This is a genomic window from Amycolatopsis sp. CFH S0740 (assembly GCF_004522315.1).
Lineage (GTDB): Bacteria > Actinomycetota > Actinomycetes > Mycobacteriales > Pseudonocardiaceae > Amycolatopsis > Amycolatopsis nivea.
The window spans coordinates 1-88,821 of sequence record NZ_SDLS01000038.1 but is presented as its reverse complement, the minus strand read 5'-3'; the positions used below and the strand labels follow the sequence as shown (position 1 = coordinate 88,821).

The window sequence follows — 88,821 nt, the reverse complement described above, 5'->3', positions numbered from 1 at the left end:
CTTCACTTAGCCAGTCCAACTTTCGGGGGCCAGTTCAGAGACTGCGTCTCGTCGTGACCAGCACCGCGGTGGCGGGCGGGCTGCTTGCCGGGGCATTGCCCGCGGCCGCGGACGCCGCCGCGATCCCGGCCCGCTACGCCGGGCAGGCGCTGGACTGGCACGCCTGCGCGCCGGGCGAGCTGGCCGACCTGCCACCGGGCACCGACATCTCGGGCCTCGAATGCTCCGCCTACCGCACGCCCCGGGACTGGGACCGTCCGGACGACGGGCAGTACCTGACCATCGCGATCAGCAGGCTCAAATCCACCGGGGCCACGACGGCGTCGGTGCTCACCAACCCGGGCGGTCCCGGCGGCGCCGGCCGCTGGTTCCCGGCGATGCTGCGGGGACAGGGCAAACTGCGCGAGCACCAGGAGATCATCGGCATCGACACCCGCGGCACCGGCCGCAGCACCAACGTCACCTGCGGCGGCGCGGCCGACACCGGAGCCGATCTCGATCCCCGCGACCGCGATCCGCGCAATCTGAACCAGATCGTCGACGCGGTCCGGTACGTCGCGACCGCCTGCCACCGGGCCTCGGGCGAGCTGGGGTCGCTGATCAGCACCTTCCAGAACGTCCGGGACCTCGACCTCCTGCGCACCCTGCTCGGCCGCGACCGGATCAACTGGGTCGGGTACTCGGCGGGCACCTGGCTCGGCGCGCACTACGCCCAGCAGTTCCCGCAGCACACCGGCCGGTTCGTGCTCGATTCCTCGACCCAGTTCACCGGCTCCTGGCAGCAGTCGTTCGACTTCCAGCCGGCGGGCTACGAACGCCGCTGGCGGCAGGATTTCCTGCCGTGGCTGGCCCGCTACGACGCCAAGTACCACTTCGGCACGACCGGCGAGGCGGCCCGGCAAACCTACGAAAGCGTCCGGTACGCGCTGACCCGCGAGCCGGTCGAGGTGAACGGCACGAAGCTCGGCGCGGTCGCGCTCGACTCCTTCATCGTCGGCGCGCTCAAGGCCAAGAGCCAGTTCCCGACGATCGCGACCGTGCTGGTCCGGGTCAAAACGCTGACCGACGCGCGGTCTTCGGCACAGCTCAAGGACGACGCTCGCGCGGCGCTCGGGAAGACGTTGTCGGAGGCGAAGAACACCAGTCCGATGGGCGTTGCGGTTCAGGCCGGTGCGGACGACGCGATGGTGTCGACGTTGATCACGACCCTGTGCAACGACGGGCCGTGGAAGGGCAACCGGCAGTCGCTGATCCGCCGGTCGCAGGAGTACCTCGACCAGGGCGTGACCGTGCACAGTTCGTTGTGGATGGGGCTCCAGGTCTGCGCCTTCTGGCCGGGGCAGCCGCGGCCGATGCCGGTGCTGAACGGGAAAGGCGTGCCGCCGGTGGTGATCGTCCAGTCCGAGCACGACCCGGCAACGCCGATCGAAGGTGCCCGGAAGGCGCACGCCGCGTTCCAGAACTCGCGCATGCTGACCGTCACCGGGGAAGGCGACCACGGGATCTACGGAATTGGCGGGAACAAGGCCGTGGACAAGGTGGTCGATGACTACCTGGTCGGCGGGGTGGTGCCGAGGGACCAGAGCCTGCCGGGGCTGCCGTTGCCCACGCCGTAAAAGCTCGTGCGCGCCTAAGCCGGTTCTAACCGGCCTGGGCGCGCACGAGTCTCACGCCTCTTTGGCCAGCACCTGCAACGGTTCGTCAGTCAGCCGGTACACCGACCATTCGTCCTGCGGCAGCGCACCCAGCGCCCGGTAGAACCCGACCGCCGGGTTCCAGTTCAGCACCGACCACTCCAGCCGGTGATAACCCTTGTCCACGCATTCCGCGGCCAGCGTCGCCAGCAGCACCTTGCCGAGGCCCGAACCGCGTTGTTCCTCGCGTACGTACAGGTCTTCCAGGTAGATCCCGTGCGTGCCGCGCCAAGTCGAGAAGTTCAAGAACCACAAGGTGAATCCGGCGATCTCGCCGTCCACTTCGGCCACGTGGCCGAACAGCGCCGGGGCCTCGCCGAACAGTGCGCCGTGCAGCTGCTCTGCGGTGAGATGGCATTCCTGCGGGGCGCGTTCGTACTCGGCCAGCGCGTAGACGAGCTCCACGACGGCGTCGACGTCTTCCGGCCGGATCCGCCGTACGCGGGGGTCGGTCACTTCATCCCTCCAACGCGGGCAGCAGGTTCAGGTGTTCGATCTGCGGTTCGCCGCGCTCGTCGCCGAGCACCGCGAGACCGGCCGGGTCCAGTCCGAAGTGGACACCCGAGGTGCCGGGAAGGCCGAGCCACCGCGCGACGAGTACGCGGCTGAAGTGCCCGTGCCCGACCAGGACGACGTCGCCGTTCTCGATTTCGCGCCGGGCGCGGTCGAGCACCTTGTCCGCGCGCGCCTGCACGTCGTCCGCGCTTTCGCCGCCGGGGACGGGATGGGTCCAGACGGTCCAGTCCGGAACCGTCTCGCGGATCGTCGGCGTGGTGACGCCTTCGTAGTCGCCGTAGTCCCATTCGGCCAGGTCTTCGGTGACCTCGTCCACGCGCAGGCCGGCGAGTTCCGCCGTGCGCAGCGCGCGGCCGCGCGGGCTGGAAAGCACCAGCCCGGGCCCGCCGAGCAGGGTCCGCAGGGTGCCGCCCGCCGCGCGCGCCTGGTCCTCGCCCGCCGGGGTCAGCGGGATGTCGGTGCGCCCGGTGTGCTTGCCGTTCGACGACCATTCGGTCTGGCCGTGCCGGAGAAGAAAGAGCCGATGTGCCACGCGGCCGAATATAGCCGGGGCGGGTTTGCCCGGCAGGTTCGTCGTGTGCAAGGCTACTGGTGAGTAACTTCACCTGGGAGGTGCCGATGGGTACGCCGTCGACGTACGGGCTGTGGCGCAAACTGGCCGCGAAACCGGGCGGCAAGCAGCTGTTTTCCGCCGCGATGTGCCTGCGCGTGCCCTACTTCGGCACCGTGCTGCCCAGCATCCGGGAGATCCGTCCCGGCCACTGTTCGGTGACCGCGCCGAAGTGGTGGGGTGTCCACAACCACATCCGGACCTTCCACGCGATCGCCGCCTGCAACCTCGCCGAGATCGCGATGGGCATGCTGGCCGAGGCCACCGTGCCGGCCACGCACCGGTGGCTGCCCAAGGGCATGGAAGTGAGGTACGTCGCGAAAGCCGAAACCGGGCTGCGGGCGATCGCTGAATTGCCGGAGATCCCCGAGTTCGGCGACCAGGGATTCGATCTTCCCGTTCCGGTGCGGATCGTGGACGCGCGCGGGACCGAGGTGGTCACCGCGACGATCACGGTGTGGGTCACGCCGCGCAAGTCCTCGTGAGTGGCTATGCCGGTTAGAACCGGCATAGCCACTCACGAGGCGCACTACCCCAGCCGAGTGAACTTAACGCCGTTTACTGGGCAAATGCGAACACCGTTCACGTCGGGTCTTGTCAGTGCGGGCGCACCAGGTCAGCATGCGTGAATGCCCCTCAACCGTCGCCGATTTCTCGGCCTCGCCGCGCTGAACTCCGCCGCGGCCCTTGGACTGACCAGCATTTCGGCGACGACCGCGCGTGCCGCGACCGTTGCGCCGCTGCCGGACTACTCGCCCGCGGTGGTGATCGGCACCGGATACGGCGCGGCGGTCACCGCGCTGCGGCTCGGCGAGGCGGGCGTGCCCACGGTGATGCTCGAAATGGGCCAGCTGTGGAACGAACCGGGCCCGGACGGCAAGGTCTTCTGCGACATGCTGAAGCCGGACCGGCGGTCGATGTGGTTCAAGAAGCGCACTGAAGCGCCGCTCGCGTCCTTCCTGTGGCTGGACGTCGCGAACCACGACATCGATCCGTACGCCGGGGTGCTGGACCGGGTGAACTACGGCGGGATGTCGGTGTACGTCGGGCGCGGCGTCGGCGGCGGATCGCTGGTGAACGGCGCGATGGCGGTGCAGCCGAAGCGTTCGTACTTCGAGGAAATCCTGCCGAGGGTGAACGCCGACGAGATGTACGGCAAGTACTACCCGCGCGCCAACGCGGGCCTCGGCGTGAACCACATCGACGAGGACTGGTTCGAGACCTGCAAGTCGTACCAGTTCGCGCGCGTTTCCCGGAAAGCCGCGCAGAAAACCGGGTTGAAGACGACGTTCGTGCCGAGCGTCTACGACTTCGAGTACATGAAGAAGGAAGAGGCGGGCACGGTCGAACGCTCGGCGCTCGCGTCCGAGGTCATCTACGGCAACAACCACGGCAAACGCTCGCTGGACAAGACGTATCTCGCCGCCGCGCTCGGCACCGGGCACGTAACCATCCAGACGCTGCACGAGGTCCGCGAGATCATCCAGCAGCAGGACGGCACGTACACGCTGGTGGTGCGCGAGTCCGACGCGCTCGGCAATGTGCTCGCCACCAAGCACCTCTCCACGAAGTACCTGTTCCTCGGCGCGGGCAGCCTCGGCTCGACCGAACTGCTGGTGCGCGCCCGCGACACCGGACGGCTGCCGCGGCTGTCCGAGGCGGTTGGCCAGGGCTGGGGCACCAACGGCAACGTGATGCTCGGCCGCGCCAACCACGTGTGGGACACGACCGGCAGCCTCGAAGCGGGAATGCCCGCGCTCGGCATCGACGACTGGGACAACCCGACGCATCCGGTGTTCGCCGAGATCGCGCCGGTGCCCGCCGGGCTCGAAACGTGGGCGAGCCTGTACCTGGCGATCACCAAGAACCCCGAACGCGGCCATTTCGCCTACGACGCGGCCAGCGATTCGGCGAAACTGCAGTGGTCGCCGGACCAGGGGCAGCCCTCGATCGACGCGGCGAAATCGTTGTTCGACCGGATCAACAAGGCGAACTCCACGATTTACCGCTACGACCTCTTCGGCGACACGCGGGCGTTCGAGAACCGCTTCACCTACCACCCGCTCGGCGGATTGGTGCTCGGCGAAGCGACCGACGACTACGGCCGGGTGAAGGGGTACCGGAACCTGTACGTGACGGACGGTTCGCTGATTCCGGGCAGCACCGGCGTGAACCCGTTCGTGACGATCACCGCGCTGGCCGAGCGCAATATCGAACGGGTCATCGCCGAGGACGGCGTGCGCGTCTAGCGGTGCGCCGACCGCAGCTTTTCGTAGTACGCCACGCAATCGGCGTACGACGGCAGCAGGCCCTGGTCGAGCGCTTCGGCCAGGGTCGGCGCTGCTTTGTCCTTTTCGGACACAATGGGGGCCAGTCCGGCCGGCCACGGCAGGTCCAGCGCCGGGTCGAGCGGGTTGATGCCGTGCTCGCCCGCCGGGTTGTACGGCTCCGAGCAGAGATACGCCATCACGGTGTTGTCTTCCAGCGCGATGAAGGCGTGCCCGATGCCTTCCGCCACGTAGACCGCGCGGAACTCGGCCGCATCGAGCCGCACCGCGTCCCATTCGCCGAACGTCGGCGAGCCGACGCGCAGGTCCACCACCACGTCCAGCAGCGACCCGCCCGGGCAGTAGACGTACTTCGCCTGGCCCGGCGGAGTGTCGGCGAAATGCACGCCGCGGATCGAGCCCGCGCGCGAAACGCTGTGGTTCGTCTGCGCGACCCGCAGCGGATGCCCGGTCGCGCGGACCATCGCCTCTTCCTGGAAGGGCGCGACGAACAGTCCGCGTTCGTCGGGGAACACGCGCGGGAGGAACTCGAACGCGCCGGAGACCTTGAGCGGGCGGAAGTCCATGGCGGCCACCCTATCGAGTGCGTTTCCCGGACCCGGAACGGAACTGCTTCCGAAACCGGACGGACGTCTTGGGAATCGCGAATCTGTGACATGAGCCGCACCGAGGGGTCGGGGCCGACCGGGGGCCTGTCATGATTGACGGACCGCAGCGTCGGCGGCCATCGCCACACCCCACGGATCGGATGGCCGCGCAGACGCCTCGCCGACAGGCCGGCGCTACCGCGCTGGGCTGCCGTCCGGAGGACGAGTTCCCACTCTCGACGGGCGCTTGCTCGCCCGTCGACCAGGTGGTCCCCCGCTCGCAGTCCCAGGAGTACGTTCGATGACCCAGACCCATCCGCCCGCTTCCCTCGATCCCACGACAGGTTCTCCGATGACCGACCAGGCCAGCAGCGTCGCGGCCGTGACCGACGCCGAGATCTTCACCGGGCACGAGGGCGGCAAGCTCTCCGTGGCGGCGACCCGGCCGATCTCCGACCCGCGCGACCTCTCGATCGCCTACACGCCCGGCGTGGCGAAGGTGAGCCGCGCGATCGCCGAGGACGCGGCCAAGGCGAAGCGGTACACCTGGGCGGACCGGCTCGTGGCAGTGGTCAGCGACGGCACCGCGGTGCTCGGCCTCGGGGACATCGGCGCGAGCGCGTCGCTGCCGGTCATGGAGGGCAAGTCGGTCCTCTTCAAGACCTTCGGCGGGCTGGACTCGATCCCGCTGGTGCTCGACACGACCGACGTCGACGAGATCGTCGAGACCCTGGTGCGGCTGCGCCCGTCGTTCGGCGCGGTCAACCTCGAGGACATTTCCGCGCCGCGCTGCTTCGAGCTGGAGGACAAGCTCAAGGAGGCGCTGGACTGCCCGGTCATGCACGACGACCAGCACGGCACCGCGATCGTCACCCTCGCCGCCCTGCGCGGCGCGAACCTGGTGCTCGACCGCGACATCGCCGGCGAGCGGGTCGTGGTCTCCGGTGCGGGCGCGGCTGGGGTGGCCTGCGCGAAGATCCTGCTCGCGGCAGGCGTCGCGGACGTGACGGTGCTCGACTCGCGCGGCATCGTGCACGCCGGGCGCGACGACCTGAACCCGATCAAGCGGCAGCTGGTCGAGACGACGAACAAGGCCGGGCTCACCGGCGGTCTCGCCGAGGCGCTGCGCGGAGCGGACGTGTTCCTCGGGCTGTCCGGGGCGACGATCGACCCGTCCCTGCTGTCGACGATGGCGGACGACTCGATCGTGTTCGCGCTGTCCAATCCGGACCCCGAGGTGCACCCGGCGGTCGCCGCGCAGCACGCGGCGATTGTCGCTACCGGGCGCAGTGATTTCCCGAACCAGATCAACAACGTGCTGGCGTTCCCCGGGGTGTTCCGGGGGGCGTTGGATGCTGGGGCTCGGGCGATCACGGAGAACATGAAGCTGGCGGCCGCGGAGGCGATCGTGGCGGTGGCTTCGGATGATCTGGGGCCGGACCGGATCGTGCCCAGTCCGCTGGACCCGCGGGTCGCGCCTGAGGTGGCGGCCGCGGTGGCCAAGGCGGCTGAGCAGGACGGCGTGACTGGCTGAGGTTTTTCTTGGGGAAGGGCTCTCCGGCTTTCTGGTGCCGGGGAGCCCTTCTTTGTGGGCTTCTTTTGGACTTGCCAGTCCATTTTTTCGTCGCCACGGTGGTTCTCATGGAGATCGGATTGCGTGGGTACGGCGTGTGGCAGGTCGGGGCGTTGACTACTCCGGCGATGGCTGCCGAGATCGAGCAGTTGGGGTATTCGGCGTTGTGGCTTGGCGGGCCTGGGGTGGATCTGGCTGGGATTGACGAGCTGCTGGCGGCTACCGAGTCGTTGGTGGTGGGGTCGAGCGTCGTCAATGTGTGGTCGGGGGATCCGGCGGTGTTGGCTGAGTCCTATCAGCGGGTGGCTTCGCGGTTTCCCGGGCGGTTTGTGCTCGGGATCGGGGCTGGGCATCGGGAGCAGTCGGCGGGGTATGAGCGGCCGATGGATGCGGTACGGCGGTTTCTTGATGTGCTGGATGCCGGTGGGGTGCCGATTTCCGGGCGGGTGTTGGCTGCGCTGGGGCCGAGGATGTTGGAGTTGGCTGCGGAGCGGGCTGGCGGGGTGGTGCCTTATTTGGTTCCGCCTCGGCATACTCGGGTGGCTCGGACGGTGTTGGGTCCTGGTGGGTTTTTGGCGCCGGAGCAGAAGGTTGTGGTGGGTTCGGATCTGGTTCGGGCTCGGAGGGTGGCTCGGGGGCGGGTGGAGAATCCTTATTTGGGGTTGGGTAATTACACTCGCAATTTGCGGCGGTTGGGGTATTCGGATGAGGATTTGGCCGGGTCTGGGTCTGATCGGTTGATTGACGATTTGGTGGCGTTGGGGGATGTTTCCGCGGTCGCTGCTCGGTTGGGGGAGCATCGGGCGGCTGGGGCGGATCATGTTGTGGTGCAGGTGGTTACGGAGAAGTATCAGCTGCATCCTGGGTTGCCGGGGGTGCGATTGCAGGTTTATGACGATGAGGTGGTGGGGGTTTATCGGGGGTTGGCTGGGGAGTTGTTTTAGTCGGCTCGTCGCCTGGCGGCGACATTGCTCTCTGGCGTGCCGTGGGGCACCCCGAAGCTTGATTGTGCTGACGGTCTGGGGTGGCTTGTCAAGGCGGGAAAGATGCCTTGACAAGCCACCCCAGACCGCAGGGGAGCTTCGTATCGGGGTGCGGGGGTGGTGTGGGTGCACTTCGAGTTGGGTGCATCGGTGGCGGTTTCGTTCGTGGTGGGGCTTGCGCCCCAATGTGGCATTGGGTGCATGTGACGCACCCAATGTGGCGTTCGGTGCGTGGGATGCACCCAATGCCACATTGGGGCGCATCCCGGGGCGGCGGGCGGGGCGGTGTGGTGTGGTCCGTGAAGGGCTCCTCGAGGGAATCTGGGTCTCTGAAGGAGCCCCTCACGGCCCGCCGACGGTCGTGAGGGGAACCCTGAGGGAGTCATAGTCAATGAGGGTGGCCCTCACGACCTATTGCCGGAAGCAGTGATCGCGCGCGAGCCCGGGGCGGCGAGCGAGAAGCGATTGCGCTGGTCAGCGGGCGGATAGCGCAGTCTGGCCGCTGCACTGCCGTCAATCTGGCCGCTAGGTTGACTGCAATCTGGCCGCTACTGGGTCTTCAATCTGGCCGCTCCAGCTGCTTCAACCTGGCCGCCCAGCAGCGGCGGAGTGGTCAGCCTGGGAGCAGTTCCACTAGGCGGTGTCGGGGGACGTCAACCAGGCGTAGGTCCGCCAAATCCTCTGGGACGTTCAATGCCGCATTAGCCAGCCTCGCGTGTGCGCGGGTCAGCAGTTCGGACGGGTGGTCGACCAGGTCTGCGGCGACGATCGCGTGGCGGTTGTCGGGGGTGCTGCGGAGCAGGCGGAGGCGGTACTTGTCCGCGACCAGTGCGGTCAGGGCGGCTTGGGCGGCTGCGTCCGCGAGGTCGGGGTGGTTGTTCGGCAGCAGCAGCGCCAGGCGTCGGGCGTTCGTGCCCAGCAGGGTGCGCAGTAGCCAGGGGCCTGGGTCGGCGGTGAGGTCCATGGCGACGGCATCGCCTTCGGGGCCCGACGTGGCCCAGCCGACGGGGCGCGTTTCCAGGGCCAGGCCGCCTTCGGAGGCGATTTCTCGGGCGGCCGCCAGGAGGCCCGGTTTGGTGCCGGCTGATTCGACTGATTGCGGGCCGTGCGTGTAGATGGCGGAGCTTCCCTTGCGGGCGAACGATTTCTTCGCCTTCGTGGTCGGCTGGCAGACGTACAAGTCAGCCGCGCTGCCGATTGCTTGGGCGCCGGTGTAGCGGTTGAAGTCCGGGAGGATCGCTTCGTAGGTCAGGCCCAGGGTGGCGAGGGAGCGCTGCACTTGCGCGCCTAGCGCGGGGTGGCGTGGGCTGTAGCCGTAGGCCAGGAGGATTCGGCCTTCGGTGGGTTCGCGCAAGGCTTGCACCGCGCGGGCGGCGAAGAGGCCCATGCCTTCCGGCGTGTAGGGCGGGTCGCTGAAGACCAGGTCTGCTTTGCCGGTCAGGGCCGGGGGCAGGCCGACGCGCAGGTCGGCGTGGGCGGTGAAGATGGTGCGTTCGCCGGTGGTGTCCAGGTAGGACAGGACGCGTTCGTCCAGGTCCACTACGGACAGTTCCGCTTCCGGGCACACCGCGCGCACGGCTAGCGACGTCAGATCGTGGTCGCCGAGGAAGAGCACCTTGCTGCGGCGGAGGTCGTAGCGGGAGTTCAGCCACAACGCGCGGCGCAGCACGGTCTCCGGGGTCGCTTGCACGTGGTCCAGAGCGGCGAGCGGGGGCGGGACGGCGGCGATTCGTTCGGCCAGCATGGTGAGCAGGGCCGGTTGGGCGGCGACTGCGGCGTCGAGGGGGTCGGGCAGGGGCGGCAGGGAGTAAGACGCGTAGGTGGCGCGTGCGGCCGGGGCGATGCGGACGCCTGCGGGGGAGCGTTCCAGGTCCGGTTCCAGCGCTGCGAGAAGGTCTTCGACGCTTCGGCGCGGGGCGGCGGTGAGCCGCACTAGGTCGGCCAGCTCGTACGAGCCGCTGCGGAGCAGGGTCAGCACTTCGTAGAGCGGGCGGACGGCGGCGCCATGTGCGGCGAGGACGTCGTCTAGGGCGGTCACGGGGTCCGAGGGTAGTCGGCCACGCTGCGGGACAGGCTGCCAAGGCCGCGCGAGTGGGCTACCGTCGGACTCTGCACCAGGACGTGGGGAGAAGTCTGTGACCATCGAATTCCGAGACGTCGTCAAACGCTATCCGGACGGCACGGTCGCGGTCGACGGCCTCTCGCTCACCGTGGAAGACGGCACGATCACGGTGTTCGTCGGTCCGTCCGGGTGCGGCAAGACGACCTCGCTGCGGATGATCAACCGGATGGTCGAGCCCACCTCCGGCGCGGTGCTGCTGGACGGCAAGGACGTCAGCGAAGGCGATCCGGCGGTGCTGCGCCGCGGCATCGGCTACGTGATCCAGCACGCCGGGCTTTTTCCGCACCGGACAGTGCTCGACAACATCGCGACCGTGCCGCTGCTGTCCGGATGGGACAAACGCAAGGCGCGCGCCCGGGCGGCCGAGTTGCTCGAGACGGTCGGCCTGCCGACGGAACTGGGGAAGCGGTATCCGGCGCAGCTGTCCGGCGGGCAGCAGCAGCGCGTCGGCGTGGCTCGTGCGCTTGCCGCCGATTCGCCGGTGTTGCTGATGGACGAGCCGTTCTCCGCGGTCGACCCGGTGGTCCGCGAAGGACTGCAGGACGAGCTGCTGCGACTGCAATCCCAGCTGGGCAAGACAATCGTGTTCGTCACGCACGACATCGACGAGGCGGTGCGGCTCGGGGACAAGGTCGCGGTGATGCGCGTCGGCGGGAAGCTCGCGCAGTACGGGACACCGGCCGAGGTGTTGCGGCATCCGGTGGACGACTTCGTCGCGTCGTTCGTCGGCCGGGACCGCGGGTATCGCGGGCTTTCGTTTCTTCCGGCGAGCGGCGTCGAGGTTTCGCCGGCTCGGACGATCGACCTCGGCAGCAAGATCGGCGGTCCGTCGGAGGGCTGGCTGCTCGCGGTGAACGACGAGAAGCAGCCGCGCGGCTGGCTTCCGCCAGGCTCCACAGTGGACGGCCCCTTGGCGGAAACCGACCTCGTGGCAGGCGGATCGCTGTACGTGCAGGGCACGCCGATCCGCGGGGCGCTCGACGCGGCGCTGTCGTCGCCGGCCAGTCTCGGCGTCGTGGTGGACGACGAGAACCGCGTGCTCGGGACGGTGGTCGCGCACCAGGTCTTGGATGTAATCGAGGCCTCCCCGCAGGCGTCCTGATGGGCGACTTCTTCGGCGAACTCGGCCGGTATCTGTCGAGCTCCAACAACCGCGGCGAAATCCTCGCCAATCTGCTCGAGAATATCTATCTCGCGCTGGTCCCGCTGGTCGCGGGCATCGTGCTGGCGATCCTGCTCGGCTGGCTGGGGCATCGCTGGCGGCCCGCGCGCAGTGTGCTGCTGGTGGTGGGGAATCTGCTGTACACGATTCCGTCGCTGGCGCTTTTTGTGGTGATCCCCGGGATTATCGGGACGAAGATTCTCGACAGCGTCAACGTGATCGTCGCGCTGACTGTCTACACCACCGCGCTGCTGGTGCGTCCGGTGCTCGACGCGCTCGAAGCCGTGCCGCCGCACATCGTCGCGGCGGCCACGGCGATCGGATATCGCGGGCCGCGCCGGTTCTTCAGCGTCGAACTGCCGCTCGCGGTGCCGGTGCTCGCGGCGGGGGTTCGGGTGGCGTCGGTGAGCAATATCAGCCTGGTGAGCGTCGGTGCGCTGATCGGGACCGGGGCGCTCGGCGTGCTGTTCACCGACGGGTTCCAGCGGGAGTACTTTTCGCCGATCGTGGTCGGGATCGTGCTGACGATGCTGCTCGCGTTGATCGTCGACCTGCTGCTGGTGTTGCTGCGCAATCTGTTGACGCCCTGGGAGAGAGCGGGTCGCGCGCCGGCCGCGGAGGTGGCGGGATGATCGGCGACGTCTTCACCTGGTTCACCACCGCCGCGAACTGGCAGGGCACGGGCGGCATTCTCGCCCGGCTCGCCCAGCACGTCGGCTACATCGCGCTGGCCCTGGTCATCGCGTTGGTGATCGCGATCCCGATTGGACTGTTCGTCGGCCACACCGGCCGCGGCGGCGTCGTGCTGGTCGGGGTGGGCAACGCGATCCGCGCGCTGCCGACGCTCGGGCTCGTGACATTCCTGTTCCTGCTCTTCACCGAAAGCACCACCGCGACCATCATCGGTTTGGTGGTGCTGGCGATCCCACCGGTGCTGGCAGGCACGTACGCCGGTCTGCAGGCGGCCGAGCACGATGTCGTCGACGCCGCGCAAGGCATCGGGATGACCGGCTGGCAACGACTGTGGCAAGTCGAGGTGCCGATCGCGCTTCCGTTGGTACTGGGCGGAATTCGCAACGCGGTCCTGCAGCTGATCGCGACGGCCGCGGTAGCCGCGTACGTCGGTCTCGGCGGCCTCGGCCGGTTCCTGCTCGACGGACTGGCCATTTTGGACTACACCGAGGTCGTCGCGGGCGCGATTCTCACCGCGTTGCTGGCGATCGTGGTCGACCTGCTGCTCGCCGCCGCACAGCGGGCGTTGGTGCCCAAGGGAGTCCGGCTGGCCGCGCAAGCAGCGTCCGGCCGGGCAGCGGCCGCGGGAGGAGCAGCGTGAAACGGTGGGGGATCCTGGTGGCCGGACTGGCGCTGCTGGCGTCGGCATGCGGAAACCCGCTGTCCGGCGGCGGTGAGGGCGGCAGTACCGGCGACATCATCATCGGCGCGTCGGATGTCGGGGAAAGTTCTTTGCTGGCCCAGATTTATGCCGGGGCTTTGCGGAATGTCGGCGCGCACAACGTGACGGTACGACCGCCGGTCGGCAGCCGCGAGGTCGTGGTGAAAGCGTTGCAGGACAAGTCTTTGTCCGTGGTGCCGGACTACTCCGGGAACCTGCTGCGGTATTTCGACAAGAACACCCCGGCGACGACTTCGGAAGATGTCTACGCGCAGCTGAAGCAGAAAATCCCGGGCGGATTCGAGGTTCTCGACCAGTCGCCCGCGCAGGACAAGGATTTGCTCGTGGTGGGCAAGGAACTCGCGGCCACCGGGGTGAAGACCTTTTCTGATCTGGGACCGCGCTGCAAAGACCTGGTGATGGGCGGGCCGGGGCAGTGGAGCAGCCGGTGGAAGGACCGGATCAAGCAGCTGTACGGGTGCGAGTTCAAGGAAATCCGCACGACGGACACCGGCGGCCCGGTGACGGTGGCGGCGTTGAAGTCGGGCGAGGTGCAGGTGGCGGACCTGTTCAGCACGTCGGCGACTATCGCGTCCAACGGGTTTGTGCCGCTGGAGGACGACAAACACATGTTCCCGGCGCAGAACATCGTGCCGCTGGTGTCGCGGGGGACGTTGAATGCCGCTGAAACGGCAGCGCTGAACCGGGTTTCGGCGGCGTTGACTACGGAGCAGTTGACCGAGCTGAACGTGCAGTACACGGATGAGAAGCGGAACGCCAAGGATATCGCTGAGGAGTTCTTGCGGCGGAACGGGTTGGCGGCCTCGTGAGTGGCGTTGCCGGTTCTAACCGGATTCGCCACTCACGAGGGCTACCGGCTCAGAGCCGGTCGAAAGCCGCCGCGTAGCGGAACGCGCCGCGGTTTTCCGGGGTGTACGCGGCCAGCGGCAGCGCCTGAAAATGCGGTGCCCATTCCGGTACCGGCGGCGTGACGCCGAGCTTTTCGGCCATGACGAAGCCGAAGCGGGAGTAGTAGCCTGGGTCGCCCAACAGCACGATCAGGCGGTAGCCGAGTGCGTTGGCGGCGCCGATCGTTGCGTGGACCAAAGCTGAGCCTGCGCCGCCGCGGTGGCGGTCGGGGTGGACGCCTAGCGGGCCGAAGCCGATGGCGGAGTTGGGGTCGTCGCCTAGGCGGCCTGGGCTGGAGCAGGCGTGGCCGATGACCTCTCCGTCGCGGACGGCGACTAGCGAGAGGGCGGGGAGCAGATCGCCGTCGGCGGTGAGTTCGGTGACTAGTTTCGCTTCCGGCATTTCGCCGGTGACATCGGGATTGTGGACGCGGAACGCGGCGGTGTGCACAGCATGGATCGCTGGTGCGTCGGCGGCGGTCGACTGGCGGATCTGCATGCGCCCAGTCTCCCTGAGCGGCGGCTTGAGAGGAAATTCATTTTGGCGGGCCGCATTAGAGTGGGGGTGATGAGCGAGGTGGCGATAGGGGCGGCGCACGGCGATCGGCTGGTGATCGACGTGCTGGGGCGGATGCATGCGGGGGCGGTCGATTTCTGGGACGGCAACTGGCTTTTCAGTCCGGTTGACCTGGCGGTCGGCGGGTTTTCGGCGCGGGTGCCCGCTGGGTTGCGGGCCGAGGAGTTGCGGAGTTTCCGGGAGCAGCTGGCGAAGGCGTATGCCGACTTCGGTGGGGTGGCTCGACTGACGTCGATGGAGGAGTGGCTCGATCTGACGGTCACCGTCGCCAAATCCGGGCGGGTTGAGGTCGAGGGAACCGCGATCGACGGGCGAGGGAACCGGCTGTCGTTTCGGATCGGCGAGCTCGATCAGTCTGAGCTGCCGGCGATCATCGACGGGTTGGCGGCGATCGAGGCGGAGTTTCCGGTGCTAGGCCGTGACGGTTTGGGGAGCGATCCGGGCCGGGCGGTCGTCTCGCATGAAGAGGAGGACCGCGGCTCCCACGAGCGGTCCGGCGGCCAGGGTGAGGAACGCTGAATAGAACGAGCCGGTCGCGTGGAAGACCGGGCCCACGACGGCGGGCACGATGACGCTGCCCAGTTGCCAGAAGGCGTTCACCGCGCCAGCGGCGGAACCGGCTAGCCGGACGCCGGTCAACGCGGGGATCATGGCGGCGGTCAGCGGGCTGTAGGCGTACGCGCCGATGCCGAGAATCGGGGCTACCACTAGGAAAGCGCTGTAGCTGCTCAGGGAACCGAAGACCAGCAGAGCGCCGCCGAAGAGGATGAGGACGGCGATGATGGGGATTCGCCTGCCCAGGCCGATTTTGTCGGTGAGCCAGCCGATCAGCGGTTTGATCACTACCGCTGTGCCGGAGAAGATGACCAGGACTACACCGGCCCGTACGGGGTCGATGTGTTCGCCGCGGATCATCAGCGTGTTGGACCACGTGACGAAACCGTAGGTGCCCCACAGGCCGCCGAAACCGGCTAAGCCCAGCAGCAGCAGGTCGCGGTTGCGGAAGAGCGGGCGGGGGTCCGGCAAACCGCGGCGGGTGAACGTGGAGGCGTTGCCGTTGCGGATGAAGACCAGGCACAGCAGGCCGAGTACGACGGTGACGCCGCCGAAGAGGTGGTACGACACGGGCCAGCCGCTGGTTTTCACGAGCGTCGGCACGACGGCGTTGGCTACGACCGTGCCCAGTGACGTCGCGGTCATGAAGATGCCGCTCGCGAGTCCGTGCTCCTCCGGGCGGAACCAGGTGGTGATCAGCTTCAGTCCGGCGGAGAAGTCGACTCCGGCGAACAGGCCCAGCAGAGCTTGCAGGACCAGGCCCCAGGCGATGGACGTGGTCGAGCCGAATCCCACCATGAGCGCGCCCGCGACGAAGGAGCTGATGCCCAGGATCGCGCGGCTGCCGAGCCAGTCGGAGAGGAAGCCGCCGGCGGTGTTCGAGATGACGTAGCCGATGTAGTAGCAGGTGGCGAAGATCCCGAGCGCGGCCAGCGGGACGCCGAGCGAATCGCTGACCGCCGAGGACGCCGGGCCCCAGGTCGACCGGTCCACCGAGGTCATCGTGAACACAGCCCAGCAGAGCAGCAGGACGACCCAGCGATAGCGGCTCGGCATGGGGCCTCCTTCGACCTGACGGATGATCAGGGAAGGTTCCCGTTACCGGCGGTCGCGGGTCAAGCCAAGGCATCCTGACGGTGCAACTCGGCCCGGATCGCGCGGACGTCGTGGGCTCGGCCGCCGACGTACTGGGCGGCGGCGATCCCCGCGGCGTGGCCGGTCGCGAAGGCGGTGCCCATGACGCGGACGGAGGCGTACGCGTCGTCGTCGGAGCTAGTCAGGCGGCCGGCTGCCCAGAGGTTCGCGGTGTCGGCGGAGCAGATCGCGCCGTAGGGGAGGTCGTACCAGCCTCGGTCGGCGATCGGTTCGTAGCGGGTGACGCCGGGGCCCGCGTGGTCTTCGATCGGCCAGCCGCAGCGGCCGATGGACACGTCGGGGCGTTTGCGGGCGGTCAGGACGTCGCGGCCGGTGAGCTGTTCGCGGCCGACCAGGTGGCGGCCTTCGCGGATGCCTAGCTGGGGGCCGGTCTCTTCGAGGCGCGCCGACGACCAGCCGGCGAGGTGTTTGCGCAGGGCGTCCAGGTATTGCCATGCCTGGCGTCGCGCGTTGGCTTCGTCGCGGCTCAGCGAGGCGGCGTCCAGGACGTCGGTTTGTTCGTCCACCAGGAGGGCGATTACGTTGCGGGTCAACGGAAGATGCACAGCGATGCCGTAGTCGCGGGGCAGCTGGACGCCGGTTTCCCGTTGGTACGCGGCGACGGCGGCGCGCAGGCCCTCGCGCGAGAGGTCCGCGTCTTCGGGGACGCCGGAGAACCGGCAGACGAGCGTGCTGGTTTGCCGGTCGCGCAACGGGGCGACGCGGACGGCGGCTCCGGCGGCGGCCAGGAGCGCGCCGTCGCCGCTGGCGTCGACGAACGCACCGGCGGTGACCCGTTCCCGGCCGCCGCGGTGGTGCAGTTCGACCTCGGTGACGACGCCGTGCGTCCGCTGCGCGCCGATGAGTTTGGTGTGCAGGAGGACGTCCACGCCGGCGTCGGCGGCCAGTTCGTCGTACACCAGTTTGGTGGTTTCCAGGTCGAGCAAGACTATCTTGTTGCCGGTCCAGCCCATCGTCTTCTCTTCGTAGGCGCCCCGGTGCCGCAGCCGCCGCAGCACCTCCTCGCCGACGCCCGCGACGACCTGCTGGCCGGTCTGGTCGAAGAAACCGCAGAGGGTCAGAACGGAACTGATCGTCGCCGCGCCGCCAAGGTACGGGTACTGCTCGACCAGCAGCACCCGCGCCCCGGTGCGCGCCGCCCCGGCAGCGGAGGCGATACCCCCAGCACCGCCTCCGACTACGACGACGTCGTAGTGCACTCCAGCCCTCCTCGGGTGTTTGGCACCCAGTGAACTGGGTCCGGCGGTGACGTCGCCACTGCCTATCCGGCACCCCGGGCATACCCGGAAGGTATATCTATGAATGCCAGAAAGTATGAAACTCATACAAGTTGGCGTACGCTCGGGGGCATGGACACGAAGGCAGCCGGATACCGGCGCAAGGTCAACACGATCAACCGGGTCATCACCGCCCTCCAGCGCGCGGGGCTCGCGTTCGGGCCGATGGAACTGCTCACCGTCCCGGGACGGCGCAGCGGCGAGCCGCGGACGTTTCCGTTGGCGGTATTGAAAGTCCAGGGCGGGGAGTACCTGATCCAGGCGTTCCCGAAGGCGGCGTGGGTGGCGAACGTCCGCGCGGCGGGGGAGGGCACGTTGTCGCGGGGACGGCGATCGCGACGGGTGCGGTTCGCGGAGCTGCCGGTCGCGGAGCGGGGGCCGGTGCTGCGGGAGGTGGTCGCGGACGGGCCGCCGAGCGTGGGGCGGCGCTACGTCACGACGGGGCTGGCGGAGTCGCCGACGCCGGACGGGGTGGCAGCGGCCGCGGGGAAGATCGCGGTTTTTCGGGTGGAAACGATCTGAGAACGGCGAAGGCCGGGTGGCGGAGTCGGCCGGGGTGCGGCCGTGCGTGGCGGTCCGTGAGGGCCACCCTGAGGGAATCAGATTCCCTCAGGGTGGCCCTCACGGACCTGATGCCGGTGAGAACTCGCCAGGCCCAGGAACGGCGAAGGCCACCGCGGGAACGAGTCCCGCGGCGGCCTTCTGCGTAACTGAGGATCAGTCGAACGCCTTGGCGATCAGCGCCTTCTGCTCGACGTCGTGCACCTTCGACGAACCCGCCGACGGGGCGGCCATCGGGCGGCGCGCCACCACGTCGAGGCCGGTGAAGAACTCCGGGAACTTCCGGGGCAGGTTGAGGCCGAAGAACGGCCACGCGCCCTGGTTTTCCGGCTCCTCCTGGACCCACGCGATCTGGCTGGCGTTCGAGTAGCGCTCCACCGCGGCCAGCAGCTTCTTCTTCGGCAGCGGGTAGTACTGCTCGATCCGCACGATCGCGACGTCGTCGGCGCCGCGCTTCTCGCGCTCGGCCACCAGCTCCCAGTAGAGCTTGCCCGAGGTGAGCAGCACCTTGCGGACCTTCGCCGGGTCCTGCGTGGCATCGTCGATCACCGACATGAAGCGGCTCTGGCCGGTGAAGTCCTCGACCGTCGACGTCGCCGCCTTGTTGCGCAGCATCGACTTCGGGGTGAAGACGATCAGCGGACGCTGGATGCCGTCGAGGGCGTGCCGGCGCAGCAGGTGGAAGTAGTTCGCCGGGGTGGACGGCACCGCGACGGTCATCGACGCTTCCGCGCACAGCGACAGGAACCGCTCGATCCGGCCGGACGTGTGGTCCGGGCCCTGGCCCTCGTGGCCGTGCGGCAGCAGCAGCACGACGTCCGAGCGCTGGCCCCACTTGGCCTCGCCGGAGGAGATGTACTCGTCGATCACGGTCTGCGCACCGTTGACGAAGTCGCCGAACTGCGCTTCCCACATCACCAGCGCCTCGGAGTTCGCCACCGAGTAGCCGTACTCGAAGCCGACGGCCGCGTACTCCGACAGCGCCGAGTCGTAGATCATCACGCGGCCCTGGCCGTCGGCCAGGTGCTGCAGCGGCGAGTACTCCTGGCCGTTCTTGCGGTCGATGAACACCGAGTGCCGCTGGGTGAACGTGCCGCGCCGGGAGTCCTGGCCGGACAGCCGCACGAGACGGCCTTCCAGCGCCAGCGACCCGAACGCCAGCAGTTCGCCGAACGCCCAGTCGACGCCGCCCTCGCGCGACATCTTGTGCCTGCGCTCCATGACCGGCTTGACCCGCGGGTGCGGGGTGAAGCCCTCGGGCAGGTTGACGAACGCGTCGCCGATCTTCTCGACGACCTCGCGCGACACGGCGGTGGTGACCTTCGCCGGGATCTGCTGCTCGCCCTCGACCGACGGGCTCGCCTTCGCCGGGTGCTTCTCGAGTTCGCGCACCTCGTTGAAGACGTGCTCGAGCTGGCTGGAGAAGTCGCGCAGCGCGGCCTCGGCCTCTTCGACGGAGATGTCGCCCCGGCCGATCAGCGATTCGGTGTAGATCTTCCGGACCGAACGCTTCGTGTCGATGATGTCGTACATCGCCGGCTGCGTCATCGAGGGGTCGTCGCCCTCGTTGTGGCCGCGGCGGCGGTAGCAGATCAGGTCGATCACGACGTCCTTGTGGAACGCCTGGCGGTAGTCGACCGCCAGCTTCGCGACCCAGTGCGCGGCCTCGGGGTCGTCGCCGTTCACGTGGAAGACCGGCGCGCCGATCATCTTCGCGACGTCCGTGGCGTACTGGCTCGACCGCGAGTGCTCCGGCGCGGTGGTGAAGCCGACCTGGTTGTTGACGACCACGTGCACGGTGCCGCCGGTGCGGTAGCCCCGCAGCAGCGCCAGGTTCAGGGTCTCGGCCACGACGCCCTGGCCCGCGAAGGCCGCGTCGCCGTGCATCAGGACCGGCAGCACGGTGTAGCCCTCGCCGCCCTTGTCGAGGACGTCCTGCTTGGCGCGGACGATGCCCTCGAGGACCGGGTCGACGGTCTCCAGGTGCGACGGGTTGGACGCCAGCGACACCCGGGTCTCCCCGTCGCCGAACATCCGGAAGTACTTGCCCTCGGCTCCGAGGTGGTACTTCACGTCGCCGGAGCCGTGCGCCTGGCCCGGGTCGAGGTTGCCCTCGAACTCCTGGAAGATCTGGCTGATCGGCTTGCCGACGATGTTCGCCAGCACGTTCAGCCGGCCGCGGTGCGGCATGCCGATGACGACCTCGTCCAGCTCGGCCTCGGCGGCCTTGTCGAGCACCGTGTCCAGCAGCGGGACCAGGGTCTCGCCGCCTTCCAGCGAGAACCGCCGCTGGCCGACGTACTTGGTCTGCAGGAAGGTCTCGAACGCCTCGGCGGCGTTGAGCTTCGACAGGATGTACTTCTGCGCGGACGGCTCCGGCTTGGTGTGCCGGACCTCGACGCGCTCCTGGATCCAGCGCCGCTCCTCGGGGTCGAGGATGTGCGTGTACTCGATGCCGACCGTGCGGCAGTAGGAGTCGCGCAGCACGCCGAGGATGTCGCGCAGCTTCATCCGCTCGCGGCTGGAGAAGTCGCCGACGGCGAACTCGCGGTCCAGGTCCCACAGGGTCAGGCCGTGGCTGAGCACGTCGAGGTCGTGGTGGCTGCGCTGGCGGTAGTTCAGCGGGTCGGTGTCGGCCATCAGGTGGCCGCGCATCCGGAACGCCTCGATCAGCTCCATGACGCGCGCGGTCTTGTCGACCGGGCCGTCCGGGATGTCGGCGACCCAGCGGATCGGCTCGTACGGCAGCCGCAGGCTGGTGAAGACGTCGTCGTAGAAGCCGTCCTCGCCGAGCAGCAGTTCGTGAATGCGCTTCAGGAACTCGCCGGACTCCGCGCCCTGGATGATGCGGTGGTCGTACGTCGAGGTCAGCGTCATGATCTTGCTGACCGCGAGGTCGACCAGGGTCTTCTCGCTGGTGCCCTCGAACGACGCCGGGTACTGCATCGCGCCGACGCCGATGATCGCGCCCTGGCCCGCCTGCAGCCGCGGCACCGAGTGGTTCGTGCCGATGCCGCCCGGGTTGGTGAGCGAGATGGTGGTGCCCGCGAAGTCGTCCGCGGTGAGCTTGTTCGTGCGGGCCTTCTTGACGATCTCCTCGTAGGCCTGCCAGAACTGCATGAAGGTCATGTTCTCGGTGGCCTTGATGGAGGCCACGACGAGAGTGCGGGAGTCGTCCTTGCCCTTCATGTCGATGGCAAGCCCGAAGTTGACGTGCTCCGGCGTGATCGCGAACGGCTTCCCGTCGATCAGCTTGTAGTGCCGGTTCATGTTCGGGAAGTCCTTCAGCGCCCGCACCATGGCGTAGCCGATGAGGTGCGTGAAGGAGATCTTGCCGCCGCGGGTGCGCTTGAGGTGGTTGTTGATGACGATGCGGTTGTCCGCCATCAGCTTCGCCGGGACCGCGCGCACGCTGGTCGCGGTGGGCACGGAAAGCGAGGCGTCCATGTTCTTGGCGATCGCCGCCGCGGCGCCGCGCAGCTGCTTGGACTCCGGCTCGGCGTCCTTCGCCGGAGCGGACTTGGCGGGCGCGGAAGCCGCGGGCTTCGCGGCCGGGGCGGGCTTGGCCGGGGCCTTGGCCGCCGGGGCGGGCGCTGCCTTGGCGGCCGGAGCCGCCGGGGCCTTCGCGGCGGGGGCGGCGGGCTTGGCGGCGGGGGCCGCCTTGGCTTCCCCGTTCCCTTCCGCCTGGGTGCCGTTGCCGCCCGGAGTGGGCTTGTAGTCGGCGAAGAAATCGTGCCAGGCGGCGTCTACCGACTGGGGGTCCGCGAGAAACCGCTCGTACATTTCTTCGACGAGCCACTCATTGGCACCGAACTGCGATGCGGGACTGCTGCTGGCCACGGCTGGCTCTCGCCTCTATCCATTCTCGATCCGATATCACAAGCATCTGCTGACCGCCAGGCTAGTCCCCTGCCGGTGGCCCGAAACACGCCACCTGGACGCTCGTGAGACAGGTCATTGTCTGGATCGGTTGAGAGGCCCAGCCTGACAGACAGCAGGGCCCACCGTACGCGTCGCAAGGGCCGAATGCCGTCACCTCGGCCGGTTTGGGGTGATCCCGGACACAGCGCCGGCCCTCGCGTCAGCTCGCCGCGGCGGGCAGCGAACGCACCGGCGCTGGTCCGAACCACGCGCGCAGGGCTTCGCGCAGATCGGCGGGATCGGTGTCCGGGCTTTCGGCGAGCCAGGCGACGTGCCCGTCCGGACGGAGCAGGAAGGCGGCCGGGACCTCGCTGGTGCACGGGGTGCCGGACACGAGGTCGAGCCGGTCGAGCCACGGCGCGGCGGTGCGGGCGACGGCGGGGCCGTCGGTGAGGTCGACGAGCACGCCGCGGCCGGAGTGCAGGAGCTTCATCGTGGTCGTCGCGGCTCCGTCGACGACGATGGACCACTCCGGAACGCGGGTCCCGGCCAGCGGGTGGTCCGAGGCGGGGAAGGTCGGGTAGCGCACGTCGAGCGCCGTGATCATTTCCGCGAGGTAGCGGTTGACCTCGTCGAACTCCATCAGCGTCCCGAACAGCTCGCGCAGCGGGCCGATCTCCGGGCGCGGGTCCATCAGGGCGAGCTGGGCCTGGGTGTTGAAGCAGACGCGCGCGCCGACCGGGTGGCGTTCGTCGTGGTAGGTGTCGAGCAGCTGGTCCGGGCTGCCGTTGACGACCGCGGCGAGCTTCCAGCCGAGGTTCACCACGTCCTGGATGCCGGTGTTGAGGCCCTGCCCGCCCGCCGGGAAGTGCACGTGCGCCGCGTCGCCTGCGAGCATGACCCGGCCCTTGCGGTACTGCGCGGCCTGCCGGGTCGCGTCGCCGAAGCGCGAGAGCCACACCGGGTCGCGCATCGGGAGTTCCTGGTCGGTGACCCGCTTGACCGAGGCGGCGAGTTCCTCCAGTTCGACCGGGTCGTCGCGGTGCGCGGCCGGCGGCCGGAACTCGACCGACACGACGCGGTAGAGATCGCCGCCGAGCGGGACCGTGCCGAACACGCCGCCCTTGCAGCGGGCCAGGTGCGGGCCGTCGGGCACCTGGTCGAGGTGGACGTCGGCGAGCATCGCGTCGATGTTGGAGGCGGTGCCGGGGAAGTCGATGCCGGCCAGTTTGCGGACCAGGCTGCTGCCGCCGTCGCAGCCGACGAGGTAGCGGGAGCGGATCCGGTACTCGCCGTCCGGGCCGGTCACGGTGGCGACCACCGCGTCGGGCCCGTTCTCGAGTTCGGTGAGCCGGTGCCCGCGGCGGATCTCGACGTCCAGTTCCCGCGCGCGCTCTTCGAGGATCGCCTCGGTGCGCGACTGCGGGACCATCAGCGCGTACGTGTGGCGCCCGTTGAGCTTGCTGAGGTCGAGCAGCCGCATGCCGGCGAAGTGCCCCTTCGGCCACACCGGCGCGCCCTCGCTGAAGCGGGGCAGCAGGCCGCGCTGGTCGAGCACCTCGACGGTGCGCGAGTGCAGGCCGAGCGCACGGGACTGCCCGCTCGGCTCGGCGAGCCGCTCGAGCACGAGCACCCGGCCGGGCCGCAGCCCGAGTTCGCTCGCGAGCATCAGCCCGACCGGGCCGCCGCCCACGATCACCACGTCGTACTCGACATCCATCCCGGTGCTCCCCATGTGTCCGTGCCTGTGCTCACCGTGTTGTCAGCACGGACAAGCCTGGAGCACCGCGCGGGTCCGCGGCTATACGCGCTGTGCTGGGGATTCAGCGCTAGCCGAGCGGTCTTGGACGGTCTCCGGGACGGCCTGAGCGGGGCGTCGGCGGAGGTCGAGAGCGTGTTGAGGGGCCTTCGAGACCCGGCCGGAAGCATCGCCGCACACGAAGGTTTCCGCGGCTGTCGTGCGCGCGGAGCACAAAAACGGAAGGCAGGTACGACCCGGGATGACTGCCCACACCACCGTGGACGCGCAGGCGATCGGCCGCCTCAACATGCTGTTCACCCAGTCGAAGATCCTGCACAGCGCGGTCGAGCTGGGAGTATTCGAATTGCTGGCGGAAGCGCCGCGGACGATCGACGAGATCCGCCGGGAACTCGGGCTGCACCAGCGGTTCACCGGCGATTTCGTCCAGGCGCTGGCCGCGCTCGGCCTGCTGGAGCGCGACGGCGAGAAGTTCAGCAACGCGCCGGCGGCCGCGGAGGTGCTGGTGCCGGGCGCGTCCGGCGGCGGCTACCTCGGCGCGCGGGTGCGCACGACGTCGCAGCGGCACTACGCGATGTGGGGCAAGCTGTCCGAGGCGCTGCGCGACGGCGAGCCGAAGGCGGACATCGGCGGGCACGGCGCGTTCGCCAAGCTGTACGAGGATCCGGTGCGCGCCAAGGCTTTCCTGGTGCACATGGACGCGAACAACGCGTTGGTCGCGCCGCAGCTGGCCGAGCACGTGGACTGGTCGGAGTACAAGAGCTTCGTCGACGTCGGCGGCGCGCGCGGCAACGTCGCGGCGCAGTTGTGCCTCGCGCACCCGCATCTGCACGGCGGCGTGTTCGAGCTGCCGCCGATCGAACCGCACTTCGACGAGCTGATGGCGGAACTGGGCGTCGCGGACCGGGTCGCGTTCCATCCCGGCGACTTCTTCGAGACGCCGCTGCCGGAGACCGACGTCGTCGTGTTCGGCCACGTGCTGCACGACTGGGACCCGCAGCGGCGCGTGGAACTGTTGGTGCGGGCCAAAAACGCGGTGCCGAGCGGGGGCGCGGTCGTGGTGTACGACCAGATCCTCGACGCCGAGAACCCGGATCTGCGCAGCCTGGTCGGCAGCATCAACGTCGGACTGATCACCGACGGCGGTTCCGAGTACACCGTGCCGCAGCTGCGCGAGTGGCTGGCCGAAGCCGGGCTGGAATTCCGCGCCGCCACCACTCTGCCGAAGGGCAACGACACCGTTGTGGTGGCGGTGAAACCGTGAGTGCGCAAGCGCTGGTGGTCGGTGCCGGGCCGGTCGGGCTGACCGCGGCGCACGAACTGGCCCGGCGCGGCGTGCGGGTGCGGATCGTGGACCGGGCGGCCGGTCCGGGGGTGACCAGCCGTGCGCTGGCGACGCATCCGCGTTCGCTGGAGATCTACGACCAGATGGGCGTGCTCGACGACCTGCTGCCGCGCGGGCAGCAGGTGCGCGCGTTCACGATCCACATGCGCGGCAAGCGAATGGTCGGTCTCCGGGCGGACTACTCGCGGCTGCCGACGCGGCTGCCGTTCACGTTGATGGTCGACCAGGTCATCACCGAGGAGGTGCTGCGGACCGCGCTGGCCAAGCAGGGCGTCGAGGTCGAATGGGGCGTCGCGCTGGCCGACTTCACCGACACCGGGGACGGCGTCCAGGTCCGGCTTGAACGCGACGGGGAGATCGAGGAGACCTCGGCGGACTGGCTGGTCGGCTGCGACGGCGGGCACAGCGCGGTGCGCAAGAAGCTGGGGCTGAAGCTCGAAGGCGACTCGTCGGAGACCTGGCTGATCGCCGACGCGCAGGCGGACACCGCGTTGCCGCGCGACAGTATTCATCTCATCCGGACCCCGGGCGGTTCGGTGATGATGGTGCCGTTCCCGGACGAGGGCAAATGGCGGCTGCTCGATACCCGGGACGTCGAGTACTCCGGCTCCGGCGACGACGTGGCGGTCGCGCGGCGGTTCTCGGAGAAGGTATCCGCGGCGACCGGCGTGCCGACCGTGGTTTCCCCGCCGTCGTGGGTTTCGGTGTTCTCCATCCAGCAGCGGATGGTTCCGTCGATGCGGTCCGGCCGCTGTCTGGTCGCGGGCGACGCGGCGCACGTGCACAGTCCGGCGTCCGGCCAGGGGATGAACACCGGCGTCCAGGACGCGTACAACCTCGCGTGGAAGCTGGCGATGGTGATCGACGGGCACGCCGACGAGCAGTTGCTCGACAGCTACTCGCGCGAGCGCGTGCCGGTGGGCGCGGAGCTGCTGCGCACCACGAAGAAGGCGACTTTCCTGGTACAGCTGAAAAATCCGTACGTCGCCGCGGTGCTGCCGGTGGCGTTCGGCGTGATGCGCAACGTTTCGGCGCTGCGCGGCAAGCTGGAACGCAAGATCATGGGCGGAATGTCCGCGCTGGGCCTTTCGTATGGCGACGGCCCCGCGGCGGCCGGGCCTGGACCGCGACCGGGCGAGCGGCTGTCGGTTGTCGCCGGTGCGGACGCGGAAACCCCGGCGTGGCAGGCGTTGCTGGCGCAGTTGCGCGAGCCGGGCTGGACGCTGGTGCTCGGCCCGGACGCGGAGCGAGCCGGGCTGCCGTCCGTGGGCGGCTGGTTGGTGCCGCAGGTGGCGGGCCCTGGCGGGGACCTGCCGGACGCCGACGGCGCGTTGCGGCGGTCGCTCGGCCTTTCGGCGACGGGCTGGATCCTGACGCGCCCGGACGGCTACGTGGCCGACCGCGGCGACCGGACGTCCGCCGCTGTCGTGCGCGCTGTGCTGCGGCACGCGCACATTTCTGTCTGACGGCGGGACGTCGAGGGCACCGTGAGCTGGCGGCTCCGCTCCCTCGGAAGGCCGTGAGGGGAACCCTCAGGGAATCTGATTCCCTCAGGGTTCCCCTCACGGACCTCCGCGTCGCGCAACCACTACTGAGAGAACATCGAGGAGCGAAGGTGGATCTGGGGCTGACCGGCAAGGTCGTGCTGGTGACTGGCGGCAGCGGCGGGATCGGGGCCGAGCTCGCGCGCACGTTCGCCGCCGAAGGGGCCAAGGTCGCGGTGACCTATCGGGCCAACCGCGAGGCGGGCGAGGAGGTCGCGCGCGAGTGCGGGCCGGACCGCGGGCTGGCCGTGCACTACGACCTGACCGAACTGGCCAGCGTGGACGCGGCGGTCGAGACCGTGGAGCGGCACTGGGGGCCGGTGGACGTGCTGGTCGCGAATGCGATCAGTCCCGGCGCGCTGCGCAAGCCGGGAAAATTGTTCGAAGAACTACCTACGGAGGATTGCGCTTCGTTCATCAATGTGAATATCGCGCCGGTGTTCCACACAGTGGCGAAGGTGCTGCCCGGTATGCGTGCGAAAAAATGGGGACGGATCGCATTTATTTCGTCGCGCGCGGCGACCGCGGGCAAGCCGGGCCGCGAGGCTTATGGGGCGGTGAAGTCCGCATTGCACGGTTTCGCCACGAGCCTCGCCTGGGACGTCGGCCGCGACGGAGTGCTGGTCAACACCATTCTTCCTGGCCTGACCGTCACTCCCCGTGTTGCGCAACAGGTTCCGGCCGAGATGCTGGAGCGCGAGCGAGCCATCACGCCCAGTGGCCGATTGAGCTGTCCGGGTGATGTCGCACAACTCACAGTGTTCCTGTGTTCGGCCGCCAACGGCAATACGAACGGACAGTTCGCAGAAGTATCAGGCGGACGTTAAGTTTTTCCCGCCCGGGATCAGGAAGCCGTTTCTCTGCTAGCGTCGCTGGCGTCTCACTGGGGGAAAGCGAAGCACGCGGGCAGCTGCCTGGCGTGCTCTTTCGGCAGGTATCTGGGGGTCGGATGCAGATCGCGATATTGGGACCGCTGGCCGTACGCGCGGACGGGGTGGGCAAGACTCCGTCCGCGCCGAAGCTCCGCACGGTGCTGGCCATGCTCGCACTGAACGCCAACCGGGCAGTGCACTTCGAGCAGTTCGTCGAGGAACTGTGGGAGAACAACCCTCCGGCGAGCGCGGCCACGACGTTGCAGACCTACGTCTACCAGCTGCGCAAATCGCTGCGCCTGGCCGGTTCGGCCGAGGAGGGAGCGACAGTACTGCTGACGCGCCCGCACGGCTACGAACTGCAGGTGCCGCGGGCGGACGTGGTCGACGCGGTGCGCTTCTCGGCGCTGCTCGACCAGGCTCGGGACCGGCACGACGCCGGTGATCTCGAAGCCTGTGCCGAGCTGTCCAGACAGGCGCTCGCACTGTGGCGCGGGGCCGCGCTCTCCGATCTCCCGCTCGGCCCGACCCTCGCCGCGCGGGCGACTCAGCTGGAGGAGAGCCGCAAGGCGGCGCTTGACCTGCGGTTCGAGGCCGAACTGGCGCTGGGCAGGCACCGGCGCGTGGTCGACGAGCTCGCCGGGGTGGTCAAGGCGAATCCGACGCACGAGGCGTACTCGGCGAAGCTGATGGTCGCGCTCTACCGCTGCGGACGCCGGGTCGAGGCGCTCGATGTCTACCACCGGGTGCGCAGCGATTTCATCGCACAGCTGGGCATCGAGCCGTCGGCGACCCTGCGTTCGGTGCACCAGCAGATCCTGGTGGACGATCCCGCGCTCACCCTTCCGGCCCCGCGCGGCGCCAGTGTGAGTGAAGCCACAACTGGTCTAGACAATGGGCAAACCGGGCAGACCGCTCAAAATGAGCGCACTGCGGAAGTAGCCGTCCGGAGTATCGACGACAACGACACCGTGACTGAGAGCAGTGTCGTCGAAGTGGTTTCCGTCGTGCGCGCCGATGCGGAGGGTGATCTGGTCCCGCTGCGGCCCGCGGCGCCGGAGGTGCTGGGGCCGAATCACCTTCCCTCCGACGTGCCCGACTTCGTCGGCCGGGACGAGGAGATCCGCGAGCTGGTGCGGCGGTGTTCCGCCGCGCGCACCAAGCTCACCGGCGGCAGCACGGTCGTGGAGATCACCGGCGGGCCGGGGGCGGGCAAGACCGCGCTGCTCGTGCACGTCGCGCACCGGGTCCGCGCGACGTTCCCGGACGGGCAGATCTTCGTGTCGCTGACGCCGGTGCACCGCGGCGAGGAGACGATGGCCGACGTGCTCGCCGGCTGCCTGCGCGCGTGCGGCGTTCCGCTGTCGCCGTCGCCCTCGATGTCCGAACTGGTCAACGTCTACCGCGACTACACCGCCACCCGGCGGCTGCTGGTCGTCGTGGACGACGCCGCCCGGTCTTCCGAAGTGGATCTGTTGCGTCCCAGCGGTTCCGGCAGCTTGCTGCTGGTCGCGAGCAGGCGGCGGCTGTACTTGCGCGGCGTGGTCGCGCCGGTCAACCTGCCGCCGCTGACGGTCAACGAATCGCTGGAGCTGCTCGGCCAGTTCATCGGGCGGCGGCGGATGCTGGAGGACCTCGACTGCGCCAGCGCGCTGGTTCGGATGTGCGGCAGGCTGCCGCTGGCCGTCGCGGCGGTCGGCGGGTATCTGGCTTACCGGCCGGCCTGGTCGTTGCGCCGGATGCACGACCGGCTGTCCCGCGATCCCGGCGCGGTGCTTCGGTTGCCGTGCGGGGAAGGCACGGTCGACGCGAGCGTCCGGGCGAGTTACCGGACACTGTGCGGTCCGGCGCAGGAAGCGTTCCGGCAGCTGGCGAGCATCGACGAGTTCACCGTGCCGGACGCGGTCAAGCTCCTCGGCCGCCCTGGAGAACTGGTGCGCGAAGTGCTCGAGGACCTCGAATCCGCCGGGCTGGCCGAGGAAATCGGCGAACGCGGCGGTTCGGGACCGCACCGGTACCACGACGCGGAGTCCAATGTAGACGTTCTGCGGCCGTCCACGGCGGACGCGGTCTACTGCGTTCCCCGGCTCCCGTCGTTCGCCGGCCGTTGGCTGGCAAGGGAAGCCGAGCCCGCGGCGCGCGAGGCCGCGGTCGCCACCGGCTGAGAACGAGGCGGGGTCGAATCCGGCTGGAGCGCGTTCGACCCCGCTTCGATCCGTCTTGGACACCCCGGGCCCAGACTCGACATCAGCGACGTCGGGCGCTCGGAGCGCGAAGGGCAGGTGCAGACGGAGTGAGTACGAGTGCGGGGCACCCCGGGGCAGCGGGAGTGCCGGCGCGGCACGGCAGCGGAGGTCCGCGGCGGGCGGTGATCACCGGGATAGGCGTTGTGGCGCCGGGGAAACCGGGACGCGAACCGTTCTGGGACATGGTGTCGGGCGGGCGGACCGCCACCCGGCCGGTGTCGTTCTTCGACGCCTCCCAGTTCCGCTCGCGGATCGCCGCCGAATGCGATTTCGATCCGGAGGCGGCGGGGCTCGGTCCGCAGCAGGTGCGGCGGATGGACCGGGTGGCCCAGTTCGCGGTGGCGTGCACGCGGGAGGCGCTGGCCGATGCGGGGCTCGCACCGTCCGATGTGGACCCGTACCGGACCGGGGTTTCGATCGGCAGCGCGGTCGGGGCCACGATGAGCCTCGAACGCGAGTACGTCGTGGTGAGCGACGGCGGCCGGAAGTGGGAGGTCGACGCGGACTACGCGGTGCCGCATCTGTTCGACCAGTTCGTGCCGAGTTCGATGGCCAAGGAAGTGGCTTGGGAAGCGGGCGCGGAAGGGTCGGTGCAGGTCATCTCGACCGGCTGCACGTCCGGATTGGACTCGGTGGGCCACGCACGGGACCTGATCGCCGAGGGCAGCGCGGACGTCGTCCTCGCGGGCGGTTCGGACGCGCCGATCTCGCCGATCACCGTGGCGTGCTTCGACGCGATCAAGGCGACCTCGCCGCGCAATGACGAGGCGGCGACGGCGTCGCGTCCGTTCGACAACACCCGCAACGGGTTCGTGCTCGGCGAGGGTGCGGCGGTGTTCGTGGTGGAGGAACTGGGCCGGGCGCTCGCCCGCGGGGCCCGGATCTACGGCGAGATCGCCGGGTTCGCCACGCGGTGCAACGCCTACCACATGACCGGGTTGCGGGCGGACGGCGTGGAAATGACCGAGGCGATCCGGCAGGCGATGGGCCAGGCGCGGGTGACGCCGGAAGCGATCGGGTACGTCAACGCGCACGGTTCGGGCACGAAGCAGAACGACCGGCACGAGACGCAGGCGTTCAAGAATTCGCTGGGAGAACACGCTTATCGCGTCCCGGTGAGCTCGATCAAGTCGATGGTCGGGCATTCGCTCGGCGCGATCGGCTCGATCGAAATCGCCGCCAGCCTGCTCGCCATGCGCGACGGGCTGCTGCCGCCGACGGCCAACCTCAACGAACCCGACCCGGAGCTCGACTTGGACTACATTCCTTTGGTGGCACGAGAAGCCGCGGTGGACACGGTGCTGACGGTCGGCAGCGGGTTCGGCGGGTTCCAGAGCGCCATGGTGCTCACCAGCAACGTCGGCGGTCCGGCATGAACGCGGTGATCACCGGGCTCGGCGTGCTCGCACCGACCGGAAGCGGGGTCAAGCAGTTCTGGGAAGCCACCCTCGAAGGGGCCAGCGGAATCGGCCCGGTGACCCGGTTCGACGCTTCGAGTTACCCCAGCACGCTCGCCGGCGAGGTCGCCGGGTTCAGCGCGAAGGGCATCCTGCCCAGCCGGTTGCTGCCGCAGACCGACCATTCCACGCGGATGTCGCTCGTGGGCGCGGAATGGGCGCTGGCCGACGCGGGGGTCGACCCGGAGGCGCACGACGGGTTCGACCTCGCGGTGATCACCGCCAGTTCGGCGGGCGGCTACGAGTTCGGGCAGCGCGAACTGCAGAACATGTGGAGCAAGGGCGGCAAGTACGTCAGCGCGTACCAGTCGTTCGCGTGGTTCTACGCGGTCAACACCGGGCAGATCTCCATCCGGCACGGCATGCGCGGGCCGGGCGCGGTGGTGGTGTCCGAACAAGCCGGCGGGCTGGACGCGATCGGAAAGGCCCGGCGCGCGGTGCGTTCCGGGACCGCGGTCGCGCTGACCGGCGGCATCGACAGCGCACTGTGCCCGTGGGGCTGGGCGGCGATGCTCACCTCCGGACGGCTCAGCACGAGCAGCGAACCGGCGAAGGCTTATCTGCCGTTCGACCGGTCCGCTGCCGGGTACGTGCCCGGCGAGGGCGGCGCGGTGCTCGTGCTGGAACCGGCGGACTCGGCGCGGGACCGGCAGCCGCCGTACGCCGAGATTGCCGGATACGCGTCCACTTTCGACCCGAAACCAGGCAGCGGCCGTCCGCCGGGACTGCGGCGGGCGATCGAACTCGCCCTGACGGACGCGGGCATTTCCGCCGCCGAGGTTGACGTCGTTTTTGCCGACGCGGCCGGGGATCTCGCGCTCGACCGTGAAGAAGCCGAGGCGATCAGCGCGCTGTTCGGCGCACGCGGTGTCCCGGTCACCGCGCCAAAAGCCGGGGTCGGGCGGTTGGCCGCGGGCGGGGCCGGGCTGGACGTCGCGTGCGCGGCGCTGGCGATCCGGCACGGCGTGGTGCCGCCGACGCCGAACGTCTCGGATCCGGTGCCGGAGCACGGGATCGACCTGGTCACCGGTGCCGCGCGGGAAACGCCGGTGCGGGCCGCGGTCGTCCTCGCCCGCGGCATCGGCGGGCACAACGCCGCGCTCGTGTTGCGCGGAGTGTGAGGGAAGACTTTTCAAGATCACCCGAACGGCCGAACCGCAAAGCCTTGTCCAGCAAGAAGAACCCACTGACAGCCGCATTCGCGCGGCAGGAGGAGCGATCATGCGCGAGCTGACCTACGAGGATCTGATGGAGATCATCCGCCGTTGCGCCGGAGAGAGCGACGAAATGGCACAAACCACCGACGCGCGCGACATTCCCTTCGCCGAATTGGGCTATGACTCGCTCGCGCTGATGGAGACCGCGAGTATGCTCCAGCGCGACTACGGAGTCGAGCTGCCGGACGAAACGGTGGTCGACATCGACACGCCGCGCGCTCTGGTCGAACTGGTGAACAGCAGGCTCGGTTCCGCGGTGTAAGGGGAATTCCGCCAAAGCCTTCCGAAGGAGGACAGGTGTCCGAGCCTGCCCTGAACCCGCGCCGCTGGGCGATCCTCGCGGTGCTGCTGACGTCCTTTCTGCTCACCGTGCTGGACGCGACGATCGTGACGATCGCCTTCCGCGCGCTCGCCGATCCGGTCGACGGGCTCGGCGCGTCCGCGGACCAGCTGCAGTGGGTGGTCAACGGGTTCACGCTCGTGTACGCCGGTTTGCTGCTGGCGTGGGGCGTGCTGGGGGACCGGCTCGGGCACCGGAAGGTGCTCCTGATCGGGCTCGTCGTGTTCGGCGTTTCCAGCGTGCTGGCGGCGTTCGCGCACTCGCCCGGCGAACTGGTGCTGTGGCGCGTCGTGATGGGCGCGGGCGGCGCGGCGATCCCGCCGACCACGCTCGCGACCATCTCGCACGTGTTCGGCGACAAGGAACGCCCGCGCGCCATCGGGTACTGGGTGTCCGCCGCGGGCATCGCGGCCGTGGTGGCCCCGGTGCTCGGCGGCTTCCTCATCCAGTTCGCTTGGTGGGGTTCGATTTTCCTGGTGAACGGCCCGATCGTGCTCGCCGCGATCGTGCTGACCGTGCTGATGGTCCCGGAGTCCACTTCGACCGCGCGCAAGCTCGACGTGCCCGGCGTGGTGCTGTCGGTCGCCTGGAGCACCGCGCTCGTCTACGGGATCATCCAGGCGGGCAACCTGGCCACGATCGCCGATCCGCGGGTGTACGTCCCGCTGGTGCTCGGCGTGGTGCTGCTGGTCGTGTTCGTCCTGGTGGAACTGCGGTCCGCGGCTCCAGCGCTGGATCTGCGGCTCGTGTCGGACCGCCGGGTCGCGGGTGCGACCAGCGCGGTGTCGCTCGCGTTCTTCGTGAACTTCGGCGTGCCGTTCTTCCTGATCTTCTACCTGCAGAGCGTGCTCGGCGTGAGCCCGCTGATGACCGGCTTGGCGATTCTGCCGCTGGCGCTGGCCCTGGCCGTGTTCTCGCCGCGCTCGGCGACGCTGTCGGCGAAGTTCGGCACCAAGAACGTGCTGGTCGGCGGCTTGCTGCTGCTGGCTGTCGGCGTCGCGATTTTCGCGCTGCTGGACCAGAACAGCCCGCTGTGGCCGGTGTTCGTCGCCGACTTCCTGGTCGGTTTGGCGATGGCCAACGTGATGCCGCCCGCGACCACCACGATCATGTCGGCGGTTCCGCGTGAGCGCGCCGGGGTCGGTTCGGCGCTGACGAACATGGGCCGCAGCATCGGCGGCGCGATCGGCATCGCGGTGCTGGGTTCGCTGCTGACCGTCGTGTACCGCAACGGGGTTGAGCCCGCGTTGTCGGTGCTGCCGGAGCAGTCTCGCGCGGCCGCCGGTGATTCGATCGAAGCGACGAAGGCCGCCGCAGCGGGCCTGGGCGGCAACCAGGGCACTGACTTGTTCGCCGCGGGTGCGGACGCGTTCTCGGTCGCGATGCGCACGACGGCCCTCGCCGCCGCCGGTGCCGCGGTGCTGGCGGCGATCGTGGTTCTCGTGGTGGTGCCAGCCCGGGAACGACAGAGGGCTGAGGTTTCCTGACGCGTTCCCGGGCCTGAGCTCTCAGCTTCGGCGGGTGGCGGAGATCAGCGAGAACTCCTGCGGCAGCGGAGTGATCGCGTCCAGCGCGAACCCGGCTTCCTCAAGGAGTCGGGTCACTTCCGCGGTGGAACGGATCCCGCCCCCGCCGAAGAGCACGTACATCAGGGTGTCGTGGGACAACAGCAGCGCGTTGTCCACGCCCGGTCCGGACACCCGTTCCACCAGCAGCAACCGCGCTCCCGGAGCCGCTGCCGCCGCGCAGTTCGCCAGGATCCGCGCACAGTCCTCGTCCGGCCAGTTCACCAGCACTCGAGCGAGCAGATAGAGGTCGCCGCCTTCGGGAACGGACTCCAGGAAGTTCCCGGACGCCACCTCGCAGCGTTCCGTGAGGCCCGCGTCCGCGATGGCCTTTTTCGCGGCCTCAGCGGACTGTTCGGCGTCGTAGACCGTGCCGTGGAGTTGTTCGTGCGCGGCGAGTAGCCGGAGCGCCAGTTCGCCGCTGCCGCCGCCGACGTCGACGAATCGCTGGTGCGCACCGAAGTCGTAGGCACCAGGCAGCGCATCGAACAACGCCGTGTTGCCCGCCATCGCGCGGTCGAAAAGCTTTCCGCGTTCGGGGTTTGCGGAGAGGTACTCGAAGAAGCTAGACTGAAATGCGCCTTCAAACGCATTTTGTCCGGTTCGTACGGCGGAGGCGATGTCGGTCCAGGCGCGATGGAATTCGGAGCCCGCGATGAGCGTGTACGGCCGCAGGGAGTCTTCCCGGTCGCTGCGCAGCAGCTCGCCGAGTTCGGTGAGGGAGAACGAGCCGTCCTCCTCACGGAACACGCCCAGTGCGGTCAGGTACTGCAGGAACCGTTGGGTGGCAACAGGATCGGTGCCGGAGTCAGCCGCCACCTGTGCGGCCGTGCGGGGCCCATCGGCGAGCCGGTCGGGCCAGCCGAGCTCGGCGGCCGTGTAGACGGCGCGGGCTTTCCAGTCGCCGATGATGAGATTCATCAGCTCGAGCTGCGGCGTTTTCGCGCGCGCGGAATCGTCGGACATCCGGGTCGTCTCCTCAGCCGTTTCGAGTAGTCGACCGATGCTCGCTGCCGCCGTTCAAAAGGTTCTCGAAGATCTCTGAAGGCGGTGTCGCGGCAACGGTTTCAGCCGATACATTGGCAGAAACGGCTCGCGGAGAAGCCCGGGAGCCCGAAACCGAGGAGCAGCGGGTGGAAGACCAGGTACGCCGCGTCGCGGTGGTAACCGGCGCGGCACGCGGAATCGGCCGCGGCATCGCGGAACGGCTGGCCGCACGAGGCGACCGGGTGGTGATCAACTACCTGACGTCCAAAGAGGCCGCCGAAGAAGCGGTAGAAGCCATCACGACAGCCGGCGGTGAGGCAATCGCAGTAGGAGCCGACGTCCGCAACGAGGAGGGCGCGCAAGCACTGGTGACCGCGACCGTCGAAGCCTACGGCCGCGTAGACGCACTGGTCTGCAACGCGAACGTCGGACTGGCTCAGGGCTCGGTCGCGGAAATCCCGTGGGAAACGTTCTCTACGAAGGTGAACGACGAGCTGGCAGCAGCCTTCCACCCCACCCGCGCGGTGTGGCAACTGATGAAGGACCAGGGCTACGGCCGCATCGTCTACCTGGCCGCAGAAGCGAGCAAAGGCCCAGTAGGCGCGGACGTGGTAGCACACGCAGCAGCAAAGTCGGCCCTGATCTCGTACGCGAAGTTCGCCGCCCGAGAAGGCACCCCCAACGGCGTAGTGGCGAACGTAGTCTCCCCAGGCCTGACCCGAACCGACGCCGTAGGCGAGGCCCCGCCAGACTGGTTCTCCGCCTTCGAAAAGCGAATCCCAGCAGGCCGCGCAGCAGAACCAGAAGACGTAGCCGCCCTAGTAGCCTTCTTCACCAGCAAGGACGCAGGCTACATCGCAGGCACAGTAGTTTCCGTAAACGGCGGCTCAGACATGACCCGCTAGCTCCCGCTGCCGAGAAGCCGTGAGGGCCACCCTCATTGACTCTGATTCCCTCAGGGTTCCCCTCGCGACCCGCCCCGCTAGCCGCCTCCGGCGCGCCCCAATGTGGCATTGGTTGCGTCCCACGCACCGAACGCCACATTGGTTGCGTCAGATGCACCCAATGCCACATTGGGGCGCTAACCTCGGCGACCGCAAGCCCAGCGCATCCACTACCCAGGCCGGGCGCACCCGCTCCGCAACCGCAACCAGTACGCGCAGCCGAACCCGGGTGCTCATCCACCCAACCGCACCAACCCACGCAACAGCCGGGGGCACCCACACCCCGATACGAAGCCAAAAACACGCGCGGAGAGGCTTGTCAAGGTACTCTTTCCAGCCTTGACAAGCCTCTCCGCGCGTAGTCACACTCGGGCTTCGGGGTGCCCCAGCGCAACTCTCTTCTCCGGCCGAAGGCCGGACAGCTCAACGAATATCATCCCGAGACACAGAACGATATTTAACGAACCAAGCCCCACCAACCCGCACCAACTGATCCTCACACAACGTACTGCAGTGAATCCGAGGCTCCCCACCCTTACGCGTAGCGATAATCAACGCATAACACCGCGTAGACAACTCATCCGCAGTAGCACCAGGGGAAACCGTCAACATCCCCAGCCAATGCCGCCGCAACTCATGCACCTCAGCCAGCTGCCGATGCGTAGCCGCCGAAGCCGCCGCAATAGCCGACCGCCCCTTAACCGGCTCCGGCGCGGCATTAGCCGCGAAAACCCCATCCTCAGTAAAAGTCTCCGCCCACTCATCAGTACGAGCCTGGTCAAGCAACTGCATCTGCCACGCGTAGTACTGCTGAATCTCCTGATACAACTCGCCCGACACAGTCACGCCTGCTCCTCCGCTCGAGAATCCTGAATATCGTCATGAGTCACCACACGCCGGGCGACCTGCCACCCGTCAGCCCCGCGAACCAACGTGTCCCGGCAAAACGTCGAACGCCACAACCGGGCCTCGCCCCCGGCGGGAATCTCGGCGACCATCGCGTACAACTGCGTCCGCACCTGATCCGCACTGTCCTCGGTCACCACCAGCATCCCGGTCCAATGCCGGTGCTGAACCCCTCGCGAAACAACGTCGGCGGCTAGCTTCCGGGCCACCTTCAAAATCAACTCCCGTCCGGTAGCCGGTGCGGGATTCGCGTTGTTCGCGATCGTGGCGTCCGCGGTGAACGTTTCCGCCCACGGTTCCACGTCGCCGTCGTCCATCAGCTGCATCTGCTTGGCGTAAAAGGCCTGCACCTGGTGGTACAGCTCCATTCCCACCCGCGGGTGCGCGGTTGTCGCCACCGTTTCCTCCTCGTCGGCCGCGTGTCGTCCGACAGTCGCGCGGCCGGCTCAAAGTCCCCTCGTGGACCACTCGCGGGGGACGGCCGACTGTGCGTCGAGCCGTTTTGGACCGGCCCGCTGGAGGGTGGCCCGAGGCGGTGCGACAGCGGGAGGGATCGAGTGCGCGAGATCGAAGCGGACGTGTGCGTGTCCGGCGGCGGACCGGCGGGTCTGGTGCTGGCGCTGCTGCTCGCCCGGTCGGGAGTGGACGTCGTCGTCGCGGAGCGCAGCGCGTCGCTGGACCGCGAGTACCGCGGCGAGATCATCCAGCCCGGTGCGCTGCGCACGCTTGACCAGCTCGGCGTCCTCGACGGCATCGGCGGTTACCCGATGCGCAGTTTCCAGCTGGTGCAAGGGGAACGCACGCTGCTGGACATCGACTACACGACGCTTCCCGCGCCGTACGACCATTTGCTCAGCCTGCCGCAGCGACTCCTGCTGGAGCGGCTGCTCGACGAATGCAAGGCGACTCCGGGCTTCCGTCTGCTCAGCGGCTGCTCAACCCGGGCGTTGCTGGAAGAGAACGGCGCGGTGACCGGGATCCGCTGCGGTTCCGGCGAGGGCGAGACGGAGGTACGCGCTCGCTGGGTGGTAGCCGCGGACGGCCGGTATTCGAAGACTCGTTCGCTCGCCGGGATCGGCTACGACAAGTTCGAGAAGTTCGAGCACGACGTCGTGTGGTTCAAACTGGTCGCCCCGGAGCGGCGCACCAGCGCGGTCCGCATCCACCGCACGGCCGCCGATCCGGTGCTGGTGCACGATTCCTACCCGGACCGCGTCCAGATCGGCTGGACGCTGGCGAAGGGCAGCTACAAAACGGTGGCCGCCAAGGGCATCGAGCACATCCGGGAGCATCTGGTCGCCGCGGTCCCGCAGCACGCGGACCTGATCCGCGAGCAAGTGACCGCGCTGTCCGAACTGTCGCCGCTGGACGTGTTTTCCGGCCGTGCGCGGGAATGGGTCCGCCCGGGACTCGTGCTCATCGGCGACGCAGCGCACACGCACAGCCCGATCGGCGCGCAGGGCATCAACCTGGCCATCGCGGACGCCGTCGCGCTGCACCCCGAACTCGTCGCCGCCGTGGCCGCGAAAGACAACCGGCCCGTCGCGCTCGCCGGTTTCGAGGCCGAGCGACGCGCGGCTGTGGACACCGTCTTCACGCTCCAGTCGAGGCAGAACAAGGGAATGCTGTCCTCCGGCCGGATCGTCGACGCCGTGCGGCCGGTGATCGCGAAGCTGCTGCCGCACACCCCGATCTTCCGCAAGATCCTCAATCTCGTCGCGTTCGGAGCTCGCCCGCGCGACGTGCGCGCGGACCTGTTCCGCGCGCCGAGCAACCCAGGAGGGACACGATGACCGAACAGAGCCGGGGCGTAGCGCTGGTCACCGGCGGCACCAGCGGGATCGGGCTCGCGGTGACCCGATCGCTGGCGCAGCAGGGCTACCAGGTGTACTTCTGCGCCCGCACCCAGGGATCCGTCGACGACACGGTGCGCGACCTGCGCGCCGAGGGACTGGACGTGGACGGCAGCACCTGCGACGTCCGGGAGAAGGACGACATCCAGGCGCTGGTCGCGGCCGCGGTCGACCGCTACGGTCCGATCGACGTCCTGGTCAACAACGCCGGCCGCAGCGGCGGCGGGCAGACCGCGGAGATCCCGGACGAGCTGTGGTTCGACGTGATCAACACGAACCTCAACAGCGTCTTCCTGATGACCCGCGAGGTGCTCACCAAGGGCGGCATGCTGGCCAAGGACAAGGGCCGGGTCATCAACATCGCGTCCACCGCGGGCAAACAGGGCGTGGTGCTCGGCGCGCCGTATTCGGCGTCCAAGCACGGCGTCGTCGGCTTCACCAAGGCGCTCGGGTTCGAACTGGGCAAGACCGGCGTCACGGTCAACGCGGTGTGCCCCGGCTACGTGGAAACCCCGATGGCACAGGCGATCCGCGGCCGGTACGCGGCGGCGTGGAACACCACCGAGGAAGCCGTGCTGGAGAAGTTCACCGCGAAGATCCCGCTCGGCCGGTACTCCACTCCGGAGGAGGTGGCGGGCCTCGTCGGCTACCTCGTCACCGACACCGCGGCGTCCATGACCGGGCAGGCGATCAACGTCTGCGGCGGGCTTGGCAACTACTGAGAGGACCGAGCACGTGGCTGCACCACTGCGGATCTACGAGACCGAACACAAGATCGACGTCGCCGCGCCCGCCTCGGCCGTGTACGCGCTGCTCGCCGACGTGACCCGCTGGCCGGTCTACTTCGGGCCGACGGTCCACGCACGCCAGCTCGAACGCGACGGCACCACCGAGCGAATCCGGTTGTGGGCCACCGCGAACGACGAGCCCAAGACCTGGACCTCACGGCGCGACCTCGACGAGGACGGCCTGCGCATCGACTTCCGCCAGGAGGTTTCGCAGCATCCGGTCGCGTCGATGACCGGGGCGTGGAACATCCAGCCCGGCGGACCGGACTCGTGCACCGTCGTCCTGGAGCACGCGTTCAGCGCGGTGCGGGACCTGCCGGAGAACGTCGAGTGGGTGAGCAAGGCGGTCGACCGCAACAGCGAGCACGAGCTGGAGAACCTCCGTGGCATCGCGGAAGGCCTCGCCGAGACCGAAGAACTCACCACGGTGTTCGCGGACAGTGTCGACATCGACGCGGACGCGGCGGCGGTCTACGAGTTCCTCTACCGGTCGGACCTGTGGCCGGAGCGGCTGCCGCACGTCCAGCGGCTCGACCTGACCGAGGAAACCCCGGGTCTGCAGGTCATGGAGATGGACACCAAGACCGCGACCGGTGCCGTGCACACCACGAAGTCGGTACGCGTGTGCTTCGACGACGAGCACGCCATCGCGTACAAGCAGCAGGTGCTGCCCGCGCTGATGACCGTCCACAACGGACTGTGGACGATTGTGCCGCAGCCTGGCGGCGGGGTGCGGGCGACGTCCGAGCACACCGTGGTGATCAAGCGCGACGCGGTGGAGAAGATCCTCGGCGAAGGCAAGACGGTCGAGGACGCCAAGGCGTTCGTGCGCAACGCGCTGGGCACCAACAGCACCGCGACGCTGAATCTCGCCAAGGCCTGGGCGGAGGAACGCGCCGATGGCTGACGGTGTCCTCCCGGTCGCGTCGCTGCTCGACACGCCGCTGCTGCCGGACGCGCTGCGCATCCTCGCGGAGAACAGCCCGAACCAGGTGGCGGTCCGGCTCGGCGAGACGGCACTGACGTTCGCTGAACTCGACCGGGCCGCGTCCGGGTTCGCTGCCGCGCTGGCGGAGCGGATCGGGTCGGCCGGTTCGGTCGTCGCGATGTCGTCGGTGCTGCACCCTGAGTTCGCGATCGCCTACTACGGCACTTTGCGCAGCGGAAACGTCGTGCTGCCGTTGAGCCCGCTGCTGCGGGAAGGCGACCTCGGCCGGGTGCTGACCGAGTCTTCCGCCGCGGCCGCGGTGCTGAACGATTCGATGACCGCAGCGGTCGCTCGTGCCTCCGCGACGCCGGAACACCTGCTGTGCTTCGGGAATGCGGACCGCGCTAATTCGGTCGCCGCGCTGGCGGCTGGTCCGGTCGGCGCTTTAACGGAACTGGAGCCGGACGCAGTCGCGTGCATCCACTTCACCAGCGGCACCACCGGGCAGTCGAAGGGCGTGCGGCTCACGCACCGCAACATCGCGGTCAACGCGGTGCAGGTCGCCGAGGCGCACGGGGTGACCGGAACGTCGGTGACGTTCAACCACCTGCCCAGCTATCACCCGATGCACCTGAACTCCGCGCTGATCGCCGGAGCCACCCAGGTGCTCTGCTTGGTGCCGGATCCGGTGGCCACGATCGGTCTCGCGGCGGGGGTGACGCACTACTACTCGATGCCGTTCCGCCTGGCCCGGCTCGCCACCGATCCGCGACTGGCGGACCTGAAGCTGCCCGGCTGCGAGGTCATCCTGTCCGGTGGTTCGGCGTTGTCCCCGGTGCACGCGGAAACCCTCCGCGCGCAGTTCGGCATCCCGGTCGTGCAGGGTTACGGCCTCGCCGAAACCGCTCCGCTGGTCCTCTCCGACGGTCCGGCGGCACCGCGTCCGGGTTCGGTCGGCCAGGTCGTGCGCGACACCGAGGTGCGCGTTGTCGACTTGACGACTCGGGAGCCGCTGCCGGCCGGCGAGCGCGGTGAAGTCGAGGTGCGCGGCCCGCAGGTGATGCGCGGCTACCTCGGCCGCCCGGACGGCGACGGCATCGGCGCGGACGGCTGGCTGCCGACCGGCGACGTCGGCTGCCTGGACGAGGACGGGTACCTGTTCCTGGTCGACCGCATCAAGGACGTCTTCAAACGCGACAACTGGCTGATCTCGCCCACCGAAATCGAGGCCGAGCTGCTGCGCCACCCCGGCGTGGCGGACTGCGCGGTGGTCGACCAGCCTGACGAGTTCGCCGGCGCGGTGGCGGCCGCGCTGATCGTCCCGGCCGGCGACGAGTGGGTGCCGCGCGCGGGCGAGATCGCCGCGGAGTTCAACGCCGCCCAGCCGTATTACAAGCACCTCGAGCACGTCGAGCTGACCAGGGCGATCCCGCGTTCGCCCAACGGCAAGCTCGTCCGCCGCGAGCTGCGCGAGGCGCTGTCCTCCGTGCGCGGCAGCCAGAATCCCGGAACCGCACTGCTAGGAGCCGATACCGTGGTCACGTTCATCAGCAAGTTCACCGTCAAGGGCGAGCCGGAAGAGTTCGAGAAGGTCTTCACCGAGCACGCGCAGTACATGGCCGAGCAGCCCGGCTTCGTCGCCTACCAGATGGTGCGGTCGCTGCGCGATCCCAAGGTGTATCTGAACATCGGCCAGTGGGTCGACGCGAACGCGCACAAGGCCGTCGTGACCAGCCCGGAATTCCAGGCGCACGTGAAGAAGTTCGTCGAGCTGGTCGACGTCGAGGCGGACCTGTACTCGACGGTCTCCGAGGCGTCGGCGTGAGCGATCTCGGTCTGGCCGGCCGCAGCGTCCTGGTGGTCGGCGCCACCAAGGGGCTGGGGCTGGCCATCGCCCGCAAGTTCCGCGCGAGCGGCGCGCATGTGCTGCTCGACTACGCACACGACGACGAAGCCGCCAAAGCCGCCCTCGCGAGCCTCGAAGGGCTGCCCGGTTCGGCTTCCCTGATCCGCGCCGATCCGTCCACTGAGGACGGTGCGGCACAGCTCGCCGCAGCTGTCTCGGCGGCTGGTCGCGGGCTGGATGTCCTGGTGCACAACGCCGCGTCGTGGCATCCGATGCCCGCTGCCGGAGCGTCGGTTGCCGACCTGCATACCGATGTCGCCACCGCACTGGATCCGTTGCTGCGCCTGGTTCCCGCGCTGCTCGAACACCTTGCGCCAGGCGGTCGAGTGCTCGCGGTCTCCAGCTCCGGTGCGCAGCGGGTCATCCCGCGTTACGTAGCGCTGGGCGTCGCGAAGGCCGCGCTCGAATCGCTGGTGCGCTACCTGGCGGTCGAGCTGGCTCCGCGCGGCATCACGGTCAACGCCGTCACCACCGCGAAGCTGGACAAGGGCGACGAGACCACCCAGCCGGAGATGGTGCAGGTGCTGGCGGCCCGCACGCCCGCCGGGCGGCTGAGCACGCCCGCCGACGTCGCCGATGTCGTCGCGCTGCTGAGCGCGCCGGAAGCGAGCTGGATCCACGGCCAGGTGATCACCGCCGACGGCGGGCTCAGCCTGCGGTCTTGACGTAAGGAGAACTCCGTTGCAGCTGATTGACCTGTCCTCCCCGATCGATCCGGAAGGCTGGGAGCCCGAGCCGCTGTCGCTGGTCACCATGTCGGCCCAGGACGGGGCCAAGCACCTGGTGTCGGAGATGCGCGAGCACTTCGGCATGGACCTCGACCCGGAAGTGCTGCGGGACGCCGAATTCCTCACCAACGACACGGTGTCGCTGACCACGCACACCGGCACGCACATCGACGCGCCGGCGCACTACGGCGACGCCACGTCGTACGGTTCGGCCCCGCGCACGATCGACCAGATGCCGGTCGACTGGTTCCACCGTCCCGCCGTGGTCCTGGACTTCACCGGCCGCGCCCCGGGCGTCATCACCGCGGACGACGTGCGCGCCGAACTGTCCCGAGTGGACTATCAGCCGAAGGAACTGGACATCGTCCTGCTCCACACCGGAGCCGACCAGCACGCGGGCACGCCGAAGTACTTCACCGAGTTCGTCGGCCTCGACCAGTCCGGGCTGGACCTGCTGCTGGACTTCGGCGTCCGCGTGATCGGCACGGACGCGTTCAGTCTCGACGCGCCGTTCACGCACATCATCGAGACCTACCAGCGGACCGGCGACAAGTCGGTGCTGTGGCCGGCGCACATGCGCGGCCGCGACCGGGAGTACTGCCAGATCGAACGCCTGGCGAACCTGGCCGAACTGCCGCGGGCGCACGGTTTCACGCTGTCGTGCTTCCCGGTGAAACTGGCCGGCGCCGGTGCCGGATGGGCTCGCGCGGTCGCTATCGTCGAGTAGCTTCCGCACGAGAAAAGGCCCCGCGACTCCTCCTCTCGCGGGGCCTTTCCTTGTGCCTCAGTCAGCCCACTCGGGTTTCTCCAGCAGCTCGATCACTGCGCTGCTCCAGGAGAATCCCGCGCCGACGCCCATCAACAGGCAGGTCTGTCCCGGCTGCAAGCCACCGGTGCGCACGAGGTTTTCCAGGCTGACGATGTGGTCGCCCGCGCCGAGGTGGCCGATCTTGCTGTCGAAGTCCCACGTGGTTCGTTCGAGCGGAACGTCCATGTGGCGCAGGTAGTTCGACACCAGCCGCCGTCGCCCGAAATGCGGCAGCACGAGACGGTCCACATCGGACAGTTCTAGTTCGGCGTCGCTCAGTGCGCGTTTCAATGCTTCGCGCTGTCCGTCGAGAATGGCCGCGAGGGTCTGTGACATTCCGGCCTCGGACACGTAAGATCGTTTGTGCGCGTCCAGATCGACCAGCTGCCGATTGCTCATCTCGACTTCACCGAACGCCGCCCCCGCACGGTGCATGCCTTCCAGTTCCGGCCCGCTCACCACCGCCAGGCTGCGCAACCGCGCGAACCCGCTCACGCTGGACAGCACCATCGCCGTCCCGCCGTCGGCGTACGCCGTGCCCGGATCGCTGTGCCAGCGGTCGAAATCGGGCCCGTCAAAGCGATCCGCCGCGGTGATCAACGCTGCCTGCCGCGCCGGGTCCGCCAGAAGGTAACTGGCCGCGAGGTCGAGAGCGGCCATGCCGCCGTTGGAAACCTGCCGCACCTCGATCGCCGGACAGGTCCCGCCGACCGCCGCCCGCTGCACGTACGCGGCAGGCGACCACAAGTCGTAGCCCTGATGGAACAACGTCGCGTGCAGCAACACCGCGATGTCGCCGCGCGCCACCCCCGATCGCGCCAAGGCGACTCGCGCGGCCCGGGCCGCCATCTCCGGCGGCGCGATCCCGTCAGGCGCGACGAGGACCGATTCCATCTCGCTTTTGCGCGCCGTCTCGGCCGAGCATTGCCCGCTCCGCACCGCTTCGGCGGTCGTCGTCGCCGGTGGCAGCCAGCTCCCGAGCCCGGCGAGGTACAGCCCGTCGAATCTCATGCCGCCACCCTTCCCGCGGGCTCTCGACAGCCTGTGGGAACGGACTCGACCTGGCGGTCCAGCAGGGGTCGAGCAGCCGTCGACCGCCGTGCCGCACGATCCGGTTTGTTTCCGGTGCCACCGGGGTTTCGGGCGGAAGGAGTTTCGGGTGATGACCGAGGTCGCACTGCTGTTCCCGGGCCAAGGCTCGCAGCACGTCCGGATGGCCGCAGGCCTGTACGGGCACGACGACGTCTTCACCGACGCGGTGGACGAAGTCTTCGCCGCGCTGGGCCCCGACGGCCCCGCCATCCGCGCCGACTGGCTGACCGACTCGCCCGCTGTTCCCCTCGACCACGTCACCCGCTCGCAAATCCTGCTGTTCACCGTCGGCCATGCCCTGGGCCGGATGATCCTTTCCTGGGGCGTGCAACCGGCCGCCCTGCTGGGCCACAGCGTCGGTGAGGTAGCCGCCGCGACCCTTGCCGGTGTCTTCGAAGTCCCCGCCGCCGCCGAGCTGATGTGGCAGCGGGTGCAGGAACTGGCGTCCGCTCCCGCGGGCGGAATGCTCGCCGTAGCCGCGACCGTCGAGGACGTCGCGCCGGTCCTGACCGATGACGTCGTGATCGGCGCGATCAACGCTCCCCGCCAGCTGATCCTCTCCGGCCCGGAAGCACCCTTGGCGGAGGCGGCGGAGAAGCTGCGCGCCGACGGGCGGATGTGCCTCCCGGTCCCCGCGACGTCCGCCTTCCACAGCCCCTCCTTGGCCGAAGCCGCCGCCCGATGCCTCCCGTCCGTCGCGGCCGCGCAGCCCTCGCCGCCGAAGATCCCGATGGTGTCGGGCTACACCGGCCGCGTGCTCACCGATGCGGAAGCGACGGACCCTGCTTACTGGGCCTCCCACCCCGTAGAACCGGTGCGGTTCTGGCCCGCCGTCGGCACGCTGCTGGGGCCGGACTCGCCGCTCCCGGTAGATGGACGGCGGGTGCTGGTGGAGACGGGACCGTCGCAGTTGCTGGCCAAGGCGGCGCGCCTCCATCCGGTGGTGCGGGCGAAGGAGGCTTCGGTGCTGGCGATGCTGCCCGCGCGAGCTGGCGGCCCGGACGCGGACCTCGCCGCGGTGGCGGCTTGCCGAGAGGCGCTGGAGGCGGCGGGGAGCTGCGGGTGATGGTGGCCGTCTAGCGAGGCGGACGGCTGCGGAGCACGTGACGGTGCCGCTCCGCTCCCGCCCGTGATCGCCCTCGGCGAGACCAGCCGCTTCGTCGGCTCCGGCCACGGTTCGCCGGACGAGCAGCAGCGGGCGGCTGGGCAGTCGGTCTCGCTCGGCTGCACCACTCACCTGGGCGATACGGTGCAAGGACGTCCGCACGTGTTACGGCTGAGTTGAGATCTGCGTAGCGACTCGTTCACTGACCGGTGTTGTGCTGTCGAAAGGCTGCGGCCTCACCCGGCCGCAGCGATTTCCGAGGCGCGAGGCGGTGGTGACGCGATGTGGCTGGTCGAATGTCCGTCGTTCTGGGACCAGGGTTTGATCCGCCCGCTTGTCACCGAACACGGCAAAGTCGTGCTGATGTGCGATTCCTGCACCGCGGTGTGGCGAACCCCGTCCGGCATCGAGGAGTTCGAGCACGTCGAACCGGAAGCGCCGGAGTGGTCCATCGGCTCGGACACGCACGTCCGCCCCGGAACGACCCGCTGGGCTGAGCTCGCCGACGTGACCTCCGCCGGTTGGGGCGACCTCCGTTGGCGCGAACTGCCCTGAACCTGGGCAGCTGCACGGATTTCCCGCGGCGGCCAGGCTGCCGAGACCACCGCGTGCGCGGATCACTCGTCGCCGACAACGCGACCCTGCCGGACACACCCGCTGTTCGCATGAGCAAATAGCTCCGTGTCGTTTCGGTGGATCCGGGCTTAGGTTCGGGCAGTGGCGAACGAATTGACCATTCCGCTCCTGCCCTGTCCGTCCATCGACGAGATCGCGTCGTTCTACGAGATGCTCGGCTTCGAGATCACCTATCGGCAGATGCGGCCGAACCCGCACCTCGCGCTGCGGCGGGAAGACATCAATCTGCACTTCTTCGGCATGGACGGCTACGACCCGGCCCAGTCGTACAGCACGTGCCTGGTCATCGTCCCGGACATCGGCGAGCTGTTCGAGTCCTTCGCGGCGGGAATGCGTTCCGTGCACGGAAAACTGCTCGTCTCCGGCATCCCGCGGATGACCCGGCCGCGGCTGCGCAACGACCGGTACGCCGGGTTCACCGTCGTCGATCCGGGCGGCAATTGGATCCGGATCCACAAGGCCGGCAAAGAACCCGAAGCGCGGACCAAGCTAGCGAAAGCGCTGGAAAACGCCGCGCGGCAGGCGGATGCGCGCGGCGACGCTCGCCAGGGCCTGAAGATCCTGGAAGGCGCGTTGAAGCGAGCGACCGGCGACGAACCGGAGTTCGAGGCGGTGCGGGAGTACCGCGACGAGCTGGTCGAACGGATCAAGGGGGCGGAGCCAAGCGTTTGAGCATGGCCTTGACCCCTCCTCGCCGCCGCTAGTCAGTGTTACTATCTACCGGTACTCAGCATCACTGACTAGCTGAAGGGCGTTCGATGGGCAAGCAGGCGACGGAGATGCTCAAGGGGACCTTGGAGGGCATCGTCCTCGCGATTCTTGCCGGGCGGCCCGCTTACGGGTACGAGATCACCTCGTGGCTGCGCGAGCGGGGATTCACCGATATCGCCGAGGGCACCGTTTACGCGCTGCTCGTGCGGATCGAGCAGCGCGGGCTCGTCGACGTCGAGAAAGTGCCGTCCGAGAAGGGACCGCCCCGCAAGGTTTACACGCTGAACGCCCCGGGGCGGGCGAGTCTCGACGAGTTCTGGCGGAACTGGCGGTTTCTCTCGGACCGACTCGAACAGCTGCGCAAGGAGGGGATCGATCATGGAGAATGACGGAAAAAGCAGGTATCTGCATTATCTGGAAGTGGTCACCGGTCCGCTGGAGGACAAGAAGCGGTACCGGCGGTACAAGGCGCGCGTCGAGGAGTTGCCGCCGGACTACCGGGCGGCGATCAAGGCGTTGCACCGGTATCTGCAGTACTTCGGGCCGGGGACAGCGGAAAGTCATCTGCGGATGCTGGACGATCTCATCGACCTGTTCGAGCAGAGTGCGGCGAACGGGACGACGGTCCGGGGCATTGTCGGTGACGAGCCGGTCGAGTTCGCGGAGGAGTTTCTCCGGAGTTATCCCGAGGGAAACTGGATTTCTCGCGAACGGACGCGGCTGACTGAATCCATCGACCGCGCGGTGGGCGGTGCGGTATGACGGCGCCGGCGATACGAGTGCGGGGGTTGCGAAAGGCGTACGGCAAGCTGGAAGTGTTGCGCGGCGTCGATTTCGAGGTGGCGCGCGGCAGTATTTTCGCGCTGCTCGGGTCGAACGGCGCGGGCAAGACGACGGTCGTGCGGATTCTGTCCACCTTGCTCAAGGCGGACGCGGGGGAGGCGGAGGTCAACGGGTTCGCTGTGGCGAGCCAGGGCGGGGATGTCCGCGAGTCGATCAGTCTCACCGGGCAGTTCGCGGCCGTCGACGAAATCCTTACTGGGCGCGAGAATCTGGTCCTGGTGGCCAAGCTGCGGCACCTCAAGAACGCGGGCGAGATCGCGGACGGGTTGTTGCGGAGATTCGCGCTGACTGAGGCCGGGCCGCGCAAGGTGTCGACGTACTCCGGTGGCATGCGCCGCCGTCTGGACATCGCGATGAGCCTGATCGGGGACCCGCAGGTGATCTTTTTGGACGAGCCGACGACGGGACTCGATCCGCAGGCGCGCAACGACGTCTGGCGCGCGGTCGAAGAACTCGCGGAGCAGGGCGCGACGGTGCTGCTCACCACGCAATACCTGGAAGAGGCCGAACACCTCGCCGACCGGATCGCGATCCTGCACGAGGGGCGGGTGCTCGTGAACGGCACGCTGGAAGAGCTCAAGCGGCTGCTTCCGCCGGCGAAGGTCGAGTACGTCGAGAAGCAGCCGACGCTGGAAGACGTCTTCTTTTCCCTGGTCGGCACCGGAAACAAGGGGGACGGGCAATGAGCGGCCACTTCGTCGCCGACAGTTCAGTCCTGTTAGGACGGTCGCTGCGGCACGTCACCCGCAGCCTGGACACGATCATCACGACGACGATCACGCCGATCGCGATGCTGCTGCTCTTCACCTACGTCCTCGGCGGCGCGATCAACGCCGGCTCGGAGTCGTACGTGACCTACCTGCTGCCCGGCATCCTCCTGATCACCATCGCCTCCGGGATCGCCTACACCGCGTTCCGGCTTTTCCTGGACCTGAAGGGCGGCATCTTCGAACGCTTCCAGTCCATGCCGATCGCGCGCTCGGCGGTGCTGTGGGCGCACGTGCTCACCTCGGTGATCGCGAACCTGATCTCCGTCGCCGTCGTGGTGCTCGTGGCGTTCGCGATGGGATTCCGCACCAGCGCGGGACCACTGGCGTGGCTTGCGGTGCTCGGAATCCTGGTGTTGTTCACCCTGGCACTGACCTGGATCGCGGTGATCCCCGGCCTGACCGCTAAATCCGCGGACGGCGCGAGCGCGTTTTCGTACCCGCTCATCTTCCTGCCGTTCGTCAGCTCGGCCTTCGTACCGACCGCCACCATGCCCGGCCCGGTACGCGCGTTCGCCGAACACCAGCCGGTGACGTCGATCGTCAACACGATCCGCGACCTGTTCGCAGAGCGCCCGGTGGGCGGCGGGATCTGGATCGCGCTGGCGTGGTGTGTGGGGATTTTGGTGGTGGCGTATTTCGTTGCCAACGTGATTTATCGACGCAAGATTTCTTGATCACGCTGGCACGCGTGGTTGCCACCGTGCGGGCGTGGACGGTTCGGCGCGCATTGCCTGGTGCCGGACGGTGGCCGGGTCGCGAGGGTTTTCGGTAAATGGCGGGTGCGCGCGGGCGCGGCTGTCCGTCCTTGCGGGCGGCTCGCTGTGGCGACGCGCAGCACCGGCCACCCGGCCGAGCCTCAGTGCTCTATCGCTGCAAGATCTCCCTGCTCACCCCAAAGCCCACAGCCGTGCGTAGTGGCCTCCTGCGGCGACCAGTTCGGGGTGGGTGCCCTGTTCGACGATGCGGCCGTGGTCGAGCACCACGATCCGGTCGGCCTTCGCGGCGGTTGCCAGGCGGTGCGCGACTACGAAGGTGGTGCGGCGACGGGCGAGGTGTTCGGTGGCGCGGAGGACCGTGGCTTCGGTGGCTGGGTCCAGTGCGGCGGTGGCTTCGTCCAGCAGGAGCACGTCCGGGTTGACCAGTTCGGCTCGGGCCAGTGCGACGAGTTGCCGCTGGCCGGCGGACAGGGAGCGGCCGCGTTCGCCTACTGGTTGCCGGAAACCGGCGGGGAGTGCGGCTACTCCGTCCAAGGCGCCGACGGCGCGCACGGCGGCTTCGACTTCCGCGTCGGTGGCTTCGGGGCGGCCGTATCGCACGTTGTCCGCGACGGTGCCGGAGAACAGGTGCGCTTCCTGCGGCACCACGCCCATCCGGGCGCGCAGTGCGGGCAGGTCGTATTCGCGGACGTCGACGCCGTCGATCAACACCGCGCCGCCGGTGGCGTCGTAGTAGCGCGCGACGAGCTTCACCGCGGTGGACTTGCCCGCGCCGGTCGCGCCGACCAGCGCGACGGTTTCGCCTGCCGCGACGTCCAGCGTCAGATTCTCGAGTGCGGGCTTTTCCGCGCCGGTGTAGGAGAAATCGACGTCCTTGAACCGCACTTCGCCGGACAGGTGTGCGGGCAGTTCGACCGGGTTCTCGGCAGGCGGCACCGACGTGGGGGTGCGCAGCAGGTCGCCGATGCGGCTCAGGCCGACGCGGGCCTGCTGGTAGCCGTCGAACACTGACGACAGTTGCTGGATCGGCGAGAAGAATTGCTGCAGGTACAGCAAGAATCCGAGCAGCACACCGGCTTCGAGCGTGCCGCCTGCGACGCGGTGGGCGCCGACGACCAGCACCGTGGTGGTCGCCAGATCCGACATCAGCGAGACGAGCGGGAAGTACGTCGCGATGTACCGCTGCGCGCGCAGCCGCGACCGGCGGTAGTCGTCACTGCGCGACGCGAACACCTCCGCCGAACGCTCTTCGCGCGTGTACGCCTGGGCGACGCGCAGACCGCTGACGTTCTCCTGCATGTCTGCGTTGACGACGCTCACCTTCTCGCGCGCCTCGCTGTACGCACGCGAAGCGACCCGCCGGAAGATCAGCGTGGCTACGAGCAGGATCGGCAGCATGGCCAGCGCGTAGACGGCCAGCGCGGCATCGGTGACCAGCAGCGCGACCGTGATGCCCACCAAGGTGAGCGCACTGACGACCGCGGTGGCGAGGCCGGTTTGCAGGAACGTGGACAACGCGTCGACGTCCGTGGTCATCCGGGTCATGATCTTCCCGGACAGCTCGCGCTCGTAGTAGTCCAGCCCGAGCCGTTGCAGGTGTGCGTAACTGCGCACGCGCAGCGAGTAGAGCACCGTCTCGCCGACACGGGCGGTGAGCCGGGTTTGCCAGCGCACCACGAACCAGTCGGCTGCCACCACGAGCGCGCCGATCCCGGCCAGCAGCCACACGACGCTCGCCACGCCGGGCAGGACGCCGTGGTCGACCCCGCGCTGATACAGCGCGGGCAGTGCGAGCGAGGCCAGCGCGTCGGCCGCGACCAGCCCGATCACGCCGATGAGCGGCCACCGCACCGGACGCAGGATCCGGGACAGCTTGAAGCCGGGATCCGGGGCCGTGACGTCCACATCGGACAGTCGTGGCCGGTCGGTGGCCGGAGGCAGCCTGCGGACGCCTTCCAGCAGTTCGGGGGTCGGCGGCACGTCGGCGCCACCGCTGCCCGCGAATCCGCTGCCGCCGCCGGGTACGCCGCCGCGGGACTGCGCGGCCTCGGCGAGAGCGTCGACCTCGTCGCGCTCGTACTCCGGCCACAGCACTGCCGTGGTGCCGTCCGAGCCCGGCTCGAGGTTGTCGCAGCGGTGCGGTTTTTCAACGTCGTCGCCCGGCCCGGCGACCAGTTCGCGGAACAGCGCGCACCGCGCCAGCAGCTCCTCCTCGGTGCCGACGTCGACCACCTGGCCCTGATCCATCACCGCGATCCGGTCCGCCAGCTGCAGCGTCGACCGGCGGTGCGCGATGAGCAACGTGGTGCGTTCGGCAGTGACCGCGCGCAGCGTGTCGTGGATCGCGGCTTCGGTGACGGTGTCGATCGCCGACGTCGCGTCGTCCAGGATCAGCACTCGCGGGTCAGTGAGCAGAGCCCGCGCGAGGCCGAGCCGTTGCCGCTGCCCGCCGGACAGCGTGAGTCCGCGCTCGCCCACCTCGGTGGCGTAGCCGTCCGGCAGCGCGCGGATGAACTCGTCCGCCTCCGCCGCGCGGGCGGCCGCGAAAACCTCCTCGTCGCTCGCGTCCGGGCGGCCGTACGCGATGTTGTCCCGCACCGAGGTGGAGAACAGGAACGCTTCCTCGAAGACCACGCCGATCGCCTGCCGCAGGTCCTTCAACGGCACGTCGCGCACATCCAGCCCGCCGACCCGCACCGAACCCGAGTGCACGTCGTAAAACCGGGGCAGCAGCATGGAAATCGTGGACTTGCCGGACCCCGCCGTGCCCACCAGCGCGAGCGTTTCGCCAGGCCGCGCTTCGAGCGTGAGCCCGTCGAGCACCGGGTCGCTGCGGGTGTAGCCGAACTTCACGTCGTGCAGCTCGACGCCCAGCGTGCCGGGCGGCAACGGCCGCGCGTCGGGGCTGTCGGCGACCTCCGGCTGCGCGTCGATCAGCTCGTACACCCGCTCCGCGCCAGCCCGCGTGAGCTGCGCCTGCACGACCAGCCCGGACAGGAACCGCGCCGGGCCGATCAACGCCGCGAGATACGTGGCGAACGCGAGGAACGTGCCGAGACTGATCTGCCCGTTCAACGCCAGCACGCCGCCGATCGCCAGCACCGCGACCTGACCCGCGGCAGGCAGTGCCGACGTGGTCGCTGTCGGCAACGCGGACAGCTTCGCCGCGCGCAACCGCTCCGCGAACAGCTTCCGTGCCGTGCGCTCCAGCCGCGCGACCTCGCGTGCCTCCTGCCCGAAACCCTTCACCACGCGCACGCCGGTGACGGTCTCCTCGACGTGCTGCGCGACATCCGCCGCGCGCTGCTGCGCCGACCAGGTCGCCGGGAACAACCGCCGCCTGCTCAACGCCACGACGATCCCGACCGCGGGCGCGACCACCAGCGCGATGAGCGTGAGCAGCGGCGACATCCACAACATCGCGCCCAGCGACAGCACCGCGAAAATCACCGACCCCGCCGACAGCGGAACCTGCATCAGCAACCCGGTGACCAGCTGCAGATCCGAAATCGCGCGCGACACCACTTGCCCGGTGCGCAACGCGTCCTGCTTCCCGCCGTCCAGCCGCGAGACCGCGCCGAACACCCGGTTCCGCAGATCGTGCTGCACGTCCAGCGCCAGCCGCCCGCCCACGTACCGGCGCAGGAACGCCGACCCGAACGCGACGACCTGCAACGCCACCAGCCCCACCGCGAGCCCGGCCAGCTGCGCCGTATGCCCGGCCACCGCGTCGTCCACCGCCGACCGCACCAGCAACGGACTCGCCGCCTGCACCCCGACGCTCAGCACCGCCGCCGTCATCGCGAGCACGACAACGCCGCGGTGCTCCCAGCAGGCAGTGGACAACCGGCGCACCCAGCCGACCGGTCGGGGCGCCGTCTCAACGATCGGACGGTCTTGACGCGCAGGCGTCGCAGTGGTGGTCACATCACAAGGTTAGGGAGCGGCACCGACAATTTATTCCCGAGCAAGCCGCCGGCCCGGACCAAACGGGCACAACCGACGCTCCGCCGGACAGAGGTGACGAACGGCACGCCAGCGGGTTCCGCCGGACCCTGGAAGCCCTGCGGAGCAGGGAAACCCTGGTCCGGGCGGCACAGGTGAAAGGTTGAACGTTCACCTGGTCACGGGGAAGAACCCCGGCCAAATCCACCCCCGAACGAGCGCTCCCGCCCAATGTTCTTTAAGCTAGTACCCGGCGACCCGCTCCCAGTGACCCCCAGGCTGGTTGAGCGGGTCGCCCCTTCTCCCCCTTCCCTGCTCGCGCCTGGCGGCGCTTCGCCGGGAAGGGGCGTTGTATTACCCGGGGGGCCGAGCCCCCCGGACCCCCACGGTGCGTTCGGCGGCGGTTGGGTGGGGGTTGGGTGTGTGTGGTGGGTGGAACAAAAAAGCGTTGGGGCATAACGGAAGCGGCGAGGGCCTTTGGCCCTCGCCGCTTTGTCGTGGCTGGTTACGCTAGTGCGGTTTCCACGGGGGTGTGGGGGAGGCCGTGGGCGGTGGCTACCGGGGCGTTCGTCAGGGCGCCTGCGTGGGTGTTCAGGCCAAGGGCCAGGGCCGGGTCGGCGGAAAGGGCGGCTTTCCAGCCCTTGTCTGCCAGTTGCACGGCGTAGGGCAGGGTGACGTTGGTCAGGCCGTAGGTGCTCGTGCGCGGGACCGCGCCTGGCATGTTCGCCACGCAGTAGAAGACCGAGTTGTGGACCGTGTAGGTCGGGTCGTCGTGCGTGGTCGGGCGCGAGTCGGCGAAGCAGCCGCCCTGGTCGATGGCGATGTCCACCAGGACGCTGCCCGGCTTCATGCGGGAGACCAGGTCGTTGGAGACCAGCTTCGGGGCCTTCGCGCCCGGGACCAGGACCGCGCCGATGACCATGTCCGCTTCCAGGACCGACTCTTCCACCGACAGGCGGTTCGAGGTGACGGTGCGGATGCGCCCGCCGAAGTCGTTGTCGATCTGGCGGAGGCGGTCGACGTTCGTGTCCAGGATCTCCACGTCGGAACCGAGGCCAAGGGCGACCCGGGCGGCGTTGAGGCCCGCCACGCCGCCGCCGATGACGACCACGCGCGCCGGGTGGACGCCGGGGATGCCGCCGGGCAGGACGCCGCGGCCGCCGCTCGGCTTCATCAGGGCGTAGGCGCCGACCTGCGGGGCCAGCCGGCCCGCGACCTCGGACATCGGGGCCAGCAGCGGCAGCGCGCCGTTCGGCTTCTGCACCGTCTCGTAAGCGATCGCGGTGGTGCCCGCGGCCAGCAGCGCGTCGGTCAGCGGACGGTCCGCGGCGATGTGCAGGTAGGTGAACAGCACCAGGTCCTTGCGCAGGCGCGGGTACTCCTCGGCGATCGGCTCCTTGACCTTCAGCACGAGCTCGCCCTCGGCCCACGTCTCGTCCGCGGTGGCGAGCACCTTCGCGCCCGCGGCGACGTACTCCTCGTCCGTGATGGACGACCCGGTCCCGGCACCCGTCTCGACGAAGACGTCGTGCCCGCGACCGACCAGTTCGTGCACGCCTGCCGGGGTCAACGCGACCCGGTACTCGTGCTTCTTGATCTCACGGGGAACGGCGATGCGCACTGTCCTGCCTCCTGGCGGCGGTTCTGTCGAAGGTGTTGCCACTCACGGTGATCTACCCGGACGGCGGTGTCATCATCCCGCCGCCACAGTCTTGCGCCGGGTCAGTAGTGCTCCCAGGACAACGCACTTGACCTCGACCGCACTCGAGGTAGTTGGCTGGCACCCGGCGGAGACCTCGAGGAAGGGCTTACATGCGAGCGGTGTGGCTGCGGGAGTTCGGCGGGCCGGCGGTGCTGCAGGCGGGGGAGGCCCCCGATCCGGCTCCCGGGCCGGGACAGGTGCTGATCGAGGTGGCGTTCGCCAACGTCACCTTCGTGGAAACGCAGTTCCGGGCGACGGGGACGGGGCCGTTCGGCAGCACGCTCCCGATGGTGCCCGGCAACGGCGTCGGGGGTGTGATCAGCCGGGCCGGGGAGGGCGTCGACCCGGCTCTGGTCGGGAAACGCGTGGTGACGTCGACCGGCGGCAGCGGCGGTTACGCGCAGCGCGTGGTCGTGGACGCGGCGTTGGTGTTCCCGGTGCCGCACGCGCTGAGCCTCGACGCGGCCGTCGCGCTGCTGGCAGACGGCCGCACGGCGACCGGGCTGGTGCACGCGACCGCGGTGGCGCCGGGGGAACGGGTGCTCGTCGAGGCTGCCGCCGGAGGGGTCGGCAGTCTCTTGGTGCAGCTGGCGAAGGCCGCGGGCGCGGAGGTCGTGGCGGCGGCGCGCGGGGCGGAAAAGCTTGCCCGCGCCCGGGAATTGGGTGCGGACCTTGCGGTCGACTACACCGATCCGCAGTGGACCACGGAGGCCGGGGAGGTGGACGTGGTGTTCGACGGCGTGGGAGGCGCGGTCGGCACCGCGGCGTTCGGACTGGTGCGGCCCGGCGGGCGGATGGCGATCTACGGTCTGGCAAGCGGTTCGTGGACCGAAGTGTCCGAAGAGGACGCTGCCGCGCGCGGCGTGAAGCTGATCCGGTCGATCGGCGACGCGGCGGAGATGCGCGGCTACACCGAATCGGCACTGGCGGCCGCCGCGTCCGGACAGCTCACGCCGGTGATCGGGCAGCGGTTCCCGCTGGAGCGGGCGGCTGACGCGCACGCGGCGATCGAATCTCGGGGCACGATTGGGAAGACGCTGCTGGTCGCGTGACCGGTTTCGACGTCGACAGTTTCCTCGCGCAGCCGCTGACCGCACGGGTCGCCACCGCTGGTCCGACCGTCCGGCCCACCTGGTATCTCTGGGAGGACAGGGCGTTCTGGATCCTCAGCGGCCCGTGGTCGCGGCTGCCCGCTCGGGTGCGCGAGGAGCCGCGGATCGCGGTGACGGTGGACGTCTGCGATCTCGCGACCGGCTTGGTGCGTCAGGTGATCGCGCGCGGGTCAGCCGCCCTCGAACCGTTCGACGTGCCGCGCGGACGACGGAAACTGGTGCGGTACCTGGGCCCGGATGAGTCCGCGTGGGATCCGCGGTTCCGCGCGTACCTGCTGGACGATCCGGCTGAACGCGGCACGGTGTGGGTCCGGATGGAGCCGGAATCGTTGCGCGCCAACGACCTCAGCTACCGGGTCAGCTCCAGCGGAGTGCGATCAGCTGGGTAAGCAAAGCGAGCCGTACGTCAGGATCATCAAGATTCAACGGAACAAGTTCCAACAGCCGCTTCATCCGGTACCGCAACGTGTTCGGGTGAATGCGCAACCGTTCCGCAGCAGCGCGGGGGTCGCCGGGGTGTCGGAGCCATTCGTAAAGAGTGTCGACGTACCCAGCATTACTCGCGTCGTCGTGTGCGCGCAGCACGCCGAGCGGGCCGAGTTCCGACACCTGCGCCGCCGCTGCTCCGGCGGCGGCGCGGTGCAGGACCAGGGCCGTCCAGGCCTCGTCGTAAGCCACGACGCGACCCTCGACCAGTCCGGCTCGCAGCAGGCCCAGGGCCTCGTCCGCTTGGGCGCGCGACGCGGCCAGCGCGGTCGGATCGCCGGGCGCGCCCGCAGCCGCGCGCGGTAGGCCGCCTCGGCGGGACGCGGGTTGGGCGAGCAGCGCCTCCCGCAGTTCCGGCCAGCCGCCCTCGCCGGGGCGGTCCGGAACCACGACGTACAGCAACCCGCCCAGTTCAGCCGCGACCGGACGGCGTCCGAAACCCTGCGAGATCCGTTCCAGCAACGCCAGCAACAGTCCTTCGGCGTCCCGGCTGTCGCCACCGCTGACGTCTACGACGACGACCCGGTGCGGCTCGTCGGAGAGGTCCAGTTCGGCGACTACTCGACGCGGCGGGACCTGTCCTTCCAAGACCGCGCGCAGCAATTCGGCGGAAGCGCGGCGTTGGGCGTCCGTATGCGCGCGCCGTCGCAGCAGGTGCAGTGCGACCACCGGGGCCGCGTCCGCGAAAGCCGCCGCGCGTTCCTCGGAAACGGGGCCGGGGACGACCGCCCACATCGAGCCCAGCAGTTCGCCGCCCATCCGGATCGGCACGATCAGCCGCGGCAGGGTGCCGTCGCGCTGGGCCGGGACGAAGATCGTCTGCCTGCCGCGGGAAAGCTCGCGGAACACGCCGCGCGAGCGGAACCGGGCCAGTACGTCGTCCGGGATGCGGCGGCCCATGATCGTCGCGACGCGCGCCGGGTCGGTGAGGTCCTGGCGCGCGGAGTACGCGAGCACGCGCGAGTTGGTGTCCTCGATCGTCACCGACGCGTCGACCACCGCGGCAACCGCGTCGGCGAGCCGGAAGAGGTCGCCGGAACCGGGGTCACCGCCTTCTTCGAGCGCTTCGGATTCGTCGGCGAGCGCGTCCAGCACCGTGCGCAACAGCCAGACCAGCTGAGCCCAGGACGTCGCCGCGTGCACCTGGATCAACGCGATCCCGGCCGACTTCGCCGCGCGCCGCACCGACTGTTTCGCCGCCAGCGGCGGTTTCAACAGCACCGCTGCCGCACCCCGTCCGGCGCTCACCCGGACGAGTGCCGCCGCGTCCGCCTGCTCGATCGTGGCGACGCCCAGCACCAGGTCGCCGGCGGCGATGGCGGACTCCGCGCCCGGTTCGGCGATCACCACGTCGCCGACCGCCGGACAGCCTTCGGGCACGAGGAGCGCGTGGAGCAGCGTGGGACCGACCCGGTCCACGACGCTGCGCACCGAAACCACAGCTACCTCCAGCGCTCCTGACGTTCTTGCTGGAACGGTAGAAGACTGCACCGGTTTCGCCACCCGCGGCACTAGTTAGCGCGAAACACCTTCGGCCACGGCTTGAAGTACGACACCAGCGTCGCGCCCAGCAGCAACGTCAGCCCGACGCTCATCGCCCCGGTGCCCGACACCGCGCTCGCCCCGACGATCTCCCCGCGCGAAGCCTGCTCGCCGTGCTCGACAAAAGACGGGACCACCAGCAGGTTGCCGCCGACGAAGAGGGCGAGCGTCGCCACCAGCTTCCACAGCACCCAGTGGTAGCGCACCAGCTTCCACTTCGTGCCGAGGCCGAGCACCACACCGGTGGCCAGTGCGAGCAGGCTGGCCGGGAAGTAAAGCGTGCCCGCGAGGATCCCGGCGATGACGTTCGCGCTGCGCGTGGTCACCGGATCGAAGCCGGCGATCGCGAGAACGCTGCAGATCAGCACCGCGAGCTCGGCTCCGATCCAGCCGACCGACGTGACGACGTGGCCGAACAGGAACCACTTCCGGGTCGACGGCCGCATTCTCCAGTCCATGCCCCTGAGCGTGCGCGTTACCGCATCGTCGCGTCGTCCGTCAGCGCTCGGCACTTGTTCCTACGTCCGGGTGCGTAGGACTCTCATCCCGTGAGACCTGTTGGGCGTTTCGTCCGGCCTGGTTAGCGTCGCGCCAGCCGACCCGATCCCGACCGCTAGGAGCGAGCAGATGCCGGAAGACACCACGAGCTGGTCCTTCGAGACCAAGCAGATCCACGCGGGGGCGGCGCCCGATCCGGCCACCGGAGCCCGCGCGACGCCGATCTACCAGACCACGTCGTACGTCTTCCGCGACACGCAGCACGGGGCGGATCTGTTCAGCCTCGCCGAGCCCGGCCACATCTACACGCGCATCAACAACCCGACCCAGGACGTCCTGGAGCAGCGCGTCGCCACCCTCGAAGGCGGCGTCGCCGGTCTCGCGTTCGCCTCCGGTTCGGCGGCGGTCACCGCGGCGATCCTGACCCTGGCCAACGCGGGCGACCACTTCGTCACCAGCCCGTCGCTGTACGGCGGCACCTACAATCTGTTCCACTACACGCTGCCGAAGCTCGGCATCGAGGTCACCTTCATCGACGACCAGGACGACGCCGAGCAGTGGCGGGCCGCGGTCCGGCCGAACACCAAGCTGTTCTTCGCCGAGACGCTGGCCAACCCGAGCAGCGCCGTCCTCGACATCCGCAAGGTCGCCGACGTCGCGCACGAGGCCGGGGTCCCGCTGGTCGTGGACAACACCGTGCCGACGCCGTACCTGGTCCGCCCGATCGAACACGGCGCCGACATCGTCGTGCACTCGGCGACGAAGTACCTCGGTGGCCACGGCACGACCGTCGCCGGCGTGCTGGTCGACGGCGGCACGTTCGACTTCGGCAAGGACCCGTCCCGGTTCCCCGGCTTCAACGAGCCCGACCCGAGCTACCACGGCCTCAAGTACTGGGAGGCGCTCGGCCCGGGCGCGTTCGCGGCCAAGGCGCGCGTGCAGATCCTGCGCGACACCGGCGCGGCGATCGCCCCGCTCAACAGCTTCCTCATCCTGCAGGGCATCGAGACGCTGTCGCTGCGCGTCGAGCGGCACTCCACGAACGCGCAGGCGCTCGCGGAATGGCTGGAAGAGCGCGACGAGGTCGAGAAGGTCTACTACGCCGGCCTGCCGTCGAGCCCGTACCACGCGGCGGCGCAGAAGTACCTGCCGCGCGGCGTCGGCGCCGTGCTGTCGTTCGAGCTGCGCGGCGGGGTCGAGGCGGGCCGGAAGTTCGTCGACGGCACCGAACTGCACAGCCAGCTGGTGAACCTCGGCGACGTGCGCAGCCTGATCGTGCACCCGGCTTCGACCACGCACAGCCAGCTCGGCCCCGAGGAGCAGGTCGCCGCGGGCGTCACGCCGGGTCTCGTGCGGCTCGCCGTCGGACTGGAAGGAATCGAGGACCTGAAGGCCGACCTCGAGGCTGGCTTCCGGGCCGCCAAGGCGGCGCTGTGACGGATCCCGGCGCGAGTCTTCCGCCCGTCACCGGCGCGTGGCGGGCGGGCGACCCATCCGGCAGGCGGCAGTGGTTCACCGGTCCCGGCGCGCTCGCGCTGGAGGCCGGTGCGACCCTGCCCGGCTACACCCTCGCGTACGAAACGTGGGGAACGCTCAACTCCGACGCGTCCAACGCGGTCCTCGTCGAGCACGCTCTCACCGGCGACAGCCATGTCGCCGGGCCCGCTGAACCGGGGCATCCGAGTCCCGGATGGTGGGACGGACTGATCGGTCCCGGCAAGGCTTTCGACACCGACGAGCTGTTCGTCGTCGCGCCCAACGTGCTCGGCGGCTGCCAGGGGTCGACAGGTCCGTCCTCGCCCGCTCCGGACGGCAAGGCGTGGGGCAGCCGATTCCCGGTCTTGACCGTCCGGGACCAGGTCAAGGCCGAAGCGGAACTCTCGGACGCGCTCGGCATCGAACGCTGGGCCGCCGTCGCGGGCGGTTCGATGGGCGGGATGCGCGCACTCGAATGGGCCGTAAGTCAACCCGATCGGGTCGCCTCCGCGCTCGTTCTCGCTTCGACCGCTCGCGCGTCCGCCGAGCAAATCGCCTGGGCTGCCCCTCAGCTGCACGCGATCCGCGGCGACCGCGCTTGGCACGGCGGCGACTACTACACCGCAGCCGAAGGCCCGTATCGCGGACTGGGCGTGGCCCGGCGGATCGCGCACGTCACCTACCGCTGCGAACCCGAGCTGGAGACGCGTTTCGGGAACCGTCCGCAGCGGGACGAGGATCCGCTGGCCGGCGGCCGGTTCGCGGTCGAGTCCTATCTGGACCATCACGCGGACAAGCTCGCCCACCGGTTCGACGCGGGTTCCTACGTGGTGCTCACCGAATCAATGAACACCCACGACGTCGGCCGTGATCGAGGCGGGGTGGCCGCTGCTCTGGGCCGGGTCACCGCGCGCACCGTGGTCGCTGCGGTGGACAGCGACCGGCTCTACCCGCCGTACCAGTCGCACGAGATCGCGGCGGGAGTCGGCGGCGAGGCCACGGTGCTGACTTCGCCGTACGGCCACGACTCGTTCCTGATCGAGACCGAGCAGATCGCCGCGCTGGTCAAGACTCTGCTGGGCTGAGACGCGGTGAAGGCCGCCTCGAGCGAACCCGAGGCGGCCTTCACCCAGTCTTGCGAACCGTCAGCCGATCGCCGAGGTCAGCGGCGAGTAGTAGCCGCCCCGCTGCCCAGCGGCAGTCGGGTGGTACGACTCGTCCACCGGCCACGTCAAGCTGTGCAGGTAGTCGCTGGCCGCCGAGCAGATGTTGTGCCCGACGAACGCCGACCGGACGTCCACGAACTTCCCGCCCGCGGCGGAAACCCGCGACGACAGCACCGAGGCCAGCGTGTCCGCCCCGGAGTTGATCGCCGACCGCTTCGTGTCGCTCAGCCCGACGTTGCACGAACCCGGCACGGTGTAGAAGCGCGGATACGAGAGCACGACCAGGCTCGCCCCAGGGGCCTTGCTCTTGGCCGCCGAGTACACCTTGTCCAGCAGCCCCGGCAGGGTGTTCTGGACGTAGGTCTTGGCGGTGTTGACCCGGTCCACGCAGGTCTGGTCGCTGCCGAGCGTGCACGTCTTGATCACGTCGGTGAACCCGGCGTCGTTGCCGCCCACGGTGAGCGTGATCAAGGTGGCGTTGGACGGCATCGAGCTGATCTGGTTCAGCACGTCGCCGGTCTTCGCGCCCGAGCAGGCGAGGAAGGTGAAATTGGTGCCGGAGTGGGCGTTGGCCCACAACTGGCCGTACGCGTTGGCACTGCGTTTGCAGCTGCCGGAATCTCCGTAGCTCCCGGCGCCCACTCCGGAGGAGTAGGAGTCGCCGAGCGCGACGTAGTTTTGCGACGCAGCGCTCGCACCGGTGGCGAAGCCGAGCGAGGCAGCGAGAGCGACCCCCAGGGCCGCGCACATCCGAAGGATGCGTCGTGATGGTTGACGGGTGTTTGCAGCCATAGGTCACTCCTGTCGTGACAGCTTGACGCGGTAAAGCTTTACCAGGTGCAATCCCCACGAGACACCCCTGAAATCCGGGTGCGTCCACTTGGCTCAAGCAGGAAGTAGGACCGGAAGTTAGCGCTCGCTAACCACGGGACCTACTATGTGCGGATGCCGGCGAATTCCCTCCCACTGGTGAACGGCGCGAAGCCGAACAGGCGGGAACAGATCCTCTCCGCCGCCGCCGAGCTGTTCGCCCACCACGGTTTCCACGGCGTCGGCATCGACGACATCGGCGCGGCCGTCGGCATCTCCGGTCCCGCGCTGTACCGGCATTTCCGCAGCAAGGACGCGATCCTCGGGGAAATGCTGAACTCGATCAGCCACTTCCTGCTCGAAGGCGGCACCGCGCGCGCCGCGGCGGGCGGCACACCGGACGAGCTGCTGGCCGCGCTCGTGCGGTTCCACGTCGACTTCGCGCTCGACCATCCGGCGCTCATCACCGTGCAGGAGCGCAATCTCGCGAATCTCACCGACGGTGACCGGAAACAGGTGCGCGCGCTCCAGCGGCAGTACGTCGAGGTGTGGGTGCGGGCGATTCGCGAAGCTGTGCCCGGCCTCGGCGAACGCCAGGCGCGCTCGGCGGCACACGCCGTGTTCGGCTTGATCAACTCGACGCCCTACAACCGCCATCTCGGTGACGGGGCACTCGCCGATCTGCTGTGCCGGCTCGCGCTGGGCGCCCTTTCCGCGGCGGGCTGAGCCCGCGATCCGGGGTATCCCGCCGACCGCCGGTCTGGTGTTTGATAGGCACGTGACCGCGGACCGGAGCGAAGGCGAGCAGCGGCTCGTCGAGAAGGCGCAGCGCGCGCTCGTCGCCATCAGCCTTGGCGAGGACACCGAGGCGCTGGAAGAGGTCACGCCCACGTCGCAGGAGCCGGGCGAACGCGACGAGGAAACCAAAGAGCTGATGCTGCTGCTCTTCGGCGAGTGCAGCGCCATGGTGTCGACCCTCGGCGACGGCGGCACCGCCCCGGTCAAGGTGCAGGTGTTCGACGAGGCGGGCGAAGAGGTTTCGATCGACCAGGCCGACCCGCCGGTCCGCACCGCCGTCCGCACGCTGCTGGCCGAGGTGCACGGCAACACCGCCGCCGCGCGCGAACAGGTCGAGATCGCGCTGGCGAGCGCCGCGCCGAACGAGGTGGACAGCCTCCTGCTGCAGGCACTGCGCTGGACGATCCGGCTGTCGGTCGAATGCCTCGAACGGGATCTGCCGGTGGCGGGCTGGATCTCGGACGCCGTCGCGGGCTGACTGTCTCGTCTCGCCCGTCCGTGTCCGCTGCAACGCCACAGTGGGTTTCCCGAGTGCGGCGTCGTTACGGCGCTGCGCAGGCTCAGGTCGACGGTGCCGCCTGGCCTGGGTCGCGGGTGTGCTGGCCGTGAGGGGAACCCTGAGGGAATCTGATTCCCTCAGGGTGGCCCTCACGGACCTCAAGACGCGGTCATGTCGGGACGAATCGGGCATTCCGGTGGTGGTGGTGTCTCTTGTGGACGGTCCGCGACTGAGGCCGCGCGGCTTGTAATAAGTCCCTGGCAACTGAATCAAATGCCGTGAGGGTTCCCCTCGCGGCATCCACGCCAGCACAACCGCGCTCATCGACCGAGGGCGGCTTCGCGCACCGCGTTCGTGGAGGGTTTTGTTCCTTCGGCAGCGGGCGGGCGTGGTGGCGAGGTCCGTGAAGGGCTCCTTGAGGGAATCAGATTCCCTCAAGGAGCCCTTCACGGACCTCGGAGGGAGGAGTCGCCCAGCGCGCCGCAGCACCCTCGCAAGCACCGCTACCCCGAACCCGCCGCACACCCGCGCTACCGAGAAAGCCTCACTGGGTATTCCACCCGCACCCAATGTCACACTGCGGTGCCGAGGACTGGGCTGGACAGGGCGGTTAACGAGCACTAACATCTCCGGCGGAGTTAACGACCGCTAACGTCTCGACGGAGAGTCATGGACACGCCGGTACTGCGCAGTTCCGCGGATCCGAACAGCGACACCTTCACCCGCAGCGTCACTTCGCACGGAGAATTGGTCGAGGATCTGCACAAGCGGCTCGCCGCCGCTCGTCTCGGCGGGCCGGAGAAGTCGCGCGCCCGCCATGTGGAACGCGGCAAGCTGCTGCCCCGCGACCGGGTGGACGCGCTGCTGGACCCGGGATCCCCGTTCCTCGAACTGTCCCCGCTCGCGGCCACCGGGCTGTACGACGACGAGGCCCCGTCGGCGGGCATCATCACCGGGATCGGGCGGGTGTCCGGCCGCGAATGCGTGATCGTCGCCAACGACGCCACGGTCAAGGGCGGCACGTACTACCCGATGACGGTGAAGAAGCACCTGCGGGCGCAGGAAGTCGCCCTGCACAACAACTTGCCGTGCATTTACCTGGTCGACTCGGGCGGCGCGTTCCTCCCGCGCCAGGACGAGGTCTTCCCGGACCGCGAGCACTTCGGCCGGATCTTCTACAACCAGGCCACCATGTCCGCTCGCGGCATCCCGCAGATCGCCGCCGTGCTCGGCTCGTGCACCGCCGGCGGCGCCTACGTCCCGGCGATGAGCGACGAAGCGGTCATCGTGCGCAATCAGGGCACCATTTTCCTCGGCGGCCCGCCGCTGGTGAAGGCCGCGACCGGCGAGGTCGTCACGGCCGAGGAACTCGGCGGCGGCGACGTGCACTCGCGGCAGTCCGGCGTCACCGACCACCTCGCGGACGACGACGCGCACGCGCTGCGCATCGTCCGCGACATCGTTTCCACGCTCGGCCCGCGCACGCCGCGGCCGTGGGACGTCAAGGCGATCGAGCCGCCCGCCGCGGACGAACGCGAGCTGTACGGCGTGGTGCCGACGGATTCGCGCACCCCGTACGACGTGCGCGAGGTCATCGCCCGCGTCGTCGACGGCAGCCGGTTCGCGGAGTTCAAGAAGGAATACGGCTCGACGCTCGTCACCGGCTTCGCGCACATCCACGGCCACCCGGTCGGCATCATCGCGAACAACGGCGTGCTGTTCGCCGAGTCCGCGATGAAGGGCGCGCACTTCATCGAACTGTGCGACCGGCGCTCGATCCCGTTGGTGTTCCTGCAGAACATCACCGGCTTCATGGTCGGCCGCGCGTACGAGGCGGGCGGCATCGCCAAGCACGGCGCGAAAATGGTCACCGCGGTGGCGTGCGCGCGGGTGCCGAAGTTCACCGTGATCATCGGCGGTTCCTTCGGCGCGGGCAACTACTCCATGTGCGGCCGGGCGTATTCGCCGCGGTTCCTGTGGATGTGGCCGAACGCGCGGATTTCCGTGATGGGCGGCGAGCAGGCGGCGTCGGTGCTGTCAACGGTGCGCCGCGACGCGATCGAGGGCCGCGGCGGCGAATGGTCCACTGAGGACGAAGAGACCTTCAAGGACCCGATCCGCGAACAGTACGAGGAACAGGGCAGCCCGTACTACTCCACCGCGCGGCTGTGGGACGACGGCGTGATCGACCCGGCGGACACCCGCACGGTGCTCGGCCTCGCGCTTTCGGTCGCGGCCAACGCGCCTTTGCCCGAGGTCAACTACGGCGTTTTCCGGATGTGATAGGGCATGTTCGAGGGTTCTCTATTTAACACTGTTCTGGTCGCCAACCGCGGAGAGATCGCGGTTCGCGTAATCCGGTCGCTGCGTGCGCTCGGGATCCGTTCGGTCGCGGTGTACAGCGACGCGGACGCCGACGCCCGGCACGTCCGCGAGGCCGACACCGCGGTGCGCCTCGGCCCGGCCGAAGCGGCGAAGAGCTACCTGTCGATCCCGGCGATCGTCGCCGCGGCAAAGGAAACCGGCGCGCAGGCGGTGCACCCGGGGTACGGCTTCCTCGCCGAGAACACCGCGTTCGCGCGGGCTTGCGCGGAGGCCGGGCTGGTGTTCATCGGCCCGCCGCCGGAAGCGATCGACAAGATGGGCGACAAGATCCGGGCGAAGGCCACGGTCTCCGCGGCCGGGGTTCCGGTCGTGCCCGGTGCGTCCGATATGGACATTCCGGAGGGCGGGTTCGCCGAAGCCGCCGCGAAAGTCGGCTATCCGCTGCTGCTGAAGCCGTCCGCGGGCGGTGGCGGCAAGGGCATGCGCCTGGTGCACCAAGAGTCCGAATTGGACGCTGCGGTCGAGTCCGCGCGCCGGGAAGCGAAGAGTTCCTTCGGCGACGACACGCTGCTCATGGAGCGGTTCGTCACCACGCCAAGGCACATCGAGATCCAAGTGCTCGCCGACACCCACGGCACCGTGCTGCACCTCGGCGAACGCGAGTGCAGCCTGCAGCGGCGGCACCAGAAGATCATCGAGGAAGCGCCGTCGGTGCTGCTCGACGAGGCCACGCGGGCGAAAATGGGCGCGGCGGCCGCGGAAGCCGCGCGGTCGGTCGGCTACGTCGGCGCGGGCACGGTCGAGTTCATCATGTCCGCGCACAATCCGGACGAGTTCTTCTTCATGGAGATGAACACCCGGCTGCAGGTCGAGCACCCGGTGACGGAAATGGTGACCGGGCTCGACCTGGTGTCCTGGCAGGTGCGGGTGGCGGCAGGGGAGCCACTCGGGCTGACGCAGGACGACGTGCGCCTCGACGGGCACGCGGTCGAGGCCCGCGTTTACGCCGAGGATCCCGCGCGCGGGTTCATCCCGACCGGCGGCACGGTGCTCGCCGTGCACGAGCCCTCCGGCGACGGCGTGCGGGTGGACTCGTGGATGTCGGTCGGCGCGGTGGTCGGGTCGAACTACGACCCGATGCTGGCGAAGATCATCGCGCACGGCCCGGACCGCGCGTCGGCGCTGCAGAAACTGGACCGCGCGCTGGCCGACACCGCGTTGCTCGGCCTCGGCACGAACATCGCGTTCCTGCGCGGCCTGCTCGCCGACGAGGACGTCCGCGCCGGACGGCTGGACACCGAACTGGTGGACCGGCGACTGTCCGAATTGGTCTCCTCGGAAGTCCCGGCAGGCTTTTTCGTCGCCGCGGCCATGGACCGGCTGATCTCGCTGCAGCCGAACGGTGCGGTCGTGGACCCGTGGGACATCCCGAGCGGATGGCGGCTCAGCGGTCCCGGCGGGATCACTTTCCGCTTGCGTACCGGGGAAAACCAGGCCGTGGTGCGGGTCGAGGGCACGCCGTCGGACGCTTCGGTGCAGGTGGACGACGCCGAGCCGGTGCGCGTTTCCGCCCGCCGCGAAGGCGATCTGCTCGAGGTGCGCCGGGCGAACGGCGTGGAGCGGTACCGCTGTGCGGACGGTCCACAACGGACAGTGTGGCTGGCGAGGGAAGGCCGGTCGTTCGCGTTCGCCGACCAGGAATTCACGTTGTCCTCGCGCGGCGAGGCGGCGGGTGCCGGTCCGGTGAAGAGCCCGATGCCGGGAACGGTGCTGGTGGTGAAGGCCGCCGAAGGCGACGCGGTGAGCGCGGGGACGCCGCTGCTGGTCGTCGAGGCGATGAAGATGGAGCACACAGTGACCGCGCCGATCGACGGTGTGGTGACTGAGCTTTCGGTGCGGGTCGGCCAGCAGGTCGCGCTCGACGAGACGCTGGCCGTGGTGAGTGCGGCGGAGGAGAAGCAGTGATCGACTTCCGGCTGGACGACGAGTACGAGGCGCTTCGCAAGACGGTCGAGGACTTCGCGCAGGCGGAGGTCGCGCCGGTGATCGGGCCGCTGTACGAGAAGGAAGAATTCCCGTACGAGCTGGTCGCCAAGATGGGCGAGATGGGTCTGTTCGGCCTGCCGTTCCCGGAGGAGTTCGGCGGCATGGGCGGGGATTACTTCGCGCTGTGCCTCGCACTGGAGGAACTGGCGCGGGTCGATTCCTCGGTCGCGATCACGCTGGAGGCGGGGGTTTCGCTCGGCGCGATGCCCATCTACCGCTTCGGCACCCAGGAGCAGAAGGAAACCTGGCTCCCGATGCTGACCACGGCCGAGGCGCTCGGCGGGTTCGGCCTCACCGAACCCGGCGGCGGCTCGGACGCCGGGGCCACCCGCACGCGCGCCCGGCTCGACGGCGACGAGTGGGTCATCAACGGCAGCAAGGCGTTCATCACCAACTCCGGCACCGACATCACGAAACTGGTCACCGTCACCGCGGTCACCGACGTGATGGAGAACGGCCGCAAGGAGATCTCGGCGATCATCGTCCCGTCCGGCACGCCGGGCTTCTCGGTGGCCCCGAAGTACTCGAAGGTCGGCTGGAACTGCTCGGACACCCACGAACTGTCCTTTTCGGACGTCCGGGTGCCCGCGGAGAACCTGGTCGGCAAGCGCGGGCGCGGCTACGCGCAGTTCCTGTCCATTTTGGACGAGGGACGGGTGGCGATCGCGGCGCTGAGCGTCGGTCTCGCGCAGGGCTGCGTGGACGAATGCCTGAAGTACGCGAAGGACCGCGTCGCGTTCGGCCACCGGATCGGCGAGTACCAGGCGATCCAGTTCAAGATCGCGGACATGGAGGTCCGCGCGCACACGGCCCGGCTGGCGTACTACCAGGCGGCGTCGAAGATGCTGCGCGGCGAACCGTTCAAGAAGGAAGCGTCGATCGCGAAGCTGGTGGCGTCGAACGCGGCGATGGACAACGCCCGCGACGCGACGCAGATCTTCGGCGGATACGGCTTCATGAACGAATTCCCGGTCAGCCGCTTCTACCGCGACGCGAAGATCCTGGAGATCGGCGAGGGCACCAGCGAGGTCCAGAAGATGCTGATCGCGCGCCACCTCGGGGTCGGCGCCTGAGACCCAGCGCCGCCGGGGCGTCCGGGCGGAGTCCCGGCGGCGCTGCTTCACTGGTCCCTATGGAGTTCACCATCCGGCCTGGGGCCGCCGGAGACGCAGCCGTTTTGCTGGGATTTTTCGACGACGCCGTCGAATGGCTGGTCGCGCGCGGCAGCGCGGGCCAATGGGGCACGCAGCCGTGGAGCACCAACCCGAAACGCGTCGAACGGGTGCACGAGTTCGTGGCCGAACCCGGATTCCGGATGGCGGAGATCGACGGAAAACCCGCAGGCGCGCTGATCCTCGGGCAGCCCATGCCCTACACCCCGCAGGTCGACGAGCCCGAACTGTACGTGCGGCTGCTCATCACGTCTCGCCGGTTCACCGGGCACCGGGTCGGCTCGCGGCTGCTGGAGCACGCGATGGACGAGGCGAAACGGCGTGGGATCGACCTCGTGCGCGTCGACTGCTGGGCGGGCGGCGACGGCGATCTGCCGCGTTATTACGAGAGCCAGGGCTTCAAGCCGACCGAGCAGTTCACTGTCGACGGCTGGCTCGGCCAGGTCCTTGAGCAACGGGTTGGGGGATAGCGGCGCGGACTGATCCGGAGGACGATATTGGCACAGTGTCAATAGACTGAGGAGTCCGCCATGGCGAGGCAGTCGCTCTCCGGAAAGGTCGTTGTCGTCACGGGCGGCGCGCAGGGCATCGGGGCGGCCACCGCCGCCGCGCTGCACCGGCGCGGCGCCCGGCTGGTGCTCGGCGACCTCGATCGGATCCGCGCCGAGAAAACCGCCGGCGAGCTGGGCCCGGACGTGGTCGCGTCGCCGCTGGACGTCACCGACACGGCCGCCTTCACCGCGTTCCTGGACGACGTCGAACGCACCATCGGGCCGATCGACGTGTTGATCAACAACGCCGGCATCATGCCGCTTTCGCCGCTGGACGAGGAGGACGACGCGGCCACGCGGCGGCTGCTGGAGATCAACGTGCACGCGGTCGTGCACGGCACGCGCGAGGCGGTCAAGCGGATGAAGCCGCGCGGTCGCGGGCACATCGTGAACGTGGCGTCGATGGCCGGAAAGTCCGGATTCTCCGGAGCGGCTACGTACTGCGCTACGAAACACGCCGTGGTCGGGTTGTCCGAGTCGGTGCGGCTGGAGCTGCGCGGCACCGGTGTCGAGGTGTCGTGCGTGATGCCCGCGGTGGTGCGCACCGAACTCGCCTCCGGGTTGGGCGAGGCGCGGTTCATCAAGTCGGTGGGGCCCGAGGACGTCGCGGCGGCGATCGTCGACGCGCTGGAGCGGCCGAAGTTCGACGTCTTCGTCCCGAAATCGCTCGATCTGACCGGCCGGATCACCAGGCTGTTCCCGCGTCCGTTCGGCGAATGGCTGGTGCGCGCCCTGGGCGGCGACCAGTTGCTCGCGTCGGCCGCGCATTCGCCCGAGCGCGCCGAGTACGAGGGCAGGGCCGCCCGGAGCGCGCCGTCGGCCGTCCCGCCTGGTGGGAGCAGCTGAGGCGGACGTGCGCTTGCCGGGTGCTTGCGGGAGTGGCGTGTTGATGCCGCGCCCGCGCGCACGGCAAGATGCCCGGCAGACGACGAGTTCCAGGAGGCGCAGCATGGTTTCCCCACCGGCCCGGTTGGCTGCCGCGGCGGCCAATGTCGTGGGCAAGGTTTTCCAGGGTGGGGTCGCCGATCTGCGGCCGATGCCGAGGGTGCTGATCGACCAGGGGCCCAACCGGTCGGTGTACCGGATGACGCACGGCGCGGCCACGACCTCGGGCCCGCCGGTGCTGCTGGTGCCGCCGCTGGCCGCGCCGGCGCTGTGCTTCGACCTGCGCCGCGGCTGCAGCCTCATCGAGCACCTGGTCGAGGGCGGACGCCCGACCTACCTGGTCGACTACGGCATGGTCGCGTTCTCCGACCGCAGGCTCGGCATCGAGCACTGGATCGACGAGGTGCTGCCGAGGGCGATCCGGAAGGTCAGCGAGGACGCCGGCGGACAGGGCGTGCACCTGGTGTCGTGGTCGCTCGGCGGGATCTTCTCGATGCTGGTCAGCGCGGACCAGCCGGGCCTGCCGATCGAATCGATCACCGCGGTCGGCTCGCCGGTCGATTTCACCGCGATCCCGATCGTCGCGCCGTTCCGCCCGCTCGTGGACCTGACCGGCGGGCACCTGCTCACCCCGGTGTACCGGGTGTTCGGCGGCGCACCGTCCTATTTGGTCACCCGGGTGTTCCGCGCCACCGGGATCTCCAAGGAGATCACGAAACCGCTGGCGATCCTGAAAAACCTCGACGACCGCGACTACCTCGCGCAGATCGAGGCCGTGGACCACTTCATGGACAACATGTACGCCTATCCCGGGCGCACGTTCGGCCAGCTGTACCACCGCCTGTTCCGCACCAACGACCTCGCCGAGGGCACCGTCGACCTGAACGGGCGCAAGATCAGCCTGTCCGACGTGAAGACGCCGATGCTGGTGGTGGCGGGCGAAAACGACACCATCGCGCCGCGGGCGTCGGTGGAACGCGTGGTGCAGCTGCTGGAGAACGCACCGGAGGTCCGGTTCCGCACCGCGCCCGGCGGGCACCTCGGCGTGCTCACCGGACGCCGCGCCCGCGGCACGACCTGGCGGTACCTGGACGAGTTCCTGGACGACCGGGTCAGCTAGCCGAGGGCTGCGCCGGGAAGAACCACGTCCGCACGTCGCGGGTGAGCAGCGCCCGCAGCGCGAGCCCGGAGAAAATCAGCGGCAGCAGACCGGGCAGGCCCTTGCTGAGCAGCGTGACGACGCTGTTCAGCACCAGGAGGCTTTCGATGACCGCGGCGGTCACGTAGGCCCATTGCTGACGCTTGGGCAATACGACCGCGCACACCGCGAGCGCGATGGCGGTCGCGTAGGTGATCGCGATGTAGAGCTGCGTGAGGCTGATCAGCTCGATCAGCGAAACCCCGGCCATCCCGGCCAGCAGCAGCGGGCCGATCGCGCTCAGCGCGACCTGGATCCACATGAAGATGCGGGCCTGTTTGAGGTCGGCCGGCGCCACCGGAGCGGTCATGCCGGGCAGATTAGGGCATTTCCGCGGCTTTCCGCGTGAATTGCGGGCGGCGGAGATCAATCCGATATCCGCGCGAAGTCGGTGAAAAACCGGCGGTACCGTGAAGCGGTGATCGCTGCATACGTGACGTCGCTCGGCGACAGTTCCGAGATCAAGGTCGGGCAGCTCCCGAACCCCGAGCCGGGGCCGCGCGAGGTGCTGGTGAAAGTCTCCGCGGTGACGGTGAACCACGTCGACACCTTCATCCGCTCCGGCGCTTATCCCACCGCTCTTTCGTATCCGTTCGTCATCGGCCGGGATCTGGTGGGCACTGTTGTCTCGTCGCCAATAGACCGCTTCGCTCCGGGCGACCGAGTGTGGTGCAACAGCCTCGGCCACGACGGTCGGCAAGGGTCCTTCGCCGAGTACTGCGCGGTGCCCGAGGAACGGCTTTATCGCTTGCCGGACGGGGTTTCCGACGACGCCGTCGCGGTCCTGCACACCGCCGCCACCGCGTATCTGGGCCTCTTCGAACACGCCGGCGCCGGGTACGGCGAGACGATCGCGGTCCTCGGCGCGGCGGGAGGCGTCGGCAGTGCGGTCGTCCAACTCGCTTCGACCGCCGGCCTGCGCGTCGTCGCGACCGCCCGCGCCGAGGACGCGGAATGGTGCCGGGAATGCGGTGCCGATGAAGTTTTCGACTATTCCGATCCCGACCTCTACCGCAAACTCCCCGTGGTGGATCTGCTGTGGGACAACGCCGGAAAACACGACCTGGTCTCGGCGGTGCCACTCCTGTCCCGCGGCGGCCGCATCGTGGCGATGGCCGGAATGGAGTCGAAACCGACGCTGCCGATCGGCGAGCTGTACACCCGCGACGCCAGCATCCGCGGTTTCGCCATCAGCAACGCCGGTGTCACCGCGCTGGGTTCCGCTGCCCGCGTCATCAACCGGGGCCTGTCCACCGGAATCCTCCGGCCCCGGATCGGCACTCGCCTGCCCCTGGCGTCGGCCGCGGAAGCACACCGGTTGCAGGAGTCAGGCGAGGCACGAGGCCGGATCGTGCTGGAGGTCTGATCCCGCGACGTCACACGGTGAGGACGACCTTGCCCCGCAGATGACCGCCTTCGAGCAGCCGATGCGCGTCGGCGATGCGCTCGAACGGGAACGTCTCCTGCACGTGGACCCGCAGCTTGCCCTGCTCGACGAGCGCGACCAGCTCCCGCAGTGCGATCGGATCAGGCTCGACCGCGATGCCGCTGAACCGCATCCCGGCCGCCTCGAACTTCGCGATGAGCGCGGTGTCCTCCTCCGCGACCGCCGTCACCAGGTGCCCGCCTGGCCGGAGCACCCCCAGCGAGCGCTCAGCCGCGTCGCCGCCAAGCGTGTCGAGCACAACGTCGATATCTTTGGCAGCTTCGGAGAAATCGACCTTCGTGTAGTCGATGACTTCGTCGGCCCCGAGCCCCTCGACGAACTCCCGCTTGCTCTCGCTGGCAGTGGTAATCACATGCGCGCCAAGGGCTTTGGCAAGCTGGATCGCGACATGCCCGACCCCGCCGCCACCGCCGTGAATCAGAACGCGATCGCCCGCCGTCACGCCACCGAGGTCGACCAACCCTTGCCACGCCGTCAACCCGACGACCGGCAACGCCGCGGCCTCGACGTGCGAAAGCTCCTTCGGCTTCTTGACAAGATGCAAGGCCGGAGCAGCCACCATCTCGGCGTACGCGTTGGCCGCGCGGGGAAACAACGGCATGCCGAACACTTCGTCGCCAGGCCGGAACCGCCAGCTCAACGCCTCTTCGACCACGCCGCTGACGTCCCACCCGAGCACGAACGGCGGTTCGCCGAGCAACGGAAACTCGCCCTCGCGCAACCGCGCCTCCAACGGATTGAGCCCGATCGCCTTGACGCGCACGAGGACTTCGGTAGGCAAGGCCCGGGGCTCCGGCGCGTCCACGATCGTGAGCATTTCGGGACCGCCGAGCTTCTGCTGGGTGATGATTCGCATGACTCTCCTGGTTTCTGGAGGGGTACGAAAACCAGGCTAGGAATCCGATAGGTACCTGCGGGTACCTTGGACTCCATGAGCGGTACCCGCGGCATCTTCCTCGCCGATTGCCCAGCGCGCTTGGCCGTCGACTTGATCGCCGACAAGTGGACAGTGGTCGTGCTCGCGGGCCTCAGCGAGGGCCCAGTCCGCCACGGCGACCTGGTCGAGCTGATCGGTGGCATCTCGAGGAAGGTGCTCACCCAGACGCTGCGTCGACTGGAAGCACACGGGCTCGTTCGCCGCCAGGCGTACGCGGAGGCACCACCGCGGGTCGAGTACGAGTTGACACCGCTGGGAGCTACGTTGATCGAGCCGATCCATACGCTGACGGAGTGGGCTCGGGCTAATGGGGACGCGGTTTTGGATGCGCTGGATTCGGCTCAACAGAACAGTTGAGTGACGGCGTCGACTGAGAAGACCGCACGGCCCGCTTCGGGCGAGCGGGCCGAGCGGTCTCGATCACTTCAACTCAGCCGACGACTTCCCCAGCACCCGCCGAGCCACGATCAGCTGCTGGATCTGTTGCGTCCCCTCGAAAATGTCCAGGATCTTCGCATCCCGGGACCACTTCTCCAGCAGCGATTCCTCCGTGTACCCATACGATCCGGCCAGCTCGACGCACTTCAGCGTCACATCGACCACGGTCCGGCCGGCTTTCGCCTTGGCCATCGAAGCCTGCAGCGAGTTCGGCTGACGGTTGTCCGCCATCCACGCCGATTCCAGCGTCAGCAGGTAGGCGGCCTCGTAATCCGCCTCCAACTGCAGGAAAGTCGCGGCCGCGGCGTGCTGGGTCAGGGCCGGGCGGTCGTAGTCGATCACCACGCCCGCTTCGGCGAGGATGCGGCGGGTTTCGTCGAGTGCCGCACGGGCGACGCCGATTGCCATCGCGGCTACCAGCGGGCGGGTGTTGTCGAAGGTCTGCATGACCCCGGCGAAACCCTTGGCCGTGTCGATTTCCGGCGTGCCCAGGAGGTTTTCCTTCGGCACGCGGCAGTTCTCGAAGCGCAGCACGGCGGTGTCGGAGGCGCGGATGCCCAGTTTGTGTTCCACGCGCACGACCTCGAAGCCCGGCGTGCCCTTCTCCACCACGAACGACTTGATCGCGGCGCGGCCCTTCGTGCGGTCGAGCGTCGCCCAGACCACGACGGCGTCGGCGCGCTGGCCGGACGTCACGAAGATCTTTTCGCCGTTCAGGATGTAGTCGTCGCCGTCCTCGGTGGCCGTCGTGGTGATGGCGGCCGAGTCCGAACCGCAGCCGGGCTCGGTGATCGCCATCGCGGCCCACAAGCCCTTGAACCGCTCGAGCTGCTCGTCGGTCGCCACCGAGCCGATCGCGGCGTTGCCGAGGCCCTGGCGCGGCATGGACAGCAGCAGGCCGACGTCGCCCCAGCACATTTCGATCGTGCCGAGCACCACGTTCAGGTTGGCGCCGTTGCGGTTTCCCTTGGGGCCGTCGTCCTTTTCGGACCGGCGGACGCCCGCCGCGCCCGCGCCGCCTTCGCCGGAGGAATTGAGTCCGTCCAGCAGCGCGGCGAACATGTCCAATTCGGACGGATAGGTGTGCTCGGCGCGGTCGTACTTGCGCGAGATCGGCCGGAACACCTCGGCCGCAGCCTGGTACGCCTGGTTGATCAGCGCGCCGGCCTTCTTCGGAGCTTCCAGGTTGATCATGAGTTGCCTTTCGGAGCAAGAAAAAGGATCAGAGGAGGACGGCGCCTTCCATCACGCCGATCGCCCGCAGGTCGCGGTACCAGCGCTCCACCGGATGCTCCTTCACGAACCCGTGCCCGCCGAGCAGCTGCACGCCGGCGTTGCCGATCTGCATGCCCTTGTCCGTCGCGAGCTTGCGGGCGAGCGCCGCTTCCCGCGCGTATTCCTTGCCCTGCTCGGCCCGGGCGGCCGCGCGCAGCGTGACCAGGCGCAGGCCCTCCAGCTCGATCGCGATGTCCGCCACCGAGAACGCGACCGCCTGCCGTTGGCTGATCGGTTCGCCGAACGCGGTGCGCTCGTTCACGTAAGGCACCACGTAGTCCAGCACGGCCTTGCCGACACCGGCGGCGAGCGCCGCCCAGCCGAGCCGGGAAAGCCGGACCACCTCGGTGAACACGTCCGCCTTGCCGCCGCCGAGCAGTGCGCCCGCGGGCAGCGAAACCTTCTCCAGGTGCAGCTTCCCGGTGGCCGCGCCGCGCAGGCCCATCGCGGGTTCGGACTCGATCGTCACGCCCGCGTTGGACGATTCCACCAGGAACAGCGCCGGTCCGCGGCCTTCCAGATCGGCCGAGACGATGAACAGCTCGGCCTCCGCCGCACGCGGGACGAGCGACTTCACACCGTCGAGCTGGTAGCCCTTCGGGGTCCGCTTCGCCTTGGTGGCGGGCTTGAACGGGTCGAACAACGGCGTCCGCTCCAGCAGCGCGAGCGCCGCGGCGGGCACCTGCTCGCCGGTGAACGCGGGCACGTAATCGGCCTGCTGCTGCTCGTCGCCCCACGCGACCAGCGCGGTGCTCACCGCGGACGGAGCCAGCACGGCCACCGCCAGTCCGAGGTCGCCGTGCGCGAGCGCCTCCGCGACCAGCGCGTTCGTCACGACCGAACGCTCAGTGCCCGCTCCGCCCAGCTCTTCCGGAATCCCGACGAGGCTGACGCCCAGCTCGGCCGCGCGACTCAGCAGACCCTCCGGCGCGGTGAGCTTCTCGTCGGCGTCCGCGGCGGCCGGACGCAGCTGTTCGGCGGCGAACTCGCTGACTGTCTCGACGATGAGCTTCTGGTCCTCGTCCGGCGTCAGGTCGAACAGCCCGCGGTCGTCCGGCTTCGCCAGCCGCGCCGGTTTGCCCAGCCGCTGGACCGAGGTGAACGACCTGGTCGCCGCCCCCGCCGCGCGGAACCCGCTGCGGGTCCCCGTCTTGACCAGGTTCTGCACCGGCCCGCGCAGCCCGACCCGGTCGATCGCCTTGCTCCCGGCCAACCGGGTGAGCGCGGCCAGGCCGAGGCCCATCGCGTCTCGTTTCCTTGGCGCAGCCATGCAGCATCTCCCTCGCGTTACCTACTCACGAGTAGGTTAGCGCGGCGATGCGGAATCCGCCAGTGCGGCCCGGCTCACCCGACGACCGGCCGCCGGGCCAGCGACGTGCGTTCGAACGCGATGAGCAGCAGGACCGAGGCCGTGACGATCAGCAGCAGCGAGGTCGCGGGCACGTGTCCCACCAGCGGGGTGAGGGCGAGCAGCAGCGCCGCGAGCACGAGCCGCTGCCGGTTCCAGCTGCCGAGGTTGCGCCGCCGCAGCGAGCTGAGCGCGACCAGGTACAGCGCGAGCCCGCCGGTCAGCGCCCACAGTGCGACGCCGTGCAGCGAGTCCGCCGGACTGTGGTCCAGAGTCAGGAACGTCTTCTTCAGCCCGAGCGCGACGAGCACGATGCCGGCGATGAGCGGCAGGTGCAGATAGGTGTAGGAGTCGGTGGCGATCTTGGTCCGCGCGAGGCCTTCGGCTTGGGCGAGCCTGCGTTCGGCGACGTTGGCGACCAGATCGAAGTACGTCCACCACATCCCGGCGGCGAGCGCGATCCCGCAGATCGCCGACCCGGCGACGAGGCCGGTGATCGGCACGTGCCCGATCCCGATGCCGATCGCCACGACCGATTCGCCCAGCGCGATGATCACGATCAGCCCGAACCGCTCGGCGAAGTGCGCGGGCGAGTGCAGCCGCCAGCCCGCAGGACCGGTCAGATAGACGTTGAGATAGTCCACCGCCAGCGCGACCACCCACAGCGCTGGCTGCCACGGCCCGCCCACGACATCGGCGACGGCCAGCAAAGCCAGGCTCGGGAGCAGTCCGCGCAGCATCTTCAGCAGCACCAGGCGCAGTTCGGCGTCGTGCCGCGCGGCCCCGACGTACGCGACGATATGCAGCAGCCGCACGACGCCGTAACAAGCGACGAACAGCAACGGCCCATCGAGCCCGCCCGGTTGGTTGGTGAGTGCCTGCGGCACGGTGAGCGCGACGAGGAACATCACCGCCATCGCGCCGAACATCGCCAGCCGGGCGATGCCGTGGTCGACGTGGATGGTCGTGCCGAGCCACGCGTAGCTGCACCAGCACCACCACAGCACCATCAGCACCAGCAGTCCCTCGCCGACGCCGAGGAGGCTCAGGTGTCCGGCCATCAGTTCGGTCGTCTGCGTGATGGCGTAGACGAAGACCAGATCGAAGAAAAGCTCAAGGGTCGTGACGCGGTGGCCTTCGTCCGCGCGAACCAGATGCAGCAGTCTCGTGGGCACGGCCGATGCTGACACGGATGGGCGACCGATCGGGGCGGTTTCGCTGACAGCGTGCGACCGACCTCGCGAGGTTCTCTTCTCTCAGAAGTTGTGACTTCACCTCTGAAGTACTTCACTAGTGAAGTTGCAACAACTTTTTAGAGAGAACCACTTGCGAAGTGGTCTGCCCGCCCGCCGCGACCGCCGTCAGCCGAGCCCGAGAACCGCGTGCAGCACCGCCGTCAGCTCCGTCTGCAGATGCGGCCTGTTCTTGATCCGCCCGGTCCGGCTGAGGTCGTTAGCGATGGTCAGCGCGGCGTGCACCCGGATCTTCGCCTCGCGCGCCGGAAGCTCCGGAAACACCGCGCACAGCAAGGAAACCCACTGGTCGACGTAGTCCCGCTGGACGCGGCGCAGATCCGCCTTGTCCCGCTGCGGCATGGTCGCGCGGTCCGCGGTGAAGGACACCAGCAGTTCCGGCGTGCGCAGCAGAATGTGCACGTACGACGCGGCGAGGCGGCCCAACGCGGATCGTTCGTCCGGGGCCCGCAGTGCCTGTTCGGCGGCCAGCGCGAGCCGGTCGGCGGCGCGGTGTCCGATCGCGACCATCAGCGCGGCTTTGCTGGGGAAGTGCCGGTACACGCTGGGCCCGGCGATGCCTGCCGCCGCGCCGATGTCCTCCATGCTCACCGTGTGGAAGCCGCGTTCGGCGAAGAGCCCGGTCGCGGCGGTCAGCACCTGCTCGCGGCGGGACGGCGTGCCGAGGCTGCTCGCGACCGGCGGCGCGGGTTCGTCCGGGACCGGCAGTGAGGCGTTGAGCACAGTCTGCGCCAGTTCGACCAGCAGCGGCACGAAGCGCTTGCGCGCCACCGACGTGTGGTGCACCGCGACACTCCCGAACACCGACAGCGCGGCCCAGCACAGCAGTTCGGCCTCGTCCGCGGACAGCTCGGGACGCAGGGTGAGCAGGGCTTTCGTCCACGCGTCGAGCACGGCGCCGGACCGGCGGCGGATCTCCCGGCGCTGCTCGCGCGGCAGATGCGGACCCTCCCAGCGCCACAGCGCGGCGATCTCCCGGCGTTCGACCGCCTGCGTCGCGAGGCCGGTGAGCAGGGCGTCCAGCTGGGCGAGCGGCGGCGCGGAATCGGCGAGCGCGGCCGCGGTGGCCGACTCCATGTCGTCGATCCCGGCGAGCACGACGTAGGCGAGGATCGCCTGCTTGTCGGCGAAATGCCGGTACAGCGCGGGGCCGGTGACCCCCGCCGCCGCGGCGATGTCGTTGATCCCGACGCCGTGGAACCCCCGCGCGCGGAACAGCTCGGCCGCGACGGCAGCGAGCTGGGCCTTGCGGTCGCGAGGGCGCGTACCGCGGGCGGGATACGTACTCATGGTGAACTGACCATAGCGCTAATCGAAACTACGGCAACCCATTGACACCATGGGGTTCATCGGGCTTATGTTAATGGCCATTAGCACTTACCGGCCGGTATAGTCGGCCGCGAGATACACCGCAGTGTCCATCCATGCCGCTTCGCGGAGGAGTTGTTCAGTGAGTAGCGAGGCCTACATCTACGAGGCGTTGCGCACGCCCCGGGGCAAGAACAAGGGCGGTGCCCTGCACGGCACCAAGCCGGTCGACCTGGTGGTCGGCCTCATCCAGGAGCTGAAGGTCCGCCACCCGAACCTCGATCCGCAGGCGATCGACGACATCGTGCTCGGCGTCGTGTCCCCGGTGGGCGAGCAGGGCGCGGACATCGCGCGCACCGCCGCGCTCGTCGCGGGCCTGCCGCAGACCGTCGCGGGCGTGCAGCTCAACCGGTTCTGCGCGTCCGGGCTCGAGGCCACGAACGTCGCCGCGCAGAAGGTCCGCTCCGGCTGGGACCAGCTGGTCATCGCGGGCGGCGTGGAGTCGATGTCGCGCGTGCCGATGGGTTCCGACGGCGGCGCGCTGTTCATGGACCCGGCCACCGCCTACGACCACTACATCGCCCCGCAGGGCATCGGCGCGGACCTGATCGCGACGATGGAGGGCTTCTCCCGCGAGGACGTCGACGCCTTCGCGGTCCGCTCGCAGGAGAAGGCCGAGGCGGCCTGGTCCGGCGGCTACTTCGCGAAGTCCGTGGTGCCGGTCAAGGACATGAACGGCGTCACGATCCTCGACCACGACGAGCACCGCCGTCCGGGGTCCACTGTGGAGGGTCTGGCGAAGCTCAAGCCCGCCTTCACCACGATCGGCGAGATGGGCGGCTTCGACGCCGTCGCGCTCCAGAAGTACCACCAGGTCGAGAAGATCGACCACGTGCACACCGGCGGCAACTCGTCCGGCATCGTCGACGGGTCGGCCATCGTGCTGGTCGGTTCCGAGCAGGCGGGCAAGACCTTCGGCCTCACGCCGCGGGCGCGCATCGTCGCCACCGCCTCGATCGGGTCCGAGCCCACGATCATGCTGACCGGTCCGACCCCGGCCACCGAGAAGGTGCTGAAGACCGCGGGCCTGACCCCGGACGACATCGACCTGTGGGAGCTCAACGAGGCGTTCGCGTCCGTCGTGCTCAAGTGGCAGAAGGACCTGAACCTTCCGGACGAGAAGATCAACGTCAACGGCGGCGCGATCGCCATGGGCCACCCGCTCGGCGCCACCGGCGCGATGCTGGTCGGCACCGTGGTCGACGAGCTGGAGCGCCGCGAGGCGCGCCGGGCGCTGGTGACGCTGTGCATCGGCGGCGGCATGGGTGTCGCGACCATCATCGAGCGGGTGTGAGGACCGAGATGACCGAAAGCAAGACCATCCGCTGGGACAAGGATTCCGACGGCATCGTCACGCTGACCCTGGACGACCCGGACCAGTCGGCGAACACGATGAACCAGGCCTTCCGCGAGTCGCTCGCCGCGACCGTGGACCGCCTCGAGGCGGAGAAGGACGACATCACCGGTGTCGTGCTCACGTCCGCGAAGAAGACCTTCTTCGCCGGCGGCGACCTGCGCGACCTGATCCAGGCGAAGCCGGAGCACGCGGCGGAGATCACCGCGTCCAGCGGCGCGATGAAGAGCCAGATGCGCCGGCTCGAGCAGCTCGGCAAGCCGGTCGTCGCGGCCATCAACGGCGCGGCGCTCGGCGGCGGCCTCGAGATCGCGCTCGCGACGCACCACCGCATCGCGGCCGACGTCAAGGGCAGCCAGATCGGCCTGCCTGAGGTCACGCTCGGCCTGCTGCCCGGCGGCGGCGGCGTGGTCCGCACCGTGCGGCTGCTCGGCATCCAGAGCGCGCTGCTGAACGTCCTGCTGCAGGGCCAGCGGATGAAGCCGCGCAAGGCGCTGGAGATCGGCCTGGTGCACGAGGTCGTGGACACCGTCGACGAGCTGGTGCCCGCCGCGAAGGCGTGGATCAAGGCCAATCCCGAGGGCGGCGTGCAGCCGTGGGACGTCAAGGGCTACAAGATCCCGGGCGGCACCCCGTCGAACCCGAGCTTCGCGGCGAACCTGCCCGCGTTCCCGGCGAACCTGCGCAAGCAGCTCAAGGGCGCGCCGATGCCCGCGCCGCGCGCGATCCTCGCCGCCGCGATCGAGGGTTCGCAGGTCGACTTCGACACCGCGATCCAGGTCGAGACCCGCTACTTCGTGAGCCTGGCGATCGGGCAGGTCTCGAAGAACATGACCAAGGCGTTCTTCTTCGACCTGCAGACGATCAACTCCGGCGGTTCGCGTCCGGACGGGTTCGAGAAGTTCACCGCCAAGAAGGTCGGCGTGCTCGGCGCCGGGATGATGGGCGCCGCGATCGCCTACGTGTCCGCGAAGGCGGGCATCGACGTGGTCCTCAAGGACGTCTCGCAGGAGGCGGCTGACAAGGGCAAGGGCTACGCGGTCAAGCTCGAGGAGAAGGCGCTCTCGCGCGGCAAGACCACGCAGGAGAAGTCGGACGCGCTGCTGGCGCGGATCAAGCCGACCGCCGACCCGGCCGACTTCGCCGGCGTCGACTTCGTCATCGAGGCCGTGTTCGAGAGCGTCGAGCTGAAGCACAAGGTGTTCGGCGAGATCGAGAGCATCGTCAACGCGGACGCGGTGCTGGGTTCCAACACCTCGACGCTGCCGATCACCACCCTCGCCGAGGGCGTGCAGCGCACCGAGGACTTCATCGGGATCCACTTCTTCTCGCCGGTGGACAAGATGCCGCTGGTCGAGATCATCTGCGGCGAGAAGACGTCGCCCGCCACGCTGGCGAAGGTCTTCGACTACACGCTGCAGATCCGCAAGACCCCGATCGTCGTCAACGACAGCCGCGGCTTCTTCACCTCGCGGGTCATCGGCACCTTCATCAACGAGGCCGTGGCCGCGCTGGGCGAGGGCGTCGAGCCGGCGTCGATCGAGCAGGCGGGTTCGCAGGCCGGTTACCCGGCGCCGCCGCTGCAGCTGATGGACGAGCTGACCCTGACGCTGCCGCGCAAGATCCGCGCGGAAACCCGTGCCGCGATCGAGGCCGCGGGCGGCACCTGGAACGCGCACGCGTCCGAGGCCGTCATCGACACGATGCTCGACAAGTACGACCGCAAGGGCCGTTCCACCGGGGCGGGCTTCTACGAGTACGACGAGAACGGCAAGCGCACCGGTCTGTGGCCGGGCCTGCGCGAGGCGTTCAACTCGGGTTCGGCGGACGTGCCGTTCGAGGACCTCAAGGAGCGCATGCTCTTCGCCGAGGCGCTGGAAACGGTGAAGTGCTTCGACGAGGGCGTCCTGACCTCGGTCGCGGACGCCAACATCGGGTCCATCTTCGGCATCGGTTTCCCGCCCTGGACCGGTGGCGTGATCCAGTACATCAACCAGTACGAGGGCGGCCTGCAGGGCTTCGTGGACCGGGCCCGCGAACTGGCGGCGCGGTACGGCAGCCACTTCGAGCCGCCGCAGTCCCTGGTGGAGAAGGCCGCCAAGGGCGAGATTTACGAGTAAAAAAGATATTTCTCCGCGGGGCCGCTCCGGTTTTTCCGGGGCGGCCCCGTTTTTCATGTCTATTCAGGACGATTTCTGCTGTTTTCGTAAGGTGATCAAGGAACGGTCGACCGCGGTCGCTCAGCGTGAACTCGGGTCGTCCGGACGGCTGAACCCGGACTACTCGAATGGCCGCTGTCCGAGGGCGGAAACCCTTGGCATGGCGGCATAATTCCGGGACCCCTCCCCTGAGCCGCGTGGTTTACTTCGGCATGGACCAGACGGTGGCAGTCGCGGGGGAGCAGCTCGCGTTCGCTGGTGCGGATCGGCTCGTCAAGCTCATCGGGGCGCTTTACCAACGATCTCGAATCGGCGACCGGCCGCGGGAATTGCTGGACGACGGAGAATGGCGTCCCGGTTATCACCGGGAGCGCGCCGGGCGGCGCGGGCTGCCGATGGTGTGCCTCGTCGGCGACGCGCGCGCGGGCGTGCTCAAGGAGCTGGCGTCCCGGCTGCAGAACGCGGAACCGGCGGGCACCGTGCGTTCGGTCTATCTGCCCCTCGCCGATCGGCAGGACACCGATTCCGCCGCCGAGGCGACCAAGGAGAGCGTCGATGCCGTGCGCGACCTGCTGTGGCACGTCCGCAACAGTCTCGTCCGCAGCGGCCGCACCCGGGAAAGCCGGTTGCGGTTCCGGCTGTTCACGCTGGTCGATCAGCTCATGGCGAAGCAGTTTCCGGACGGCGACACCGATCCCGAACGCACGCTGTTGCGCGAGCTGCAGGAGAACGGCCTGCTGGTCCGCTTCCGCTCGGCCATCGACAGCGTCAGCCGCGAGCTGGTGCCGCAGCATCCGGCGTGGCGATTTCCGTTGCTGCTGCTGCGGTTGCTGACGTTCGGCACCTTCCGGCTCGCGGTCACCGGGCGCGTGCCGGGGCTGTCCGGGCGGTACCGGTGGTTCCTGCGCCAGCCGCACCTCGCACCGGAGATGTCCGGCAGTTTCGTGCGCTTCGCGCTGCGGCTCACCGACGGCGAATGGCAGAAGGAATCGCCCGAGTACGTCGCGCGGCTGCTGGTCAACGCGTTCCTGGAAGACCTGCGCCGCGAGTACCGGCTGCGGCCGTGGCAGTTCTGGCGGCGGCGCCGGATGACCTATCCGGTGCTGCTGCTCGACGAGGTCGGTCCCGCGAACGGCGGTTACCGGCTGCTCCGGCTGATGAACGACGTCCGCAACCAGGTCGGGCTTTTCGACCCGCTGTTGGTGGTGAGCGCGAGCCAGGCTCCGCCGCCGGACGCCGCGCCGAGCGAGGACCGGCCGAAGTACCACGCGACCGACGCCGCGGGCGCGTACCGGGTGTGGCAGAACCGGCTCAGCGCGGACCGGCGCGCCCGCCGCCCGACCGCGTGGTACCTGCCGATCGGGCTCGACGTGCCGCAGACGGAGCCCGAGGAAACCGAGGTGCGCAAGCGAATGCTGGCGCTCGGCGAGCACTACGACCTGTCCGGCGGACGCGGGCGGGCGGCGTGGTGGACGACGCGCTGGATCCGGGCCGGGGTGCCCGCGGTGGTGCTCGCGCTGGTCGCCGCGTTCGCCGTGGTGCGTTATCAGTCCTTTCTGGACAGTCACTGCGGCACGTCGAGCGAGTGGCTGACCCGGGTGGACGACCAGTGCGTCGGTGTGTCCGACGGCACCTTCACGCTGTTCTCCCCGGTCGACAAGGAGGGGACGATCCAGCAAGTCGAAGCCGTGGTCGCGGAGCAGAACCGGCGGGCCGAGGAACTGCACCAGCAGCATCCGGAACGGCCGTACATCACGCTGGTCGACCTGGAGGCGCTGACGTCGTCGAACGGCACCGCCGAGGGACTCACCGCGGAACGCGAATCGCTGGAAGGCTTCGCGGTCGCGCAGTCGCGGCAGCTCGACGCGACCGCGGCGGCCGAGCCGATCGTGCGCATGCTGATCGCCAACGGCGGCAAGGGAATGCTCCAGGGCGCGCAGGTCGCGCGCACCCTGCTGGAGATGGCAAAACAGGACCCCAGCATCGTCGGTGTGGTCGGACTCGACATGAGCAGCGAGCCGACCGCCACCACGATCCGCGCGCTCGGCGACGCGGGCATCCCGGTGGTCGCGGCGACCCTCACCGCGGATCAGCTCGCGGACCAGAACCCGATCTACTTCCAGGTCGCACCGCAAAACCGCCGGGAAGCAGCGGTGGCCGCGGCCTTTGCCGCCCAGCGCCCCGGTCCGCGCTCGCTTCGCATCTATTACTCCGACGACGACACTGACTTCTACAGTCCCAACCTTCGCGACAATCTGCTGAAAGAGTTCAAGGACAAGGGTTTCGCGGTCGAAGCACGCGCTTTCGTACCGGACGAAGGGCAAAAAACGAGGTCCGCGCATCTCCGCTACGGCGACCGGCTCGTGGGCAACGCGGGTGCCGCCGGGCGCGACAGTTGCTCCTACAACGGGTATGCGTTCTTCGCCGGACGAGGCGTCCCCGATTTCGGAGCGTTCTTGGCTGGGGCCGCGCAATGCGGCAGCACCGCGACGATCATCGGCGACGACGATGTCGCGCGTTTCGTCGCCGACTCCGTTGCGCGAGAAGATCATCGTGCGCTGCCGTACTACTATTTCGCGCTCGCGAACGCGCCGGCGACACCCGCGAAAGGTCTCGCGCGCGACTTCTACTCCACGCTCAACGCCAAGTTCTCCTTTGAACACACCGAAAAAGGCCGCTCGTTCGACGGACACGCGGCGTTGTCCTACGATGCCGCGCTGGTGATGATCACCGCGACCGCGTACCTGCGGGAGACGTCGTCGAAAATCCCGGTCACTCCAGGTGCGGTGTGGCGGGAGATCGCCGCGATCCACACCTCGCGGCCGGACGCGAACCAGATCAACAAATACATCGAGGGGGTGAGCGGAACCATCGACTACGGCGGCGACATCGGCAGGCACGTCCCGCAGGACAAACCGCTCGCGGTGCTGCAGGTCCAAGGCGGAGAAGTCGACCCGGCGCTACAGGGCTTCTGCGGCAAGTCGGTTCTGCGCGCCCCGGACCCGTGGTGTCCCGCGGACGGCTGAGCCCGCGGGCGCGTGAGACGATGCCCGCGGAGGAGCCGATGACTGCCGAAGAGCAATTACCCGTCCTGGACGAACATCGCGTCACCGTGCCCGCCGACGCCGAGACCACCTGGCGCGCGGTCAACCAGGTCGCAGAACGCTTCTCCGGCCGGTTGGCCACCGCGTACGCCTGGGCGGTCCGCTGCGCCGATTGGAAGGCAACTGGTCCGCGTCCGCTCGCGGAAGGATCCACCGTGCCCGGCTTCCGGGTCGTGGTCGCCGAACCGCCGCACCAGCTTGCGCTTGCCGGACGACACCAGTTTTCCGAGTACCGCCTCACCTTCCGGCTCGAATCCCTCTCCGCCGCACAGACCGTGGTCCGCGCCGAAAGCCGGGCCCGGTTCCCCGGGGTGGCCGGAGCGGGCTACCGCTTGCTCGTCGTCGGAAGCGGCGGCCACGTCTTCGGCGTGCGGCGAATGCTGGCGACGATCTCGCGGCTCGCGAAGGACTGACTCGACGGTTGCGTTTCGCGTTCTCCCCGCAGCCGGGCGGCTAGGCCACGCGATCATTGGGCCAAACGGACCAGTCCGGTAAGTCGGATCGATCACGAACCGCCCGTTCCGCGCGCCGCGCCCGGTAGCGTGCGAATCCGGTACGGCATACGGAACGGGGGACGTGGTGGCGCGGGCGGGTTCGGGGCCGATCATCGTGGTGCTCGCCTCGTGCGGGCTGGTCGCTTCGTTCATGCAGACGCTGGTCATCCCGTTGATCCCGGCGTTCCCGAGACTGCTCGACACCACGCCGACGGACGCGTCGTGGGTCGTCACCGTCACGTTGCTCGCGGCGGCGGTCTGCACGCCGGTCGCGGGGCGGCTCGGCGATCTCTACGGCAAACGCCGCGTGCTGCTCGTGAGCCTCGCGGTGCTGATCGCCGGATCCGTGGTCTCGGCGCTCACCAGTTCGCTCGCGCTGATGATCGTCGGCCGCGGGTTGCAGGGCTGCGCGATGGGCGTCATTCCGCTCGGCATCAGCATCATGCGCGACGAACTGCCGCCGGACCGTGTGAGCGGCGCGATTTCGCTGATGAGCGCGACGCTCGGCGTCGGCGGTGCGATCGGGTTGCCGGTCGCGGCGATCGTGGCCGAGCACGCCGACTGGCACGTCCTGTTCTGGGGCGCGGCCGGGCTCGGGCTCGGGTGTGCGCTGCTGATCCTGCGGTTCGTTCCGGAATCGCCGGTCCGCACGCCCGCGCCGTTCGATTTCCTCGGCACGCTCGGGTTGATCGTCGGTCTCACCAGCCTGTTGCTGCCGATCGTGAAGGGTGGCGAATGGGGCTGGGGGAGTCCGGCGACGCTCGGGTTCGCCGCGACCGCCGTGGTCGTTCTCGCGGCCTGGGGGTGGTACCAGCTGCGCCGGCGGGACCCGCTGGTCGATCTGCGCGTTTCGGCGCGACGGCCGGTGTTGTTCACCAACCTCGCTTCGGTGCTCGTCGGCTTCGCGATGTACGCGATGTCGTTGTCGTTCCCGCAGTTGCTGCAGGCGCCTTCGGCGACCGGCTACGGACTCGGGCTCAGCATGGTCGAAGCCGGTCTGTGCCTCGCGCCGAACGGCCTGGTCATGATGGCCCTGTCCCCGGTCTCCGCGCGGCTGACCAATCGCTACGGCGCGCGCGTCACGCTCATGACCGGCGCGATCGTGATCGCGGTCGGCTACGTTTTCGCGATTTTCCTGATGGCCAACGCGGTCGAGCTGATCATCGCGTCGGTGATCATCGGGGCGGGCGTCGGCATCGCTTACGCCGCGATGCCCGCGCTGATCATGAGCGCGGTGCCGGTCACCGAAACCGCGTCCGCGAACGGGCTCAACTCGCTCATGCGGTCCGTCGGCACCTCGACGTCCAGCGCCGTGATGGCCACGATGCTCGCCCACCTGACGATCACCGTCGGCTCGTTCACCGTGCCTTCGCTCGCGGGCTTCCGCGCCACGTTCGCGGTCGCCGCGGTCGCGGCGGTGGCCGGGCTGGCGTTGACCGCGGTGGTGCCGCGATTCCGTGCCGCCAGCCCGGAACTCGCCCGGGTCTAGCGCCTCGTGAGTGTTTATGCCGGTTAGTACTCCAGCTGTAGTTCGTGATCTTGCTG

Annotated in this window: 76 protein-coding genes; 52 read left to right on the top strand and 24 right to left on the bottom strand. The window is 69.0% G+C overall.

Features of this window, described 5'->3' with window-relative positions; translation table 11 throughout:
- Positions 1–53: 53 nt before the first annotated feature.
- Entirely contained in the window at positions 54–1,616 is a 1,563-nt protein-coding gene (locus tag EIZ45_RS40310; RefSeq protein WP_240692047.1) for an alpha/beta hydrolase, read from the top strand.
- 51 nt (positions 1,617–1,667) lie between these two features.
- Here EIZ45_RS40310 and EIZ45_RS40305 read toward each other — a convergent pair whose 3' ends face one another.
- Positions 1,668–2,150 carry a GNAT family N-acetyltransferase gene (locus EIZ45_RS40305; RefSeq protein ID WP_037816515.1) on the bottom strand — a complete coding sequence of 161 codons (483 nt, stop codon included), beginning with the start codon at positions 2,148–2,150 and terminating at the stop codon, positions 1,668–1,670.
- Position 2,151: 1 nt separating this feature from the next.
- On the bottom strand, positions 2,152–2,742 hold the full coding sequence (locus EIZ45_RS40300) for an acid phosphatase (RefSeq protein WP_037816510.1): 591 nt from the start codon (positions 2,740–2,742) through the stop codon (positions 2,152–2,154).
- 86 nt (positions 2,743–2,828) lie between these two features.
- On the opposite strand from EIZ45_RS40300, the gene EIZ45_RS40295 reads away from it, so the two are divergent.
- A complete protein-coding gene (locus EIZ45_RS40295; RefSeq protein ID WP_134668754.1) occupies positions 2,829–3,305 on the top strand; it encodes a hotdog fold domain-containing protein in 477 nt (158 codons plus the stop codon).
- A 144-nt stretch (positions 3,306–3,449) separates the two neighbouring features.
- A complete protein-coding gene (locus EIZ45_RS40290) occupies positions 3,450–5,069 on the top strand; it encodes a GMC oxidoreductase (protein ID WP_134668740.1) in 1,620 nt (539 codons plus the stop codon).
- Here the strand turns inward: EIZ45_RS40290 and EIZ45_RS40285 are convergent.
- Positions 5,066–5,674, bottom strand: coding sequence for a dTDP-4-dehydrorhamnose 3,5-epimerase family protein (locus EIZ45_RS40285; protein WP_134668738.1), 609 nt, complete (start codon positions 5,672–5,674; stop codon positions 5,066–5,068). The genes EIZ45_RS40290 and EIZ45_RS40285 overlap by 4 nt on opposite strands.
- 373 nt (positions 5,675–6,047) lie before the next feature.
- Between EIZ45_RS40285 and EIZ45_RS40280 the strand changes: the two genes are divergently transcribed.
- Complete coding sequence (locus EIZ45_RS40280; RefSeq protein WP_043832996.1) at positions 6,048–7,229, top strand: NADP-dependent malic enzyme; 1,182 nt, start codon at positions 6,048–6,050, stop codon at positions 7,227–7,229.
- A 107-nt stretch (positions 7,230–7,336) separates the two neighbouring features.
- Entirely contained in the window at positions 7,337–8,212 is an 876-nt protein-coding gene (locus tag EIZ45_RS40275; protein ID WP_134736109.1) for a TIGR03620 family F420-dependent LLM class oxidoreductase, read from the top strand.
- A 652-nt stretch (positions 8,213–8,864) separates the two neighbouring features.
- Here EIZ45_RS40275 and EIZ45_RS40265 read toward each other — a convergent pair.
- Positions 8,865–10,289, bottom strand: a complete 1,425-nt coding sequence (locus EIZ45_RS40265; protein ID WP_134668731.1) for a bis-aminopropyl spermidine synthase family protein — start codon at positions 10,287–10,289, stop codon at positions 8,865–8,867.
- A gap of 97 nt (positions 10,290–10,386) precedes the next feature.
- On the opposite strand from EIZ45_RS40265, the gene EIZ45_RS40260 reads away from it, so the two are divergent.
- From EIZ45_RS40260 to EIZ45_RS40245, 4 genes are read left to right on the top strand one after another with little or no spacing between them, the layout of a single operon-like run.
- A complete protein-coding gene (locus EIZ45_RS40260) occupies positions 10,387–11,475 on the top strand; it encodes an ABC transporter ATP-binding protein (RefSeq protein WP_043832871.1) in 1,089 nt (362 codons plus the stop codon).
- The gene (locus tag EIZ45_RS40255) at positions 11,475–12,167 is read left to right on the top strand and encodes an ABC transporter permease (RefSeq protein WP_043832869.1); all 693 of its coding nucleotides are present in this window, start codon (positions 11,475–11,477) and stop codon (positions 12,165–12,167) included. The genes EIZ45_RS40260 and EIZ45_RS40255 overlap by 1 nt, the downstream gene beginning before the upstream one ends.
- Positions 12,164–12,868, top strand: coding sequence for an ABC transporter permease (locus tag EIZ45_RS40250; RefSeq protein WP_037817223.1), 705 nt, complete (start codon positions 12,164–12,166; stop codon positions 12,866–12,868). The genes EIZ45_RS40255 and EIZ45_RS40250 overlap by 4 nt, the downstream gene beginning before the upstream one ends.
- Positions 12,865–13,758 (top strand): ABC transporter substrate-binding protein, encoded by an 894-nt coding sequence (locus tag EIZ45_RS40245; protein ID WP_037817221.1) that lies wholly within the window; start codon positions 12,865–12,867, stop codon positions 13,756–13,758. Before EIZ45_RS40250 ends, EIZ45_RS40245 begins: the two co-directional genes overlap by 4 nt.
- Positions 13,759–13,807: 49 nt before the next feature.
- Here EIZ45_RS40245 and EIZ45_RS40240 read toward each other — a convergent pair whose 3' ends face one another.
- Complete coding sequence (locus tag EIZ45_RS40240; RefSeq protein ID WP_037817220.1) at positions 13,808–14,335, bottom strand: GNAT family N-acetyltransferase; 528 nt, start codon at positions 14,333–14,335, stop codon at positions 13,808–13,810.
- Positions 14,336–14,404: 69 nt separating this feature from the next.
- On the opposite strand from EIZ45_RS40240, the gene EIZ45_RS40235 reads away from it, so the two are divergent.
- A complete protein-coding gene (locus tag EIZ45_RS40235; RefSeq protein WP_205670264.1) occupies positions 14,405–14,932 on the top strand; it encodes a hypothetical protein in 528 nt (175 codons plus the stop codon).
- Here the strand turns inward: EIZ45_RS40235 and EIZ45_RS40230 are convergent.
- Both EIZ45_RS40230 and EIZ45_RS40225 read right to left on the bottom strand, forming a co-directional pair.
- Complete coding sequence (locus EIZ45_RS40230; protein WP_134668728.1) at positions 14,825–16,024, bottom strand: MFS transporter; 1,200 nt, start codon at positions 16,022–16,024, stop codon at positions 14,825–14,827. The genes EIZ45_RS40235 and EIZ45_RS40230 overlap by 108 nt on opposite strands.
- Before the next feature lie 59 nt (positions 16,025–16,083).
- Positions 16,084–17,322 carry an FAD-dependent oxidoreductase gene (locus tag EIZ45_RS40225; protein ID WP_240690906.1) on the bottom strand — a complete coding sequence of 413 codons (1,239 nt, stop codon included), beginning with the start codon at positions 17,320–17,322 and terminating at the stop codon, positions 16,084–16,086.
- Positions 17,323–17,472: 150 nt separating this feature from the next.
- On the opposite strand from EIZ45_RS40225, the gene EIZ45_RS40220 reads away from it, so the two are divergent.
- The gene (locus EIZ45_RS40220) at positions 17,473–17,922 is read left to right on the top strand and encodes a nitroreductase family deazaflavin-dependent oxidoreductase (protein ID WP_043832861.1); all 450 of its coding nucleotides are present in this window, start codon (positions 17,473–17,475) and stop codon (positions 17,920–17,922) included.
- A 195-nt stretch (positions 17,923–18,117) separates the two neighbouring features.
- Here the strand turns inward: EIZ45_RS40220 and EIZ45_RS40215 are convergent, their stop codons facing one another.
- Positions 18,118–21,801 (bottom strand): multifunctional oxoglutarate decarboxylase/oxoglutarate dehydrogenase thiamine pyrophosphate-binding subunit/dihydrolipoyllysine-residue succinyltransferase subunit, encoded by a 3,684-nt coding sequence (locus EIZ45_RS40215; protein WP_081684879.1) that lies wholly within the window; start codon positions 21,799–21,801, stop codon positions 18,118–18,120.
- Between the two features lie 241 nt (positions 21,802–22,042).
- The gene (locus EIZ45_RS40210; protein ID WP_240690905.1) at positions 22,043–23,542 is read right to left on the bottom strand and encodes an FAD-dependent monooxygenase; all 1,500 of its coding nucleotides are present in this window, start codon (positions 23,540–23,542) and stop codon (positions 22,043–22,045) included.
- Positions 23,543–23,822: 280 nt separating this feature from the next.
- On the opposite strand from EIZ45_RS40210, the gene EIZ45_RS40205 reads away from it, so the two are divergent.
- The 8 genes from EIZ45_RS40205 to EIZ45_RS40170 all read left to right on the top strand — a co-directional run bounded on the left by EIZ45_RS40205 (position 23,823) and on the right by EIZ45_RS40170 (position 34,089).
- Positions 23,823–24,845, top strand: coding sequence for a methyltransferase (locus EIZ45_RS40205; RefSeq protein WP_134668724.1), 1,023 nt, complete (start codon positions 23,823–23,825; stop codon positions 24,843–24,845).
- Positions 24,842–26,392: an FAD-dependent oxidoreductase gene (locus tag EIZ45_RS40200; protein WP_205670262.1), complete on the top strand. Its 1,551-nt coding sequence runs from the start codon at positions 24,842–24,844 to the stop codon at positions 26,390–26,392. The genes EIZ45_RS40205 and EIZ45_RS40200 overlap by 4 nt, the downstream gene beginning before the upstream one ends.
- Before the next feature lie 149 nt (positions 26,393–26,541).
- Entirely contained in the window at positions 26,542–27,297 is a 756-nt protein-coding gene (locus tag EIZ45_RS40195) for an SDR family NAD(P)-dependent oxidoreductase (RefSeq protein ID WP_043832853.1), read from the top strand.
- A gap of 122 nt (positions 27,298–27,419) precedes the next feature.
- On the top strand, positions 27,420–29,507 hold the full coding sequence (locus EIZ45_RS40190) for an AfsR/SARP family transcriptional regulator (RefSeq protein WP_134668722.1): 2,088 nt from the start codon (positions 27,420–27,422) through the stop codon (positions 29,505–29,507).
- Between the two features lie 203 nt (positions 29,508–29,710).
- Complete coding sequence (locus EIZ45_RS40185; RefSeq protein WP_037817211.1) at positions 29,711–30,964, top strand: beta-ketoacyl synthase; 1,254 nt, start codon at positions 29,711–29,713, stop codon at positions 30,962–30,964.
- A complete protein-coding gene (locus EIZ45_RS40180; RefSeq protein WP_134668720.1) occupies positions 30,961–32,166 on the top strand; it encodes a ketosynthase chain-length factor in 1,206 nt (401 codons plus the stop codon). Before EIZ45_RS40185 ends, EIZ45_RS40180 begins: the two co-directional genes overlap by 4 nt.
- Before the next feature lie 100 nt (positions 32,167–32,266).
- The gene (locus EIZ45_RS40175) at positions 32,267–32,524 is read left to right on the top strand and encodes an acyl carrier protein (RefSeq protein WP_037817205.1); all 258 of its coding nucleotides are present in this window, start codon (positions 32,267–32,269) and stop codon (positions 32,522–32,524) included.
- A gap of 35 nt (positions 32,525–32,559) precedes the next feature.
- Positions 32,560–34,089, top strand: a complete 1,530-nt coding sequence (locus EIZ45_RS40170) for an MFS transporter (protein WP_167756691.1) — start codon at positions 32,560–32,562, stop codon at positions 34,087–34,089.
- Positions 34,090–34,110: 21 nt separating this feature from the next.
- On the opposite strand, the gene EIZ45_RS40165 is transcribed toward EIZ45_RS40170, so the two are convergent.
- On the bottom strand, positions 34,111–35,133 hold the full coding sequence (locus tag EIZ45_RS40165) for a methyltransferase (RefSeq protein WP_134668715.1): 1,023 nt from the start codon (positions 35,131–35,133) through the stop codon (positions 34,111–34,113).
- Positions 35,134–35,300: 167 nt separating this feature from the next.
- Here EIZ45_RS40165 and EIZ45_RS40160 point away from each other — a divergent pair, with 167 nt between their 5' ends.
- Positions 35,301–36,059: an SDR family NAD(P)-dependent oxidoreductase gene (locus tag EIZ45_RS40160; RefSeq protein ID WP_167756690.1), complete on the top strand. Its 759-nt coding sequence runs from the start codon at positions 35,301–35,303 to the stop codon at positions 36,057–36,059.
- 462 nt (positions 36,060–36,521) lie between these two features.
- Here the strand turns inward: EIZ45_RS40160 and EIZ45_RS47745 are convergent, their stop codons facing one another.
- Positions 36,522–36,938 (bottom strand): nuclear transport factor 2 family protein, encoded by a 417-nt coding sequence (locus tag EIZ45_RS47745; protein ID WP_134668747.1) that lies wholly within the window; start codon positions 36,936–36,938, stop codon positions 36,522–36,524.
- A 2-nt stretch (positions 36,939–36,940) separates the two neighbouring features.
- On the bottom strand, positions 36,941–37,402 hold the full coding sequence (locus EIZ45_RS40150; protein ID WP_037817196.1) for a nuclear transport factor 2 family protein: 462 nt from the start codon (positions 37,400–37,402) through the stop codon (positions 36,941–36,943).
- A 159-nt stretch (positions 37,403–37,561) separates the two neighbouring features.
- Between EIZ45_RS40150 and EIZ45_RS40145 the strand changes: the two genes are divergently transcribed.
- The 6 genes from EIZ45_RS40145 to EIZ45_RS40120 are packed head-to-tail and all read left to right on the top strand — an operon-like array spanning position 37,562 to position 43,934.
- On the top strand, positions 37,562–38,797 hold the full coding sequence (locus EIZ45_RS40145) for an FAD-dependent monooxygenase (RefSeq protein WP_134668710.1): 1,236 nt from the start codon (positions 37,562–37,564) through the stop codon (positions 38,795–38,797).
- Positions 38,794–39,579, top strand: coding sequence for a 3-oxoacyl-ACP reductase FabG (fabG, locus tag EIZ45_RS40140; RefSeq protein WP_043832838.1), 786 nt, complete (start codon positions 38,794–38,796; stop codon positions 39,577–39,579). Before EIZ45_RS40145 ends, fabG begins: the two co-directional genes overlap by 4 nt.
- Positions 39,580–39,592: 13 nt before the next feature.
- Positions 39,593–40,552 (top strand): aromatase/cyclase, encoded by a 960-nt coding sequence (locus EIZ45_RS40135; protein ID WP_037817187.1) that lies wholly within the window; start codon positions 39,593–39,595, stop codon positions 40,550–40,552.
- Positions 40,545–42,398, top strand: a complete 1,854-nt coding sequence (locus EIZ45_RS40130) for an AMP-binding protein (RefSeq protein ID WP_134668708.1) — start codon at positions 40,545–40,547, stop codon at positions 42,396–42,398. Before EIZ45_RS40135 ends, EIZ45_RS40130 begins: the two co-directional genes overlap by 8 nt.
- Complete coding sequence (locus tag EIZ45_RS40125) at positions 42,395–43,144, top strand: SDR family oxidoreductase (RefSeq protein WP_134668706.1); 750 nt, start codon at positions 42,395–42,397, stop codon at positions 43,142–43,144. The genes EIZ45_RS40130 and EIZ45_RS40125 overlap by 4 nt, the downstream gene beginning before the upstream one ends.
- Before the next feature lie 16 nt (positions 43,145–43,160).
- Entirely contained in the window at positions 43,161–43,934 is a 774-nt protein-coding gene (locus EIZ45_RS40120; RefSeq protein WP_037817183.1) for a cyclase family protein, read from the top strand.
- 57 nt (positions 43,935–43,991) lie between these two features.
- Here EIZ45_RS40120 and EIZ45_RS40115 read toward each other — a convergent pair whose 3' ends face one another.
- Positions 43,992–45,026 (bottom strand): ketoacyl-ACP synthase III family protein, encoded by a 1,035-nt coding sequence (locus EIZ45_RS40115; protein WP_134668703.1) that lies wholly within the window; start codon positions 45,024–45,026, stop codon positions 43,992–43,994.
- Positions 45,027–45,177: 151 nt separating this feature from the next.
- On the opposite strand from EIZ45_RS40115, the gene EIZ45_RS40110 reads away from it, so the two are divergent.
- The 7 genes from EIZ45_RS40110 (at position 45,178) to EIZ45_RS40080 (ending at position 49,846) form a co-directional block, all read left to right on the top strand.
- The gene (locus tag EIZ45_RS40110) at positions 45,178–46,173 is read left to right on the top strand and encodes an acyltransferase domain-containing protein (protein WP_134668701.1); all 996 of its coding nucleotides are present in this window, start codon (positions 45,178–45,180) and stop codon (positions 46,171–46,173) included.
- A 321-nt stretch (positions 46,174–46,494) separates the two neighbouring features.
- Positions 46,495–46,767 carry a hypothetical protein gene (locus EIZ45_RS40105; RefSeq protein ID WP_037817176.1) on the top strand — a complete coding sequence of 91 codons (273 nt, stop codon included), beginning with the start codon at positions 46,495–46,497 and terminating at the stop codon, positions 46,765–46,767.
- Positions 46,768–46,929: 162 nt separating this feature from the next.
- Positions 46,930–47,520, top strand: a complete 591-nt coding sequence (locus EIZ45_RS40100) for a hypothetical protein (RefSeq protein WP_043832831.1) — start codon at positions 46,930–46,932, stop codon at positions 47,518–47,520.
- Between the two features lie 86 nt (positions 47,521–47,606).
- Positions 47,607–47,948 carry a PadR family transcriptional regulator gene (locus tag EIZ45_RS40095; protein ID WP_037817171.1) on the top strand — a complete coding sequence of 114 codons (342 nt, stop codon included), beginning with the start codon at positions 47,607–47,609 and terminating at the stop codon, positions 47,946–47,948.
- A complete protein-coding gene (locus EIZ45_RS40090; protein WP_134668698.1) occupies positions 47,938–48,321 on the top strand; it encodes a DUF1048 domain-containing protein in 384 nt (127 codons plus the stop codon). The genes EIZ45_RS40095 and EIZ45_RS40090 overlap by 11 nt, the downstream gene beginning before the upstream one ends.
- On the top strand, positions 48,318–49,088 hold the full coding sequence (locus EIZ45_RS40085; protein WP_134668696.1) for an ABC transporter ATP-binding protein: 771 nt from the start codon (positions 48,318–48,320) through the stop codon (positions 49,086–49,088). Before EIZ45_RS40090 ends, EIZ45_RS40085 begins: the two co-directional genes overlap by 4 nt.
- Positions 49,085–49,846, top strand: coding sequence for an ABC transporter permease (locus EIZ45_RS40080; RefSeq protein WP_134668693.1), 762 nt, complete (start codon positions 49,085–49,087; stop codon positions 49,844–49,846). The genes EIZ45_RS40085 and EIZ45_RS40080 overlap by 4 nt, the downstream gene beginning before the upstream one ends.
- A gap of 213 nt (positions 49,847–50,059) precedes the next feature.
- Here EIZ45_RS40080 and EIZ45_RS40075 read toward each other — a convergent pair whose 3' ends face one another.
- Both EIZ45_RS40075 and ald read right to left on the bottom strand, forming a co-directional pair.
- A complete protein-coding gene (locus EIZ45_RS40075) occupies positions 50,060–53,776 on the bottom strand; it encodes an ABC transporter ATP-binding protein (protein WP_167756692.1) in 3,717 nt (1,238 codons plus the stop codon).
- A 562-nt stretch (positions 53,777–54,338) separates the two neighbouring features.
- On the bottom strand, positions 54,339–55,454 hold the full coding sequence (gene ald, locus EIZ45_RS40070; protein ID WP_037817164.1) for an alanine dehydrogenase: 1,116 nt from the start codon (positions 55,452–55,454) through the stop codon (positions 54,339–54,341).
- Positions 55,455–55,645: 191 nt separating this feature from the next.
- On the opposite strand from ald, the gene EIZ45_RS40065 reads away from it, so the two are divergent.
- Both EIZ45_RS40065 and EIZ45_RS40060 read left to right on the top strand, forming a co-directional pair.
- A complete protein-coding gene (locus EIZ45_RS40065; RefSeq protein WP_134668689.1) occupies positions 55,646–56,587 on the top strand; it encodes a zinc-binding dehydrogenase in 942 nt (313 codons plus the stop codon).
- The gene (locus EIZ45_RS40060; RefSeq protein WP_134668687.1) at positions 56,584–57,036 is read left to right on the top strand and encodes a pyridoxamine 5'-phosphate oxidase family protein; all 453 of its coding nucleotides are present in this window, start codon (positions 56,584–56,586) and stop codon (positions 57,034–57,036) included. The genes EIZ45_RS40065 and EIZ45_RS40060 overlap by 4 nt, the downstream gene beginning before the upstream one ends.
- On the opposite strand, the gene EIZ45_RS40055 is transcribed toward EIZ45_RS40060, so the two are convergent.
- On the bottom strand, positions 57,005–58,573 hold the full coding sequence (locus EIZ45_RS40055; RefSeq protein ID WP_134668685.1) for a CdaR family transcriptional regulator: 1,569 nt from the start codon (positions 58,571–58,573) through the stop codon (positions 57,005–57,007). The two genes, EIZ45_RS40060 and EIZ45_RS40055, sit on opposite strands and share 32 nt — an antisense overlap.
- Positions 58,574–58,644: 71 nt before the next feature.
- The gene (locus tag EIZ45_RS40050) at positions 58,645–59,133 is read right to left on the bottom strand and encodes a hypothetical protein (RefSeq protein ID WP_134668683.1); all 489 of its coding nucleotides are present in this window, start codon (positions 59,131–59,133) and stop codon (positions 58,645–58,647) included.
- 169 nt (positions 59,134–59,302) lie between these two features.
- Between EIZ45_RS40050 and EIZ45_RS40045 the strand changes: the two genes are divergently transcribed.
- On the top strand, positions 59,303–60,610 hold the full coding sequence (locus tag EIZ45_RS40045) for a bifunctional o-acetylhomoserine/o-acetylserine sulfhydrylase (RefSeq protein ID WP_037817159.1): 1,308 nt from the start codon (positions 59,303–59,305) through the stop codon (positions 60,608–60,610).
- Positions 60,607–61,734, top strand: a complete 1,128-nt coding sequence (locus EIZ45_RS40040; protein WP_134668681.1) for a homoserine O-acetyltransferase — start codon at positions 60,607–60,609, stop codon at positions 61,732–61,734. The genes EIZ45_RS40045 and EIZ45_RS40040 overlap by 4 nt, the downstream gene beginning before the upstream one ends.
- Positions 61,735–61,794: 60 nt before the next feature.
- Here EIZ45_RS40040 and EIZ45_RS40035 read toward each other — a convergent pair whose 3' ends face one another.
- Positions 61,795–62,565, bottom strand: a complete 771-nt coding sequence (locus EIZ45_RS40035; RefSeq protein ID WP_134668679.1) for an SGNH/GDSL hydrolase family protein — start codon at positions 62,563–62,565, stop codon at positions 61,795–61,797.
- A gap of 195 nt (positions 62,566–62,760) precedes the next feature.
- On the opposite strand from EIZ45_RS40035, the gene EIZ45_RS40030 reads away from it, so the two are divergent.
- The 8 genes from EIZ45_RS40030 to EIZ45_RS39995 all read left to right on the top strand — a co-directional run bounded on the left by EIZ45_RS40030 (position 62,761) and on the right by EIZ45_RS39995 (position 72,021).
- Entirely contained in the window at positions 62,761–63,351 is a 591-nt protein-coding gene (locus tag EIZ45_RS40030) for a TetR/AcrR family transcriptional regulator (protein ID WP_037817267.1), read from the top strand.
- Positions 63,352–63,403: 52 nt separating this feature from the next.
- A complete protein-coding gene (locus EIZ45_RS40025) occupies positions 63,404–63,901 on the top strand; it encodes a hypothetical protein (protein ID WP_106961326.1) in 498 nt (165 codons plus the stop codon).
- A 690-nt stretch (positions 63,902–64,591) separates the two neighbouring features.
- Entirely contained in the window at positions 64,592–66,205 is a 1,614-nt protein-coding gene (locus EIZ45_RS40020) for a carboxyl transferase domain-containing protein (RefSeq protein WP_134668676.1), read from the top strand.
- A gap of 6 nt (positions 66,206–66,211) precedes the next feature.
- A complete protein-coding gene (locus EIZ45_RS40015) occupies positions 66,212–68,212 on the top strand; it encodes an acetyl-CoA carboxylase biotin carboxylase subunit (protein ID WP_134668674.1) in 2,001 nt (666 codons plus the stop codon).
- Positions 68,209–69,366 (top strand): acyl-CoA dehydrogenase family protein, encoded by a 1,158-nt coding sequence (locus EIZ45_RS40010; protein WP_043832814.1) that lies wholly within the window; start codon positions 68,209–68,211, stop codon positions 69,364–69,366. The genes EIZ45_RS40015 and EIZ45_RS40010 overlap by 4 nt, the downstream gene beginning before the upstream one ends.
- 59 nt (positions 69,367–69,425) lie before the next feature.
- The gene (locus EIZ45_RS40005; protein ID WP_134668672.1) at positions 69,426–69,935 is read left to right on the top strand and encodes a GNAT family N-acetyltransferase; all 510 of its coding nucleotides are present in this window, start codon (positions 69,426–69,428) and stop codon (positions 69,933–69,935) included.
- Positions 69,936–69,995: 60 nt separating this feature from the next.
- A complete protein-coding gene (locus tag EIZ45_RS40000) occupies positions 69,996–70,862 on the top strand; it encodes an SDR family oxidoreductase (protein ID WP_043832812.1) in 867 nt (288 codons plus the stop codon).
- Positions 70,863–70,965: 103 nt separating this feature from the next.
- A complete protein-coding gene (locus EIZ45_RS39995) occupies positions 70,966–72,021 on the top strand; it encodes an alpha/beta fold hydrolase (RefSeq protein WP_037817139.1) in 1,056 nt (351 codons plus the stop codon).
- Here the strand turns inward: EIZ45_RS39995 and EIZ45_RS39990 are convergent.
- The gene (locus tag EIZ45_RS39990) at positions 72,014–72,409 is read right to left on the bottom strand and encodes a hypothetical protein (protein WP_037817136.1); all 396 of its coding nucleotides are present in this window, start codon (positions 72,407–72,409) and stop codon (positions 72,014–72,016) included. The two genes, EIZ45_RS39995 and EIZ45_RS39990, sit on opposite strands and share 8 nt — an antisense overlap.
- 108 nt (positions 72,410–72,517) lie before the next feature.
- Between EIZ45_RS39990 and EIZ45_RS39985 the strand changes: the two genes are divergently transcribed.
- The gene (locus EIZ45_RS39985; RefSeq protein WP_134668669.1) at positions 72,518–73,465 is read left to right on the top strand and encodes an NADPH:quinone reductase; all 948 of its coding nucleotides are present in this window, start codon (positions 72,518–72,520) and stop codon (positions 73,463–73,465) included.
- A gap of 10 nt (positions 73,466–73,475) precedes the next feature.
- On the opposite strand, the gene EIZ45_RS39980 is transcribed toward EIZ45_RS39985, so the two are convergent.
- The gene (locus tag EIZ45_RS39980) at positions 73,476–74,402 is read right to left on the bottom strand and encodes an NADP-dependent oxidoreductase (protein ID WP_134668667.1); all 927 of its coding nucleotides are present in this window, start codon (positions 74,400–74,402) and stop codon (positions 73,476–73,478) included.
- Positions 74,403–74,477: 75 nt separating this feature from the next.
- Between EIZ45_RS39980 and EIZ45_RS39975 the strand changes: the two genes are divergently transcribed.
- Positions 74,478–74,840: a helix-turn-helix domain-containing protein gene (locus EIZ45_RS39975; protein ID WP_134668664.1), complete on the top strand. Its 363-nt coding sequence runs from the start codon at positions 74,478–74,480 to the stop codon at positions 74,838–74,840.
- Between the two features lie 63 nt (positions 74,841–74,903).
- On the opposite strand, the gene EIZ45_RS39970 is transcribed toward EIZ45_RS39975, so the two are convergent.
- The 4 genes from EIZ45_RS39970 to EIZ45_RS39955 all read right to left on the bottom strand — a co-directional run bounded on the left by EIZ45_RS39970 (position 74,904) and on the right by EIZ45_RS39955 (position 80,087).
- Positions 74,904–76,115 (bottom strand): acyl-CoA dehydrogenase family protein, encoded by a 1,212-nt coding sequence (locus EIZ45_RS39970; RefSeq protein ID WP_134668662.1) that lies wholly within the window; start codon positions 76,113–76,115, stop codon positions 74,904–74,906.
- 28 nt (positions 76,116–76,143) lie between these two features.
- Entirely contained in the window at positions 76,144–77,439 is a 1,296-nt protein-coding gene (locus EIZ45_RS39965) for an acyl-CoA dehydrogenase family protein (RefSeq protein ID WP_134668745.1), read from the bottom strand.
- A 101-nt stretch (positions 77,440–77,540) separates the two neighbouring features.
- Complete coding sequence (locus tag EIZ45_RS39960; protein WP_134668659.1) at positions 77,541–78,719, bottom strand: low temperature requirement protein A; 1,179 nt, start codon at positions 78,717–78,719, stop codon at positions 77,541–77,543.
- 186 nt (positions 78,720–78,905) lie between these two features.
- The gene (locus tag EIZ45_RS39955) at positions 78,906–80,087 is read right to left on the bottom strand and encodes a TetR/AcrR family transcriptional regulator (RefSeq protein ID WP_134668657.1); all 1,182 of its coding nucleotides are present in this window, start codon (positions 80,085–80,087) and stop codon (positions 78,906–78,908) included.
- Positions 80,088–80,247: 160 nt separating this feature from the next.
- Between EIZ45_RS39955 and EIZ45_RS39950 the strand changes: the two genes are divergently transcribed.
- From EIZ45_RS39950 to EIZ45_RS39930, 5 genes are all read left to right on the top strand, one after another.
- Positions 80,248–81,459, top strand: coding sequence for an acetyl-CoA C-acetyltransferase (locus EIZ45_RS39950; RefSeq protein ID WP_037817122.1), 1,212 nt, complete (start codon positions 80,248–80,250; stop codon positions 81,457–81,459).
- Positions 81,460–81,467: 8 nt separating this feature from the next.
- The gene (locus EIZ45_RS39945) at positions 81,468–83,639 is read left to right on the top strand and encodes a 3-hydroxyacyl-CoA dehydrogenase NAD-binding domain-containing protein (protein ID WP_134668655.1); all 2,172 of its coding nucleotides are present in this window, start codon (positions 81,468–81,470) and stop codon (positions 83,637–83,639) included.
- Between the two features lie 236 nt (positions 83,640–83,875).
- Positions 83,876–86,704 carry a hypothetical protein gene (locus tag EIZ45_RS39940; protein ID WP_240690904.1) on the top strand — a complete coding sequence of 943 codons (2,829 nt, stop codon included), beginning with the start codon at positions 83,876–83,878 and terminating at the stop codon, positions 86,702–86,704.
- 38 nt (positions 86,705–86,742) lie between these two features.
- Entirely contained in the window at positions 86,743–87,195 is a 453-nt protein-coding gene (locus tag EIZ45_RS39935; RefSeq protein WP_134668653.1) for a hypothetical protein, read from the top strand.
- Between the two features lie 91 nt (positions 87,196–87,286).
- Positions 87,287–88,765, top strand: coding sequence for an MFS transporter (locus EIZ45_RS39930; protein ID WP_370318237.1), 1,479 nt, complete (start codon positions 87,287–87,289; stop codon positions 88,763–88,765).
- Positions 88,766–88,821 lie beyond the last annotated feature (56 nt).

Excerpts from the sequence above, each read along its gene's own strand:
- EIZ45_RS40295 (WP_134668754.1), top strand. The coding sequence starts at position 2,829 with ATGGGTACGCCGTCGACGTACGGGCTGTGGCGCAAACTGGCCGCGAAA.
- EIZ45_RS40290 (WP_134668740.1), top strand. The coding sequence starts at position 3,450 with ATGCCCCTCAACCGTCGCCGATTTCTCGGCCTCGCCGCGCTGAACTCC.
- EIZ45_RS40285 (WP_134668738.1), bottom strand. The coding sequence starts at position 5,674 with ATGGACTTCCGCCCGCTCAAGGTCTCCGGCGCGTTCGAGTTCCTCCCG.
- EIZ45_RS40280 (WP_043832996.1), top strand. The coding sequence starts at position 6,048 with ATGACCGACCAGGCCAGCAGCGTCGCGGCCGTGACCGACGCCGAGATC.
- EIZ45_RS40275 (WP_134736109.1), top strand. The coding sequence starts at position 7,337 with ATGGAGATCGGATTGCGTGGGTACGGCGTGTGGCAGGTCGGGGCGTTG.
- EIZ45_RS40255 (WP_043832869.1), top strand. The coding sequence starts at position 11,475 with ATGGGCGACTTCTTCGGCGAACTCGGCCGGTATCTGTCGAGCTCCAAC.
- EIZ45_RS40250 (WP_037817223.1), top strand. The coding sequence starts at position 12,164 with ATGATCGGCGACGTCTTCACCTGGTTCACCACCGCCGCGAACTGGCAG.
- EIZ45_RS40240 (WP_037817220.1), bottom strand. The coding sequence starts at position 14,335 with ATGCAGATCCGCCAGTCGACCGCCGCCGACGCACCAGCGATCCATGCT.
- EIZ45_RS40235 (WP_205670264.1), top strand. The coding sequence starts at position 14,405 with ATGAGCGAGGTGGCGATAGGGGCGGCGCACGGCGATCGGCTGGTGATC.
- EIZ45_RS40230 (WP_134668728.1), bottom strand. The coding sequence starts at position 16,024 with ATGCCGAGCCGCTATCGCTGGGTCGTCCTGCTGCTCTGCTGGGCTGTG.
- EIZ45_RS40220 (WP_043832861.1), top strand. The coding sequence starts at position 17,473 with ATGGACACGAAGGCAGCCGGATACCGGCGCAAGGTCAACACGATCAAC.
- EIZ45_RS40210 (WP_240690905.1), bottom strand. The coding sequence starts at position 23,542 with ATGGATGTCGAGTACGACGTGGTGATCGTGGGCGGCGGCCCGGTCGGG.
- EIZ45_RS40205 (WP_134668724.1), top strand. The coding sequence starts at position 23,823 with ATGACTGCCCACACCACCGTGGACGCGCAGGCGATCGGCCGCCTCAAC.
- EIZ45_RS40190 (WP_134668722.1), top strand. The coding sequence starts at position 27,420 with ATGCAGATCGCGATATTGGGACCGCTGGCCGTACGCGCGGACGGGGTG.
- EIZ45_RS40180 (WP_134668720.1), top strand. The coding sequence starts at position 30,961 with ATGAACGCGGTGATCACCGGGCTCGGCGTGCTCGCACCGACCGGAAGC.
- EIZ45_RS40175 (WP_037817205.1), top strand. The coding sequence starts at position 32,267 with ATGCGCGAGCTGACCTACGAGGATCTGATGGAGATCATCCGCCGTTGC.
- EIZ45_RS40165 (WP_134668715.1), bottom strand. The coding sequence starts at position 35,133 with ATGTCCGACGATTCCGCGCGCGCGAAAACGCCGCAGCTCGAGCTGATG.
- fabG (WP_043832838.1), top strand. The coding sequence starts at position 38,794 with ATGACCGAACAGAGCCGGGGCGTAGCGCTGGTCACCGGCGGCACCAGC.
- EIZ45_RS40130 (WP_134668708.1), top strand. The coding sequence starts at position 40,545 with ATGGCTGACGGTGTCCTCCCGGTCGCGTCGCTGCTCGACACGCCGCTG.
- EIZ45_RS40115 (WP_134668703.1), bottom strand. The coding sequence starts at position 45,026 with ATGAGATTCGACGGGCTGTACCTCGCCGGGCTCGGGAGCTGGCTGCCA.
- EIZ45_RS40110 (WP_134668701.1), top strand. The coding sequence starts at position 45,178 with ATGACCGAGGTCGCACTGCTGTTCCCGGGCCAAGGCTCGCAGCACGTC.
- EIZ45_RS40105 (WP_037817176.1), top strand. The coding sequence starts at position 46,495 with ATGTGGCTGGTCGAATGTCCGTCGTTCTGGGACCAGGGTTTGATCCGC.
- EIZ45_RS40095 (WP_037817171.1), top strand. The coding sequence starts at position 47,607 with ATGGGCAAGCAGGCGACGGAGATGCTCAAGGGGACCTTGGAGGGCATC.
- EIZ45_RS40090 (WP_134668698.1), top strand. The coding sequence starts at position 47,938 with ATGGAGAATGACGGAAAAAGCAGGTATCTGCATTATCTGGAAGTGGTC.
- EIZ45_RS40085 (WP_134668696.1), top strand. The coding sequence starts at position 48,318 with ATGACGGCGCCGGCGATACGAGTGCGGGGGTTGCGAAAGGCGTACGGC.
- EIZ45_RS40080 (WP_134668693.1), top strand. The coding sequence starts at position 49,085 with ATGAGCGGCCACTTCGTCGCCGACAGTTCAGTCCTGTTAGGACGGTCG.
- EIZ45_RS40065 (WP_134668689.1), top strand. The coding sequence starts at position 55,646 with ATGCGAGCGGTGTGGCTGCGGGAGTTCGGCGGGCCGGCGGTGCTGCAG.
- EIZ45_RS40050 (WP_134668683.1), bottom strand. The coding sequence starts at position 59,133 with ATGGACTGGAGAATGCGGCCGTCGACCCGGAAGTGGTTCCTGTTCGGC.
- EIZ45_RS40045 (WP_037817159.1), top strand. The coding sequence starts at position 59,303 with ATGCCGGAAGACACCACGAGCTGGTCCTTCGAGACCAAGCAGATCCAC.
- EIZ45_RS40035 (WP_134668679.1), bottom strand. The coding sequence starts at position 62,565 with ATGTGCGCGGCCCTGGGGGTCGCTCTCGCTGCCTCGCTCGGCTTCGCC.
- EIZ45_RS40030 (WP_037817267.1), top strand. The coding sequence starts at position 62,761 with ATGCCGGCGAATTCCCTCCCACTGGTGAACGGCGCGAAGCCGAACAGG.
- EIZ45_RS40020 (WP_134668676.1), top strand. The coding sequence starts at position 64,592 with ATGGACACGCCGGTACTGCGCAGTTCCGCGGATCCGAACAGCGACACC.
- EIZ45_RS40015 (WP_134668674.1), top strand. The coding sequence starts at position 66,212 with ATGTTCGAGGGTTCTCTATTTAACACTGTTCTGGTCGCCAACCGCGGA.
- EIZ45_RS40005 (WP_134668672.1), top strand. The coding sequence starts at position 69,426 with ATGGAGTTCACCATCCGGCCTGGGGCCGCCGGAGACGCAGCCGTTTTG.
- EIZ45_RS40000 (WP_043832812.1), top strand. The coding sequence starts at position 69,996 with ATGGCGAGGCAGTCGCTCTCCGGAAAGGTCGTTGTCGTCACGGGCGGC.
- EIZ45_RS39995 (WP_037817139.1), top strand. The coding sequence starts at position 70,966 with ATGGTTTCCCCACCGGCCCGGTTGGCTGCCGCGGCGGCCAATGTCGTG.
- EIZ45_RS39990 (WP_037817136.1), bottom strand. The coding sequence starts at position 72,409 with ATGACCGCTCCGGTGGCGCCGGCCGACCTCAAACAGGCCCGCATCTTC.
- EIZ45_RS39980 (WP_134668667.1), bottom strand. The coding sequence starts at position 74,402 with ATGCGAATCATCACCCAGCAGAAGCTCGGCGGTCCCGAAATGCTCACG.
- EIZ45_RS39975 (WP_134668664.1), top strand. The coding sequence starts at position 74,478 with ATGAGCGGTACCCGCGGCATCTTCCTCGCCGATTGCCCAGCGCGCTTG.
- EIZ45_RS39970 (WP_134668662.1), bottom strand. The coding sequence starts at position 76,115 with ATGATCAACCTGGAAGCTCCGAAGAAGGCCGGCGCGCTGATCAACCAG.
- EIZ45_RS39965 (WP_134668745.1), bottom strand. The coding sequence starts at position 77,439 with ATGGGCCTCGGCCTGGCCGCGCTCACCCGGTTGGCCGGGAGCAAGGCG.
- EIZ45_RS39955 (WP_134668657.1), bottom strand. The coding sequence starts at position 80,087 with ATGAGTACGTATCCCGCCCGCGGTACGCGCCCTCGCGACCGCAAGGCC.
- EIZ45_RS39945 (WP_134668655.1), top strand. The coding sequence starts at position 81,468 with ATGACCGAAAGCAAGACCATCCGCTGGGACAAGGATTCCGACGGCATC.
- EIZ45_RS39935 (WP_134668653.1), top strand. The coding sequence starts at position 86,743 with ATGACTGCCGAAGAGCAATTACCCGTCCTGGACGAACATCGCGTCACC.